The organism is Paracoccus methylarcula (genome assembly GCF_003007735.2).
GTDB classification, from domain to species: Bacteria; Pseudomonadota; Alphaproteobacteria; order Rhodobacterales; family Rhodobacteraceae; genus Paracoccus; species Paracoccus methylarcula.
In genome coordinates this window covers 1-112,622 of record NZ_PXNQ02000007.1, presented here as the reverse complement: position 1 = coordinate 112,622, position 112,622 = coordinate 1, and the positions used below count along the sequence as shown (strand labels likewise).

Genomic DNA, 112,622 nt, shown 5'->3' with positions numbered 1-112,622 from the left:
GGCTGAACGGGCTCTACTTCTTTGACCATGATTCATCTCAATTCAAATTTATTTTTCTGCCGGTCACCTTAACATCCCCATCAATGCGGATATTCAATGACTTTCCATAAATTGTCACATTTCCATCTGCATCAAAAATCAAACCGGATTTCTTGTTAGTCATCCTTACTCCGGCAGCTGCCCGAATGGATGCCGAGGCATCTGATATGATAGACAGCATTCTACTAGCCTTCATCGAAATTCTTTTAATTGCGTTAATGGTTAAATGGCCAGCTGTGCTTACGTCGGTAGTTTCTGTTGATCCCAACGTCAGAGTATTTCCAGAAAGTACGGCAATGTCGTTTTGGGCCTGAATACGTATTGACCCATTGTCATCGGGCCAATTAGCGCGAGCCTTTTCATATCTCTCAGGATGCGTACGAAATTCGTACCCATGGGGCAGGAGAGCTGCCGCTCCAATCAGATTTCCCTCATGTCCAGCCGATATATCTATGTTCCCAACAACCTCCACCCTACTACTTTCATCGATTCGTTCGTATTTATCTCCAAGAGTTCTTTGGGACTGATTTCCTTCCGTGAGTTCAGATCTATTTCTGAGCGTCCAGATATTCATGTCTCTTTGAGCATGAAGATAGATTTCTTCCTGATCTACCTGGTCCTCAAACCGCAATTCATTGAACCCATCGCCCTGATGCGTATTAGTTCTGAAAGTCGAGCGCGTCTTATGTTCCGACAAAGCATATGGAACTTTGTTACGCCCATTATACACGCAGCCCGTCACCAGCGGCTTGTCGGGATCGCCTTCGAGGAACTCGACGACCACCTCCATGCCTATTCTCGGGATGACGATCCCACCCCAACCATTGCCTGACCAGTTCTGGCTTACCCGGCAACGCATTGAATATGATTTGTCCAAGTCCCAGTGAAATTGGACCAGAATGCGGCCATACTCATCCACGTCAATCTCGCCCTCGCCGACCACCATCGCCGTCTGCGGGCCATAGATGCGTGACAGCGGCGTGCGCTTCGGCGGTACCATCGGCGCGGTGTCCGGCATCAGAACGTAAGATCCCGAATAGCTGTAGCCGTCGCTGCCCGCATCCCCGGTGCCATAGGCTTCGGAAACGAAACTATGGGTCGCGGACAGACAGACGAATGCCTCTCCATGACCCGGCACCTTGTCGCCACCAAGCTTGAAACGGTATCCGCTCGTCAGGCTGACGCAGTCGCCGACCGCCCGGATACGCCGATCAGCGCCACGCTCCTGCCGTACTTTCATACGGGTGATGACTTTGCCGACATCCTCGGAGAGATAATCGCCAGGATATTCATAGCTTTCTATCCGCCCCTCCGGATAGGCGGCGTCGCCCATATGCCGTGTTTCCATGCTCTGATAAGGAGCCTTGAAATTGTAATCCACCTGCCGCACGGCACCGGTGGTCACGTTCCGCTCCGGTTCCCAGGACCAGAAATGCTCTTCTTCTGCCTGATGATGACGATCTGCGGGATGGAATGGCCGCTCTCCGATCAGGGCGAGGTTCAATTCGTCATCGGTGATCACCATTTTATGGCTGCCGGTCACGTGCTGAAAATAATAGCTGATACCGAACCGCTCCATCAGGCGGCGCGCAAAATCCATATCATTTTCGGAATATTGCACGGTGTATTCGAGTTCGGGATAATCAAATGCCAATTTGATCTCGAATGCCGGATCGCCAAGATGGGCATAATCCGCGAACAATTCTCGCAGGATCTGCTCTACTGTCTTTCTATGCCAGATCCGCTGGTTTCGCCGCAGTCCGGCCAGATACAGCCAGGGCCGCAAGGTCAGCGCATATTTGAAGCCGTTTTCTCCCGCACCCGCCCACTGGGCACTCGTCACGATCCCAGAGAACGGCCGCATGGTTTCATGTGCCTCGATCTCAACCGTGGCCTGTGTTCCGATCAACTGATCGAAGTCCAGATCGTCCTGTGTTGCCAGTGCTTCCACCCGATACTCGAACAGATCGTTCATCCGATCGGTGCCGTCGAAGCGCAACAGGGCCAAGGCGTCCTCGCCCAAGACTGTACTCAGCCGACCGACACGCCCAGATTGACTAAATGTACCATCCATAATCGGTCCCCCTGACTATCAAATCTTGCAAATATTGACGATCAGAATGGAGTTCGATGATGGAAAAGTCCAGATCTACGGTTACGGACAGTCTCACCTTACCCACATCTTACCCACATCGCGCGCTCGATAGCTGCACGCTTGCAGATATTCCACGCTTTCCAAAAGGCCAGACTTAACCGTCGGGCTTCGATCCGCTTCTGTGATCCGGGTGGGTAGGCACTGAAATGGTTGTCGCCGAAGGCCCGCCGATAGCGGGCTGCCAACTTTTGCTTTCGCCTGCGCAGGAATACCGGAATCGTAGGCCAATGTTCCCCGCATATCCATTCCTCGTCTACGCGGATCGGCGGCTCTCCCTTGCGCTGGCCGCGCGTTCTGCGGCAGCCGGGAACGATGCAGGTCAGGCGGGTCATTTCAGGCTCCGTTCGTCGTATTCGGAGGCGGCAGTCGCAGTGGCCCGTCCGTCAAGGCAATTGCATCCCCTACCCTCCGCCCGTCAGGCAAGTGGATGTGCGGCAGGAACGCGGTATCGGTGTTGATAAAGCCCGCCGCCATCATCGCGGCCTGCGCCTTGATCCAGTCGGCCATGATCGCCCAGGCAGCGCTCTCGGCCACCTTGCGTGCCTTGGCCGTGTGGTCTGCCTCTTTGGTCCTCGGCCCGCGCTTATTCTCGTTCAGCCAGGCCTCGGCATAGGCTCCAACGCGGACAGGGATCGTTACCTCTCGCCCGTGCAGCCGGAACTGCGCGATGATCTGGTCGGCATCGTCATCGACCATGAAGCCGACGGCCGTCGCGCCCACGCTGCGCAGGGTGTCGCGGATTTCTTTCTCGCGGGCTTGGCCGGCGGTCGAGGATGCATAGGGAAGCGCCATCACGCTGCCTCGCCTGACTGAACGGAAACCAAGGCTTGCAGCGACTCGATTTCATCGGCCGCTTTGCGCAGGCGCTCGGTCAACGGCCCGAAACCCGTGCTGACTTCGGACAAGGCGCGGGCGGCCCGGCCCCATGCCTTGGGATCTCGAATGCCGCCGTAGATGGATCGGAAATCGGCATCCGAACCGAAGGCGGCTTCAAATTCGGAAACCGCCTCCGCGCCCTCGGCCAGTTTCCGCGTGCGGCGCTCCACTGCCTGCTCAACATCTTTCTTGTATCGCTCTCTCTGCTTTTCGGCCTCGGCCCACTGCGCTTCGCGGGCTTCTCGCATGGCCTCGTTCATGATCGCCTGCATAGCGCCGTCAGCGCGGCGCAGGAGCGCGGCAAGGAACCGGCGGTTGATCGGTTCGGCCTCGGTTTTTTCGGCCTCGCGGATCGTGTGCCAGCGTTTCCCGTCGAACTCGCGCAGGCCCCAGGCAGGAGGCAGGTCGGACAGGTCATCCACGATGCCTGGCGGCGTGTGGATCCACCACCGATCGCAGTACTTGGCGATAGCCTCAGCCTTTTGCGGATTGGCCGCCTCGCGCTTCCAGTCCGAACGGGAAACCTTGATTTCCACGCCATGCAGTTCCAGCCCACGTGACGGCCACAGCGACATGATCACGGCATCAGCATAGCGGCCGGTATTTGCCCCGGTCCCTTCGCCGACCTCATACATGATCGCGTATTCCGGAGCGGCCCATCGCTTCGCCATGGCGGCCGTCATGTCCGAGGTTTTCAGCTTCTTGGGATTGGCCTTCTTCGAGAACAGATCAGCCATGGCGAACCTCCGAAAATGCGACCAAAGCCTGTCCGGTCCCGTTTCGGTGCGGAAATAACGGGACCAAAGCGCTCGAAACGGGTTCAAACACGGAACAAACGAGGGATTTTAGGCGAACAAACCCTCTATCCCTGCCCTCCGAAGGCAGAGGCCAGAGGTTCGAATCCTCTCGGGTGCGCCAATCTTTGCAATATGTCACTGCCCAGGCAGAATATTCCGGCACTTTGCAGCCTGGATTCTCCCCGGATTGGCTGCCGCCTGACTCGCGGGAAAAGGCGGAGCAAGAAATTGAACGGCCATCGTTTCAACCCGCAGATCGCCATGCGGATGAGGCTACGCTTCCTTATCTACGGCGCGATTCTGGTTTCGTATTCTTGAATGAACGCAATGAAATAACATCCATTTCCTTCCTCACGCCCCCGTCAGGATGCTGCAGATACGCAAGCTCATGCCCCGGTCATGAACCTGGGTCGGAGCGTTTGCAAAGAAACAAGAGATCAGCAATCAAAGAAGAAATAGAGCCGGATCAGGCCCCGGCCAGCGCCATATCAAGCGCAATCCGGCCCGATACGAATCTCCTTCGATTGACCGGGCGCTCCATATGCAGCGGCATTTGGAGAAATGCTCCCTTCATATGCAGGTCTCGCGCGGCCTGGCCGGTTTGCGGCTCAGCCAGCATTACCGGAACGGAGCGCCCGGCACGGTCCCTGAAACCACGCGTTTCCAGTGGCGGCGGCTCAGCCCGCCCGCATCAGCATCCCGAACAGGTCGCGCGGATCATCGGGATCGGCCAGCAGGTCCAGCTTCTGGAAGTAGTCGCTGTCCTTGATCAACCCGTGCACGTAACGCAGCGCACTGAAATCCTCGGTCGCGAACCCCACCGAATCGAAGAGCGTGATCTGCTTCGCATCGCGACGCCCCGGCACCTCGCCGCGCATCACCTGCCACAGTTCGATCACCGGGTGATCCTCGTCCAGTTGCTGGATCTCTCCTTCGATCCGGGTCTGCTCGGGGTATTCCACGAAAATATCCGAGCGCAGCAGGATATCGCGATGCAATTCCGTCTTGCCCGGGCAGTCGCCGCCGATGGCGTTGATATGGATGCCCGCGCCGACCATGTTGTCGGTCAGGATCGTCGCATATTGCTTGTCCGCCGTGCAGGTGGTGACGATCTGCGCACCCTCGACGGCGGAATGCCCGTCGGAACACCGGACCACCTCGAAACCCTGCGCCTCCAGGTTGGCCGCCGCCTTTGCGGTCGCCGCCGGGTCGATGTCATAGAGCCGCAGCTTGTTGATACCGCACAGCACACGAAAAGCCAGCGCCTGGAACTCGCATTGCGCGCCATTCCCGATCATCGCCATGCAATCCGCACCCCTGGGCGCCAGATAGCGGCCGACCAGCGCCGAAGTCGCCGCCGTGCGCAGCGCCGTCAGCACCGTCATCTCGCTCAGCAGGATCGGATAGCCATTCGCGACCGAGGACAGCACGCCAAAGGCCGTCACGGTCTGGTAACCCTCCTTCATGTTCTTCGGATGGCCGTTCACATATTTGAACCCGTAATGCTCGGCATCCGCCGTCGGCATCAGCTCGATCACCCCGTCGCGGGAATGACTGGCAACGCGCGGCGTCTTGCCGAATTCCGGCCAACGCTTGAAATCCTCTTCGATGCAGGCGGCAAGCCCCTTCAGGAACGGTTCGACGCCGGTGGAATTGACCAGCCGCATCATGTTGTCGACCGATACGAAGGGCACATAGGCAAGCGGGGAAGGTGCGGGTTTCATCAGTAGCTCCGGGTCATGCGGTCAAGGATGCGGCGGCCGAACAGGCTCGCCGCCAGGTCGCAAAGCAAGCGGGCGGTGTGGCCGCGCTCATCGAGGAAGGGATTCAGCTCGACCAGGTCCAGCGAGGTCACCAGCCCGCTGTCGCCCAGGGTTTCCATGACCAGATGCGCTTCGCGGAAGGTCGCCCCGCCCGGAACGGTGGTGCCGACCGCCGGGGCGATATCGGGCTCAAGGAAATCGACATCGAAACTGACATGCAGCATGCCCTCCGCCGCGCGCACCCTGTCAAGGAACCCGGCCAGCGGCTTCATGACGCCAAGCTCGTCGATCGCACGCATGTCGTAAACCTCGATCCCCTGCGCTTTGATCAGGGCATGCTCCGCCTCGTCGACCGAGCGTATTCCCATCATGCACAGGTTTTGCGGATCGACGGCATGTTTCAGTGGCGGATAAGCATCAAATCCCGGCTGTCCGGTGAAATAGGCCGCGGGCGTGCCATGCAGGTTGCCGCTATCGGTGCTGTCGAGCCGATGCAGGTCGGGATGCGCATCCAGCCACAGCACGAAAAGCGGCCGCCCCTGCTCCGCCGCAAAGCGCGCCAGTCCGGGCACGGTCCCCGCCGAAAGCGAATGATCCCCGCCCAGGAAAACCGGCAGATCATGTGCCGACGCGGCGTCGAAGGCTGCGCGCTCCAGCACCTCTATCCAGGCGCAGGTCTCGGCGAGGTTGTGGATCGCCGCATTCGGGTGATCCCGTGGTTCTTGCGGCGGGATGCGCAGGTCGCCAAGATCGCTGACCGCCCAGCCCAGATCGGCCAACGCGGCTGGCAGCCCGGCGGTGCGCAGGCTGGCAGGGCCCATCAGGCAGCCCGGTTGCGATGCGCCGGTCTGGATCGGCGCTCCTAGCAGGGAACAGGTTCTGGACATATCGCCTCCTTGATTCCCTGCGAGAATGCGGGGATGAGATGGCGATAGCGATTGTCATTTTGCCCATATCGGATATATTTTCATCCAATATGGACATGTTTTTGATCGAATTGGCAGAATGAAATCCCTTTCGCAGATCGACCGCGCCATCATCGCCGCCCTCCGGGTGGATTCGCGCATGTCGATCACGCAATTGGCGCATACGGTCGGCACCTCGCGCAGCACCGCCCGCCTCCGGCTGGAGGCGTTGGTGGCCGAGGGGCGCATCCGCCGCTTCACCATTGAAACCGATGTGGATGTCGAGGGCGAGGTCCGGGCCATCACCATGGTCGAATTGCAGGGGCGCATGTCGCGCAAGGTGGTCAGCACCCTGACCCGCATCCCCGAGGTCTCGACCATCTTCGCCACCAATGGCGCATGGGATCTTGTAGTCGAGATCCGGACCGACTCGCTGGTGAATTTCGATCGCGTCCTGCGCGAAATCCGCGAGGTGCCCGGCGTTCTCAACAGCGAAAGCTGCCTGTTGCTGGCGCATGTAGCGGGATGAATGCGGGGCATTCGCCCTGCGACCGGATCAGGACAGAGCGAAAAATCCCGTTGGATTTCACGGAGAAAGCTTTGCGACAGAGTGACAGTTAAATTAATTTATTGACACAATGACAGATAACTTTCACAAATCGATCAGCATTATCCGGCGCGCAAAGAGGTTCCAGCTTGTCGCTTTCCGTAAGGCCACGCCTGACGCAGGCACTTGAAAACGGCTCCAAGGCCGACAAGGGACTTGCCAATTTCATGTTGAACGCGATGGCGGAGGTGCCCTTTGAAACCGCGGCGAGCCTGGCGGCAAAGGTCGGGGTCAGCGAGGCGACGGTCGGCCGCTTCTGCCGCTCCATGGGTTACAAGAGCTTCAAGGATCTCAAGGAGCATCTGAAGGCGGATCTGGGCGATCGTCCCTGGCTGGTCAGTGACAGGCTGTCCGAACTGACAAGGACCGCCCGCACGGATCAAAGCCATCTGCATCTCGGGATGGAGATGGAAATCGCCGCGGTCGTAAGGGTCTACGAACTGGCCGGCACACCCGAATGGCAACGCGCGGTGGAACGGCTGGCAAGCTCCGAGGCCGTCTATGTCGCGGGCTTCCAGACCGAACGCGGTATCGCCCAGTATTTCGCCAACCAGATGCAATATCTGCGCGACCGGGTGACATTGCTCAATCTTGCCGACGGCAATTTCGCCGAAGTGCTGGCCTCGGACGGCAATGCCTGCCTGGTAATCTTCGAGGCGCGGCGCTATTCGCGGCTCGCCAAGCTCCTTGCCCGGGAAGCCCAGGAGCTTGGCATTCCGGTGACCCTGATCACCGATGTGTTCTGCGATTGGGGACATGATGTCGCGCAAGAGGTTTTCGCCGTCCCGACCCAGTTCAATCAATTCTGGGATTCCACGGCGCAGATGGCCAGCCTCTGCAACCTGCTGATCAACGGCGTGTTCCTGGAACTCGGGCCGGATGTCGAAACCCGGCTCAAGCGCATCGCCACGCTCTATGGCAGCTTCATCGGTCATGTCGGTGACCCGGTCGCCCCGATCAAGAAATAACAGAAACCAATCCAACAGGAGATATTCCCATGAAAACCAACATGAAACTGACGGCCATCCTGACCGCGGCGGCGATGGCAGCGGCCCTGTCCCCGACCGCCTCGGCGCAGACATTGCGGCTTGGCACCGAGGGCGCCTATCCCCCGTTCAACTATATCGAATCCGATGGCACCATCACCGGCTTCGATGTCGAGATCGGGCTGGAGCTGTGCAAGCGCATGGGCGAGGAATGCGAGGTCGTGGCGCAGGATTGGGACGGCATCATTCCCGGTCTTCTGGCCAGCAAATACGATTTCATCATCGCCTCGATGTTCATCACCGAGGATCGCAAGAAACAGGTGGCCTTCACCGATCCCTATTACCTTGCCGCCATGACCCATGTCGTGCCGAAGGATTCGGACATCACCGAATTCACCAACGAGGCGCTGGCTGGAAAGGTCATCGGCGCGCAGTCCGGAACCACGCAGGCCGATTACATCGAGGCCGTCTATCCCGATGCGGATATCCGCCTCTATCCCACACAGGACGATGCCAATCTCGACATGGCTTCGGGGCGTATCGACCTGCAGGTCGGGGATATTTTGCCGATGCATGACTGGACATCCAAGACAGAGGATGGAAGCTGCTGCGAACTGGCGGGGGAGCTTATCACCGATCCGGAATTCGTCGGTGATGGCGTGGGCATCGCCGTGCGCAAGGAAGACGAGGAACTGCGCGAAAAGCTGAACGCCGCGCTGGCCGAGATCCGCGAGGACGGAACCTACCAGACGATCAACGACAAGTATTTCGATCTCGACGTCTACACGATGAAGTAATCGCGGCAATCTCTCAGCCGGGAGGTTGACCAAAATGCTCGAACTGCTTTCCTACGGCGATACCGGTTGGGGAGACGAGATCCTGCGGGGGCTGGCGATTACCATTCAATTGGCAATCGTCACGCTTCCCGTCGGGCTATGTCTTGGATTCATGGCCGCCTTTGCCTCGATGTCGCGATACAGGGCGCTGCGCGCATTGGGCTTCGGCTATACCACACTGATGCGCGGGCTGCCCGAGATCCTGACCCTGTTCGTGGTCTATAACGGGGTCGGCCTGTTGTGGAACATGCTGCTGAAATGGTGGAACCCCGATGCTCCGGGCAGCGATTTCAGCCCCTTCTGGGCTGGCGTCGTCGCGCTCGGTATGGTGTTCGGAGCCTTTGCCTGCGAGGTGCTGCGGGGTGCCTTCAACTCGCTCGACCATGGGCAGGCAGAGGCCGGGCGCGCCATCGGCATGACCCGGGCCAAGATCTTCCGCCGCATCCAGTTGCCGCAGCTCTGGCGCTTCGCGCTGCCCGGGCTCGGCAATCTCTGGATCAACATGCTGAAGGATACGGCGCTCGTGTCGATCATCGCGCTGAACGACCTGATGCGGATGACCAGCGTGGCGGTCGGCGTCACCAAGCAGCCCTTCACCTTCTACCTGCTGGCATGCCTGCTCTACTGGGCCATGTGCATCCTGTCCGAACTGGTGCTGGCGCGCATGGAAAAACACGCCAATCGCGGCGTCAGGAGGGCCTGAGATGCATCCGATCGAGACCCTTCTCGACAGTTGGCCCAAGCTGCTCGACGGCACCCTGATGACGCTCAAGCTGACCCTGATGGGCGCGTTGATCGCAGGGCTGCTCTCGCCCGGTTTCGCACTGATCCGCAGTCATGCTTCGCCATTGGCGCAGGCACCGCTGCGGCTCTATATCTCCTTCATGCGCGGAACGCCCATTCTCGCGCAGCTTTTCCTGATCTTCTACGGGTCGGGCCAGTTCCGCCCCGTCTTGCAGGAATGGGGGCTGTGGAATTTCTTCCGGGACCCGTTCAACTGCGCATTGCTGGCCTTTGCGCTCAATTCGACCGCCTACCAGACCGAGATCCTGCGCGGCGGTATCCAGGGCGTCGCCCATGGCGAAATCGAGGCGGCAAGGGCCATCGGCATGAACCGCCTGAAGATCCTGCGGCGGGTGGTGTTCCCGCATGCCTATCGCATCGCGTGGCCGGCGCTTGGAAACGAGGTGATCCTGCTGATGAAGGCCAGCGCATTGGCCAGTGTCGTCACGGTCTTTGACCTGATGGCGCAGACGCGCAGGGTTTTCTCGCGCAGCTTCGACTTCTCGGTCTATCTCTGGGCGGCGCTGATCTACCTGTGCCTGACCGCCGCCTTCGTCCTGGTCTGGAGACTGGCCGAACGCCGTCTAGGCCGCCACATCCTCGCCCGACAACAGCCGCGCCCCGGCGCGCCAACCCCCAGGGAAACACAGGCATGACCAATCAGCCGGACGTGATCCTCAAGGCCGAGGATATCCACAAATCCTTCGGCAATATCGAAGTCCTGAAAGGTATCTCGCTTGAGGCACGCAAACATGACGTGATCTCGATCCTCGGCTCGTCAGGGTCAGGGAAAAGCACCTTCCTGCGCTGCCTCAATTTCCTCGAAACCCCGACCTCGGGCAAGGTGACCGTGCATGGCGAGGAGGTTCTCGTGAGAAACGGCCGTCCGCAGAACGCACGCCATATCGAACAAATCCGCGCGCGGCTTGGCATGGTGTTCCAGCAGTTCAACCTGTGGACCCATCGCACCGTTCTGGAAAACGTGATGGAAGGCCCTGTCCAGGTAAAGGGCGAAAGCAGGGCCGAGGCGCGCGACAGGGCGGAAACCCTGCTGAAACGTGTCGGGCTGGAGCAGCGGATGGACATGTTCCCGTCCCAGCTTTCCGGCGGGCAACAGCAGCGCGTGGCAATTGCGCGCGCGCTTGCCATGGAACCCGACGCGATCCTGTTCGACGAACCCACTTCGGCGCTGGACCCGGAACTTGTCGGCGAGGTGCTGAAGGTGATGCAGTCGCTGGCCGCCGAGGGCGTGACCATGATCGTCGTGACGCATGAAATGAATTTCGCCCGCGACGTCTCCTCCGAAGTCGTGTTCCTGCACGAGGGACGCATCGCCGAACAGGGCCCGCCAGACCAGATGTTCGGAAATCCGCAAACCGATGTCTTCAAACGATTCATCGCCAAGGTGCGGTGATCCCGCCCTTCCCTGCCCCCTTATTCCGAGCATTCCCGCATGACCGTTGATCCGACACCCCCAACCGCCACGGCCTTTCAGGGCATCCGGGTGGATTCCGCCGAGCTGCATATCGTCAACCTGCCGCTCGTCACGCCTTTCGTGATTTCCACCGGCACCATGACCAGCAAGACCTTTCCGCTCCTGGTCCTCAGGGGCGAAGGGATCGAGGGGATTGCCGAGGCGGTGATGGATCCGCAACCGGATTACCTTGAGGAAACCATCGCCGGGGCCATGGAATTCCTGCGCGGCACCCTTTTGCCCCGGATCGTCGGCAAGCGCTTTTCGTCACCCTACGAGCTGGCGCCGATCCTCACCCCGTGGCGCGGCAATCGCATGGCCAAGGCCGTGGTCGAAATGGCTTTCTGGGATCTCTGGTCGAAAAGCCTGAACCTGCCGCTGAAGGCCGCGCTTGGCGGGGTCCGCGACGCGGTCGATGTCGGGGTCAGCCTTGGCATCGCGCCGATCGAGACCACGCTCGAACATGTCGATGAGGCCATCGCGAAAGGATACAAGCGCACCAAGCTGAAAATCGCCCAGGGCCATGACGTCAGGCTGGTCGAGGCGGTGCGCAAACACCATCCGGATATAAAGCTGACCGTGGACGCCAACACGGATTACGGATTGGCCGACACGGCGGTGCTGCGGGCGCTCGATGCCTTCAATCTCGATTATATCGAGCAGCCGCTGGCATTCGACGACATCCAGGATCACGCGAAACTGCAAGCCTCGCTGAAAACCGCGATCTGCCTGGACGAGAGTATCCGCGCGCCATCGGATGCCCGCAAGGCGCTGGAGATCGGCGCGGCAAGGGTCATCAATATCAAGGTTGGCCGGGTCGGCGGCTTCATGGCCGCGCGCGCCATTCACGATCTTTGCGCCGCCTTCGACGCGCCTGTGTGGTGCGGCGGCATGCTGGAAAGCGGCATCGGTCGCGCCCATAACATCCATCTGGCAACCATGGCGAATTTCACCAAGCCGGGCGACACCTCCAGCGCCAGCCGCTATTTCCATCGCGACATCATCAACGAGCAGCTTGAAGCCGTGAATGGCCGGATGCCGGTGCCAGTCAACGGTCCGGGCATCGGCGTGACGCTCGACCACGCGTTCCTGGCAAGCGTCACCAGCCATAGCGAGGAAGTCAGGCCATGACCGTCCCGGAAATCCGCGAACTGGCCTCGCTGGCAGAGTTGAAACGCGCCGAACAGTTCCAGCGCGAGGTCTGGGGCAAGGACGATCCTGCCGACAATTCCGATCTCATGCTGGCCATTCAGCATGAGGGCGGGCTGGTGGCCGGGGCTTTCCTCGAAGGCCGGATGCTGGGCTTTCTCTTTGGCTTCCCGACCAGCCGGCCCGAAATACAGCACTCGCACCGTCTCGCCGTGCATCCCGACAGCCGTGGCATGGGGTTGGGGGTCAAGCTGAAATGGTTCCAGCGCGACTGGTGCCTGCAGCGCGGCATCACCCTTGTGCGCTGGACCTATGATCCGCTGCGCCGGATCAATGCCAGCCTGAATATCGCCCGCCTCGGCGCGACCGCGGGAACCTATCACGAGGATTATTATGGCCAGATGGAAGGCATCAATGCGGGCATCGCCTCGGATCGGTTGCTGGCCGACTGGCAACTGACCTCATCCGGGGTCAAGGCCCGAGCCAGTGATACGGGCCTTGACCCGGATGCCCCGGCAGAGATGGATTTGACAATCGCGATCCCCGAGGATCTGGATGCGTTGATCGCCCGGGATCTCGACCGGGCGAGATCCGAACGCTTGCGCGTCCGGCACGAGCTCACCTCGGCCTTTGCCGATCACTACCGCATCACCGGCTTCGACAATACCGCCTGCCGCTATATCCTCTCGCGGGTCTGACCGCCGGTCCAACGGGGCATTTGCCGACGGACAGACCCATCCTTGGCCTTACCGGGACGCCGAGGCCCCGTCGCTCCAGATTTCCTTGTTCACGCCCGGTGCGATTTCTGGATGTTCCTCGACCAGGAATCTCGGCTCTTGCCCGGCCTTGCGCTGACTCAGGTAGTCGCGGGTCACGTAAACCACGGTTCCCGACAACAGCGTGATGGCGACAAGGTTGATGGTGGCCATCAGCCCCATGCTCGCATCGGCAAAGTCGAACACCGTTCCGACCGTCTGGATCGCGCCCCAGATGACCATGGCCAGCACCCCAAGGCGCATCGCCATGACCCCGCCGGTTCCGCCGCCCAGGTAGATCACGGCATTCTCTGCATAGGAATAATTGCCGATGATCGAGGTGAAGGCGAAGAAGAAGATCGCCACGGCCACGAAATGCGCGCCAAAGCCGCCGAAATGATCGGTCAAGGCCGCTTGCGTCAGGTTGACGCCTGTCAACTGCTCGGACGGGATCACATCGGCCAGCAGGATCATCACCGCCGTCGCCGTGCAGACCAGCAGCGTGTCGATGAAGACACCAAGCGCCTGCACGAAACCCTGGCTCGAAGGGTGATGCGGGGCGGGCACCGCGACCGCCGCGATATTCGGCGCCGACCCCATCCCCGCCTCGTTCGAGAACAGCCCGCGCTTGATCCCGTTCATGGCCGCCGCGATGATCCCGCCCGACACGCCGCCGACGGCCTCTTGCAGGCCAAAGGCCGATTTCACGATACCGGCCAGGATGCCGGGCACCGCGGTGATGTTCAGCAGCAGCACCACGACCGCGACCAGCAGATACAGCCCCGCCATGGCCGGCACGACCATTTCCGCCACCCGGGCGATCTGCGGGATGCCGCCGAAGATGATCATGCCGACAAGCACGGCCAGCCCGATGCCGACATATATCTTGGGCAGCCCGACCGAAAGCTCGACCGCCTCGGCGATGGAATTGGCCTGGACCGCGTTGAAGATCAGCCCGAAGGACAGGATCAGCGCCACCGAGAAAAGTGCCGCCAGCCATGGCAGTTTCAGGCCATGGGCGATGTAATAGGCCGGTCCGCCGCGATACATCCCCCCGGGGCCGTGCACCTTGTAAAGCTGGGCAAGCAGCGATTCCGAATAGGCGGTTGCCATGCCGACCAGGGCGACCAGCCACATCCAGAAGATTGCCCCCGGCCCGCCAAGCGTCAGCGCGACGGCGACGCCCGCGATATTGCCGGTGCCGACCCGGCTGGCCAGCGAGACAGTCAGCGCCTGGAACGGGGAAATCCCATCGCGATCCGTCTCGCCCGATCCCGCGACGCAGCGCCACATCTCGCGGAAATGAAGGATCTGGATGAGGCCGAGACGAAAGGTGAAATACACACCCACGGCCAACAGCCCGTAAATCAGGACATATCCCCAGAGAATGGTATTCACGAAACCGATAACTGTGCTCATGGCCGAATCTCCTGCTTGATATGAATTCCGATCAGGATACGGACGATCCGGTCGGCTTGCCAATCTCTGCCATGCCTGTTTCGCCGTGATCTTCCGCATCGGCGGCAGCGAAGGCCAGCACCGAGTCCGGATCATCCTCGATCCGCTGGATCGTCCAGCCCATATAGCCGAACAGGATCGTCACCAGTGGCGACAGCCAGCAGAAGAAGTTGAACGGCAGATAGGCCAGCGTCGCGACCCCCAGCACCCCGGACTGATAGGCTCCGCCAGAGTTCCACGGCACGAGATTCGCGGTCACCGTCGCGCTGTCCTCGACCGCACGCGAAAGGTTCTTCGGATGCAATCCGCGATCGCGATATTCCTGCGCGAACATCCGGCCGGACATGACGATTGCCATGTATTGATCGCAAACCAGCAGGTTGGCGGCAATGCCGGTCAGCGCGGACGAGGCGATCAGCGAGCCGGTGCTCTTCGCGCGCTCCAGCAGCCGCTGCACGACCACCCGCATCTGCCCGGTCCGCTCGGCCACGCCGCCGAACATCATCGCGACGACGATGATGGCCACGGTATACATCATGCTCAGCATCCCGCCCTTGGCCAGCAATTCGTCCACCTCACCCACCCCGGTATCGGGCGAGAAGCCGTTCAGCGCCACATCCAGGAAATCGCCGTAACCGTTGCCCTGGAACATTACCCCGAGGATCGCGGCGGAAAGCGCGCCGATGGTGATACCGGGGATCGCGGGAACCCGGAAATAGGAGACGACGCAGACCAGCACCGGCGGAATCAGGAAAACCGGGCTGATGACGAAATTGTCGTTCAGCGCGGTGAGGAAAACCTCGATCTGCGACAGATCGGCATGATCCGCGCCATAGCCAAGGCCGATGATGACGAACAGCACGAGGGTCAACCCGATAGAGACCGAAGTCGTATAGGTCATATGCTTGATATGCGTATACAAATCCGTTCCGACCATGGCCGGGGCAAGGTTGGTGGTATCGGATAGCGGCGACATCTTGTCTCCGAAATAGGCGCCCGACAGGACCGCTCCGGCAACGATAGGCTCCGGCAGCCCCAGCCCCGAGCCGATCCCCATGAAGGCGATCCCCAACGTGCCCGTGGTGCCCCATGAGGATCCGGTCGCCAGCGAGGTGATCGAGCAGATCACCAGTGTCGCGGCAAGGAAATAGCTGGGCGACAGCGCCTGCAACCCGTAATAGAGCAGCGTCGGCACCACGCCGGACATGATCCAGATGCCGATCAGGATCCCGATGATCATCAGGATGATGACCGCCTGCAACGCATTGGTGACACCGCCGATCATGCCTTCCTGGATGACATGCCAGGAATAACCCGCACGCAGCCCGATGATGCAGGCAACCATCACGCCAAGCAGCATGGGAATATGCGGATCCTGTTCGTAGAACACGATGGCGCTCGATATGCCGCCCACAAGGGCGAGCATCGAAAGAACTGCCTCCCAGAAATACGGCCCTCGTGGCGCCTTCGTCATTTCACTCATGACTTTCCCCCTGTCCATTATCGTGACCGGTCTTCAGTTAACCGGTTCGGTATTGCACTCCCGGCAGCACGCAGAGCATCTCGTAAAGCAGGTTCGCCGCCGTGATCGCGGTATTGCCGCTCGGATCATAGGGCGGCGAGACCTCGACGCAGTCCGCGCCCACGATATTCAGGCCGCGGCATCCGCGAATGATCTCGATGCCCTGGATCGGGGTCAGCCCGCCGATTTCCGGCGTGCCGGTGCCGGGCGCGAAACCGGGATCAAGCGCGTCGATATCGAAGGTCAGATAGACCGGCCCATCGCCCATCTGCGCCCGGATTTCATCCATCAGAGGGGTCAGCGACTTGTGCCAGCATTCCTCGGCGGGCACCACGCGCGCGCCCAGTGATGCGGTCCAGTCGAAATCGTCGGCGGCATATCCCGTGCCGCGCAGCCCGATCTGCGCCATGCGCTTGGGATCGATCAGTTCTTCCTCGATGGCGCGGCGGAAGGGCGTGCCATGGGCGATCCTTTCGCCGAACATATGCTCGTTGACATCGGCATGCGCATCGACATGGATCAGCCCGACCTTGCCGTAAACCTTTTTCATCGCCCGCAGGATCGGCAGGGGCAGCGTGTGATCTCCGCCCAGGGTCAGGGGCCTGCAGCCATGCGACAGGATGTCGTCATAGGCCTCTTCGAGGATCCGCAGCGTCTCGGTCATGTTGAAGGTATTGATCGCGACATCGCCGATATCCGCCACTTGCAGCGACTCGAAGGGCGCGGCGCGGGTGGCCATGTTATAGGGCCGGATCATGCAACTCTCGGCGCGGATCTGGCGTGGCCCGAAGCGGGTGCCGGGGCGGTTCGACACCCCGATATCCAGCGGCACGCCGACGAAACAGGCGTCTAGCCCCTGCGCGGTGGGTTGGGTCGGCAAACGCATCATCGTCGCCGGCCCGCCAAAGCGGGGCATCTCGTTGCCGCCAAGCGGTTGATTGAAACTCGGCATGGTCATTCCCCCTATTCCGGCAGTTCGACGGGCTTGCGGTCCTCCCACAGATCGCCCGGCCCCGGATTTTCGCGTGCGGTTTTCCCGCCAAAGTGATGCATGATCCCCCAGACCGCGTTGAGCGCGGTCTGCACCGCCCCCTCGACCCATGCCGGAACCCAACCGATATCGTCCCCGGCAAAGAAAATGCCGCGCTCTTGCGGAGGCAGCCTGTCCTGCATGAATTGCCGATACATCCGGTGGTTATAGCGATAATGACCGGGCAAGGCCCCCTTGAAGGCGCCAAGGAAACTGTCGTTCTTTTCCCAGCTGACCGAGATCGGATTGCCGACGATATGCCTGGTGATATCGACACCGGGATAGATCTTGCCCAGGGTATCGAGGCAAATCTCGACCCGCCGCTCGGTCGAGAGCGGCAGCATCTTCAGCGCGTCGGTCATCCATGAATAGCTGAGGCAGATCACCCCCGGCCGGTCATCGCCCAGGTCGAACAGATAGGTGCCGCGCGTGATCCGGTCGGTCAGCGTCATCGACAGCGTGTCGCGCCCGGTTTCGGGATTCTTGTCCTTCCAGAAGGGCCGGTCCACCATGACGAAGGTCTTGTTCGACTGCATGTAACGCGTGCGGTCCATCGCCATCCACAGCTTGCTGGACAGCAGGCTCTCATCGGTATCGATGCCGGTGGTCAGCAGGTGGCTCTGGCAGGTCACCAGCAGGGCGGCGAAATCCTCGGTCCGTCCCCATTGGTCGGTGACCGCGATGCGATCGGGACCGGTCCGCCGGATCCTCCGCGCGGCGGGGCGCGGCGCGCCGCCATTCAGCCCGATCAGCGTCGTGCCCTTCGGCCAATGCGCCATGCGTTCGGGCGAGCGCCGCCACAGCCCCTGCGGCATCTGCTCGACCCCGCCAAGGATGAAACGCTGGTTCTCGTCGCATTCGGTGACATTGACGCGCAGGATTTCAAGCATCGAGTTGGGGAAGTCGGAATCCCATCCTCCGGTGCCGAAGCCGACCTGCCCGAAAACCTCGCGATGGCGGAAATCGAGCTTCTTGAAGGCGCTTGAATGGGTCAGGAAATCATAGAAGGTCCGCTCATCCCATTCCTTGATGATGGGATCCCATATCTCCTTGATCCGCTTGGGATCCCGATCCCGGATCGCCCCTTTCAGCGCGGTGAAATTCGCGCCTTCCTCCAATGCCTCGTCATAGGCCTGGGCGACATCGCGGTAAAGCTGCGGCAGGTCGTCCAGCGTCTCGGCGTAATGGGTCTCGTCCTCGAGATGGATCACCGTCGAACCCGCCGCCGGATCCAGCGGGTTGGGAAAGGGCCTGCTCTCCAGCCCCAGCTTGTCGATATAGTGATAGAAGCCGCGAGAACTCACCGGGAAACGCATCCCGCCAAGTTCCGCGACGATCCCGTCCGAGCCCTCGAATTCATGCGACCGCAGGCGCCCGCCCAACTCGTCGCTTTCGAACAGGATCGGATGCAGGCCCATCTTCATCAATTCATAGGCCGCGATCATCCCCGCCGCGCCCGAACCGATGACCGCCACCCGCGTGCCATGCCGGTCGGCGGGCACCGAGCCAAGGCCATGCGGGCTGGCAAGGTAATCGTCATAGGCAAAGGGAAAATCCGGGCCGAACAGGGTCACCGCAGGGGCATCCACCGTCTGGCCGTCGCTGTCCTCCGGGCGGGGGTTGGGGAATTGGCTCATCGAAGTCTCCCTGTTGTTGGCTTGGCGGTCGGGTCTGTTACGAGCGATAAAGCTCGGGGCGCAAATCCCTGTAATGTGTGCTTGTTTCCCGGATCCGTTCGAAATCGGCGCGGTCCAGTGTCGCGGTCACGACCTCTTCTGCGTCAAGCGAGGCGCGTGCGCGGTCGTCACCATCTGGCCCCGCAAGGCAGGACAGGCCGCAATAGTCGAATTCGCCCTCGCTGCCGACATAATTGGCATAGGCGACGTAAATCTCGTTCTCCTCCGCCCGGGCCGGAACGATCCGGTTCGGGATGCCGTAATAGGGCCGCATATTGGCCGTCGGACAAAGCACCACTTCCGCCCCTGCCTGGGCATGGCAGCGGGTGAGTTCGGGAAACTCGATATCGTAGCAAATGGCGAAACCGACGCGCCATCCCCTGAACACAACCACGGGGGCCAGCCTGTCGCCGGCTGTGAACATCGCGCGGTCGGCCTCTCCGTAGAGATGGGTCTTGCGAAAGCCGACCACCGGGCTGCCATCAGCATCCAGCAAGATGCCGGCGTTATACACGACCCCTCCGGCACGTTCCGGAAATCCCGTCAGGACCGCCACGCCATGCTTGCGCGCCAGATCGGCCAGACCCACGATCATCGGACCATCGGCGGGTTCGGCCAGCGCGTTCACCCGCGCCGCACCGATGTTATACCCGGTCAGATACATCTCGGGCGTTATCAGCAACTCGCTTCCGCGCGCCTTCGCATCGGCCAGGGCGGTGTCGAGCCTCGCCAATGCCTCCTCTGCGCCGCCGACAACCGGGCTTGCCTGAAGCAAATCGATCTGCACCCCGTCTCCCTTCGATCCATGCACAAAATTCTTGCGCGCTTCGTTACACCTTGTAGCATGGTGATATCGGAGATGCGAGCATGTCAATAATTTCCTCAGAGCCGGAACTTGACTATTCCCGCGGGGAAGGCTCGGGTAACGGGCAAGGGGAAACGTCCCCTCGATGACGACATGCGGGGACGAGGGAGGAACGGTTTACGGTCCATGACAGCACCACTGCCGACCGCGATCACCGAGGTCAAGCAATCCGACCTTGCAGGTCTCATCGACAGCTATCGCTTGACCGGACACCCCGCCATTGTCCGCGTGGAGCGGGAAAATCTTGGCGGCGGCTTTGGCGATCAGTCGCGGTTTCCGAATACCTGGCTGTCTATTTCCTGATCGACGGCCAATGGGCGGAATTGCGCTCGGAACGCGGGTTGCGGCGGGAATGGAGCAGTCTCGACCGGCTGGAACGCTGGCTCCTGTCGATGGGGTTTCGCTGTTTCTGGGTGCGAAACGAGATCGAACCGATCGCGGGCGACGGCGGCGCCGGGCAGCAATGATCACCGGAGCGAGCCGATAAGGCCCGCGCCAACAGGGGCGCGGGCTGGTTTCGAATGCGGCTATCCGTCAGAGGATGAAATCATCCGCGGTGAGATGGGAAAGCCCCTCAAGCCGGATCGCGAAATCGGCGGAGCCGTCACCATCGACATCGCCGCGGACCGCCACCCCACCGCGACCGGCGGCATACCAGACCGAATTCGCCTGCGCATCGGTGCCGGAAAAGCCGAAACGCTGGTTGCCGCCCGCCATTACATTCGCGTCGATGCGGCCCAGATCCAGCTGATCGATGCCCGAGACGAAATCATAAACGGTGTCCCGGCTCGCGCCGGCACTGCTGTCGCTGACCGCCGTGAAGATGAACGTGTCCCGGAAACCATCATTTCCGCCATAGAGCCTGTCAGCACCCCTGCCGCCGATCAGAACGTCACGGCCAGCGCTGCCGAGAAGGGCGTCATCTCCGTTCCCACCGTCCAGCCTGTCGAAGCCTTCATCCCCATAAAGCGTGTCATGGCCGTCGCCGCCGATCAGGACGTCATTTCCCTCGCGGCCACGCAGGATATCATTTCCGTTTCGCCCCCAGAGCCGGTTTGAACCGGCATCTCCAAGCAGTTGATCGGCGTGGTTCGACCCGCCGAAGCTCTCGACATCGCTATAGCTGTCGCCCGCCGCCTCGCCGGTATTGTTGCCGGACAGGACCAGGTCCGCACGCAGCCCTTGCTGGGCCGAGCCATATTCCACCAGGTCGACGCCTGCACCGCCGTTCAGCCTGTCCGCCCCCCTGCCGCCGATCAGCACGTCACGACCATCTCCGCCGAAGAGAGCGTCGGTTCCGTTCCCACCGTCCAGCCTGTCACGGCCTTCATCGCCATAAAGCGTGTCATGACCGTCGCCGCCGGCCAGGACGTCATGTCCCTCGCGGCCACGCAGGATATCATTTCCGTTTCGCCCCCAGAGCCGGTTTGAACCGGCATCTCCAAGCAGTTGATCGGCGTGGTTCGACCCGCCGAAGCTCTCGACATCGCTGTAGCTGTCGCCCGCCGCCTCGCCGGTATTGTTGCCGGACAGGACCAGGTCCGCACGCAGCCCTTGCTGGGCCGAGCCATATTCCGCCCGGTCGATGCCTGCACCGCCGTTCAGCCTGTCCGCGCCCTTGCCGCCGATCAGCACGTCACGATCATCTCCGCCGAAGAGAGCGTCATGACCGCCCCCACCGTTCAGCGTATCATGGCCTTCATCGCCATAAACGGTGTCATTGCCATTTCCACCATCCAGGACGTCATGTCCTTCGCGGCCGCGCAGGATATCATTTCCGTCCTGCCCCCAGAGCCGGTTTGAACGGGCATCTCCAAGCAGTTGATCACCATGTTCCGATCCGAGAAGTCCCTCGATACCGTCATAGCTGTCGCCCGCCGCCTCGCCGGTATTGTTGCCGGACAGGACCAGATCGGCACGCACGGCCTCGCGTGCGGATTCGTATTCCGCGCGATCAAAGCCCGCACCACCGATCAATATGTCGTCTCCCCTGCCGCCCTTCAGCGTGTCGGCCCCGTCTCCGCCGATCAGCCGATCAGCACCGCCAAGGCCCGCGAGAAGGTCGTTCCCGGCACCGCCGATCAAGACATTCACCTGACCATCCCCGGCCAGCGTATCATTGCCTCCGCCGCCGGTCACATTCTCGAAACCCGAGATCACGTTGCCCGTGGCCGCACCTCCCGTGGCGGTATTGTTATACAGGCGAATATCGACGGCAGCCTTGGTCCATGAATAGGTCAGTGTGTCTACGCCGTAACCGCCTTCCAGCGTATCGGCGCCACCATAGCCTGCTATGATGTCGTGCCCGTTCTGTCCTCTCAGCACATTCGCCTGACCATCCCCGGCCAACGTGTCATCGCCCAGAGGACTACCGCTCACATTCTCGATATTCTTGATCCGGACGACAGTGCCCCAAGCGTCCAAGCCGGTGTTGCTATGCAATCGGATGGCAACTCCATCGTAATAACTAAGATGATAATTCAGCGTATCGATTCCTGCGCCGCCATCCATCGTATCAGCGCCGCTGGAGCCATAAAGACCGTCGTTACCATCGCCACCGTACAGAATGTCGTCGCCTTCGTCACCAACGAGATGGTCGTTGTCGTCGCCACCGTACAGAACGTCGTTGCCTTCACGACCTTCGAGCCAGTCTCTGCCGTCGCCACCGTAAAGGGTATCATTGCCGTCGTCACCGCCATGCAAATCGCCACCGATAAGGGTATCAGGGCCGGCTCCGCCATATAAAAGATCGTTGCCGGCTCCCCCTTCGAAATAATCGTCGAAGTTTCCCCCCTCGATAAGATCATCGCCTCCGAGACCGTAGAGCGTATCAGAGCCGCCCATTCCTCTCAGCGTGTCATTTCCTTCAGTCCCTTCATACTCGTCATTCCAACCCGTTCCGGTCCAATCCACCATCGTCTTCACCTATTCCTGACTAATCAAATATCCATGTTTTCAAACATGCGAACGGCAGCCATCTGCCGGCCGCGACCTATCCCCCGGACAAATTCTTGCCCCCGCGGCAGAGATTTGACAACCCATCAGATCGTGCAGGCGAAAAACGGTCCTTTTCCCTCTCCCTTGCCATATCCGGGATTGATGACATGCCCCTCTCATGCGCACAGAGTGCATCGGCAATCGGCGGGACAGGCATTCTCCGGCAGGCCGTTCCACATCTTTCCTTCCAGGGCTCTCAAGGTTGATTTGGCTGCGATCGCATCTAATATCGCCGATCAGGGAGTGGAGAGACATGACGGATCGCGGCACTGACCAGTATCGGCAGGTTTTCCGGCTCTACCCATATGCAAAACTCCCGGATCAGCAGAGCGCCCTGCCCGTGCGCCATCCGGTGGTGGTGGTGGGCGCGGGACCGGTCGGGCTGGCGGTCGCGCTGGATCTTAGCCGGCAAGGCGTGCCTGTCCTGTTGCTGGACGAGGCCGAAGGCCCCGGCATCGGCAGCCGGGCGCTGTGTTTCGCCAAGCGCACGCTGGAGATCTGCGACCGGCTTGGCGCCGCCGAGGCAATGGTCGCCAAGGGGGTCGAGTGGAATCTCGGCAAGGTCTTTCATGACGACCGGCTGCTCTATGAATTCAACCTGCTTCCCGAAAGCGGCCATGCCTTTCCCGCCTTCATCAACCTGCAACAGCCCTGGTTCGAGAAATTCCTGCATGACGCCATCCGCGCCGCCCAGGCCGATGGCGCACCGATCCGGATACGGGGCCGGAACCGGGTGGAGGCCGTTACCCCGGCCGGGGATCATGTTTCGGTAGAGATCTCCACCCCCGACGGCCCCTATCATGTCGAGGCGGATTGGCTGATCGCCTGCGACGGCGCGCGCAGCCCTGTCCGCCATATGCTTGGTCTCGGTTTCGAGGGACGGGTGTTCGAGGATAATTTCCTCATCGCCGATGTGAGGATGAAGGGCGATTTCCCGACCGAACGCTGGTTCTGGTTCGAGCCGCATTTCAAATCCGGCGACAGTGCCCTGTTGCACAGGCAGCCCGACGACATATGGCGCATCGATTTTCAACTGGGCTGGAATATCGACCGCGACAAGGAACTGGAACCCGCCAATATCCGCGCCCGCGTCGATGCCATGCTGGGGCCGGATGTTGAATATGAACTCGACTGGTGCTCGATCTATACCTTTCAATGCCGCCGGATGGAGAAATTCCGCCATGACCGGGTGATCTTCGCCGGAGATTCGGCACATCAACTCAGCCCATTCGGCGCGCGCGGCGCCAATTCCGGTATCCAGGACGCAGACAATCTGTGCTGGAAACTGAAACTGGTGCTGGAGGGCGTCGCACCCGATACCCTGCTGGACAGCTACGAGGCCGAACGGATCCAGGCGGCTGATGAGAATATCCTGCACTCGACGCGATCGACCGATTTCATCACCCCGAAATCACCCGTCTCCAGGCTGTTTCGCAACGCGGTGCTGGATCTGGCCGAACAGCTGCCCTTCGCGCGGGGCATGGTGAATTCGGGCCGGCTCTCGACCCCCTGCATCCATGACGGATCCGCGCTGAACGGACCCGACCACTCCGCCATGCCGCGACGCAGCCGCCCCGGCAGCCCCTGCCCGGATGCTCCTGTCGAGGCGGGCTGGCTGCTGCGGCAACTCGGTCCGGGCTTTACCCTCATGACCATCGATGCGGAGGCGCCCGAAACCCTGTCCGCCCATGGATTGACAGTTGCGCGGCTTGCGCTGACGGCCCGGGGAAACGAGGCCCTGCGGGAACGCTATCTCGGCAAGGCCGCGTCTGCGGTCTACCTGATCCGCCCCGACCGGCATATCGCCGCCCGCTGGAAGAGTTTCGATGAATCCGCCATCGGCGCCGCGCTGGCCCGCGCCATCGCCAGGGAGTAAGAGATGCTGAACACCGATCCGAACCTGCCCGATCCCGACGAAGCCTATGCACGCCTCATCGCAGCGCATGACGGGCTGAGCGAGGCCGAGAGCCATGCGATGAACGCGCGGCTGGTGCTGATCCTGATGAACCATATCGGCGACAGGACGGTGCTGGACGAGGCATTGCGGCTCGCGCGCGAAGGTGCCGGCAGCTGAACCGAAAATCCCGCAAATTCAAGGGATAGCAGCTTCTTCTTTGTCCAAATACCTCCGGGGGTCCGGGGGCAGGCAGCCCCCGGCCATCGCGGGACGCTGAAGCCTCCCCCCGTTCAGACATGCAGGAACCGCTCCTTCACCTCCGGCGCGGCGCGCAATTCGTCGCTGCTTCCGGTCCAGACCGTGCGTCCCTTCTCGATCACCACGTGGCGATCCGCGATCCGGGTCAGCGCGTCCACGTTCTTGTCGATGATCAGGATCGATTCGCCCGCCGCCTTCAACTGCGCAAGACAGTTCCAGATCTCGTCGCGGATCAGGGGGGCGAGGCCCTCCGTCGCCTCGTCCAGCACCAGCAGCCGCGGATTGGTCATCAGCGCGCGGCCGATTGCCAGCATCTGCTGTTCGCCGCCCGAAAGCTGGTTGCCCATATGCCCCATCCGCTCGGCCAGGCGCGGGAACAGCGACAACACCCGTTCCAGCACCCACTGGCCGGGCCGGGCCATGGCGACAAGGTTCTCGCGCACGCTCAGCGTCGGAAAGACCTGCCGCCCTTCGGGAACCAGCCCGAGACCCGCGCGGGCAATGCGATGCGGGGCGGCATTGGTCAGGTCTGCGCCATCGACGATCACCCTGCCCGCCCGCGCCTTCAGCAGCCCGAAGACCGTGTTCACCGTCGTCGTCTTGCCCATGCCGTTGCGGCCCAGAAGCGTGACCACCTCGCCCTCGCCGACCTCGAAGCCGATATCGTGCAGCACCTGGCTTTCGCCATAAGCGGCCTGGAGCGCCTCGACCTGCAGCATCACGCGCCCTCCTCTGCCGTCTCTTCGCCCAGATAGGCGGCGCGCACCTTGGGGTCGGTCCGAACCTCGTCGGGTCTGCCGGTGGCGATGATCCGGCCATAGACCAGCACGCTGATCCGGTCGGCCAGCGAAAACACCGCGTCCATGTCATGCTCGATCAGCACCAGCGTGACCTCGCCCTTGAGGCTGCGCATGACCTCGACCAGGCGATCCGCCTCCTGCCCGCTGGTGCCGGCAAGGGGCTCGTCCAGGAGCAGGAGTTTCGGCGCGGTGGCCAGCGCGATGGCCAGTTCCAATTGCCGCTTTTCGCCATGGCTGAGACTGCTGCGCGCATCGCCGCACGCTCGGCGATGCCGACGCGGGCCAGCGCCTCCATCGCAGTGTCGTTCAGCGCCCGCTCTCCCGCCACCGGGGCAAAGAAGCGAAAGCTGCTGCCCCGCCGCGCCTGCACCGCCGCCGCGACATTTTCCAGCACCGTGAAGCCCGGCAGGATCGAGGTGATCTGGAAACTGCGCGACATGCCCGCCCGCACCCGCGCATGCATCGGCTGGCCCATCATCTCGGCGCCATCGAAGCGCACCGAACCGGCATCCGATCCCGCCTGCCCGGAAAGCTGCGCAATCAGCGTGGATTTGCCTGCGCCATTGGGGCCGATGATGGCATGCAGTTCGCCCTTCTCGACGCTCAGGTTCAGGTCGTCGGTGACTTTCAGCGCGCCGTAGGCCTTGCGCAATCCCCGGACATCCAGAAGGCTCATGACCTGTCACTCCGGAAAAACCCGCTCAGACCGTCGCGGGAATAGAGTACGACCAGCACCAGGATCAGGCCGAACAGGATCGGCCAATGCCTGGTCAGCAGCGCCAGCCATTCCTCCAGCAGCAGTGCGATGGTCGCCCCCGCCACCGCCCCCAGCAGGTTGCCGATTCCGCCAAAGACCACCATCACCACCAGTTCCCCCGAGCGGTGCCAGTCCATGTAGCTGGGCGAGACATAGCTGGCCTGGTTGGCCAGCATCACCCCGGCGATGGAGGCCATGCAGCCCGAGATCACATAAGCCGTCAGTTGGTAGCGGAAGGGCGAAAAGCCGATGGCCTGCATCCGCAGCGGGTTTTCGCGCGCGCCCGTCAGCACCCGGCCAAACCGCGAGCGGGTAATGGCGACGGCCAGCAGGTAAAGCCCGATCAACAGCGCCAGCGCGGTATAGTAAAGCGCCGTGTTGTTCTCCAGCAGCGGCTGGCCGAAGACGGTGGAACGCGCGTTCAGCGTCACCCCGTCATCGCCGCCATAGGCCGAGAGCGAGACAAAGAAGAAATATCCCATCTGCGCGAAGGCGAGCGTGATCATGATGAAATAGATCCCCCGCGTCCGCAGCGAGATCGCCCCGGTGATCAGCGCGAAGACCGCCGCCACCGCGATGGCCGCCAGCATATGCGCGCCCAGGTCGGTGATGCCCGCACGGCCGAGGATCGCCACCGCATAGGCGCCGATGCCCAGATAGGCAGCATGGCCGAAACTGACCATGCCGCCATAGCCAAGGATCAGGTCCAGTGCCAAGGCGGCGATGGCATAGGCGAGGATCCGGGTTGCGATCACGATCAGATAGCTGTCGCCCAGGGCCTGCGTGATCATCGGCAAGATGGCAAAGGCGGCAAACAGGATCGTTGCGGCCCATGCCCGCGTGGGGGTCAGCCGGGTCATGTTTTCGCTCCGAACAGGCCGGAGGGCCGGACCGCGAGGATCACCGCCATCAGGATATAGACCAGCATCGGGGCCAGCACCCGGCCCGCCTGCCCCGCCGCGGCGGGCTCCATGACCGCACGCAGCAGGATCGGGCCAAAGCTGCGCCCGAGCGTATCGACCAGCCCGACCAGCAGGGCACCCGCGAAAGCGCCCCGGACCGAGCCGATGCCGCCGATCACGATCACGACGAAGGCAAGGATCAGCACCTGCTCTCCCATCCCCGGATCGACGGTCAGGACCGGCGCGACCATGGCCCCCGCGAATCCGGCCAGCATCGCGCCGAAGGCGAAGATGACGGTGAACAGCTTGCCGATATCGACGCCGAGCGCCGCGACCATGGCCCGGTTGCTGGCCCCGGCCCGCAGCCGCATCCCGATCCGGGTATGGCCGATGACCAGGTAAAGCCCGAGCGCCGTCAGCAATCCGGCGGCGATGATCACCAGCCGAAAGACGGGATAGCGCATGGCGCCGATCAGCGGGACGGAGCCCGACAGCAGTTCCGGCATCGGCACCGACAGGGGCGCCGCGCCCCAGATGACCTGCACCCCCTCGGTGATGATCATCACCAGCCCGAAAGTCGCCAGCACCTGGTCCAGATGCGGCCGGTCATAGAGGCGGCGAAAGACCGACAGCTCCAGCACCAGCCCGACAAGCAGCGTGGCAGGCAGCGTGAGCAGCAGCCCGAGCCCGTAGCTGCCGGTCATCGAGGTGAATGTGACCGCCAGATAGGCCCCGATCATGTAGACCACGCCATGGGCGAGATTGACGAAATCCATGATGCCGAAAACCAGCGTCAGGCCGGCGGCGATCAGGAAGAGCAGGATGCCGAATTGCACCCCGTTGAGAAGCTGAAGCAGGAACAGACTGGTCATGCGCAAGGGCCCTGACGACGGGGCGCGACCAGTGCCGCGCCCTGCCGTCTCAGTTCATCTGGCAATCGGCGACGTAATTGTCCTGGTAGTCGTCGAAGATCTTCTTGACGACCGAGGTGGCGAATTTGCCGTCCTCGCGCTTGACCACCTCGGTCAGGTAGAAATCCTGCACCGGGAAATGATTGGGGCCGAAACTGAAATCACCCCGGACCGAGGTGAAGGGCGCCGCTTCCAGCGCCGCGATCAGCGCCTCCTTGTCGGCCACCCCGCCGGCTTCGCGCAGGGCCGCGTCGATCAGATAGGCGGTGTCGTAACCCGCCATCGCATAGCTGGCCGGAACCTGGTCGAACTTTGCCTCGTAAGCCTCGACAAACGCCTTGTTTTCTGGCGTATCCAGATCCGGAGCCCAGTTCGAGCCGCCGAAGAATCCAAGCGCCGCGTCCTGCTGGGCAGGCAAGGTGGATTCGTCAACCGTGAAGGCCGACAGGAAGGGGATCGTCTCAAGCCCCGCCTGCCGGTATTGCTTGACCAGGTTCACCCCCATCCCGCCGGGCATGAAGGCGAATACCGCGTCGGGCTGCATGGCGGCGATCTGCGCCAGTTCGGCTGAATAATCCAGCTGGCCAAGCTGGGTATAGATCTCGCCCGCGACCTCGCCCTTGTAGCTATGCTTGAACCCGGCAAGACTGTCCTTGCCCGCCTGGTAATTCGGCGCCAGCAGGAAAACGTTCTGATAGCCCTCTTCCTGCGCATGGGCGCCCATGACCTCGTGCATCTGGTCGTTTTGATACGAGGTCGCGAAGAAATTCGGATTGCATTCCGCCCCGGCATAGACCGAGGGTCCGGCATTGGGGCTGATCAGGATCGCGCCTGAATCGGTCACCGGCTTGTGGATCGCGCCGAGGATATTGGAAAAGATCGGCCCGACCACGATATCGACCTTATCGCGTTCGACCAGTTCGCGCGCCTTGTTGGCGGCGATATCGGGCTTTTGCTCGGCATCGGCTATGATGATCTCGGTCTTCATGCCGCCGATATCGCCGATCTCTTCAGCCGCAAGCTGGAATCCGTCCCGGGACATTTCCCCCAGGACCGCGCCGGGGCCGGACAGGGTCAGGATCAATCCGATTTTCAACGTATCGTCATCCTGCGCAATCGCCGGACCAGCAAGACAGGTGGTCGCGGCAAGCAGGGCGACGATCTTCCGGGGATGGGTCATGTTCACACTCCTGTTGGGACATGCCGCGTTGGCCGCGGCGCGTTCTGTTCCACGCTAGAACGCATCAACCGGAGGTTCAAAGTCAAGAAATTATTTTAGGCTTGAAATAATAACCCTGGAAAAAGGGCGATCAATCGCCCTGTTCCCGGTCATTGCAAGGGAAATCAGAAGCCGAAGGAGAAGCGGCGCACGACGCCTAGGCGCAAGGAGGGCTGCCATTCTTCCTGAACGACGGGCGAATCCCCGGCATCGCCGATCAGCTTGCCATATTCGACCTCGCCCAGAATCGCGGTCCTGTCGTTGATCGCATAGCGTGCCTGGAACTTGATCGCGGCGGAGTTGATCCCCCCGCCCGGCTTGTATTCGCCATATACGCTGTCGATGGCCTCGGCGGGTGAGACGCCGAAATAGGTGCTGTTATAGTCGGAATCGCCGTAACCCAGTTCCAGCCCGGACCAGAGCGTGATGCGGTCGCTCAGATCGGTGCGGTATTTCGCCCCGATCTCGCCGGTAATCCCGCTATGGCCTTCAAAGCCCTTGCGCAGCGAACCATAGGCGGTCATCGGTCCGGCACCGTAGCTGACCTTGGCGCCAAGTTCATAGGCCCGCTCGATATCCTTCATGTCCTTCAGCGCGGCATCATCCTCGGCCTTGCGCTCTCCGACCATGTTGAAAGAAGGCGAGACGGAGAAACCCTGCTTGTCACCCTCTCCCGCGGCGCCGAAACGGGCGTTGCGCCAGATCAGCCACGGCGCGGCCTCGGCATCCTCGGCCCCCGGATAGACCGGCTTGCCCGTCACGCCGATGCCAAGATCGACGGAGAAATCCTGGGCGGCAGCAACTGTCGCCATGGGCATGGCAAGAAGGGCAATGGCGAGAAGTCGTTTCATGGACGGATCCGGGTTCTGGTGAACGGGTTAACGCACATTGCACTAGTGGCGAATCGGCGCGGCGCACAAGCCGCTGATGTCCCTCTCCATATCACAGTTTTGCGCGATGCGCATTTCGGCAACAGTGCGTCAGCCCTTTTCCGCGAGTTCGAGATTTTCCAGCGCCTCCATCCAGATAGACTCGGCCCGTGCCATCGCCCCGGAGCCTCGGCATGTTTGCGCCCCCATTTCCGGGATTCCACCGGGTTCTGGTATATTTCCGGATCGGCCAGCTTCCGATCAAGCTTTTCCAACATCTCGGTCAGCTTCTGCACCCGGTCCTCGGCCCGGCGCAGCTCGGCCCGCAGGTTCTGCAGCTCGTCGCGGGACGCGCGCTTCGGCGCAGGCTTCGAGGTCTCGGCCGGTTTCGGCTTTTGCGGCTGGTCGCCGCTCAGCAGAAAGCGCCGGTAATCGTCCAGGTCGCCCTCGTATCCGGTCACCGCGCCGTCATTGACCAGCCATAACCGCTCGGCCACCAGCCCCAGAAGATGCATGTCATGGCTGACCAGAACCACCGCGCCGGTATAGTCGTTCAGCGCCTCGGAGAGCGCCTCGCGGCTTTCGATGTCAAGGTGGTTGGTCGGCTCGTCCAGCACCAGCAGATGCGGCGCGTCGATGGTCGCAATCAGCAGCGACAGCCGCGCCTTCTGCCCGCCCGAAAGCTGCGCGACCCTGGTTTCGGCCTGCGCCTCCATAAGCCCGAAGCCGGCCAGCCGGGCACGCAGCCTTGCGGGGGCTTCATTGGGGCGCAGGCGGCGGACGTGATCCAGCGGGGTTTCGTTCAGCGACAACTCATCGACCTGATGCTGGGCGAAATAACCGACGCGCAGCTTGCCCGAGGTGGTGACCTTGCCCTCCATTTCCGACAGCCGATTCGCCAACAGCTTGGAGAGCGTCGATTTCCCCTGCCCGTTCCGGCCCAGCAGCGCGATCCGGTCGTCCTGGTCGATGCGCAGGTTCAGCCGCCGCAATACAGCCCGGTCGCCATAGCCCACGGCGACATTCTCCATGGCGACGATCGGCGGCGAAAGTTCCTCGGGCTGCGGAAAGCCGAAGCGATGGAACTTGGCCTCTTCCGGTGCGGTGATCGGCTCCATCCTGGCCAGCATCTTGATGCGGGCCTGCGCCTGCCGCGCCTTGGAGGCCTTGGCGCGGAACCGGTCCACGAAGCTTTGCAGATGCGCCCGCCGGTCCGCCTGTTTCTTGGCCTCGGCGGCCTGAAGCGCCCGTTTCTCGGCGCGCAATCGGGCGAAATCGTCGTAACCGCCGGTATAGAGCGTCAGCTTTCGGTGTTCGAGATGCAGGATATGGCCGACCGCGCGGTTCAGCAGCCCCCGGTCATGGCTGATGATGATGACCGTATGCGGATAGCGGGCCAGATAGGTCTCCAGCCACAATGCGCCTTCGAGGTCCAGGTAGTTGGTCGGCTCGTCCAGCAGCAGCAGGTCGGGCTGCGAGAACAGCACCCCGGCCAGCGCCACGCGCATCCGCCAGCCACCCGAGAAATCGCTGGTCGGGCGGGCCTGGTCCGCCGTCGAAAAGCCCAACCCGTCGAGGATCGAGGCGGCCCGCGCCTCGGCCGACCATGCGTCGATATCGGCAAGCCGCGTCTGGATCTCGGCGATCCGGTGCGCATCGGTGGCGTCCTGGCTCTCGGCCATCAGCGCCGCGCGTTCCTTGTCCTCGGCCAGCACCGTGTCCAGCACGGAAACCGAGGTGCCAGGCGCCTCTTGCGCCACGCCGCCGATACGGGCGCGCGACGGCAGGGTGATCTCGCCGCCGTCCAGCGCAAGCTCGCCCCGGATCAGCCGGAACAGGGTGGTCTTGCCCGCCCCGTTGGGGCCGACAAGGCCGACCTTGTGGCCCTCGGGAATGGTGGCCGAGGTGTGCTCGAACAGCGGGCGGCCCTGAATGGCGAAGTATATGTCATCGATACGCAGCATGTGCAGCGGCATGACCCAAGCTGCATCCGGCGTCAATGGCCCGACCGAAGTCGCAGCAACGCCACAAGCCGGTTGTGTGACGTTATGTAATACTATAACAGTATCTGCCACGACGAATCCAACCCACGCTATCGCAGGATTATGCCATGACCCAAGCCAACCGCCTTCCCGTGACCGTGCTCTCCGGTTTCCTGGGTGCGGGCAAGACCACGCTTCTGAACAATGTCCTGAATAACCGCGAGGGGCTGCGCGTCGCGGTGATCGTCAACGATATGTCCGAGGTGAATATCGATGCCGATCTCGTCCATTCCAACCTGGGCGGAACCGGCCTTGCCCGCACCGAGGAAACGCTGGTCGAGATGTCGAATGGCTGCATCTGCTGCACGCTGCGCGAAGACCTGCTGGCCGAGGTGCGCAAGCTGGCCGAGGCCGGGCGCTTCGACTATCTGCTGATCGAATCCTCGGGGATTTCCGAGCCCCTGCCGGTCGCCACCACGTTCGAATTCGCCGATCAGGACGGGCAGAGCCTGTCGGATGTGGCGCGGCTGGACACGATGGTCACGGTCGTGGACGCGGTGAACCTGCTGGCCGATTACTCCAGCCACGATTTCCTTGCCGACCGGGGCGAGACGGCCGGTCCCGGCGATGATCGCAGCCTTGTCACCCTGCTGACCGAGCAGATCGAATTCGCCGATGTGGTGGTGCTGAACAAGGTCGGCGATGCCGGAGCCGAGCGCGTCGATGCGGCTCGCAAGATCATTCGCAGCCTGAATGCCGATGCGCGTATCGTCGAGACCGACCATGCCCGTGTCGCGCCCGGCGATATCCTGAATACCGAACTGTTCGATTTCGACCGCGCGCATGAACACCCGATGTGGATGAAGGAGCTTTACGGTTTCGCCGATCACACGCCCGAGACCGAGGAATACGGCGTCACCTCCTTTGTCTATCGCGCCCGCCGCCCCTTCGAGCCGCGCAAGATATACGAGGTGCTCAACAGCCCCCTGCCCGGCGTGATCCGCGCCAAGGGGCATTTCTGGATCGCCACGCGCCCCGATTGGGTGGCCGAATTCTCGCTTGCCGGGGCGATGTCCAGCGTCCGCCCGCTTGGGACATGGTGGGCTGCCGTTCCGCGCGAACGCTGGCCCGGGCATGAGCAGGCGCGGGAATACCTTGCCCAACACTGGGCCGAGCCATGGGGGGACCGGCGGCAGGAACTGGTCTTCATCGGTTCCGACATGGACGAGGACCGCATCCGCCTGCGCCTCGAAGCCTGCCTGATCGGCGAGGAAGCCGGCGACGATCCGGCACGATGGCGGGCCATGCCCGACCCTTTCCCCGCATGGCGCCGGGCCGAGGAGGCCGCGGCATGACGCCGCAGGCCGACCGCAGGGCCACGGCGGTGAACAGCTCGACCGATCCGCGCATCCTGGGATCGATCACGATGAACAACGTTGCCGTCGCGATCTGGCAGCGGCCCCCCGTCGCGGATTTCCTTGCATGGCTGGAGGAACTGGCTCCGGCACGATTGCCGCGCCTGCGCTGCCGTCTTCCCCCGGCATGGGTCACGGAAGCCGTGGCGCACGCCTGCGACGAGGCCGGTACTCCACCCGGTCTTCATCGTGACATGCTGGTCGCGGATATCGCGGAACTGGCCCGCCGCGCCGCCGATGTCACCGGAGCAATGATGGTTGACCTGCGCCTTGATGTCAGCAGCGGCCAGCCCTGTCCGAAATGGCATCTGGATGCCGTCTCGGCGCGGCTCCTGTGCACGCTGCGCGGCGCGGGCACGCAATTCGGACCGGCCAGGCCCAACGGCGATCCCGCCAATATCTGGCAAATGCGCCCCGGCGATGTCGGCATGTTCCGGGGTCGGCTTTGGCCGGGAAACGGGATCTCGGGGATCCTGCATCGCTCGCCTCCGGCCGGAAACGGACCAGAGCGATTGCTGGTCGTGATCGATCCAGTCGACGAGGCAGGCTCATGCTGAACCGGGGCGGCAATCTGGGGACGACGGCGCAAAAGCCGCGCCGCAGGTCAGGCGACCCGATGGCCGTTTTCGATTCGCTGCCCGCGCCCGCGAGGCGCTGGCTGGCCGAGGCCGCGCTGCCATGGTCGCCGCTTTCATGCCGGCGCCTCTGGCTGCGCGCGAGGCGGGCGGGCGCTCTGTCGAGGATGCACTGGCGGCATTGGACCGCGCGGAACGGTGCAGAATGGAGCGGGAGACCAAGGGCCGCTCTGTCTGACGGAAACCGGGATAAGCAGGAGCCTGCAATTCGGGAAACAGCGTGACGATCTGACTGCGGCTTGCCGCGTCCAAGGTTTGCAGGACACCCATCGAATCGAACATGCCCAGGGCGGTTCCAGGGCACACCCGGATACTCTTCTGCCGATTGACCAGCAGATTGCGGGTCTGCCGGGCACGGGGTACCGGCGCGCCTTCGGATTGGCCGCCGCCCCCGTGAAAGAGTTCGAGACAAATGAAAATACGGGCGGCAACCGCCCGGTCAGATCAGCCCTTCGGCGCGGAAATCCGCCAGGACATCCCGTTCGGGCCGCGGCCCGACATGGCCGATCACCTCGGCCGCGGCGATGCAGCCCATCCGACCGGCTATCGCCAGCGGCGCACCAATGGCCAGCCCATGGATCAACCCGGCCGCGAACTGGTCCCCCGCCCCGGTGGCATCGACCGGCACCACCTTGTGCACCGGAGCCAGAACCCGCTCTCCCTCGCGGATCAGGATCGCATCCTCGCCCGAGCGGGTGCAGATCACCGTGCCGCAATCGGCCACGGCCTGCGCCAGCGCGGTCTCGAGATCCTCGGTCTGGTAGAGCGAGCTCCATTCATGGACATTGCCGATGACGTAATCCATCGGCCCAGCCACCAGCCGCCGGAAATCCTCTCGGTGGCGGTCCACGCAGAACGGATCGGACAGCGCGATGCCCGCCAGCCCGCCTGCCTCGTGACAGCATTTCGCGGCCTTCAGGAAGGCCTCTTTTCCCTTGGGCTTGTCAAAGAGATAACCTTCCAGGAACAGCCAGCCCGCGCCCTCGAACACCTCGGGGGAAACATGTTCTGGCCCCAACTCGGTCGAGATGCCCAGATAGGTGTTCATCGACCGCTCGCCATCCGGCGTCACCAGGATGATGCTGCGCGAGGTCGGCAGGACATCGCCCTCGACCGGCGGATTGACGAAACGCGTCCCCGAAGCTGCGGTCTTTTCGGCATAGGTCCGGCCCAGGCTGTCATCTGCGACCCGGCCGATAAAGGCCGTGCGCAGCCCCATCGCGCCGATTCCGGCCAGCGTATTGGCCACCGACCCGCCCGGCACCAGCCGCGCCAGCGCGTGCCCCGGCCCATGATCGTCGGCCTGTGCGGCCATCAGGAATTCCGACCGCTCCCGCTCGATCAGTTGCATGATGCCCTTCTCGACCCCCAATTCCCGAAGCCGGGCATCATCGGTGGGCGAGATTACATCCATCACCGCATTGCCGATGCCGATCACGTAAGGGGTGGTCATTGGGTCTTCTCCTCATAGGGGCACAGGTCGGCGATGGTGCAGACGCCACAGCGCGGGCGGCGTGCCTGGCAGATATAGCGGCCATGCAGGATCAGCCAGTGATGGGCGTGATTCTGGAAACGCACCGGCACGTTATCCTCGATCGCGCGTTCGACCGCATCGACATCGCGGCCCGGAGCCACACGCGTGCGGTTGCCGACCCGGAAGATATGCGTGTCCACCGCCTGCGAGGGATGGCCAAAGGCGCAGTTCAGCACGACATTCGCGGTCTTGCGCCCCACCCCGGGCAGGCTCATCAGGGCGGCGCGGCTATCGGGCACCTCGCCGCCATACTGATCCACCAATATCCGCGACAAGGCGATGACATTCTTGGCCTTTTGCCGGTAAAGCCCGATCGTCCTGATATGCTCGGTCACGCCATCGAGCCCCAGTTCCAGCATCCTGGCGGGCGTATCGGCGGCAGCAAACAACCCCTTCGTCGCCTTGTTCACTCCCACATCGGTCGCCTGCGCCGACAGCGCGACGGCCACGACCAGCGTATAGGGGTTGGTAAATTCCAGCTCGGTTTCCGGATGCGGATTCGCCTCTGCCAGCCGCGAGAAGATCGCGACCTGATCGGCAAAGGGCAAGGCAGAGGGCAAGCGGCGTGATTGAACCATGACGCTGCGGTTTTGACCCCGCCCGCGCCGCAATGCAAGCCGCCAACGGTTAAAATCCGCAGGAAATCGTCTTGTGTTCCAGCGGCCAGATCATCTCGATTTCCGGCTCGCCCCGGCTGTTGGTCACGCCCGCGCGCCCGCTGTCGCGAAACCCGATGCGCCGATACAGCGCCTGTGCCGCCCGGTTCGACGCAAGCACATGCAGCCCGACCGATCCCATTCCTGCTGCTGCCGAATCCCGCAAGACCGCCCGGATTGCTGCCTCGGCATAACCGCGCCCGCGCGCCTTGGGCCGGGCATAGACCGACAGCAACCAGCCGCGCCGCGCATCGCGCGGATCCAGCCCGGCCTGCCATGACGCCACTGCGAGCGCCCGGCCGATCTCATCCCCCGCCGCGAATGTCGGAACCGTTTCAAGCCGCGCCGCGAAATCCGCCAGGGGCCGGTCCTGCCATTCCGCCAATGTCGCATCGAAGGCCTCGGGCGTATCGCGCAGGGCGGCCAGCCGGATCTCGCGCCACTCGGAGGCGCGGCCGCAATCAAGACGCCAGACCTTCACAATGGCCGCTTCTTCTTTGTCATGAATGCTTCTTCTTTGTCATGAATACTGTATCACCCGGCCGGATCACTCGGGATGCGACGGCGCCTTGCCCGATGGGGCGAGATAGGGCTGCGTCACGTCCCGCAGATCCAGGTTGATACATTCGACCTCGGCTGTCAGCGTGCCATCCCCGGCGAATTCCAGCGACAATTGCCCGGTGCCGTCCTCGCCCGGCGTCCAGTTCAGCGCCAGCAGCTCCAGCACCGTGTCGCCATCGCGGTCGATCCCGTCGCTGCGCAACTCCAACACGTCATTCATCACCAGCAGCGCCCGGACCCGTTCGAAGCCGCGCCCCTCGGCCCGCGCCTGCTCGGCATCCTCCCAACGGAAACGGTTCAGCAGCAGGGCGAGACGCCGCGCCTTCGGGTCATAGCTGATCTCCGAGGCGGGCAGGATCGCGTCCTGCACCAGCGCCGACATGATCCGCAGATCGGCCTCATCCTCGGCCTTCAGCGCCATCGGGCGCGGATCGGCATCGGCAAAACGGGCGTCCTCGACCATTCCTTACTCCTCTTTCACACGCTCGATATGCGCGCCGACCCCACGCAGCTTGCCCACGACATGTTCATAACCGCGGTCGAGATGATAGACGCGGCTGACCGTGGTCTGTCCCTCGGCGGCCATCCCGGCAAGGATCAGGCTGACCGAGGCGCGCAGATCGGTCGCCATGACCGGGGCGCCGCGCAGTTCCGCGACTCCGGTGACCTTCGCGTGACCGCCATGCACCTCGATCTGCGCGCCCATCCGGGTCAGTTCCGGGGCATGCATGAAGCGGTTCTCGAAAATCGTCTCTTCCAGCGTGCTGGTTCCCTCGGCCAGGCACATCAGCGCCATGAACTGCGCCTGCAGATCGGTGGGAAAACCCGGATAGGGCTCGGTCGTCACATCAACCGCCCGCACCCGGCCATTGCGGCGCGCCACCTTGAGCCCGCGCGGAGTTTCCTCGACGCTGATCCCGGCCTCGTCCAGCTTTTCGCAAAAGGCCGCCAGCAGATCGATCCGGCCGCCCAGCAACTCGACCTCGCCGCCGCACATGGCGGGGGCCAGCATATAGGTGCCCAGCTCGATCCGGTCGGTCACCACCGGATGCGTCGCCCCACCCAGTGAATCGACGCCCTGGATGGTGATCGTATCCGTCCCCTCGCCCTCGATCTGTGCGCCCATGCGGCGCAGGCATTGGGCCAGGTCGGCGATCTCGGGCTCGCGGGCGGCGTTTTGCAGCACCGTCGTGCCGCGTGCCAGCGTCGCGGCCATCAGCGCGTTCTCGGTCGCACCGACCGAGACCAGCGGAAATTCGACCACCGCGCCGCGCAGCCCGCCGGAGGGTGCCTTGGCATAGACATAGCCGTCGCGCAGGTCCAGATCGGCGCCCATCGCCTCGAGCGCCCTGAGATGCAGATCCACCGGCCGCGCGCCGATCGCGCAGCCGCCGGGCAGCGACACCTCGGCCCGCCCGTCCCGCGCCAGCATCGGCCCCAGCACGAGGATCGAGGCGCGCATCTTGCGCACGATGTCATATTCGGCGCGATGATTGTCCAGCGCATGGCTGGAGAGCGACAGCACCTTGCCGTCCTGCAGGCTGGCCACCTCGGCGCCGAGGCTTTGCAAGAGCTCGGTCATGGTGCGGATATCCGACAGTCGCGGCGCATTGGTCAGCGTCAGCGGCTGATCCGTCAGAAGCGTCGCGGGCATCAGCGTGAGGCAGGCGTTCTTTGCCCCCGCGATGGGGATTTCCCCCTGCAGGGGGCCGTTCCCCTGAACGATGATCTGGTCCATTCTAGCTGTCGTCTCCGCCTGTATCCTTGCCGCTCTCGGTCTCGCCGCTTCCGGTTTCCGGCACATTCCGGTCCGAACGGGCCCGGGCCTGCGCCTTGCGGCGCGCCAGGTTGGCGCGCAATGCCGCGCGCAGCCTGTCCTCGCGGGAATCGGCTTCGCCTCCGTTCCCGCCCTTGCCCGGCCTGCGCCTGTCCTTTGACCGATCTGCCATCCGGTCCTGTTACCGCCCCCAAGCGCGACAGTCCAGCGATGCCGTGACGGTTCCGGTGACAGGACATCTCGGGATTTTTGCGATGCCCCCCTTGCGCCACGACCCGGCTTTGTCTAAACGCCCTGCACGGCGCTGCGGTAGCTCAGTGGTAGAGCACTCCCTTGGTAAGGGAGAGGTCGAGAGTTCAATCCTCTCTCGCAGCACCAGATACATCCCTCGCAATCCGGTGATCTTCGCGTATTCCCCTTTGCCTTTCGCGTGGTCCCGCGCCGGAACCATGCGAAGTTCTGCCGCGTCTCTCGAAATTCGGCCCGTCCCCTATACTCCCCTGAAAGATTTCGTGATGCGGATGGGATACCCGATCCGTCCCCTCGGCTGCGTCTGATCCTCCCCCCGAGTATTTCCGATTGTTTTCCTATGTTAATATATTGTAAAGCATCCGGCGAACCTGCGGAGATATGCCATCCCGCAGCAATAACAGGAAAAAACGGAAGAGGACGCTGTGAGAAACCATCTGAGATCGGCGCTCTGGCTGAGCGTCGCCGCCATGCCCTCGGCCCTGTCGGCGCAGGAAGTCATCGTGCTGGATCCGATCGTGCTGGAGGCGGAGAGCGACGAGACGCTGGTGCAGGACGGGTATATCGCGCAATCGGGCCGGCAGGCCATGCGGGTCGAGACGCCCATTTCCCGGCTGCCGCAATCGGTCAGCGTCGTGACGCAGGATCAGCTCGAGGACCAACAGCCGCGCACGCTGCTTGAGGCGCTGAACTATACCGCCGCCGCGACGCCGGGGAATTTCGGCTTCGACACCCGTTACGACTCGTTCTACCTGCGCGGCTTCCCGGCCTACCAGACCGGCGTTTTCAGGGATGGCCTGCGCAGCTTCAACGGCCTTTCCGCATGGTATCGCAGCGATCCCTATGCGCTGGAGGGGATTGCGGTGCTGAAGGGCCCGGCCTCCTCGATGTTCGGCGTGAGCACTCCGGGCGGGGTGGTCAACATGGTCAGCAAGCGCCCCAAGGATGAGCCCTATCGCGAAACACGGCTGAGTTTCGGCAGCTATGACCGCAAGGAAGCCTCGTTCGATTTCACTGGCCCGCTCGACGCGAATGGCGACGTGCTCTACCGGATCGTCGGGCTTGCCCGGGACAGCGACACGCATATCGACGGTTACGCCGACGATCGCATCCTGCTCGCGCCGTCGATGTCGTTCCGCCTGTCCGATACCCAGAAACTGCTGGTGTCGGCGGAATATGGCAAGGACAAGACCGGGGCCGTCGCATATTACCATTTCGGCGATGACTTAAAGGTCACCGACGCCCCGGCAGGCGATCCCGACTACAATAATTTCGACCAGGAACAATTCCGTATCGGCTATGAATACTCCTGGGATATCGGCCCCGATACCCAGTTGCGGCAAAGCTATCGCTATTCCAGGGTCGAGGCCGACATGCATTACGCCACGCGATACGGCACCTATCCCGATCTCGTGCCCGGCTGGTGGGAACGCTACGAGGAAACCGCCAAGGCCCATGTCATGGACCTGACGCTGGAGCATCGTTTCAGCACTGGCAGTTTCGATCATACGCTCGTCTTCGGCGCCGATTACACTCGCGGGAAATACACGGCCCATTATGGCGGCACGGGCGATGGCCGCGCCGCGAACGAGGCGATGGATGTGCCTTTCTACGCCTGGCGCGACCAGACGCAGAAAGGCGTCTATATCGCCGATGTGATTGAAAGGGACGGGCTGACGATTGCCGCCTCGGCCCGCTATGACTGGGTCGAAACCGATTACAGCGATGCGGTTTACGGAACGCCGGTCATCAATTCCGGCACGCAGAAGGACAAGGCCTTCACCGGACGTGTGGGCGTCTCCTATGCCTTGGAGAACGGCCTGACGCCCTTTGCCAATGTCTCGACCTCCTTCGCGCCGAATGTCGCGCAGGTCTATGACGATGCATCGGACCAGACAGGAAGCCCGGCTGCGGCGACCGAGGCGCTACAAAAGGAGATCGGGCTGAAATATGAACTGCCGGACGGCAATACCGTCGTCTCCGCCTCCCTGTTCGACATCCGCCAGGACAATGGCATGGTGCTGATCGTCGGCGGAGACGGGCGTAATCGCGGGCTGCAATATGACCTGACCTCGCGCGGGTTCGAGCTCGAGGCAGCCAGCAATCTTGGCAACGACCTGAACCTGATCGCCTCCTATGCGCATATGAATGTCAAGATCAACAAGGGCGCACCGGGCACCGCTGGCAAGAAGCTTTCCGGCGTGCCGCAGGATACGCTGTCGCTATTCGCCAAATATGACGTGCCGTCGGGACCGCTGGAGAACCTCTCGTTCATGGGCGGCATCCGCCATATCGGCAAGAGCTATGGCGATGACGAGAACACCATCGAGAATGCCAGCCGGACCTATGTCGATCTGGGCGTCGCCTATGACTTTGCCGCCCTCGGCCATGAGGGAACCGAGTTGCAAGTCAATATCCGCAACCTGTTCGACCGCAAGGGCCAGACCTGCACCGGCGGCTGGTGCTATGCCGATGAGCCGCGGATGATCGACGTCAACCTCTCGCATCGGTTCTGAGGATGGGCGGCACGAGGGCGCAGGTGATCCTTCCGGTGGCGCTCGCGTCACTGGGCGGGCTCTACGTCACCCAGAGCATCCTGGGCGGTTTCATCTGGTCCACCCTGCCCGCCTATATGCGCCAGCAAGGCATGGGGCTCGACCAACTGGGCTTCCTGTCGCTGCTGATCCTGCCCTGGACCCTCAAGGTGCTGTGGAGCCCCTGGATCGAGCAATGGCGGCGGCCCGCATGTGGCCCGGCACGCACGAAACCGGTCATCGCCCTGGGCGGCGTGGCGGTGCTCGTGGCGGCAGCAAGTCTTGCGCTGATCGCGGATCTGCCGCTGCCCTGGACCATCGCGGCGCTGTTCGCCGTCGCCACGGCCACCGCCACGGTCGATATCGCCTGCGACGGCCACGCGGTCGAGGCGATCCCCGAAGCCTCCTATGGCTGGGCCAACATGATGCAGGTCGGCGGCGCCTATGTCGGCTCGGCCTTCGGCGGCGGGTTGCTTCTGGTTGCCATCGACCGGATGGGCTGGCGTCCGGGTATCGGGCTGCTGATCGTCATGTGCCTTGTCGCCAGCCTGCCCTTCCTGATGCTGCGGCAGCCATCGCCCTCGTCACCACCGGCCAGGAGCGGCCCGAGCCTGCGCGCCGCGTTGCGCCGCCCCGAGATCCGGCGCGGATTATGGGTCACGGCGCTTTATGTCGCCGCGATGAAGTCATGCCTGGGCTATTTCGGTCCGTTCCTGGTCGATCACGGCTTCACGCTAAGCGAGGTGGGATTGTTCAGCGCCTCGGGCAGCCTTGTCGTCGGGGTGATCGGCGCCGTGGCGGGCGGCCTGATCGTCGCCCGTCTCGGCACCATGACGGTTCTGCTGCTTGCCCTTGCCGGACAGGCATTCGTATTGCTCTATTGTCTCGGGGTCGCATCGGGCCTGCCCCTGCCCCTCGCGGCACTGGCATGGCTGACACAGATCGGCAGTTCCGCATGGCTCGCCCTTGGCTTCGTCGCGCTCTATGCGCGCTTCATGGAATGGTCCGATCCGGGACAGGCCGGGGTCGATTTCACGCTGTTCCAATGCATGGATGCCGGCACCGGCATGATCCTTGGCTTCCTTGCCGGTCAGGTCGCGGAGCGGTTGGGCTATTCCAGCCTGTTCGGCATCTGCCTGCTGCTTTCACTTCTTTGCGGCATCGGCATCCATCGTTCCATCGGGATGCGTGCGGCCGCCTCTGACACGGCCGGGCAAGGCTTGCCCGGCCAGTGATAGCCGCGGATCTGCCCCTCGCCAATCCGGCAGGAGATCATCACCATCCGCAGGAAAACCCTGACGGCGCCCCGGCAGATCCCGAACCGGAACAGTGCAATGCCTGGCCCGGACATCGCCGGAACCCCCACCGGCCTGCACCCGGTCCGGCAAGGAAGAAGCTCAAAACCCATCGATCTTCGCCGCAAGGACCATCCGCACCAGTTCCGGCAGGTTCTTGGCGTTCATCCTGGCCATGACATTCGCACGGTGAGCCTCCACGGTGCGCGGGCTGATATCGAGATTATAGGCGATGGTCTTGTTGGGCAGGCCCGCGACGATGCCCTCCATCACCTGCCGCTCCCTTTCGCTGAGCCGCTCGATCCGCTCGCGCGTGGCCAGGACATCATCCGTCACGCGCGACGTCTTTCCGATCTCGGCGATCGCCCCGGCGACGGCATCCAGCAGAACGTCATCCACGAACGGCTTTTCGATGAAATCGAGCGCACCCGCCTTCATCGCCTCGACCGCCATCGGCACATCTCCATGCCCGGTGATGACAATGGCCGGGAGCATGGCCTCTTCGCATTGCAATTTCCGGAGCAGTTCGACCCCGTTCATCTCGGGCATGCGCAAATCGGTGACGAGACAGGCATTCTCCAGCCCCTTGGCAACGGAAAGAAAGGAAGCTGCCGAATCATGCACCCGCACGGCATGTCCCGATACGGTCATCAGGAAGGCCAGGGATTTCCTGACGGGCTCCTCGTCGTCAACGATATGGATCACCACTTCAGTATTCATCTTCCGGCTATCGCTCCGTCTTTCCCGGGCAGGGTGAAGCGGAAAACCGCTCCTCCCTTCTCATTGTTATGCATGCTCAATTTGCCGCCATGGGCCTCGATGATCCGCTTCGATATGGACAGCCCCACCCCCATGCCCCCCGGCTTGCTGGTCACGAAGGGCCGGAAAAGCTGCCTTGTCATCTCCTCGGGCACACCGGGGCCGGTATCGGAAACCTCCACCAGGACCTCTCCCGCATCGCCATGCCGGACGCGCACCACCAATTGGCGTGTCTCGCTCCCCTTCATCGCGTCCATGGCGTTGCGCATGAGATTTATCAGCACCTGCTGGATCTGGATGCGATCCACCACGGCCAGTTTCGGGCCCGCCTCGAATTCGAACACCGTATGCAGGCCCATCTCGCGCGAGCCGACCAGGGCCAGCGCGCCCGCCTCTTCGACCAGCTTGTGGAGATCCTCGGGCTTTTTCTCGGTGCTGCCGCCCGTCACGAATTCGCGCAGGTGGTGAATGATCTGCCCCGCCCGCAGCGATTGCTCCGCGGTTTCCTCCAGCACCTCGCGCAGGCGCCGGACAACCGCACCGTCCATATTCCTCAGCAATCGCCTGCTCCCCTGCACGTAATTGGCAATTGCCGACAGGGGCTGGTTCAACTCATGCGCCAGGGTCGAGGCCATTTCGCCCAGTTCGTTGAGCCGCGACAAGCGCGCCAGTTCCCCCTGGATTTCCTCGAGCCGGGCCTCGGATTCCGCGCGCTCGGTCAGGTCGCGGATGAAGCCGGTGAAGAAGGTTTCGCCGCCACTCCTCGTTTCACATACCGCCAGCTTCATCGGGAAGGTGGAGCCATCCTTGCGCCTTCCGACCACGACACGGTCGATGCCGATCACCCGGCGCTCCCCCGTGGTCAGATATCTGCGGACATATTCGTCATGCTCGCCCCGATACGGTTCCGGCATCAGCATGTTGACATTCTGCCCCACAACCTCGGCTTCGGGATAGCCGAACTGGCGAACAGCGGCCTGGTTGAAGGAGATCATCCGCCCCCGCTTGTCGATGACGATGGTTGCGTCCAGAACCGTATCCAGGATGGAGCGCAGATGGGCTTCCCGTGCTTCAAGCTGTTCCCGCAAGTCGCGCGACCGCAACCTTGCGTCGCGGTAGGCGGAGCCGACAATGACCAGGGCAATCGACATCGGCAGGAAGCAGACCAGCGCCAGCAGGTCGGTCCCCTCCACCCCTCCGGCCAAGCCGACGGTGGGAAGGGCGCAAATCGTGATCAGTGCAATACATCCGGCCGGCGTCCCGCCAGGAACGCCGCGCCAAGGGCCGCCAGCGACGCAAGGGGCAGAAGCCAAAGCTCGTCCAGCCCGTCAATCATCATTCGTTACCTCGATGAACGCATCGAAATATCGGTGCAGGATGATGATATTTGACGGCAGGACAGGTAAACGAAGCACTCGACATCCATACAACTTCAACAAGAACAAGGAATTGTCATTTCACTCAAGAGGTTATCAACCACGGAACTCACAAGCCGCGTGATGGTAGTTGACTTCTCTCCCTGTTTGCAACCCGCATGCGGCTTCCACGCGGCCAGGTTCTCTCGTGGATCACCTTTTCCGTCCATCCGACCGGACCGGAACCGGCTGCGGATCAGGGCGGCGCGTCCCGAGGCGCCGCTCAGAACACTGACAGGATCTCGTTAAGCGGCTTCTTGACCTTGGCCATGGCCGGAACCCGGGCGTCATCAGAGGGCAGTCCCACGGGCAGGATCATGACCGGCTTCTCGCTTTCGGACCGGCCGCATAGCCCGTTCAGGAATTTCATCGGATTGGGGGTATGTGTCAGGGTGACCAGACCGGCGTGATGGATCGCGGCGATCAGCATGCCGCAGGCGATGCCGACGCTTTCGGGAACATAGTAATGCTTGTGACGCTCCCCCTCCCGCAGCCCGTAGCGCTGCGCGAAGACCACGATCAGCCAGGGCGCGATGGTCAGATGCGGCTTTTCGGGTCCGGTGCCGACCGGCTCCAGCGCCGCCAGCCAGGCATCGCCGCCGCCCCCGGCATAGAAGGCCCGCTCCTCCTCTTCCGCCGCCTCGCGGATGCGCGCCTTCATTGCCGGATCGCGGATCGCGACGAAATGCCAGGCTGCTGGTTCGCGCCCGATGGCGCGCTGCCCGCCGTTTCGATGCAAGCCTCGATCACCTCGCGCGAGACCGGCGCATCGGAAAAGTCGCGCACGCTGTGCCGCCGCCGCATGTAATCCCGAAAGGCCCGCACCGACTCCAGCGAGGCCTCGGGCGGCATTTGCACCCGGTCGGGCAAGGGCACGGGTTCGTAGGTCACGCTTTCCTCCATCCTTCGTCAAAGGGCAATTCCTTGCCGCAATAGCACATGGGCATTCACGGTACAGGAACCGCAGGTTTGCCGAACGGGCATTTCATGTCCAGCGCGACGGAGCCCGTTCTACGCCTCTATCTGCGCGGTCATCCGTTCCAGCCGCTCCATCGCGGTCGCACAGCGCAGCGATTCGGATACCGTTCCGCCCCAATTGCGGCAAGAGCATCTGCCGCGCGTGACGTCCGCAACCGATCCAGCCGATATTGAGCATTGGTCCACCTCCGCCAGTGTCAGCGCGTTTCGGATCACGCCAAGGCCCGCGCGCAGCTTGGCGCATGGCGTTCAGCCTGCCGCTTCGGCGATTTCGAACTGACGCCCTGCCGAAGCCGGGATGGGTCTATGGCGCGATGATCTCGATCAGCGCGGGCCCTCCACGCTTGCGCGCCGCCTGCAATGCGTGATCGAGCGGGGTCAGGTCGAGCTGCCCCGGAGCCAGTGCGTCCTGATGATCAGTCTCGCATAGCCGGATACGTTCGGCCGGGATGTCATAGGCAGCCGCGATCATCGTGAAATCGGGGGCGCTCGGCCTCACGCCGATGGGGGTGATGTCGCGCGAGAGCATGTAATCCTCGATCTCCTGGTAACCGTGATTGTTCCAGACCACGAAGATGACGGGCGTGTTCTCGTCCCTGGCGGCGCCAAGCGCACCAAGGCAGAACTGGAAGCCGCCATCGCCGACCAGGCAGATGACGGGCGCATCGCCCAAGGCAACGCTCGCCCCCACGGCGGCGGGCGGTCCGTATCCAAGCGCCCCGTAGCCGGTGGCGGCGTTGAACCAGCGCCTCGGGTTTGATGCCTCCCAATAAAGATTCCCCGCATAGGCCAGTTGCGTCGAATCCCCGACCATCGTGGCATCGGGAAGCGTGTCCCGGATCGATGACAGCACCTCGATCATCGCCTTCATCTTCGGCGACAGGCTGGCCCTTGCGGCGTCGCGCGCATCAGTGGCACGGGTGGCACCTGCTTTCGACACGCCTGCGGGGGGCAGATGCGAGCACAGCAAACCCGTGGCTTCGGCAGCGTCTCCCTTGATAAAGACCGTCGCCGGGGCATTCCCGCTTTCCGCCGTCCCGTCACGATCAATGCGGATCAGGTTCCCGGGCGGGATGAAACCGCCATCCACATAGGCGTCGTAATCGGTCGGGCCGAACTGCGTGCCGATGGCGATGACCAGATCGGAATCCCGCATCAGCTCCCGGATGGCGGCAAGGCTCGGACTCGCCGGGACCTCCAGAGGATGACCGGCAAGCAGTCCCCGCCCGTTCGTCGTCGTCACCACCGGGGCGTCTAACCGCTCGGCCAGGTCACGGATCTCCGCCTCGGCCCAGACCGCCCCACCACCGGCAAGAATGAGAGGCCGCGCCGCCGCCGCGCATGTCCGGGCCGCACGTTCAACGGCCCCATGATCGATGCCGGAATCCGGCTTTTCCGGTGCAGCAGCGAACGGCAAGGCTGCCACCTCCGCTTCCATCAGGTCGGTCGGGATCTCGATATGCACGGGACCGGGACGGCCTTTGGCCATCATTGCAAAGGCGCGATCGATCAGGCTCGGCAGATCTTCCGGCCGCTCAAGGCGCTCGGAGGACAGGGCCAGCGTCCGGATCATGGCCGCCTGATCGGGCAGCTCGTGCAGATGGCCTTCATACCGGCCCAGGGTCACCCGCGCATTCACGCCGGAGATCACCAGCATCGGGATCGAATCCGCCCGCGCCTGCGCCATCGGGGTGATGGCATTGGTCAGGCCGGGCCCGGTAATGAGCAGGCAGATGCCGGGCTTGCCCGATGCGCGCGCATAGCCATCCGCCATGAACCCGGCATCCTGTTCGTCGCGCGGCGTCACGTGGTGAATGCGTGAACCGGCAAGGCCCCGGTAAAGCTCGGCCGTATGGACGCCCGGAATACCGAACACGGTATCGACGCCGTAACGTTCCAGCAGGCGGACAAGCATCAAGCCGACAGTCATGGAGCCGCTCATGTCGCCAGGCACTCCGATTGCTGCGCGAGATCACCGGCAAGCGAGGCGATGCGCCCGCAGGCTTCGGCCAGTTTCTCGTCTGGAACGGTCAGGCTGAGCCGGACCAGGTTTTCACCGGCATTGCCAAAGGAACTGCCGGGCATGACGGACACGCGCCGTTCCTCCAGCAGCCGCAGCGCGAAGTCATGGCCGGTCAACCCGGTCCCCGAGACATCCAGCAGGACGAACATCCCGGCTTCCGGAGGCACCACCTTCAACCCCGAAACATTGTCGAGCCTTTCCGCGATCATTGCGGCGCGGGCCTTGTATTGCCGGCGCATGCCGCTTGAGGTCGGCAGGTCATGCGTCAGGGCATGGGCGGTCATATCGGCAATGAAGGGCTGACCGCCGAACAGCATCGACTCGGACAGCGGAAGCAGCCGCCGACAGAATTCCGCCGGGCCGACCGCCCAACCACTGCGGAAGCCGGGGGCGGCATGCGACTTGGAAATCGACGAGACCACGATCACCCGATCCGCCAGCTCAGCCAGATCGAAGGGCGAGGCGAATTCCGCGCCGAAGGTCAGTTCCTCATAGACCTCGTCGCTGACGATCCACAGGTCGTGCTTGTGGCAGATATCGCCGATGGCGGCGATCTCGTCGCGCGACAGGACCGCACCGCTTGGATTATGCGGACTGTTGAGCAGAAGGACCCGGCAATCGGGCGTGATCGCGGCTTCCAGATCCTCGGGCTGCAGATGGAACCCCTTTTCCGCCCGCAGCGGCACCGGCAGGAACCCGGCGCCGGGCGCACGTATCACCGCCTCATAGGTCGCGTAATAGGGATCGGGCAGCAGCACCTTGTCGCCCGCCTCGAGCAATCCCATCATGACGGCGAAAAGCGCGGTTTGGGTGCCCGGAAAGCACAGCACATTTTCCGCACCGATCTCGCGGCCGGTGCGGTGCGAGTATTTCCGCGCCAAGGCCGAGACGACCGACTCCTCTCCGCGCCCGTTGGAATAGCGGGTGCGGCTTGCACGCATCGCCTCGTTGCAGATATCCAGCAGTGTGCCGTCAGGCGGCACGTCCGGCTCTCCGATGGTCAGCTCGATCACCGAATCGTCGCCTGCCGCAAGCGCGCGGCCACGCAGGTGAATCTCCCACTTGTCGGATCCGAGATTGGCAAGGCGGTCGGTGATCGAAGCGTAGCGCATGGTCATGTTCCAATTTCAGCAATGTCGGGCAGCTTGATATCCAGCAGCGATTCGATGGCGCGAAGGCAAAGATCGATCAGCCGGTCCTCGTCGAAATCCTCCATCAGGCAGCCCTCGAGCCACAGGCCGTCGATGAGCGCATTGACGACGATCCCGAGACGTTCGAGCTCGCCCGTGGGTAATCGCCGCCCGTCGGCGGTCAGGATTTCATCGATGATCTGCTCGGTGGCGCGGCGAAAGGTGAGATAGCCGTCCCGATGTTCCTGCGCGAGCCGTGGCGACAGGCGGACATGGCTGATGAAGGTCGCCCAAACAGAGAGCAGCCGCGGCTCCGCGACCGAGCCGCCAAGGCATGCGGTCACGAATTTCACCATCCGCTCATGCGGGGGAATATCGGGCAAGGCGACGACATCGAGGGCCGGGCGGATCATCAATTCGATCGTGTGGCGATAGGCGGCCATGATCAGGTTGCTCTTCGATTCGAAATGGTGGCGAATCAGGCCATTGCTGATCCCCGCTCGGGCCGCCACCGCGCGAACCGTCGTCGCCTCGATCCCCAGATCCGCGATGCAATCCAGCGTGGCCTCGATCATGTCGCTGCGGCGCTCGAAATCCGGTGCGCGCCTGAATGAACCTGACATTGCCGCCCCCCTGTTGCGCCCCGACGTTATCGACACCCCTACTATGCACTTGCATAATAATTATTCAACTGTACAGTTTGTCGGAACGCAAGATAGAAACCACTGACCCGTGCCGCAAACAGGGGTGATCCCGTCCTTGCACGACGCCCCTGATGGTCACGCGCCGCGACGAATGGCGCGGAGCATAGCGGAACGGCCCGATCCGGAGGCGATTTGCACATGCGTGAAGGCGACCAGGCGATTTCGGTTATCGACCTGCACAAGCGCTTTGGACGGCTAAAGGTGCTGAAAGGCGTTTCGCTCGACGCGCGTGAGGGCGACGTGATCGCCATCATCGGGGGAAGCGGCTCTGGCAAGTCCACCCTCCTGCGTTGCATCAACATGCTGGAACATCCCTGTTCGGGATCGGTCGCCATCCATGGCGAAACCATCGCCATGAAAGGCGACGGCAATGGCGGCCAGGTTCCGGCCAGCCGCAAGCAGGTCGAAAGGTTGCGGGCGCGCTTGGCATGGTGTTCCAGAACTTCAACCTGTGGCAGCACAAGACCGTGCTCCAGAATGTCATCGAGGCCCCGATCCATGTGCTGGGCACCCAACGGGACGAGGCCATCGCCACGGCCGAGACACTGCTGCGGCGCGTCGGCCTGTTCGAGAAGCGCGATACCTATCCGGCCTTCATGTCGGGCGGCCAGCAGCAGCGCGCCGCGATCGCACGCGCGCTCGCCATCCAGCCGCTGGTGATGCTTTTCGACGAGCCGACCTCGGCGCTGGATCCCGAACTGGTCAGGGAGGTGTTATCCGTGATCGGCGATCTGGCCGAAGAGCAACGCACCATGATCCTCGTGACGCATGAGATGGAATTCGCCCGCAATGTCGCCAGCCATGTGGTGTTCCTCCACGATGGCGTCATCGAAGAACAGGGCCCGCCGGATGCCATATTCGGCGCCCCGAGATCCGAGCGGCTGAAGAAATTCATCAGTTCGGTCCACTGAACAACAACAAAGAAACGACAGCAAAGAAAGGGAGCAACATGACATCAATCCTGAAAACCGCCTGCTTCGGGCTGGCACTCGGTTTCGCGGCAAGCGCCGCCCAGGCCGAAGAGATCAAGCTGGGCATCGCCGCGGAACCCTATCCGCCCTTCACCTATCCCGACGCATCCGGCAAATGGCAGGGCTGGGAGATCGATTTCGCCAATGCCGTCTGCGAAGAGGCCGGGCTGGATTGCGTCATCACGCCCCTGTCCTGGGACGGCATCATTCCCGCGCTGAAATCCGAGAAGATCGACATGATCGTCGGCTCGATGTCGATCACGCCCGAACGGCTGGAGGAAATCGACTTCTCGGACAAGTATTACAACACCCCGACCATCGTGATCGGCCTGAAAGAGCTCGATTTCGACGCCAGCCCCGAGGGCCTGTCCGACAAGATCCTCGGCGTCCAGTCCTCGACCGTCCACCAGGTCTATGCCAACAAGCATTTCGCCTCGGGCGGCACCTCGATCAAGGAATACCAGACCCAGGACGAGGCGAATAACGATCTTGCCTCCGGTCGCCTCGATGCCGTCCAGGCCGACGCCATCGCGCTGAAAGCCTTTCTGGAAACCGAGGCGGGCCAAGCCTGCTGCGAGGAAAAGGGCCAGGTCGCCGATGATATCGAGGTCCTTGGCCCCGGTGTCGGCATCGGCCTGCGCAAGGAAGATACGGAGTTGAAGGAAAAGCTCAATGCCGCCATCGCGACAATCCGCGAGAACGGCACCTATGACGCCTTCTCCGAAAAGTATTTCGACTTCGATCCCTATGGTTCGTGACCACGGGACCGGCGGTTGCGGCCCCTGCCACAGCCGCCGTGACGTATCCGGCAACAGCAATCAACCAGGGAGTGGAGCACCGTGATCGATTGGAGCCTGCTTGCGCTCAACCCGCCAGGCTGGGGCGGCGTGCTGCTGCAAGGTCTTTTGAGCACGATGGAAATCGCGGTCGGGGGCTATCTTCTCGGCCTTGTCATCGGGTTGTTCGGAGCGATCGGCAAGCTTCACGGCGGCCCCCTGGCGCGTGATCTGCTAGAGGTCTACACCACCGTGGTCCGCGCCGTTCCCGAACTCGTCCTGATCCTGATCCTCTATTACGCAGGCACCGATTTCCTGAACAAGATGCTGGCGCTGCTGGATTACGAGGCGGTCGATATCAGCGGCCTTGTCGCGGGAATATTCGTCATCGGGATCGTGCAGGGCGCCTATTCGACCGAGGTCATTCGCGGCGCGATCAAATCCATCCCGCCCGGCCAGATCGAGGCCGCCCGCGCCTATGCCATACCGCCGGCCAAGATCCTGCGCAGGATCACCATCCCGGCCATGCTGCCCTATGCCATTCCCGGCCTTTCCAATCTCTGGCTGATCGCGACGAAGGATACCGCCCTGCTGGCCGTTGTCGGCTTCAGCGAGTTGACATTGGTGACGCGGCAGGCCGCTGGAACGACCAAGAGCTACATGCTCTTCTTCCTCGCCGCCGGGGCGCTCTATCTGGCGATCACGCTGATCTCGCGATTTCTCATCGGCATCCTGGAACGCCGCTCGCGCCGCGGCCTTGCCGGGGTGAACTGACATGACGACAAGCCCCCTCCCCGCCGATGAAACCAGCCGCCGCGAGTCCTGGCTGAAACCGCATCGCCTTGTGCTGATCCTGATTGCCGTGGCACTGATCGCCGCCGCCATCATCTTTGGCCGTTGGGACTGGCTGCCACGTTACCTGCCGCGGCTATGGTCCGGCCTGCTGGTCACATTGGCGATGCTGTTCGGCTCTGCCCTGCTCGGCTTTGTCCTTGCCGTGCCGCTTGGTCTGGTTCAAGTCACCGGCCCGTGGTGGCTGAAAACCCCTGCCGCGGCATTCTGCACCATGATCCGGGGCACACCCCTGCTGTTGCAGCTATGGCTTCTCTATTACGGGCTCGGCTCGCTGTTTCCGATGATCCCGGGGATCCGGGAATTCTTCCTCTGGCCCTATCTGCGCGAAGCCTGGCCCTATGGGCTTGCCGCGCTGACCATCTCTTTCGCCGCCTATGAGGGCGAGATCATGCGCGGCGCCTTCGCGGGCGTGCCCTCCGGCGAATTGCAGGCCGCCCGCGCCTTCGGCATGAGCCCGGCAAAACTGCTCTGGCGCATCTGGCTGCCCCGCGCGCTGCATAGGGCGCTACCAACGCTGAATGGCGAAACCGTGCTGCAGCTCAAATCGACGCCGCTCATCGCCACGATCACGGTGGTCGATCTTTACGGTGTCATCTCGCGTGTCCGCCAGGAAACCTATCTCACCTATGAGCCGCTTTTCCTGCTGGCCCTGATCTACATGGTCCTGACTGCGATCCTGGTCTTTGCCTTCCGCTATTTCGAGAATCGCATCCCGACCCGAGGAATATGAATTGAGTCCTCAGCCCCTGCATGACGACCTTGCCGAACTGATCGCCATTCGCCGCGACCTGCATGCGTATCCCGAGCTTGGGCTTGAAGAGATCCGCACATCGGACCTGGTGGCAAGACAGTTGAGCGAGATGGGCCACAGGGTCGAACGCGGCCTTGCCCGGATCGGGCTCGTCGCAACGCTGAGCCATCGCAGCAGCCGGAAATCGATCGGCATACTGGACCGACCTGGTTGAAACTTACCTACGCCCGATCTGATCCACCCTCCCCTTCCTGAACAACGAGGCCCCAATGACAACCGCTCCCGTCCATTCATTCAACTCTGCCATCGTTCGGGTTCCGGGCAGTTCCGTCGTAAAGGGATTGCGCGCCGATGATCGCGGCGATCCCTCCTTCGAGGGGATCAGGGCCGAGCACGAGGCCTATATCGCCGCCCTGCGGGATGCCGGTGTCGAGGTCACCGTGCTGCCCGCGCTGGAGGGCTTTCCCGACTCGATCTTCGTCGAGGATCCGGCGCTGGTCTTTCCCGAGGGCGCGATCATCCTGCATCCCGGTGCCGAGACACGGGCCGGGGAAGCCGGGGAAATCGCCCCGACCCTGCGCGAGATGTTCCCGACGGTGATCGACCTGCCCCGGCCCGGCCATGCCGATGGGGGTGATGTGCTGAACACGAGCGACAAGGTGATGATCGGCCTCTCGGCCCGGACCGATCGCGAAGGGGCGGAAGGGCTGATCGCCTGTCTCGAAAAGCTTGACCGCAAGGGGCAGATCGTCGAGACGCCCAAGGGTGTGCTGCATTTCAAGACCGATTGCTCGCTTTTGGACGAAGAGACCGCGCTGGTGACGCATCGCCTTGCCGGTTCCGGCATCTTCGACGGGTTCCGCGAAATCGTCGTGCCCGATGGAGAGGAACCGGCAGCCAATGCCCTGCGCGTCAATGACGTGGTTCTGTTGGGTCGCGATTTCCCGCGAACCGCCGAGATGCTCGACGGGTTGGGCTATAAGGTCGTCACGCTGAAGACCACGGAAATCGGAAAGATCGACGCGGGACTTTCCTGCATGTCGCTGCGCTGGCGGCAATAGTTGATCCGGCTGTCTTCCGGCCCCGGGCGTTCCTTGCGGCGCGGCTTCCTGTTGTCGCGCCACAAATGCAGGTGAGTAAGATCAGACAAGAGGCAACACAGATGCGATTTGGCTTGGACGAACAGCAGGAGATGATCGTTTCCACCGTCCGCAGTTTCGTGGAAAACGAGATCTACCCCCATGAGGCGCTGGTCGAGAAGACCGGCGAGGTTCCCGCCGAGATCGCGCAGGAGATCAAGCGCAAGGTCATCGATCTCGGCTTCTATGCCTCGAACTTTCCCGAAAGCGTGGGCGGGCCGGGCCTGTCGCATCTTGAATTCGCGCTGGTGGAGCGGGAGTTGGGGCGCGGCTCGATGGCGCTGACGCATTTCTTTGGCCGTCCGCAGAACATCCTCATGGCCTGCAAGGGCGATCAGGTCGAGCGCTACCTGATGCCCGCCGTCCGGGGCGACAGGATGGACGCGCTGGCAATGACCGAACCCGATGCCGGTTCGGATGTCCGGGGGATGAAATGCACCGCCACCCGCGATGGCGGCGATTGGGTCCTGAACGGATCGAAACATTTCATATCCGGCGCGGATCATGCCGATTTCTTCATCGTCTTCGTCGCCACCGGACTCGATGAAACGCCTCGCGGTCCGAAAAAGCGGATCACCTGCTTTCTCGTCGATCGGGGCACACCGGGTTTCGAGGTCGCCAGGGGATACAACTCGGTCTCCCATCGCGGCTACAAGAACTGCATCCTCTATTTCGACAATTGCCGCCTGTCCGACGCCCAGGTTCTTGGCGAGGTGGATAGCGGCTTCGAGGTGATGAACGAATGGCTCTATGCGACGCGGATCACCGTGGCGGCCATGGCCGTGGGGCGCGCGCGCCGGGTTTTCGACCATGCCCTGCATTTCGCGGCCGAGCGCGAGCAGTTCGGCCAGCCGATCGCCCGGTTCCAAGGGGTCAGCTTCCAGGTCGCCGACATGATCACCGAGATCGACGCGGCCGATTACCTGACGCTGGCGGCTGCATGGCGGCTGGATCAGGACCTGCCCGCCAATCGTGAAATCGCCTCGGCCAAGCTTTACGCCTCCGAGATGCTGGCGCGGGTGACCGATGCCACGCTCCAGATCCATGGCGGTATGGGGTTGATGGATGAGCTGCCCATCGAACGTTTCTGGCGCGATGCCCGTGTCGAGCGGATCTGGGATGGAACCTCCGAGATCCAGCGCCATATCATCAGCCGCGAACTCTTCCGGCCTTTGGGAGCCTGATCCATGGCGGATTTGAGCCGCCTCCTGTCGCCGCGCGCGGTCACGGTCATTGGCGGGGGAACATGGTGCGAGAATGTCATCCGGGAATGTCGCGGCCTCGGCTTCTCGGGGCCGATCTGGCCGGTGCATCCCACGCGGGACGAGGTCGGCGGGCTGCCTGCCTATCCCGGCCTCGACCAATTGCCCGGAATACCGGATGCCGCCTTTATCGGCGTCAACCGCGCCTTGACGGTAGAGATCGTGAAGCAGTTGTCCGATCTTGGATGTGGCGGGGCGGTCTGCTTCGCCGCCGGTTTTCGCGAGGCGACAGCAGAGCTTGCCGATGGCGAAAGCCTGCAAGGACAGCTTGTCGCCGCCGCCGCAGGAATGCCGATCCTTGGGCCGAATTGCTACGGTTTCGTCAATGCGCTTGACGGGGTGGCGCTCTGGCCGGACATGCATGGGCTGCGGCGCGTCGAGCGGGGCGTGGCGGTGATCGGCCAATCCTCCAATGTGCTCATCAACCTGACCATGCAGCGGCGCGGCCTGCCGCTGGCGGCTGTGATCGCCGCCGGCAACCAGGCGCAGGTCTCGATGGCCGATGCCGGGATCGCCCTGCTGGAGGATCCACGCATCACCGCGCTCGGCCTGCATATCGAGGGGATCACCGATTTGCCGTCCTTCGAGGCGCTGGCCCGCCGGGCTGGCGAACTCGGCAAGCCGATCGTCGCGCTCCGGGTCGGTGCCTCGCAACAGGCGCAAAATGCCGCGGTTTCGCATACCGCCTCTCTCACCGGCAGCGATGTGGGCGCGCGCGCGCTTCTGTCGCGGCTCTCCATCGCACAGGTGAACAGCGCGTCGGAACTGATCGAGACATTGAAGATCCTCCATGTCACCGGGGGCCTTTCGTCGCCGCGCATCGCCTCGGCCTCCTGCTCGGGCGGCGAGGCCGCCTTGATGGCCGATCTCGGCCAGGCGGCGGGGGTGGAACTCCCGGCGCTGGACGAGCGCCAGCAATCCGATCTGCGCAAGACCCTCGGGTCACGGGTCGCCCTGGCCAATCCGCTTGATTACAACACCTATATCTGGGGCGATGAAGCGGCGCTGACGGCCTGTTTCACCGCGCTCTGCCAAGGCGATATCGCGCTTGGCTGCGTGGTGATCGACTTCCCGCGCAACGACCGTTTCGAGGCGCCCGATTGGGACAAGGTCGTCCGCGCCGTGGCCGCGACGCGGATCGCGACGGGAAAACCGATGGCGCTGCTGTCGCTGTTGCCCGAAGGCATCCCCGAAGACGTGGCCGAACAGGCAATCACCCAAGGGCTGCTGCCCCTGTGCGGCATGGGAGACGCCATGGCCGCGATCCGCGCCGCCGCGACAACAACGCGACATGACGATCCCCGCCCGCCTGCGCTGCTGATCCCCCGCGACGGCAACCCCGCCCGGATTCACATTTTCAGCGAGGCCGAGGCGAAATCCCTGCTGGCCGAGGCAGGCCTGCGCATCCCCGGATCGGGACGGGCCGATTCACCCGAAAAAGCCGCGTTCGAGGCCAAGCGGATCGGCTTTCCCGTGGTCCTGAAAGGCGAGGGTATCGCGCATAAGACCGAGATGGGGGCCGTCATGCTGAATCTCGGCTCTCCCGATGCCGTGCGGCTGGCCGCCGAAGGAATGCCCGCCGCCAGTTTCCTCGTGGAGGAAATGATCTCGGGCGGCATCGCCGAACTGCTGATCGGCGTCACCCGCGACCCGGCGCATGGTTTCGTCCTGACCATCGGCCTTGGCGGCATCCTGACGGAACTGATCGCCGATACCGTCTCGCTGCTTTTGCCCGCGACCGAGCGGGATCTCCGCACAGCCCTCGGCCGGTTGCGCAGCTTTGCCCTGCTGACCGGCTATCGCGGCCGGGCGACGGCCGATCTGGATGCGGTGATCGCAGCCATCATGTCGGTGCAGGAACTGGTCCGCCGGAACGCGGATATGCTGTATGAAATAGAAATCAATCCGCTGATATGCCTGCCCGAAGGGGCCGTCGCGGCGGATGCCCTGATCCGAATGGGAGAGGCGGAATGACCAGCTCACACCTGAAAACGGAACGCCGTGGCGCGGTTCTGGAGATCACCCTGGACCGACCGAAGGCCAATGCCATCGACGCCGCGACGAGCCGCGAAATGGGAGAGATCTTCACCCGGTTCCGCGACGATCCGGAATTGCGGGTCGCGATCCTCACCGGCGCGGGGAGAAGTTCTTCTGCCCCGGTTGGGATCTGAAGGCGGCCAGCGAAGGCGAGAACCCGGACGCGGATTACGGCAAGGGCGGTTTCGGCGGTCTTCAGGAACTGCGCGGCCTCAACAAGCCGGTGATCGCCGCCGTCAACGGTATCTGCTGCGGCGGCGGGCTGGAGCTCGCGATCAGCGCCGACATCATCCTTGCCGCCGATCACGCCAGTTTCGCCCTGCCGGAAATCCGCTCGGGCACGGTGGCGGACGCGGCCTCGATCAAGCTGCCCAAGCGCATCCCCTATCATATCGCGATGGAGATGCTGCTGACCGGGCGCTGGCTGGATGCCGAGGAAGCCGCGCGTTGGGGGCTGATCAACCGGATCGTGCCGCGTGGACATCTCATGGACCAGGCCCGGGCGCTGGCGGATGAACTGGCCTCCGGCCCGCCGCTGGTCTTCGCCGCGTTGAAGGAAATCGTCCGCGAGGCCGAGGACATGAAATTCCAGGACGCGCTGAACCGGATCAAGGGCAGCCAGTTCGAAACGGTCGAGCGGCTTTACCGCTCCGAGGACCAGAAAGAAGGCGCCCGCGCCTTCGCAGAGAAACGCGACCCGGTCTGGAAGGGCCGCTAACAGGAAAGGAGCCGTCATGCCCCTGCAGATGAACCGGAATGTCTTTATCACCGCCGCCATCACCGGCGCTGGCGCAACCCAGGACAAGAGCCCGCATGTCCCGCGCTCGCCCAGGGACATCGCCGATGCCGCCATCGATGCGGCCAAGGCTGGCGCGGCAATCGTGCATTGCCATGTCCGCGATCCCGAGACCGGCGCACCGTCGCGCAAGCCCGAATATTACCGCGAACTGACCGACCGGATCCGCTCTGCCGATGTGGATGTGGTGCTGAACCTGACCGCCGGGATCGGCGGCGACATGAGTTTTGGCGATCCGGAAACCCCGCTGCGGCTGGACGAGGCGAATACCGACATGGCCGGTGCGAGCGAACGGATGATCCATATCCGCGAATGCCTGCCCGAGATCTGCACGCTGGATTGCGGTTCGATGAATTTCGGCGATGGCGAATACGTCATGACCAACACGACGGGCATGCTGCGCGCCACCGGCCGGACGATGTCCGAACTGGGCGTGAAACCCGAGATCGAGGCATTCGACACCGGCCATCTCTGGTTCGCCCGGCAACTGGTCGAGGAAGGCGTGCTCGATTCCCCCGCGCTGGTCCAGCTTTGCATGGGTATTCCGTGGGGCGCGCCGAACGATCTGAACACCTTCATGGCGATGGTGAACAACATACCGCAGGGCTGGCACTGGTCGGGCTTCAGCCTTGGCCGCGACCAGATGCCCTATGTGGCCGCCGCCGCCCTGGCCGGCGGCAATGTCCGCGTCGGGCTGGAGGATAACCTGTATCTGCGCAAGGGCGTGCTGGCCACCAATGCCCAGCTTGTCGAGAAGGCGGTGACGCTGCTTGAGAATCTCGGCGCCAATGTCATGGGTCCGGCAGAGGTCCGCGAGCAGCTGGGCCTGACCAGGCAATCTCCTGCCGGGGGTCCAGCATGAGCCGCGCGGCCATCATCGGCGGCGGTGTGATCGGCGGCGGATGGGCCGCACGGTTCATGCTGAACGGGTGGGACGTCGCGGTTTTCGATCCTGCCCCCGAAACCCCGCGCCGGATCGGCGAGGTGCTGGACAATGCCCGCCGCGCCCTGCCCGCCATCTATGACCGCGCCCTGCCTGCCGAGGGGCGGCTGGTTTTCTGCGACAGCATCGCCGAGGCGGTGTCCGGCGCGCAATGGGTGCAGGAAAGCGTGTCCGAACGCCTGCCCGTCAAGCACGCGGTCTATGCGGAGATCGCGGCTTCCCTGGACGCGGGCGGTTTCATCGGCTCTTCGACATCGGGTTTCAAGGCCAGCGACCTGTCGGCCTGCGGCGTGCCGGTGGCGGTGGTCCATCCGTTCAACCCGGTCTATCTGCTGCCGCTGGTCGAGATCTCGGGCGAGGCCGCTCTTTGCGAGCAGGCGGCAGGCGTGATGACCGGGCTTGGCATGTTTCCCCTGGTCCTGCGCAAGGAAATCGACGCCTTCATCGCTAACCGCTTCCTGGAGGCCGTCTGGCGGGAGGCCCTGTGGATGCTGAAGGACGGCATCGCGACAACCGGGGAAATCGACGACGCGATCCGAATGAGCTTTGGCCTGCGTTGGGCGCAGATGGGCCTGTTCGAGACCTATCGCATTGCCGGGGGCGAGGCCGGAATGGCTCATTTCCTCGCGCAATTCGGCCCGGCACTGAAATGGCCCTGGAGCCGGCTCGTCGATGTGCCGGAACTGGACGGTGAACTTGTCTCGACCATCAGCAGCCAGTCCGACGAGCAATCCGGCGCCATGCCGGTCCGCGAGCTTGAACGCCTGCGCGACGACAACCTGGTCGGCATCCTCCGCAGCCTGCGCCAGACCGGCAGCGGCGCCGGAGGGGTGATCCTGAAACACGAGGCGGCGCTGCCCTCGGGCGGCGAGATCGACGGCCTGCCCGTCACCGCCCGCCGGGTCGTTCCGGCGACATGGACCGACTATAACGGCCATGTGAACGAGGCCGCCTATCTGGAGCTTGGCACGGGGGCGACGGACGGGTTGATGAAACTCGTCGGGGCCGATGAGGCCTATATCGCCTCGGGCAAGAGCTTCTTCACCGTGGACAGCCGCATCCGCTATCTTGACGAGGTGCATCGCGACGAGACCCTGACGGTCACCACGCAGGTGATCTCTGCCGCGGGCAAGAAGATGCACCTGTTCCACCGGATCCTGAAGCCCGACGGGAGCCTGGCGGCCAGTATCGAAACCCTGCTTCTGCATACCGACCTGACCACGCGCCGTAGCTGCCCGCCGGATCCCGCCGTGGCCGAAGCCCTGGCGGAATTGGCCGGGGCACATGCAGCGCATCCGGCCGAAGGCTGCGGCGGCGCGGTCGGGCAACGGAACTGATCCGCCTTTTCATCGGGCAATTGCGGTGGATGCCGCCAAAGGCCCGCCTTGCGGCTCCGGACAGGAGCCGCCACCCCGCTCGATCCCGGCCTTGCGGGCGGGCCGAGCCGTCACGGGTATCGTGAGTGGGCGAACCGTTACGGGCGGCACGAAAGCCGCCTCATCCGGAAAGAATGCAGCCGAAATTAAAAGAGGCCATGACAAAGTCATGGCCCCGCGCGTATATAACGCTGTCTCCCTGCCGGACTGGCCGGTCATCATTGCGTGCACGCTAGTCGCGCGCCCGTGATACGTCAACAGTCTTAACGTTCACTTTTCCGCATAATGGGCCGACCGGCAATATCGCGGTGCCGCCTGCCCCCGGCAATGCAGGATCATGCCTTTGGCTGGGGGAGGTCAAGCCATGGTGAAGCCCTGTGTATTCTTCCGCACTGACAAGCCTTCAAAGACGTGTTAGGCGATTGCAAAGCATCGAGCAAAGGGAAGAAACGACGATGTCCATTAAACCTTCGCATTCGCTTCTGGCAGCACTGGCTGTCATCGCCGCCCCCGCCTTCGCGCAGGACGCGGCAACGTCCGAGGCAGACGCAGCGGCCGGCGACGGCGCTGTCCAGCTGCCCGCAGAGGCGGAAGGGGCGGCCGCCCAGGCAGAGGGGCTGGCCGATGCGGTCGGGGATGCGGCAGCAGAGGCCGGGGCCGCGATCGATGACGCCGCGAATGCGGTGACAGACGCAGAGGAAAGCGCGGCCGAGGAAAGCGCCGAAGCCGAAACCGGCGAATCGGCTTCCGACGCCCCGGAGGCATCCGAAGATGCGGCTGCGACGGACGAGGCTGCACCAGAGGCTACGGACGAGGCCGCGCCCGCAGAAGCGGAGGAAGCTGCCGAAACCGGGGATGCCGCTCCGGCAGCCGACGCGGATGCGGCGGCAGAGGCGACGGCGGAAGAATCGGATGAACCGAAAACCGGCGCCTATTACGCCAAGTCCACGCATAAGGACTGGACGATCCGCTGCATCAAGACCGAAGAGGGAATCGATCCCTGCGAGCTGTATCAGCTCCTGAAGGATGGTGAAGGCAACTCGGTCGCCGAAATGACGCTGATCCCGCTGAACAACGGGGAAGTGGCGGCTGGCGCCACCATGGTGGTTCCGCTGGAAACCGACCTGACCCGGGGCCTGAGCCTTGCGATCGACAATGGCGAGATGCGCGGCTATCCGTTCAGCTTCTGCGCCCCGGTCGGCTGCGTGTCCCGCTTGGGCTTTACCAAGGCCGAGCTGGGCGAACTGAAGGGTGGCGCCAAGGCCACCGTCGCGCTCCTGCTTCGGGGCCGATCCCGAGAAGCCGGTCAATCTCGACCTGTCGCTTGCCGGATTCACCGCCGCATTCGACGAGATGTCCACGCTCGCGGCAGAAGCCCAGGCAGCCGCCAAGGCCCAAGCGGAAGCCGGCGAAGAAGCCCCGGCGGAATAATCGCGGCCTCGACGGTCCGGAAAATGAAGAACCGCGCCAGCCCCCTGGCGCGGTTCTTTCTTGCCGGGAATATCCGGAATTTCAGACGCGCTGCAGCGCGATCACCGCGTTCAGCCCGCCAAAGGCAAAGGCATTGGACAGGACCGCATCGACCTGCGCCTCGCGCGCCTCGTTCGGCACCACGTCCAGCGCGCATTCGGGATCGGCTTCCTGGTAGCCGATGGTCGGTGCGATGACCCCGTCGCGCAGCGCCATGATACAGGCCAGCAGCTCCACCGCGCCGGTCCCGCCGATCAGGTGACCATGCATGGATTTGGTCGATGACATCATCAGCCGGTCGGCATGATGGCCGAAAGCATGGGCGACGGCGGCGCATTCGGTCTTGTCATTCGCGGCCGTGCCGGTGCCATGCGCGTTGATATAGCCGATCTGCTCGGGATTCAGCCCGCCATCCTGTAACGCCCCGCGGATCGCGCGCTCCGCCCCCTGGGCCGAGGGCATGACGATGTCCTGCGCATCCGAGGACATCGCGAAACCGACCACCTCGGCCAGGATATCGGCACCACGGGAGCGGGCGGCTTCGTAATCCTCGAACACGAACACCCCGGCCCCCTCGCCCTGCACCATGCCGTTGCGATTGGCGCTGAACGGGCGGCAGGCATCCCTGGACATGACCCGCAGCCCTTCCCATGCCTTGACGCCGCCAAAGCACAGCATCGCCTCGGACCCGCCGGTCAGCATCACCTGCGCCCCGCCCGAGCGGATCATCTGGAAGGCCAGCCCCATCGCGTGATTGGAGCTGGCGCAGGCCGTGGCGACGGTAAAGGACGGGCCGCGCAGCCCGAATTCCATCGAGACATGGCTGGCGGCGGCATTGTTCATCAGCTTGGGAACGACGAAGGGATGAACGCGGTTCTTGCCCTCTTCATAGACGGCGCGGTAATTGTCGTCCCAGGTGTTCAGCCCGCCCCCGGCGGTACCAAGCACCACGCCCGCGCGCAGCCCCAGCTTGCCCTGGAAATTCAGCCCCGCCTGTGCGACCGCCTGCTTGGCCGCCAGCAGGGTGAACTGGGTGAACTTGTCATAGAGCAGGATTTGCTGGCGGTTGAAATAACTCTCGGGCTGCCAATCGTGGATCTGCGCGCCGATCTGGATCGACAGCCGGTCCACATCGCGGAAATCCAGCCGGGTGATGCCGCAGCGCCCCTCGCGGAAGGCCTCAAGGGTCGATGCGACATCATGGCCAAGCGCATTGATCGTGCCCGCCCCGGTGATCACCACCCGGCGCTGACCGTCACGCGTCAATGGATTGAAAGGCATTGCGGATTTCGTGGGCTCGGCCTTTTTCTTGCCGGTCTTTTCCGCACTCATGCAGCCTTTTCCGCCACCAGCCGCTCGACTGCGGCGATGATCGTGCCCATGTTCGAGATGTCGAAATCCGACTTCTCGGGTTCATTGGCATTGAAGGGAATGGTGATGTCGAATTCCTCTTCCAGCGCGAAGATCGATTCGACCAGGCCAAGGCTGTCGATGCCAAGCTCTTCCGGGGTCGCCTCATCGCTTACCTGGTCGGGTTCGAGCATCGCCTGTTCGGCAATGATGTTCTTGATTCGGGATTTTACGGTGTCAGTCATACGGCCTCCTGTTCATCCCTTTTCCAACAGGCGTGTAACGGTTTCTTGAAGCTTTGCAACTTGGCTTGCAAGCCGTGGTAAACGGCGGGTTGCCTTCTGGATTTCCATCTGGGTTTCCATCTTCACCGCCGGATGACCAAGGATCACCCGCCCCGCGGGCACGCGGGTGAATATCTTGCTCGCCCCGCCCGCGATAACGTCATCGCCGATCTCGATATTGTCCGAGACGCCGACCTGCCCCGCCAGCACCACCCGGTTGCCGATCTTCGAGGATCCGGCCACGCCGACCAGGCCGCAGAGCAGGCAATCCTCTCCGATGACGACATTGTGGCCGATCTGCACAAGGCTGTCGATCTTGGTGCCCGAGCCGATCCGGGTGGCGCGAATGGTGCCGCGATCGATGGTGGCATTCGCGCCGATCTCGACATCGTCACCGATCTCGACCCCGCCAAGCGAATGGATGCGGGTCCAGTGCTGCTGCTTGATCCCCTCCCGCGAACCGAGCGTGCGGCGAATCTCCTCGATCCCGGATTCCTCGGGTGTCACGAAGGAGAAACCGTCGCCGCCCACGGATGCGCCGGGCTGGACGATCAAGCGGTCGCCCGCAGTCACGCCATGGGCGATCCGTGCGCCGGGATGGATCAGCGCATCGGCGCCAAGCCGGGAGCCCCGCCCGATCGAGACATGCGCCCCGATCCGGGCCCCCGGCCCGATCCGCACATCTTCACCGATCACCACGAACGGGCCAATCGCGCCCCCCTCGCCGATCTCGGCGCTATCCGCGATCACGGCGGTCGGATGGATGCCCGGCGCGATGTCGGGGCCGGGATCGAAGGCACGGGTCAGCCCGGCCATGACCAGGCGCGGGCGCGGCGCAAAGATGGCGGCTTTCAGCCCGTAATCCTGGGGATCCATCCCCTCGGCGAGGATCGCCATGCAGCCCGGTTGCAGGGTCTCGGCATATTTGGGCGCCATCGCCAGCGCGATCACCCCGCCATCCGCCCCGACAGGCCCCGCACCGGAAGGCTCGGCCGCCCCGATCACGGGCAGGGACAGATCGCCCCAGGCCTGCGCATCCAATGCGCGCGCAAGTTCACCGATAGTCACTGACATGATGCACCCTTTCGGGAGCGATTTAATCCCTTCACGCTCCCAAATCCAGACCGGCCTTTTCCATCCGCGTCCAGATCGCGGCGTCACGCCCATATATATCGTCGAAATAGCGGATTTGCCCCGACTCGTCCGGGAAGGCGGTGAAATAGACCAGATGCACCGACACGTTCGGCTTCAGATGCAGCCATGTCTCGCGTCCGCTGTCCAGGGCACGGTGGAATACCCCACGCGGATCGCTGCTCTGCCGGGACAAGAGCTGATAGGCCAGGTCGAAGGGATCGCCGATCCGGATACAGCCATGCGAATAGGCGCGTTGCTGCTTGGCAAAGAGATATTTCGTCGGCGTATCGTGCAGATAGATGTTCCAGTTATTCGGAAAAATGAACTTCACCAGCCCCAGGGCATTGTCGCCACTGGGTTTCTGGCGCATCCGATAGGGGAAATTCGCCGCCGTGTAGCGGGCGAAATCGATATTGTCGCGCGGCACGACATTGCCCCTGCCGTCCACCACATCGAGATGCGAGACGGCGTAGCGGTTCGCCTTCAGCTTGGGCAGGTATTCCTTGACGGTGATCGAGCGCGGCACGTTCCAGCGCGGATTGACCACCACATATTCCATCTGGTCCGAGAATTCCGGCGTCTGCATATCCGATGCGGTCTTGCCGACGACGACGCGGGTGCGGAACACCTCTTCGCCATTCTCCATGATCCGGGCGGCGAATTCGGGGATATTGACCCAGACCAGCCGGTCTTCCAGTTCCTCGCCCCCCATCCAGCGCATCCGTTCCAGCGCAACAAGGACAGCACGGTTCCGCGCATCCGCACCGTCGGAGTTCAGCCGCCGGATCGTGTTCGGCCCGGCCACGCCATCGGGTCTCAGCCCGACCGCCTCCTGGTAGCGGGAGACGGCTTGCGACAGCGCCTCGTCGTAAAGCCGGGGCTCCGTGGCGGCGGCATCGAAGCCGATGCTGGCCAGGCGCCGGCGCAGCGGCAGGACACCATCCCCCTGCATTCCCACGCGCCAGACCGCCTCGGGCGCCTTCGGCAGATCGGCGGAGGGTGTCAGGGCAGAGCGCTCCTGCAAGGCCGCCTGCAGTGCCTTGTAGGTCCTGTTCCGCGGCGCCAGCCCCGCCAGGAACCCGACAGGATCGTCATGCGCCGAGAATTCGCCCATCAGCTTTGCGATCGGAGGCCGGGTCACTTCGCGGTGAATACCCGGGATCTCGGCGGGATCGATCATGCCGCCGGTCAGATCGCGGATCAGCCGCGCAAGGATACGGGCATGCAGCATCTCGGCCGCGAAATCCTGACCGGCCCCGGCAAGCGCCTGCGGACGGTAACGCGATGCGGGAATGCCATGCGCGGGCATCGCAGAGATCGTATCGCGCAGGGCCTTGCGGAGCGTTTCGCCCTCCGGCCCCGAGAAGACCGGCTTCAGCCCGTTCGCGCCATAGAAGGCCGCCAGGGTCGGATGGCTCGCCACCGCCTCCGCCAATGCCATCTCGTCGGGCGAGAATTGCAGGCGTGGCGCCATCGCCACGGTCGCCGCCCCGCCCTGAAATGCAGGAGATTGCGCAGCCGCGCCATGCGCAAAGCCGAATGCCATGACCGAAACCGCGAGGGCCTTGAACTCAAAACGCCGCATCGAAACCTCATCAATTATCTACTATTTTTGCCATCGCCCCCGCCTGCGGTCCATCGGTTGCCATGCAATGCGACCAACATCCTTTCGGACCAGTTGCAAAATCAGCACAATACACAACCTAAGAGCAACAACCCCGAATATCGGCAAAATTCCGCCCATGTCTTGCGCTATTCAACGCGGCAGGAACAAATTGGTTTCTACCTCAACGGAATTTTGACATATTGTTAAGCATCTGGGGATATCTCTCAAGAAGCCGCAAGAACGCGGCCTAGAACGAAGCAGGACAGGCGATCTGACATGACAACGGAACTTTTTTCCCGGCGTGGGATACTGGGCGTGTTTGCTGCGACCACTGTTGCGGCGGCACCGGTGATGGCCAACGCGTTTGGCTTCCTGCGCGGATCGGGCGATATCCGGCGTATCCGGATGTATAATGGCCGCACGGGCGAAAGCATCGATACCGTTTACTGGGTCGATGGCAAGTATATCCGCGAGGCGCTCAACGAAATCAACATCTTCATGCGCGACTGGCGGACCGGAACGGCGATCGGGATCGATCCGCGGGCCATCGATGTCGCGGCGGCCTCGCATCGGCTGTTGCAGACCAATGAGCCTTACATGATGCTGTCGGGCTACCGTTCGCCGCAGACCAACGCGATGTTGCGCCGCCGCTCTTCTGGCGTGGCCAGGAATTCGCTGCACATGTCCGGCAAGGCTGCGGATCTGCGGCTGAAATCGCGCTCGGTCAACCAGATGTACTCGGCGGCGCTCTCCTGCCGGGCGGGCGGTGTGGGCAAATACACGCGCTCGAATTTCGTGCATATGGATTGCGGCCCGGTTCGCAGCTGGGGCGCCTGAGCGACGCTCCTTCCTGACAGGCTTATCCTGAGGCGCCCCCGTCACCGGAGGCGCGTCATGTCAACATGTCCGCCAGCCGGGCCAATACCCCTCGATCCGACACCTCTCCCTCCGCATTGACAGAACCCACGCAACCTGTGACCTTGCCAAGGTCGCGGTTCGGCGGCATTCATAAATAATCGGGAGAGTTCATGACCCTGTCATCAAGCCGGCGCCATCGCATCGCCAAGAAGCTCCAGGCCACAGCGATCGAACTTGCCGTCAGGGACGGGTTGAGCAACATCACCACCGAGGCGATCTCTTGCGCGGCCGGAGTCAGCGCTCGGACATTCTTCAATTATTATCCCTACAAGGAAGCCGCCCTGATGGGCCCGTCCCCGGATTATCCCGAGGAGGCGACCGAAATCTTCGTGAACGGCCGGGGCGATCTGCTGGAAGATCTCGAGCTACTCATCACCGCGCATATCTCGCGCTTCCTGGATGAGCGCGAGATGCTGGGGCACCTGTTGCGGCTCAGCGAATCCCATCCCAAGCTGATGGCCCTGCGCAACAATGCGGTTCTGGCCCGGCGCGGCAGGATGGCGGAACTGCTGCTGCGCAGGCTGCCCGACACCGACCCCCGGCTGATCCATATCCTGTCCTCGGCGATCATTGCCGCCACCAATGATGCCACGCAAAGATGGGCATCGGGCGCGGCAGAGGATTTCGTCCAGACGGCGCTTGAAAACCTTTCCCTCATCCTGCCCGCGGCCCAATTGCTCGGGCAAAGCGAATAGCGGCGCGTCCCTCGCTTCCCCGGACCGGGTTCAGCCCCTCTCCTGAATTTTTGCAAGGCTGACGATGCTGTCGCCATATTTGCGCTGATCGATCAGCACCAGGGGCGCGGGAATCTCGGGGGGCAGCGCCTCTTCCCATACGATCATGGCATCGGGGGCGATCCATCCGCCTTCAAGGGCAGAGATGACAGCCTTTTCGCCCAAGCGCTTGGCATAGGGCGGATCCAGGAAGACCAATCCGCAGGGCGGACCGGCATTCTTCCCCAGCCCTGTGGCGTCGCCCCGGCGGATCTCGACCCTGTCCATCACCCGCGCGCGCGCCGCGTTGCTGCGGATCAGCTCCAGCGATTTCGACCCGTTATCGATGAAAACCGCGCGATCCGCACCGCGCGACAAGGCCTCCAGCCCCAGGGCACCGGTTCCCGCGAACAGGTCCAGCACGCAGGCATTCGGAACCGGGTTGCCATGATTGCCATTGATCAGCAGGTTGAACACCGCCTCGCGCACCCGGTCGGTGGTCGGCCGCAGATGGGCGGCCGCATCCCCCTGCCCCAGCTCGGCCAGTTTCAGCCCCCGGAAGGCGCCGCCAACGATCCTCATGCCAGCAGAGCCTTGAGATCGGCGGTGCCGGTGATGGCATCGGGATCGGGTGAGCGCCCGGCCTCGATCAGCCGCTTGCCGATCATATAGGCGCGGGCATCGTTCAGCGCATCGACGGCCCGCAGTTCAGCGCCAGAGAAATACCAGACCGAGCCGCCATGCGCACCGTCGCCCGGACGGGTGACGATCCGGTCGTAATCCGCGCCAAGACCGGCGATCTGCAGCTTGGCATCGAACTGGTCCGACCAGAACCATGGCCTGGCTGCATAAGGCCTTGCCGCCCCAAGGATATTATCCGCCACGGCCTCGGCCATGTCGATGGCATTGCCCACGCTTTCCAGCCGGACGCGCGCTCCACGCCAGGGAAAGCTGGCGCAATCGCCCGCAGTCCAGATCGCGGGATCGGAGCTTTGCCCGAACTCATTCGCGGCGATCCCGTTGTCGAGTGCCAGCCCCGCATCCCGTGCCAGAGCCGTTTCCGGCATGATCCCGATCCCGGTCACGACCAGGTCGGCGGGCAGGGTCCGGCCATCGCCCAATGCGACTCCGGTCACCCGGTCGTCGCCGGTCAGACGCTCGACCGCCACGGATTCGATGATTTCGACCCCATGCGCGCGGTGCAAGTCCCGGATCATATCCGCCGTCTCGGGCGCGGCCACCCGGCCCAGAATGCGCGGCGCGGCCTCGACCAGCGTGACTTCCAGCCCCAGCTTGCGCGCCACCGCCGCAGCCTCCAGCCCGATATAGCCGCCGCCGACCACCACCAGCCGGCGGCCGGGCTGCATCTCGGGCGCCATCAGATCGACGTCGGAGAGGTTGCGGATGACATGGACCCCCGGCAGCGCCCCGCCTATCTCCGCCGGCAGGCGGCGCGGCGCGGCGCCCAGGGTCAGGGCCAGCGCATCATATTCGACCTCTCCCCGATCCGTGACCACCTTGCGTCGATCCCGGTCGATCGAGACTGCGCGTTCGTCCAGCCGCAGCTCGATCCCCTGTTCCCGCCACCATTCCGGCGCGCGCAGGATCAGCCGATCGACCCCCATCTCGCCCAGCAGATAGGCCTTGGAAAGCGGCGGACGCTGATAGGGCGCGGCGGATTCCACCCCGATCACGCTCAGCGGTCCGTCATGGCCATTGGCCCTGAGCCGTGCCGCCATCGAGGCCGCCGCCTGCCCCGCCCCGAGGATCACGATCCGCATAACGCCGCCTTTCCGCATCTGGTCTGCCGCCGGGTTGCAACCTATAGTCAGGCCGGATCCAATGCAATTCATGGAGGACAGGCATGAGCATCTCGACAGGCGACAATTTCCCCCAGGGCAAGCTCTTGCGGGTGGGTGACAAAGGCCCCGAAGCAGTCGATACGGGCGAGTTGGCCAAGGGCCGGGTGGCGATCTTCGGCCTTCCGGGCGCCTTCACCGGCACCTGCACCAATGCGCATATGCCCAGCTTCATCCGCACCGCCGACCAGTTCCGCGCCAAGGGTGTGGACCGGATCATCTGCCTGACCGTCAACGATCCCTTCGTCTGCGATGCATGGGCCAAATCGACCGGCGCACCGGATGCGGGAATAGAGGTTCTCGCCGATGCCGATGGCAGCGTGACCAAGGCGCTCGGCCTGGATTTCGACGCGCCGCCCGCAGGGCTTTACGGCCGCTGCAAGCGCTTTGCCGCCTTGCTGAAGGACGGCAATTTCGAGGTGATCGATGTCGAGGATTCGCCGGGTCAATGCAGCGTCAGCGCCGGGGAAGCCTTGCTGGAAAAAGCCTGAGCGGGCCGAGGGGGCGGGATTGCGTCCCGCGATGGCCGGGGCTCTGCCCCGGACCCCGGGATATTTGCATGAAGAAGAAATCCTAAGGCTGTTTCCAGTCGATCCGAATAGGATTGCCAAGAGCGCATGAGCATCTTCTATTTCGCCTATGGCTCGAACATGTTGCCGGCACGGCTTGCGGCGCGCTGTCCTTCGGCGAAACTGATCGGACGCGCGCATGCGCCCGGATATCGGGTCCGCTTTGCCAAGCGCGGCATGGACGGCTCGGCCAAGGCGACGCTGGTTACGTCAGAGGGGGCGGCATCAGGGGTGCTGTTCACCCTGGACCCGAAGGATCTGGCGGCGCTGGATCGGGCCGAGGGCGCGGGGCGCGGATATGACCGGCTGGACGATTTCAGCATCCGCCACGACGGGCAAAGCTTGATGCCGTGACCTATATTGCGCCGGAACCCGTATCCGGGCTGGCCGCGTTCGACTGGTATCTGGCCCTGGTATTGGCCGGGGCGCAGCTTCATGGTTTCGACAGGGAAGCCATCGCGGAATTTCGGGCGGTGCCCTGGCAGGCCGATCCCACCCCGGATCGGCCCGGGCGCGTGGCTGCATTGTCGGCGCTGGCCGCGCACGGTATCACCGATCCGGTTGCATTCTTGCAGCAGGATCACCATCCGGTCTGAGGCCGGGGAAACCTTACGTCGGGCCCATCTGGCCGATCGCGGCGAAGATGGCGGCGAAAATCACCCCCCAGAACAATGCGTTCCACCAGAACGGCTTATGCGGTCCGAACAGCGCCCGGTTGGGATCACGGCCGATGCCCTGACGGAATTTCTCCTCGCGCTTGGCAAAGCCCCTGCGCTGCGCGGGCGATCGGGTCGCAAGGGCGAGCAATGGTCCGGCAACGATGCCCACCAGGATTGCAAAGAGGGTCATCATGATCGAATGCTCCATCCGGCCTTTGAACATCTTTCGGAAATCACGCGGAACTGCAAGCGGAACAAGTTACCGCAGCACTACCCGTCCTTGCGGAACGGCCCCCAATCGGCGAGCATCTCGATCTCTTCGCCCATCGCCTCGCGCTCCTGCTCCAGGTAATCGGCCACCGCGCGCAGGAAGCCCTCCTCGCGCAGCCAGTGCAGCGAGTGGATCTCGACCGGCAGGTAACCGCGGGCAAGCTTGTGCTCGCCCTGCGCGCCTGCCTCCACGCGGGACAGGCCCCGCGCGATGGCGTAGTCGATGGCCTGGTGGTAGCATAGCTCGAAATGCAGGAAGGCGTGATCCTCGACACAGCCCCAATAGCGGCCATATAGCGCGTCCGGGCCGATGAAATTCAGCGCCCCCGCGATGGGTTGCCCGTCGCGTTCGGCCAGCACCAGCAGGACATCGTCGCGCATGGTCTCTTGCACGAGGTCGAAAAACTGGCGGGTCAGGTAGGGCTGGCCCCATTTGCGATTGCCGGTGTCCTGGTAGAATTCCCAGAAGGCGTCCCAATGGCCGGGCCGCAAATCGTCGCCGGTCAATTGCCGGATGGTGCCGCCAAAACCCTGCGCGCGCTGACGTTCCTTGCGGATCGCCTTGCGCTTGCGCGATGACAACTCGGCCAGGAAGGCGTCGAAACTGTCGTAATCGCGGTTGAGCCAGTGGAATTGCTGGGTGACGCGCGGCAGGAACCCGGCCTCTTCGCCCAACTCGGCCTCTTCCGCGGTGCAGAAGGTCACATGTGCGCCGGAACAACCGGCGCGTTCGGCGACCTGCGCCATCCCCGACAAGAGCGCCTGCCGCACCGCCGGATCGGGCGATAACAGGCGCGGCCCGGTCACCGGCGTGAAGGGCACCGCGCATTGCAGCTTGGGATAATAGCGCCCGCCCGCCCGCAGATAGGCCTGCGCCCATGCGTGATCGAAGATATATTCCCCCTGGCTATGCGATTTCGCATAGAGCGGCGCGGCGCCGACGATCCGCCCGTCGCGTTCGACCGTCAGGTGGAGCGCCTGCCAGCCGCTGCCCGGCCCGACCGATCCCGATTGCTCCAGCGCGTCCAGGAAACGGTGGCTGGTAAAGGGATGATCGCCGGCCAGCCCGTCCCAGGTATCGGCGGGTATTTCCGAGATGGCGGCATGGGTGGTCAGGGTGAGGGAAGCATTCATGCGGTGAAACTAGGCATTCCGGCGGGATTTGTCAGGGGGCGAATGCGTGGGAACGGGGCAATTGTCATCGCCCCGTCGCAAAACCTCCCTACGCGCCGCATCCCTGTGTCGGCCCGCCGAAAAATTCAGCAATCCGTCAAACCGCCTCGCCCGTCGCAATATTTTTGCGGGCGATCTCGTGACCGGCAGGAGCGATACCCTTTCCGGTCAGGATCGCCCCATCATCGGCCGGGTCGAGGACCGGGGCTCAGCCATTCGCGCGCTCCCTGATCATCGCCCTTGCGCCCTTTTCGACCAATCCCGACAATGCCGCCGTCAGGTCATCGGCAAAGCCCGCATCCTCGCGCAAGACCGGGGGAAAGACCTCGGCCAGCGCAAGAAAGCCTTGCACGGTCCGGGCCGGCTCCTCCTGCCACAATTCGGCCAGCCGGGGCGCGAGCGGGTCCTTGACCTCGATCACCTGCCCGGCCTCGTCACGGCCCGAGACATAGCGCATCCATGCCGCGACTGCCAAGGTAAGCCCCGGCACCGCCCTGCCCGCGGCCCGCGCCTCGGCAATGGTGCCAAGGATCCGCTGCGGCAGTTTCTGGCTGCCATCCATGGCGATCTGCCATGTCCGATGCCGGATCGCGGGATTGGCATAGCGCTCATGCAGCGCATCCGCGTAAGCCGCCAGATCGACGCCGGGGGGCGGGGTCAGCGCGGGAATGATCTCGCCCTGCCACAACCCCCGGACGAATGCCGAGAAATCCGGATCGGCGACCGTGTCGGCGATGGTCTCGTATCCCGCGAGATAACCCAGATAGGCCAGCGAGGAATGGGTGCCGTTCAGCATCCGCAGCTTCATATGCTCGAAAGGCGTCACATCCTCGACCATCTGCACGCCGACCGATGCAAGGTCGGGGCGGGCGTCATCGACGAAACGATCCTCGACGACCCATTGCCGGAACGGCTCATGCATCACCGGGGCCTCGTCGCGCGCGCCCGTCAATGCCTCCAGCCGGTTCAGATCAGTGGGGCTGGTTGCGGGCACGATCCGGTCCACCATGGTCGAGGGAAACGCGCCCTCGGCCTCGATCCAGTCGGCCAGCGCCGGATCGATCAGCCGGGCAAGCTCCAGCACCACGCCCCGCACGACATGACCGTTTTCCGGCAGGTTGTCGCAGCACAGCACGGTGAAGGGCCGCAGCCCCGCCGCCCGCCGCGCCTGCAAACCCCGCACGAGAAAGCCCGGAGCGGTTTTCGGCAGCGGCTCGGCCAGGTCGTGGCGGATATCGGGATGCTCGCGGTTCAGACGCCCGGTCGAGGGTTCATGGCAATAGCCCTTCTCGGTCACGGTCAGGCTGACGATCTTCACCTGCGGTGCGGCCATCGCGTCCAGCACCGCCTGCCGGTCCTCGGGCGCGACGAGCACCTCGCGCAGCACGGAGACAACCTGCGGCTTCTCGCCTTCGGGGCCAAGCTCCAGCGCGGTATAGGCCCAGCCCTGCGGGCGCAGCCGGTCGCGCGTGCCGGGGGATTGCAGCGACACGCCGGTGATGCCCCAATCGCCGCCGGATTTGGCCATTGCCTCGGCGATATAGATCGCGCCATGGGCACGGAAGAACGCGCCGAGCCCCAGATGCACGATGCCTGCGGGCGAAGCCGAGGCTTCACGGTAAAGCCTATCTCGCAAGCCATCCTCCATCGACATTCAGCACCGCCCCGTTGACGTAATCCGAGGCGGACGCGGCAAGAAACACCGCCGTCTGCCCGATATCCTCGGGCCTGCCCCAACGACCCGCCGGGATCCGATCCAGGATCGCCTGCGAGCGATCGGGATCGGCGCGCAGGGCCTGCGTGTTGTTCGTCTCGATATAGCCCGGCGCGATCGCGTTCACATTGAGCCCCCGCGCCGCCCATTCATTCGCCATCAGCTTGGTCAGCCCCGCCACGCCATGCTTGCTCGCCGTGTAGGAGGGCACGCGAATGCCGCCCTGGAAACTGAGCAGCGACGCGATATTGACGATCTTGCCCCGCCCGCGCGGCAAGGCCGCACGCGCGAAAGCCTGGCAGGTGAAGAACAGCGCCTTGAGATTGACATCCATGACATCGTCCCAATCGACCTCGGAAAACTCAGCCGCGTCCTCGCGCCGGATGATGCCCGCGTTGTTCACCAGGATATCGATGCGCTCACCGGCAAAGACATCCCTCGCCGCCATTGGATCGGTGAAATCCAGGCGCATGGCCCGGCCCGAGCCCATCAGCGCCAAGGTCTCGTCGCAATCGCGCCGCCCGGCGGCGATCACCTCGGCCCCGGCCTGCGCCATGGCCACGGCAATCGCCTGCCCGATCCCGGTATTCGCGCCGGTCACCAGCGCAACCTGTCCGTCCAACGAAAAGGGATTCACCGCAAATCCTCCGGCTGGATGAAGTCCATATCCGTGTAATCCACGTTATCGCCCGCCATCGCCCAGATGAAGGTATAGCCGCCGATCCCCGCGCCGGAATGGATCGACCATGTCGGAGAAATCACCGCCTGCTCGTTGGCGACGAAAAGATGCCGCGTCTCCTGCGGCTCGCCCATCAGGTGCAATACCCGCGATTCGGGCTCCATGCCGTGATAGAGATAAGCCTCCATCCGGCGGTCATGCACATGGGCGGGCATGGTGTTCCAGACCGAGCCATCCTCCAGCGTCGTATAGCCCAGCACAAGCTGGCAGCTTTCCATCACCAGCGGGTGGATGAACTGGCGGATGGTCCGCTTGTTCGAGGTCTCGACCGCGCCCAGCCTGACCTCTTTCGCCTCATCCACCGTGACCAGCCGGCAGGGCAGTTCCCGATGCGCGGGGGCCGAGGTGATATAGAACCGCCCCTCGCCTGAAAACGTCACCGCGCCGGAGCCCATGCCGAGGTAAAGCACATCGCCATAAGCCATGTCCCAGCCCTGCCCGGCCGCCTCGACCCGGCCCGGACCGCCGATATTGACGATCCCCATCTCGCGCCGGTCGAGGAAATTCGGGGTCTTGGTTTCTTCGATCCGGTCCAGCGTCAGGGATTTGTCCCCGGGCACGGCCCCGCCGACCACGAAACGGTCGTAATGGGTGTAAACCAGCCGGATCTCGCCATCCGCGAACAGCCCCTCGGCCAGGAAATGCTGGCGCAGCGTGGCAGTGTCCATGGCCTTGGCATGTTCGGGATGGATCGCGTGGCGGGTTTCGACATGGGTCATGTTGGCTCCTGTAACTTGGCAGAATTCAAATGTGGCGGATCAGATGGACGGACAGAGCCGTGCAGCGCCCGGCTGCGGATGGGCGCATGACGGCTTGTGGTCAGCGTTTTATCGTGCAGCCCCGGATGAAGCCCAATCCGCAGGACAACGTCACCAAAGCGCCCGTCCGTCGTGCTTTGCACGCAGAGCGTGACGGGGCGGCCGGGCGCTGCGCGGCGGCCTGTTGGGCCTTGATTCCGCGCAGGGACATAGCGGTGACGCAGTAGGTGATCCGGAAGAATCGAGGTCATTTCAAAACCATCCCGCACCCTTCACAAAAAATCGTCGCGGCGCGGGGTGAAATTGTCGATCAACTCCCCTTCCTCAAGACACAGGCAGCCATGCTCGGTGCCCGGGGGGACCGTGAAGGCATCGCCCGGCCCGACCTCGAATTCGCGGCCATCCATGGTGAAACGGAAACGGCCCGAGCGGACATAGGTCGATTGCACATGCGGATGGCTGTGCAGCGCGCCTTGGTCGCCTGCCTTGAAGGCAAAGCGGACGACCATCAATTCGGGCGCATGGGCAAGGACGGTACGGATTGGATCGCTCATCTGAACACCGAGGGAAGCCAGAGGGAAAGGGCGGGAATGTAGGTCACCAGCATCAGGGTCAGGAATGCCGCGCCATAGAAGGGCCAGATCGTGCGCATCGCCTGCCAGATGCTGATCTTGCCGACCGCGCAGCCGACGAACAGCACCGCGCCCACCGGCGGCGTGCACAGCCCGATGCCAAGGTTCAGCACCAGGATCACCCCGAAATGCACCGGATCGACCCCGAAAGCCTGCGCCACCGGCAAGAAGATCGGCGTGGTGATGACGATCAGCGGCGACATGTCCATGAAGGTGCCCAGGATCAGCAGGATCACGTTCATCAAGAGCAGGATCACCAGCGGGTTGTTCGAGACGTTCTGCAGGAACTCGACCAGTTGCGCCGGCACTTTCATATAGGCCAGCAGCCAACCGAAACAGGCCGCGCAGCCGATGACCAGCAGCACCATCGCGGTGGTGCGGACCGCGCCCTTGGTCGCCTCGACGAATTCGCTCCATGGCAGGCTGCGATAGACCAGCGCGGTGATCAGCAGCGCATAGACCACCGCGATATTCGAGCTTTCCGAGGCGGTGAAAAAGCCCGAGCGCACCCCGCCGAAGATGATCGCGATCAGGATCAGGCCGGGCAGCGCCGAGACGAACAGCACGCCCATCATGCGCAGGCCGGGGAAAGGCTCGGTCGGGTAGCCCTTCTTGCGGGCGACCCACCAGGCGGCGATCATCAGCGCCAGCGCCAGCAGCATCCCCGGAATGATCCCGGCGGTGAACAGGTCGGCGATGGACAGCCGTCCGCCCGCGGCGATGGAATAGATGATCATGTTATGCGAAGGCGGGATCATCAGCGCAATGATCGAGCTGACAACGGTGATATTCACCGCATAGTCAACATCGTATCCGCGCTTCTTCATCTGCGGCACCATCAGCCCGCCGACAGCCGAGGCATCGGCGGCGGCGGAACCCGACACACCGCCGAACATCAGCGAGGCGATGATGTTCACCTGCCCCAGCCCGCCCCTCAGATGACCGACCACGCTGCCCGCCAGCGCCACCAGCCTGCGGGCGATATCTCCGCGCACCATCAGGTCGCCGGAATAGATAAAGAAGGGAATGGCCATCAGCGCAAAGACCGAGATCCCGGAATTCAGGCGCTGGAACACCACCACCGGCGGCAGGCCAAGGTAGAGCACGGTGAAAAAGCTGGCCGCGCCAAGGCAGAAGGCGACCGGCGTGCCGATCAGCAGCAGCCCGGTGAAACTGCCGAAAAGAATCCAGTATTCCATCGGTTCACGCTCCGTTTTGCCGGTCGGATTCCGGCAGGTCGTCATCGGCATTGTCGCCAAAGCGCAGGGTGCGCAGCCCCGCCGCGCGGCGCAGGATGCGCTCGATCGAGAACAGCATCAGCAGCACGCCTCCGGCCATCAGCGGCGCGAAATCCCATAGCCGCGAAATGCCAAGACCGGGGATGTCGCCACCCGCCGCCTTGGCGGCCAACTGCCCGCCGAACCAGGTCATGCCGAATCCAAAGGCCACGACCACGATATCCGAGAGGCTGTGAAACCATGCCCGCCAGCTTTCCGGCACGATCATCAGGCCGACGTCGAAAGACAGGTGGTAACCCTCCTTCACGCCGACCGCCGCACCGAGAAAGATGAACCAGCCCATCAGCATGACGCTGGCCGGTTCTGCCCAGAACAGGCTGCTGCCCAGAAGATAACGGAAGCAGACCTGCGCAAAGACGAATGCCGTCATCAGCACCAGCCCCACGCCCGCGGTCCACAGCCCGGCCCGGGCCAGCGCACCGGTCCATCCGGCCAGTCTTACCAACGCGTCACGCATCACCTGCCCTCCGATGGGAATGCTGCCCGCGGGAAACCCGCGGGCAGCGCCTCGATCACTCGGTTTCCTGGATCCGCTTGACCAGGTCCTGATCCTCGGGCGTGGTCACGTATTTCTCGTAAACCGGCACCATCGCCTCGATGAAGGGGGTCTTGTCGATCTCCTTGATCACCTCGGACCCGGCCTCGACCACCTTCTCCTCGGAAGCCGCTTCCTGATCGGCCCAGAGCTGGCGCTGCAGATCCGCCGAATTCCGGGCGGCCTCGCGCATGATCTCCTGGTCCTCGGGCGACAGCTTGTCCCAGGTCATTTTCGAGACGGCGACCAACTCAGGCACCATCAAATGCTGGTCCAGCGTGAAATATTTCGCCACCTCGGCATGGCCCGAACTGTCATAGCTGGGATAGTTGTTCTCGGCCCCGTCGATGACCCCGGTCTGGATCGCCGAATAGACTTCGCCATACGGCATCGGCGTGGCATTGGCGCCAAGCGCGTCCATCATGTCCACGAAAACATCGTTCTGCATGACGCGGAACTTCATCCCCGCCAGATCCTCGATCGACTCGATGGGCTTCTGCGAATTGTAGAAGCTGCGCGCCCCGCCATCGTAATAGGCCAGCGCAACGAGGTCGTGCTCCTCGAATTTCGCGCCCACCTCTTCGCCGATGGGACCGTCGAGGACGTTATGCATATGCTCTTCCGAGCGGAACAGGTAGGGCAGCGAGAAAAGCTGCGTCACCGGCACGATATCGTTGAACGTCCCGAAAGAGGCGCGGACCATGTCGATCACCCCGAACTGGGTCTGCTCGATCGTGTCCTTTTCCTCGCCCAATTGCGCCGAGGGGAAGACCTCGATGCAGATCCGGCCCTCGGTCTTTTCCTTGACCTCCTCGGCCATCGCCTTGACGCCCTCGACGGTCGGATAACCGTCGGGATGGGTGTCCGATGACCGCAGCGTCATCTCGCATTCCGCAGCCGCAGCCGTCGCCAGCGCGGCGGATGCCAGCAATCCGGCCAGTGTCGTCGTCAGGAATTTCATCTCGTTTCCTCCCTCTGTGAAGTTCAAAGCCTGTAGGCCCGTTTCGCGAGCTCATATGCCAGGTCACGCGCCAGCTCATGCGCCTCGTCCTCGGCCAGCCGCCCGGTCGCGACCAGCGTGGCAAGGTAGGCGCAATCCACCCGCCGCGCGACATCATGCCGGGCGGGGATCGAACAGAAGGCGCGCGTGTCGTCGTTGAAGCCGACGGTATTGTAGAAACCCGCCGTCTCGGTCGTCATCTCGCGGAAGCGGCGCATGCCCTCGGCGCTGTCGTAAAACCACCATGCCGGGCCAAGGCGCAGGCAGGGATAGACCCCGGCCAGCGGCGCCAGTTCGCGCGAATAGGATGTCTCGTCCAGCGTGAACAGGATCACCGTCAGCTCAGGCCGCATCCCCACCGCGTTCAGCAGCGGGCGCAGCGCCGTGACGTAATCGGTGCGGCCGGGAATATCGAACCCCTTGTCGCGCCCGAACATCGCCATCACCTGACCGGAATGATTGCGCCGCGAGCCAGGATGGATCTGCAGCACCAGCCCGTCCTCAAGGCTCATCCGCGCCATCTCGGTCAGCATATGGCCGCGGAAGGCATCCGCCTCTTCAGCCGAGCATTCCCCGCGCAGTGCCTTCTGGAACAGCGCCGCCGCCTCGGCCTGCGGCAGATCCTCGGTCCGGGCCGAAGGATGGCCGTGATCGGAAGATGTCGCGCCGAATTCCTTGAAATAGGCCCGCCGCGCGCGATGGGCATCCAGGTAACCCTGCCATGTCGCGGTATCGAGGCCCGTCTGTTGCCCCATCAGTGCGACATTGCCCGCGAAACCGTCCATCTCGGGATCGATCACGCCATCGGGACGATAGGCGGTGATCACCCGCCCGTCCCAATCCGACTCGCGGATCATCCGGTGCCAGCGCAGATCGTCGGTCGCCGCCTCGGTCGTGGCGATCGCCTCGATGCCGAAACGCTTGAACAGGGCGCGCGGGCGAAATTCCGGCTTGGCGAGGCAATCGGCGATATGGTCGTAATACCAATCCGCCGTTTCCGCCGTCAGCCGCCGGTCGATCCCGAAGACATGCTGGAAGGAATGGTCCAGCCAGATCCGCGAGGGCGTGCCCCGGAACAGGTGGTAATGACCTGCAAAGAGCCGCCAGATCCTGCGCCCATCCGTCTCGACCGGGCCACCATCGGCGCGCGGCACGCCCAGATCGGCCAGTTCCACCCCCTGCGAGCAAAGCATGCGGAAAACGTAATGATCCGGCGTCACGAAAAGCTGGGCGGGATCGGGAAAGGCCGCGTCCTCGGCATACCAGCGCGGGTCGGTATGGCCATGCGGGCTGATGATCGGCAGGTCCCGGATCTCGGCATACAGCCCGCGCGCCAAATCGCGGGCGCGGCCCTCGGCAGGAAACAACCGGTCCTCGTCCAGCAATGCCATGCGTCCTCCCCGACTCACTTGCCCTTGTTCGAGTCTGCTAATATGCTAGTTTACAAGTTGGGTCAACCGGAGCCACTCGCCATGCCGTCACGGAACATCTCGCCCCATCGCGGATTGCCGACACTGGACGACCTGCGCCCGCGCACGGTGACCGACCAGATCTTCGAGGAATTGTACAAGCGCGTGATCGATCTCAGCCTGCCGCCCGGAACCAGGCTGTCCGAGGCCGAGGTTGCCGCGAAGATAGGCGTCTCGCGGCAGCCGGTCCGGGATGCGTTCTATCGCCTCTCGCAACAGGGCTTCATCGAGATCCGCCCGCAGCGCGCCACCATCGTCACCGCGATTTCCGAGGAATCGATCCTGCAGGCGCAATTCATCCGGCTGGCGCTGGAGACCGCCTGCCTGCGCAAGGCCGCCGAGCGGCTGACAAAGGATCACCTCGCCGCGCTGGACGAATTGGTCGAACGGCAGGAGGTGGCGGTCAAGGCCGACCAGCGGGCCGAGTTCCACGCGCTGGACGACCAGTTTCACCACGATATCTGCGCCTATACCGGCCTGGAATTCGCCTGGACGCTGATCAAGGAGAACAAGGGCCACATGGACCGGGCGCGCTACCTGTCGCTGTCCTTCGGCGCGTCGATTGCGCTGGCCGAGCATCGCGAGATCCTGGCGGCTCTGCATGCCCGCGATGCCGACCGCGCCGTCGCGGCCTGCGAAAGACATCTTGGCCGGATCGCCGAGATCTTCCCGCGCCTGCGCGCCGACAACCCGGACGCTTTCGGCAAGGGGTAGAAAGCGGAACCGTGAGGCGTGCTTCCTTGCGTCCCGCAATGGCCGGGGGGTTGCCTGCCCCCGTCGCCGGCTGGTTCTCGAACCAGTGGCGTCCCAACCCACGACCCCCGGGGATATCTCCATGAAGAAGAAGAGTATCGGAGGGAGAAAGAGGCTTGGGCCTTCCCGTGATCCGGATCCTGCTTGCAGCTATTTATTCCATGGTGGAAGCAATTATCCGCATGTTCAAAAGATAATGCGCCAAATGGAAATAATCCCTGCACCCTGCCGCTCGAAATCACGGCCAGAGCCGCGCAACGCCCGCAGTTCTTGCGACCTATAGCGTGATGACAGAGATCAGCCGCCCGTAATCCACCTGCCCCTCATGCGTGGAGCGGCGATAGCTGAAGAAGCGCTCGGGATCGGAATAGGTGCAATGCCCGGACCATTCCGCCTCGACACCTGCCCCGCGCAACCGCGACAGGCCGAAGGATGGCAGGTCGAACATCGGACGGCCATTCGGTCCGCCGCTGAAAAACCGTGCATGATCCGGGTCCTCGGCAAGGAAATCCTCCATGAAATCCTCGCCGACCTCGTAGGCGCGCTGGCTGATCGTCGGGCCGATCACCGCCCGGATTTCCTGCGCCCCAAGCGCCCGCATGGCCTCGACCGTCGCTTCGATGATACCGCCCAGGGCACCGCGCCATCCGGCATGGCAGGCCCCGATGATGGCGGCCGCCGGATCGGCCAGAAGGATCGGCTGGCAATCCGCGGTCAGCACCGCAAGAGCGATGCCATGCTGCTTGGTGACCAGCCCGTCGGCCTTGATTTCACTTATTTTCTGCAGATCGTCGCCGGCCTCCAGCGTGACCACATCCGCCGAATGCACCTGGTTGACGCTGGCCAGCCGATCCACCGGCACGCCCATCGCCTCGGCCACGCGCGCCCGGTTCAGCGAAACCATGTCGCCCTGATCGCTGCTGCCGCGCCCACAGTTCAGCCCCGAGAAGAGCCCCGAGGAAGCCCCGCCCTTTCGCGTGAAGAAACCATGTCTCACATCGGCAAGCAAAGGATTGGTCAGGATCTCAAGCGTCGTCTGCATGATGCCTCAGCGCGTCAAACCCGGGCACCGGCGGCGCCCCTTTCGGCCAGATGGCCATCGCCTTGAACAGGTGACCCATTTCGTCCCGGCTGGTCAAGCGCCGAAGCGCATCCATCGCGCCCTCGTCCCCCGCCTCTGCCAGCCGACGCGCCCGTGCTTCGGCGCCGAGCGACAGCAGCCAGTCGCCCTGATGCAGCGGGCGCGACACCTCTGCCCCGGCCCGGATCGCCGCCGCGGCCAGGGGCGCGAAATCGACATGCGCGGTCAGATCGGCCTCGCCGGGATGAGCTAGGGGATCCTCGGGCGCATGCGCCCGCAGGGCCTGGAACGTGTCGCCATAGCCGTTCCAGCCGCCGTAATCGACGATGATCGCCGCCCCGCCATGTGCCGCGATCCGCCGCGCTATCGCCCCGGTCACGGCAACCGCTGCCGGGCAATCCTCGACGATATCGCCGATCCGCCCCGCGCGCGGCAGATCGACCGGCGGAGCAAGCCCCATGCGCAGCCCGTCCTTGTCCAGCCCGACGACCCGCTCGGCCCAGCCTTCCTCGACCCGCTGGAATTGCCGGATCGGCAGCGCATCGAGAAATTCATTTGCCATCAGGAACAATGAACTATCCGGCAATTCCTCGATTCCATCGAGATGCCGGACATTGCCCAGCTTCTCGCGCTGAAGGCCACGCAGGTGAGCGGATGCCTCGATCAGCATCACATCGGCGGCCTCGGCCATTCCCGGCACTGCCCGCATGGCGCGCAGCATATCCGCCATCAGCGTGCCGCGCCCCGGCCCCGGCTCGGCCAGCGTGAAGGGCGCGGGACGGCCCTGATCCATCCATGCCTGCGCCAGCGACAGGCCGCATAACTCGCCGAAAATCTGCGAGATCTCCGGCGCGGTGGTGAAATCCCCTGCCTGTCCGAAAGGATCGCGGGTGGCGTAGTAACCGTAACGGGGATGGAGCAGGCAAAGCTCCATGTAATCGGCCAGCGTGATCGGCCCGGTGGCCCGGATACGCTGCACGATGATCTCGGCCAGCGGGGTCATGCGCCGGTGGCGACCGGGGCACGACGCCATGCGCGAAGGATGAAGAACAGCCCGATCAGCAGCATCGGCAGGGACAGGACCTGCCCCATGGTCAGCCCGATCACAGGCCCGCCGAGAACATGGCCAAGCGGGTTCTCGGGCGTGATGAACTGCGCATCGGCAAGTCGGAACAATTCCACGAATATGCGTGCAAGCCCGTATCCGGAAAGAAAAATTCCGAATGCAAGCCCCGGACGGCGCAGCCCGCCTGCCCGCACCACCGCCCAGAGAACCAGCCCCAGAAGCAGCCCTTCCAGCCCGGCCTCGTAAAGCTGGCTTGGATGGCGAGCGCAGAGCCCCTCTATGCCGGGGCAGGATTGCGCGGCCTCGCCGGGGAAGATCACCCCCCAGGGCAGATCGGTCGGACGCCCCCACAACTCGGCATTGATGAAATTGGCGACGCGGCCAAAGAACAGCCCGATAGGCGCGACCACCGCCATCGCATCGGCCAGGCGAAGCGGGGGAATGCCGCGCGCCCGGCAGAACAGCCATGAGGCGACGATCACCCCGGCGAAACCGCCGTGAAAGCTCATCCCGCCCTGCCAGACCTTCACGATCTCGACGGGATTGGCGAGGTAATAGCCCGGCTCGTAGAACAGCACGAAGCCCAACCGCCCGCCGAAGATCACGCCAAGGATCACCCAGGTCAGCAGGTCATCGACGGCCTCGCCCTTCATCGGCGCCTTGTCGCCCCAGATGGCATCGCCCCGCATCATCCGGACCATGATCCGCCAGCCGATCAGCAGCCCCGCCAGATAGGCCAGCGCATACCAGCGCAGGCTCAGGGGAAACCCGCCGATATGGATGGTGAAAATCTCGGGCGATATGTCGGGGAAGGGGATCATGCTGCCTCTGGGCCGGTTGTCGGGGCGCACGCTAGCGCCGCGCCCGGCAGTGTCAATATTGAACCCCGGCGCGGCGCGGCCCATATAGGGGGCAAGCAAAGCAAGGGATCAGGCTAAATGACCACGCAGAACAAGTTTTTCGACGATGTCTCGCAATTGATGACAAATGCGATGGGTGTGGCCCAGGGTGCCAAGACCGAGGCAGAGACGGCGATGAAAGGCTGGATCGACCGCTGGCTGGCCGATCGCGACTTCGTGACCCGCGAGGAATTCGACGCCGTGCGTGACATGGCCATCAAGGCCCGCACCGAGAATGCCGAATTGAAGGCAAGGCTGGACGCGCTGGAGGCCGGGCGTCAGGGCGACTGAACCCGGTCCTTCAGGCTGCCCTCGCGATCGTAGAGCAGCACCTCGCCGCCATCCGTGACCACCACGATCCAGTCCCGGGCGAAGGTGACGGCCTCGGCCGTCGCGCCCTCGGGCAAGGCGATGCTGTCGGGCAGCTCGGGCAGCATCGGCTGGCCCATCCTTATCCACAGCAGGGCGACGATCGCCACGATGCCGAAACCCATCACCAGCGTCAGCCCGGTGACCAGCATTTTCAGGAAGCGCAGTTCGGGAACCGCTTTCGCTGCCTCTTTCCAACCGCTATCATCATCGCTCATGTCGAACCTTGTTATCACCATCCCGGCCAATCCGCCTGAGCGGCTTGATAAGGCCCTTGCGCTGGCAGTGCCAGAGGAAGCGGCGCTGTCGCGGTCCCGGCTTGCCCGGCTGATCGCCGATGGCGCGGTCAGCGGGCCGGGCGGCGTGGCGCGGGACGGCAAGGCGAAAGTGGCCGAGGGGCAGGAATACCGCATCATCCTGCCCGAGCCGGAACCCGTCGAGACCCGGCCAGAGGCGATTGCACTGAACATCGCCCATGAGGATGACGACCTGATCGTGATCGACAAGCCCGCCGGGATGGTCGTCCATCCCGCGCCGGGCTCGCCCTCGGGGACGCTGGTCAACGCGCTGCTGGCGCATTGCGGCGAGACGCTTTCCGGGATCGGGGGCGAACGGCGCCCCGGCATCGTGCACCGGATCGACAAGGATACCTCGGGCCTTCTGGTCGTGGCGAAATCCGACCGCGCCCATCACGGCCTCGCCGCGCAGTTCGAGGCGCATAGCGCGCAACGCCGCTACCTGGCGCTGGCGCATGGGGTGATCGATGCCGCCGATCCGCGGCTGCGCGGCACCCCCGGTGTCAGTTTCGAGGATGGCGGCGTGCTGAAGATCACCTCGCGCCTGACCCGCCATGCCACGGACCGGCAGAAACAGGCGGTCTATTTCGACAAAGGCCGCCATGCGGTGACGCGGGCACGGATGGTCGAAAGCTTTGGCCGTCCTCCTTCCGCCATGCTGGTCGAATGCCGGCTGGAAACCGGACGCACCCATCAGATTCGCGTCCACATGGCCCATGCGGGGCTGGGCCTGATCGGTGATCCGGTCTATGGCGGAGCGCGGCGGGCATCGGTCAAGGCGCTTGGCGAGGCGGCCCAAGCGGCGGCCGCGTTCCCCCGGCAGGCGCTGCATGCCGCGCATCTGGGCTTTGAACATCCGGTCAGCGGTGCTATGATGGAGTTCGACAGTCCGATCCCCGCCGATATGCAAACCTTGCTGGACATGCTGCGGCTCGCGAAGTCTTGACATGAACGTGAACCGTTCCCACGTTACCATTCCGAAAAATCCAGCCAGAATAATTTTCAAGCTCGAACATGCCCCTTGCCGGGCAGGCGCAGTCACCCTTCGCATCGCGGAACCGTGATCGTCCCGTCTGCGTTATCTTTATCTCTGCGAAAGGCCACCGATATGGCTAATTATGGCAATCTCCCCGCCCCCAGTCCCGAACAGGGCCTGAACCGCTATCTTCAGGAAATCCGCAAGTTTCCCCTGCTGGAACCCGAAGAGGAATACATGCTGGCCAAGGCATGGGCCGATCACGAGGATTCCGCGGCCGCGCACAGGCTGGTGACCAGCCATCTGCGGCTCGCCGCCAAGATCGCCATGGGCTATCGCGGCTATGGCCTGCCCCAGGCCGAGGTGATCTCCGAGGCCAATGTCGGGCTGATGCAGGCGGTCAAGCGTTTCGATCCCGAAAAGGGCTTTCGACTGGCCACCTATGCGATGTGGTGGATCCGCGCCTCGATCCAGGAATATATCCTGCGGTCATGGTCGCTGGTGAAGATGGGCACGACCAGCGCGCAGAAGAAGCTGTTCTTCAACCTGCGCAAGGCCAAATCCCGCATCGGCGCGCTGGAAGAGGGCGATCTGCGCCCCGACCATGTCGCCCAGATTGCTCATGACCTGAACGTGACCGAGCGCGAGGTGACCGAGATGAACCGCCGCCTCTCGGGCGGTGACGCCTCGCTGAACGCGACGGTCGGCTCGGCCGATGGCGATTCGACGGCACAATGGCAGGACTGGCTTGAGGACGAGGACGCCAACCAGGCCGAGTCCTATGCCGAATCCGAGGAACTCGACACCCGCCGCCAGATGCTGATCGAGGCGATGGACGTGCTGAACGACCGCGAAAAGGACATCCTGATGGAGCGCCGCCTGCGCGACGATCCGATGACGCTGGAAGACCTGTCCAGCCGCTACGACGTCTCGCGCGAGCGGATTCGCCAGATCGAGGTGCGCGCCTTTGAAAAACTGCAGGACCGGATGCGGATCCTGGCGCGCGAAAAGGGCATGCGGGTGCCCGAAACCACCGAATGAGGATCGCGCGCGCCCCGACGGGGCGCGCCGCCCGCCCTGTCCTGTAAAAGTATAATTTATTCATCCTGCTATCGATCATCCATGATGTGATTTATCGGATGATTCCGGCTTCACCTCCCCCTGTCCGGGCGACTGCCAGGCATTGACCAGCCCCGTCACCGCGTTATGGTCATGGAAAACAACAGGCATGACCCGATCCCATGACGGCGCTGACGGAATTCGAACGCCTGGAGGCGCAGGGCTCGTGGCGCGAAACGCCCGAGGCGCGGCTGCGCGAGGTGATCGTATCGGTAGGCGACGCGACGCTCACGCTTTCGGATCCGAAATCCGACCGGCCGCTGTCGCATTGGTCGCTGCCCGCCGTGACCCGGCTCAATCCCGGCAAGATCCCGGCAATCTACAGCCCCCGCGCCGATGGCCCCGACGAGACGCTGGAAGTGGACGATCCGCTGATGATCGACGCGATCGAGCGGGTCCAGCGCGCCATCGCCTTGCGCCGCGCCCATCCGGGACGGCTCAGGGGCGTGCTCATGCTGATCGCGGCGCTGGCCATGGCGGCGGCGGCGGTGATCTGGCTGCCCGACGCGATGACCCGCCACGCCGCCAGGATCGCCCCTCCGGCACAGGCCCATGCGATCGGCAAGGCGGTGCTGGCCGATATCACCCGCAGCACCGGCGCCACCTGCGAACGCAGCTCGGGACGGGCGGTGCTGGACTGGATCGCCCCCAGGCTTATCGCCGAGGGCGCGGAAATCCATGTCGTCCCCGCGCCCGTCAATGGCGCCCGCCGCCTGCCCGGCCAGGTCTATGTCCTCGGCAATGACATGCTGCTTACCGCCCCCGGCCCCGAGGCCGCCGCAGGCCACCTGATCGCCGCGCAGATGGCCGTCACGGAGCGGGACTTGCTGCTGGACGCGCTGGAATATGCCGGCACCGGGGCAGTCCTGCGCCTGCTGACGCTCGGCACCCTGCCCGAGGACGCCCTGCGCGGCTATGGCGAACAGCTTCTCCAGCGGTCCGCCCCGGCGCCCGGTGACGAAAGATTGCTGCGCGCTTTCGAGGAAAAGGGAATATCGAGCGAACCCTATGCGCGCTCCCTTGATCCGACCGGGCGCTCGGTCATGCCCCTGATCGAGGCGGATCCGTTCCGCGACGGCCCGCCGCCCAAGCCCCTGCTGACCGATCAGCAATGGTTGGCCCTGCAGCAGATTTGTGCAGGGTGATCCGTGCCATGGACGGGACATGCCGCACATGGGCAAAGCGCAGCACCCGATGATTCGACAGGACGGAGCCCCCGATGACCGACCCCACGCAGCTTGACGCCGACACCCTGTCCCGCGCCCTGGCCGATCGCCGCCTGAGCGCCGAAGAGGTGATGGCGGCGCATCTGGACCGGATCGAGGCGGTCAATCCGCATATCAACGCCATCGTCAGCCTGCGCCCCCGCGACGAATTGCTGGCCGAGGCGCGGCAGGCCGACCAGGGCCCCCGCAAGGGCTGCCTGCATGGCATGCCCGTCGCGGTCAAGGATCTCGCGGCGGTCAAGGGGATCCGCACCACCTGGGGCTCGCCCATCTTCCGCGATCACGTTCCGCCCGCCGATGATGTGGCCGTGGCGCGGATGCGCAAGGCCGGGGCGATCTTCATCGGCAAGACGAATACGCCCGAATGGGGGCTAGGATCGCATAGTTTCAACGAGGTCTTCGGGGCGACCCGCAACCCCTATGACCCGGATCGCAGCGCTGGCGGCTCCTCGGGCGGGGCGGCGGCGGCGCTGGCGGCGCGGATGGTGCCGGTCGCGGATGGCTCGGACATGATGGGCAGCCTGCGCAATCCCGCCGGTTTCTGCAATGTCTACGGCTTCCGGCCAAGCTGGGGGCTGGTGCCGGGCGAGCCTGCGGGCGAAAGCTTCATGTCCAGCATGGCCACGCTTGGCCCGATGGCGCGCAGCCCGCGCGACCTTGCGCATCTGCTGTCGATCATGGCCGGACCGCATCCCGCCCTGCCCTTCAGCCGTCCCGGCGGTGATTTCGCCGCCACGCTCGACGCCCCGGTGACGGGAACCCGGATCGGCTGGCTGGGTGATTGGGGCGGCGCCTATCCCTGCGAGGATGGCATCCTGCCGCTCTGCGAGACCGCGCTGGCGAAACTGCGGGAGATCGGCTGCGAGATCGTTCCCCTCGCCCCGCCCTTCCCGGCCGAAAAGCTGTGGCAAAGCTGGATGACCCTGCGCGCCTTCCTGAATGCCGGGGCGAAACGGGCGCTTTACGAGGACCCCGCCAAGCGCGCCCTGCTGAAGCCCGAAGCCATCTGGGAGATCGAGCAGGGGCTGAACCTGTCCGCCGCCGAGGTCTATGAGGCCAGCGCGATCCGCAGCCAATGGTATCGCCGCGCCGCCCGGATCTTCGAGCAGGTGGATGCCATCGCCCTGCCCACCGCGCAGTTCTGGCCCTTCCCGGTCGAATGGCGCTGGCCCGAGACCGTGGGCGGCAAGCCCGCCGACACCTATCACCGCTGGATGGAAATCGTGGTGCCGGTCAGCCTTGCCGGGCTGCCCTGTCTCTCGGTGCCGGTCGGATTCGGCGCGAATGGCCTGCCGATGGGGATGCAACTGGCCGGAGCGGCAGGCAGCGACGCGGCGATCCTGCGCTTGGGACAGGCATGGCATGAGGCGACCGGCTGGACGGATCATCTGCCGCCCGGGCTATAGAGCGTAGCGGGGTTTGCGTCCCGCGATGGCCGGGGGCTGCCTGCCCCCGTCGCCGGCTGGTTCTCGAACCAGTGGCGCCCCAGCCCGCGACCCCCCGGGGATACTTTCATGAAGAAGAGAGCAGTTCGGGTTTTCCGGCGCGATCCGGATTCCGTCGGCGGCCATATATTCCATTTGGGAAACAATCAGGCGCGTTGTCGAAAGATTATGCGCCAAATGGAAACTGTCCCTACGCCTCGATGCACGAAATCGCCGTCAAACCCGCGCGACGCATGGGGGCCGTTGCCCAAGGGCATGGCGCCTGTCTAGACGAACTGTTCGCGGATCAACCGTTCCTCCAGCCCGTGGCCGCTGTCGAACAGCAGCCGGTGCGAGATATCGGCGGCGCTGTGGATATGCACCCGTGTCACATGCCGGATCGAACGCGAATCGGCATCGGCCATGACCGGGCGGCGTTCGGGATTCAGCACCTCTATCTCGACCTGCGCATCCTTGGGCAAGAGCGCCCCCCGCCAGCGGCGGGGCCGGAACGGCGCGATGGCCGTCAGGGCCAATACCTCGGAATCTATGGGCAGGATCGGGCCATGCGCGGAATAGTTATAGGCGGTGGAGCCAGCCGGGGTCGAGACCAGCGCACCGTCGCAGACCAGTTCATCCATGCGTTTCTTGCCATCCACATGGATGCGCAGCTTGGCCGCCTGCGGGCCTTCGCGCAGCAGGCTGACCTCGTTGATGGCCAGCGCCTCGTGCAGCGATCCGTCCCGGCAGGTGGCGCTCATCCGCAGCGGGTTGATGATCGTCTCTTCCGCCTCGGCGAGCCTGCGCGGAAGATCCTCTTCGCCATAGGCGTTCATCAGGAAGCCGACCGTGCCCCGGTTCATCCCGTAGACCGGCAGGGCGCGGCCTTCCATGGCGTGCAATGTCTGCAGCATGAAGCCATCGCCGCCAAGCGCCACGACCAGATCGGCATGGTCCGCATCGACGCAGCCATATCGCGCGGAAAGACTGGCCAGCGCCGCGCGCGCGATATCGGCCTGGCTGGCGGTGAAATGGATTTTCGGCATCATCTGCTGCGGCTTGCTCCTCTTGCCGGGCAGCATCGGCGCTGATCGGGACGAAGACAAGCCCCGTCCGCGCCGCAACCGGCCTCCAAGCTGTCGTTTTGCTGCTTTTAGCCCGGCAGAGCTTGGGTTATGAGGGCGTTATCCCGGCCGCAGCTTAGCCAGAAAGGACGCGTGACAGATGAACGCCCCCACCCGCGACGACGGATTTTTCACCGAAGCCCTGACCAGCCGCGACCCAGAGATCGCCGCCGCCATCGGCAAGGAGCTGGGCCGCCAGCGTGACGAGATCGAACTGATCGCCTCGGAAAACATCGTCTCGAAGGCGGTGCTGGAGGCGCAGGGCACGGTCCTGACCAACAAATATGCCGAAGGCTATCCGGGCAAGCGTTACTATGGCGGCTGCCAATATGTGGATATCGTCGAGAACCTGGCAATCGAGCGCGCCAAGGAGCTGTTCGATTGCGAATTCGCCAATGTGCAGCCCAATAGCGGCAGCCAGATGAACCAGGCCGTGTTCCTGGCGCTGCTGAAACCCGGCGATACCTTCATGGGGCTGGACCTGAATTCCGGCGGCCACCTGACCCATGGCTCGCCCGTCAACATGTCGGGGAAATGGTTCAACGTGCTCAGCTACGGCGTGCGCCAGCAGGATCAGTTGCTGGACATGGAGGCGATCGCCGAGGCGGCGCGCCAGCACAAGCCCAAGCTGATCCTGGCCGGCGGCACCGCCTATAGCCGCATCTGGGACTGGGCGGCCTTCCGCAAGATTGCCGACGAGGTGGGTGCCTACCTGATGGTGGACATGGCCCATATCGCCGGGCTGGTCGCGGGCGGGCAACATCCCTCGCCGCTGCCGCATGCGCATGTCGTGACCACCACCACGCATAAATCGCTGCGCGGTCCGCGTGGCGGGATGGTGCTGACCAATGACGCCGATATCGCGAAAAAGATCAACTCGGCGGTCTTCCCCGGCCTGCAGGGCGGTCCGCTGATGCATGTGATCGCCGCCAAGGCGGTGGCCTTCGGCGAGGCCCTTGAGCCCGGCTTCAAGGATTACGCGGCACAGGTCGTCACCAATGCCCGCGCCATGGCGGATGAGCTGATGAAGGGCGGCATCGACATCGTGTCGGGCGGCACCGACAACCATCTCTGCCTTGCCGACCTGCGCCCCAAGGGCGTGACCGGCAAGGCGACCGAGGCCGCCCTGGGCCGGGCCCATATCACCTGCAACAAGAATGGCGTGCCCTTCGATCCCGAGAAACCCTTTGTCACCTCGGGCATCCGCCTTGGTGCCCCGGCGGGCACCACCCGCGGTTTCGGAGAGGCCGAGTTCCGGCAGATCGCCCGCTGGATCGTCGAGGTGGTCGATGGCCTTGCCGCCAATGGCGAAGAGGGCAATTCCGCCACCGAGGACAAGGTCCGTGCCGAGGTGGCCGAGCTCTGCGCGCGCTTCCCGCTCTATCCTGATCTGTGAGGCCGACACGGCGCATTGAACGCAGCCTGGGAGACTGGGCACGGACCCGGCTGCCCCATTGGGCGGCCGAGTTCGTCATGTTCGTGCTCAAACAGGGATGGGCCTGCCTGTTCGGCGGGCTCATGTTGCTGGCGATCCTTGCGACCCGTGCCGTCTGGTCGCCGGACTGGGCGCTGCAGCGCTATGACGCGCTGTTCCTGTTCGCGCTGCTGACGCAGGCGGCATTCCTGGTCTTCCGGCTGGAAAGCCTGACCGAGGCGTGGGTCATCCTGCTGTTCCACCTGACCGGCACGGCGATGGAGATCTTCAAGGTCGGTGCCGGATCATGGGCCTATCCCGAGCCGGGATTGTTCAAGCTGTGGGGCGTGCCGCTGTTCTCGGGCTTCATGTATGCCTCGGTGGGGTCCTACATGGCGCGGGTGATCCGCATCTTCGACATGCGCTTTTCACCCTATCCGCCATTCGCCCTGACGGTGCTGCTGGCCGTCGCGATCTATGTCAATTTCTTCGCGCATCATTTCCTGCCCGATATCAGGCTGGTCCTGTTCGCGGCGACGGTCCTGATCTTTGGCCGGACGCGCATCTGGTTCAGGCTGAATGGCTGGTACTGGATGCCCCTGCCCGTCGCGGCCTTCCTGACCAGCCTGTTCCTGTGGATCGCCGAGAATATCGGCACCCTGACCGGCACATGGATCTATGCCGGGCAATCCGCGCTGGATCATGTCTCATTCGCCAAGATCGGGTCCTGGTACCTGCTGCTCTATGTCAGCTTCGTGACCGTGACCATTGCCGCCCGCGATGCCATCCGCGCAGCCGCGCCCGAACGCCCGGAACGCGCCCCGCAAGCCGATCATGCGGCCCCGGAGGCGATCAGCTCTGCCAGCCCGGTTTACGTTTCTCGAAGAAGGCGCTGATGCCCTCGGGGGCCTCCTGCCCTTCCCAGACTGCCACCAGCCGGTCGATGCTGTCCTCGATCTCGGCCTCGGTGATGCGCGGGCCGAGAAAGCGGCATTGAGCCTTGGCCGCCGCGATCGCACCCGGCGCGCCCAAAAGGAAGGGCGCGATCTCGGCCTCGACCGCCTTGTCGAGATCGTCCGGGGCAACAATCCGCGCGGCGAGGTTCAGCGCCACCGCTTCGGATGCATCGAAGACCCGCCCCGAGAAGAAGACCCGCCGCGCCCGGTCCTCGCCCATCCGGGCCAGCACATAGGGGCCGATGGTCGCCGGGATCAGGCCCAGCTTGACCTCGGTCAGCCCGAATTTCGCGGTCTCGGCGGCGATGGCGATATCGCAGACCGACATCATCCCGATCCCGCCGCCAAAGGCATTGCCATGCACCCGCGCGATCAGGGGCCTGGGCAACAGGTTCAGGGCCGAAAGCATCCCGGCCAAAGCCCGAGCGCCCGCCCGTCTTGTCGCTGCATCGGCGGCGATCTGCTGTTTCATCCAGCCCAGGTCCCCGCCGGCGCAGAAACTGGCCCCCTCGCCCGCCAGCACCACGACCCGCAGCTTTGGATCGGCGCCAAGCTGCGCCGCTGCCGCCGTCAATTCCTCGATCAGTTGCTGCGAGAGCGCGTTATGCTTGTCGGGGCGTGCCATCCATAATGTGGCGACGCCGCGCGTGTCGGTCTCGATCCGGATCGTCTCAAACATCTTCATCCTCCCGCATGGCGCGCGCCATGGCCGCGGCCCTTTCGATCATATCCATGTCCAGCCCGGTCGCATAGCCCGCCGCCGCCAGATGCGCCGCCACAGCCTCGGTCGCGACATTGCCCTTGGCGCCCGGAGCATAGGGGCAGCCGCCCAGGCCTCCGACCGCCGCATCGAACACGCGCAGCCCGCGCGCCAGCGATGCATCGATATTTTCCAGCGCCCGGCCAGCGGTATCGTGATAATGCCCGGCAAGCCGTTCCGGCGGCAGCTCGTCCAGCACCGCCGACAACATGGCGTCGATGCTTTCAGGGCGGCCCTGGCCGATCGTGTCGCCAAGGCTGACCTCGTAGCAGCCCATGCCACGCAGCGCCGCCGCCACGCGGGCCACATTGGCCGGAGGGGTCGGACCGTCAAAGGGGCAATCGGTCACGACGCTGACATAACCGCGCAAGGGGATCCCGTCAGCCCGCGCGGCATCGGCCACCGGGGTGAAGCGTTCCAGCGATTCGGCAATCGTCGCGTTCAGATTGGCCTTGCTGAAGCCTTCGGATGCGCTGGCGAAGATCGCCACCTCGCTGGCCCGCGCGGATTTCGCCGCCGCGTAGCCCTTCATGTTCGGCGTCAGCACCGCATAGCTGACCCCGGGCCTGCGGGCGATCCCGGCCATGACCTGCGCCGCGTCGCCCATCTGCGGCACCCATTTCGGGGAGACGAAGCTGGTCACCTCGATCCGCCGGAAACCGGCCTGTGAGAGCAGATCGACCAGCGCGATCTTTTCCGCCGCCGGGATCAGGCGCTTTTCATTCTGCAGCCCGTCGCGGGGGCCCATCTCGAATATCTCGACCGTCTCAGGCATCGGGCACCTCGTAGAATTCCCTGGCATAGATCAATTGCCCGCCGGGTTCCGGCAGGGTCGCCCGGAATGCCGGGCGCGCCTTGCAGCGCTCCAGATAGGCGATTAGCGCGGGGCGGTCATCGAAGCGCACGAAACGCGCGGCGATATAGACGGAATAACCCACCGCGCAATCGACGCCCGAAAAACCCTCGGGCATCAGCCAGCCCTGCCCGGCAACGGTCTGGGCCACCAGCCCGAGCGTGCGCGACAGGCGCGCCGCCTCCAGCCGCATCACGGTGGGCGAGCGCATGTAATCCTCGCGCAGCACGATGTGATGCTGGGTCAGGTTGGCCAGATGCTGTCCCAATGTTTCCGCGAAATGCAGCCAGTTCAGCCAATCGGCCCGCCCCTCGGCGCCGGGCGCGCACATCAGTTCGGGGGCGCGGGTCTCGCAGAGATATTCGATGCAGGCACCGGATTCGCGGATCAGGTGCCCGTCCACCTGCAGCGCCGGGACGCGCCCCGCCGGATGGATATCGCTATAGGGAGGCTGGCGCATGGACTTGTCGAAGAACGACAATTCGCGCAGATCGTATTCGCAGCCGATCTCTTCCAGCAGCCAGCGCACCCGCATCGAGCGCGACAGCGGCACATGCCACAGGACGGGGCGATCGCTCATTCCTGTTCCTCCTCCAGCCGGATCAGCGGCGCGCCCGCCTCGACCTGGTCGCCGGCGCCCGCCATCACCTCGGCCACCACGCCATCGCGCCACGCGGTCAGGCTGTGCTCCATCTTCATCGCCTCCAGCACGGCAAGCCGATCGCCTGCCTTCACCGCCTGCCCGGCCTTTACATGCACGGATTTCACCAGCCCCGGCATGGGCGCCAGCGTGACCTCGTCACCCGCGGCAGCGGCATCGCGGGCCAGCGGATCCAGCGGCGCCAGATGCACGGTGCGGCCCCCGAAGACGCTGACCCCGGCATCATGGCTGACGATCCGGTGACGCATCAGGGTCTCGTCCACCCACCAGCGCCCGCCCTGCCAGCGAACCTCATGACCTGTGCCGTCCAGCGTGACCCGCGCGGCACCGGGGCCAAGGACTTCCAGCATTGCCTCGCCGCCCTCCCACGCGATTGTCCGGCGCAGCGGCTGCCACAGCGTCGCCCCGCCCTTCACCCGAGGATCGGCCAGCCCGGCCAGCCCGATCACCGCCAGCGCCCTGACACGCGGATCGGCTTCGGCTGCGGCGACCAGCGCCTCCAGGTCGCGGGCGATCAGGCCGGTATCCACCTCGCCTTCGCGGAAACCCTCATGCCGGGTCAGCGCGATCAGGAAATCGAGATTGGTGACAGAGCCCGCCACCTCGGTATCGACAAGGGCCGATTCCAGCGCCCGCAAGGCGACCGCGCGGGTCGGACCATGGGTCACGATCTTGGCGATCATCGGGTCATACCACGGGCTGATGGCGTCGCCCTGCCGCACGCCGGTCTCGATGCGCGCGGCATCGGGGAATTGCAGATGCGCCAGCCGCCCTGTCGCCGGCAGGAAACCCGCCGGCACATCCTCGGCATAAAGCCGCGCCTCGAAGGCATGGCCGGTGATCCGCAGATCCTCCTGCCGGGCGGGCAAGGGCTCGCCACTGGCGACGCGGAGCTGCCATTCGACCAGGTCGATGCCGGTGATCGCCTCGGTCACGGGATGCTCGACCTGCAGCCGGGTGTTCATCTCCATGAACCAGAAACCGTCCGTGCGCAGCCCGCCCGAGCCATCGACGATGAACTCGATCGTGCCCGCGCCCTTGTAGCCGATCGCCTCGGCGGCGCGGGTCGCGGCGGCACCCATGACCTTGCGCATCTCGGGCGTCATGCCGGGGGCCGGGGCTTCCTCGATCACCTTCTGGTGGCGGCGCTGCAGGGAGCAGTCCCGCTCGAACAGGTGAACCGCGCGATGCCCGTCGCCAAAGACCTGAACCTCGATATGGCGGGGCCGCAGGATGTATTTCTCGATCAGCACGTCGGGATTGCCGAAAGCGTTCCTCGCCTCGGACTGGGCCGAGGCCAGCGCATCGGCGAACTCGTCCGGATCGTCCACTCGGCGCATCCCCTTGCCGCCGCCGCCCGCAACAGCCTTGATCAGCACCGGGTAGCCGATCCTCTCGGCCTCCTGCGCCAGGTGGGCGGGATCCTGATCCGCACCGTGATAGCCCGGCACGACCGGCACCCCGGCCTCTTCCATCAGCGCCTTGGCGGCATCCTTGAGCCCCATCGCCCGGATCGCCCTGGCCGAGGGGCCGATAAAGACCAGCCCGGCGGCCTCGACCGCATCGACGAAATCGGGGTTTTCGGACAGGAAGCCGTAGCCGGGATGGATCGCCTGCGCCCCGGTGGCCTTGGCGGCCTCGATGATCCGCTCCCCCTGCAGGTAACTGTCCGCCGGGGCGGGACCACCCAGATAAACGGCCTCGTCGGCCATGGCGACATGGCGGGCGGCGCGGTCGGCATCGGAATAGACAGCGACGCTCGCAACCCCCAAGCGGCGGCAGGAATCGATGACACGGCAGGCGATTTCGCCGCGATTGGCGATCAGGATTTTCTGGAACATGGCAGGTCCTTGGCTTGGCGGGCGCCGGGGGTTTCGCGCCCGCCGCCGGCTGGTTCTCGAACCGGTGGCGCACCAACCGGCGGCCCCGCGAGGTATTTGCATGAAGAAAAGGTCATCCGAGCGCCTCTTCGAGATATCGGGCAGCGGCATGGTCAAAGGCGACCAGTGTCACCTGAAGGGATTCGCCATGGACCCGGATCGTCTCGACGGCGATGCGGGCGGCGCGGTCGGGTGGAAAACCGTAAATGCCGGTCGAGATGGCCGGGAAGGCGATGCTGGCGACCCCGTGTTCGCGTGCCAGCATGAGGCTGTTGCGATAGGCCGAAGCAAGCAGCTCGTCCTCGCCCTGATCGCCCCCGCGCCAGACCGGGCCGACCGTATGGATGACATGCCGGGCGGGCAGGCCGTAGCCGCCAGTGATACGCGCCTCCCCCGTCGGGCAACCGCCGATCCTGCGGCATTCCTCCAGCAGGGCGGGGCCTGCCGCGTGATGGATCGCGCCATCGACGCCGCCGCCGCCAAGCAGCGTCTCGTTGGCCGCGTTGACGATGGCATCCACGGTCAACCTGGTGATGTCTCCCAGCCAGACCCGTATCATTCCGCCCCCTTCTTCTTCATGAAAATATCCCCGCCGGAGGCATCCATCATCGCCATCCTCACATCCGGAAGACACCGAAGCGCGTCGGCGCAATCGGCGCGTTCAGGCTCGCACGCAGCGACAGGGCCAGCACATCGCGGCTTTTCCGCGGATCGATGATGCCGTCATCCCAGAGCCGCGCCGAGGCATAGAGCGGGTGCGACTGGCGCTCGAACATCTCGATCGTGGGGCGCTTGAACTCCGCCTCTTCCTCGGCGGACCAGGTGCCGCCCTGCCGCTCGATCCCGTCGCGCTTGACGGTGGCGAGCACGCCCGCCGCCTGTTCCCCGCCCATCACCGAGATCCGGCTGTTGGGCCATGTCCACAGGAAGCGGGGTGAATAGGCGCGGCCCGCCATGCCGTAATTGCCCGCGCCGAAAGAGCCGCCGACCAGCATGGTGATCTTGGGCACCGAACTCGTGGCCACCGCCGTCACCATCTTGGCGCCGTGGCGGGCAATGCCCTCGTTCTCGTATTTGCGCCCGACCATGAAGCCGGTGATGTTCTGCAAAAACACCAGCGGGATGCCGCGTTGCGAGCACAATTCGATGAAATGCGCGCCCTTCTGCGCGGCCTCGGAGAACAGCACGCCGTTATTGGCGATGATGCCGACCGGGCAGCCCTCGACATGGGCGAACCCCGTCACCAGCGTCTCGCCGAAACGCGCCTTGAACTCGTCGAAGCGCGAGCCGTCCACGGTGCGGGCGATCACCTCGCGGATGTCATAGGGGGTGCGCAGATCGGCGGGCACGACGCCGAGGATCTCGTCGGGGTCATGGGCCGGGGGTTCGGGCGATTGCCAGAGGACGCTTTCGGGCATCCGGTGGTTGAGATTGCCGATGGCGCGGCGGGCCTGCGCCAGCGCATGGGCGTCGTCCTCGGCCAGGTAATCGGCCACGCCCGACAGGCGGGTATGGACATCGCCGCCACCCAGATCCTCGGCGGTCACCACCTCTCCGGTGGCGGCCTTGACCAGCGGCGGACCGGCAAGAAAGATCGTGCCCTGGTCGCGGACGATGATCGTCACGTCGGACATGGCGGGCACATAGGCGCCGCCCGCGGTGCAGGAGCCCATGACGACGGCGATCTGCGGAATGCCGCGCGCCGACATCTGCGCCTGGTTGTAGAAGATGCGCCCGAAATGATCGCGGTCGGGAAAGACCTCGTCCTGGTTGGGCAGGTTCGCGCCGCCGCTATCGACCAGGTAGACGCAGGGCAGATGGCATTCCGCCGCGATCTCTTGCGCGCGAAGGTGCTTTTTCACCGTCATCGGGTAATAGGTGCCGCCCTTCACCGTCGCGTCATTGGCGACGACCATCACGTCCTGGCCATGAACGCGCCCGATCCCGGCGATCACTCCCGCCCCCGGCGCCGCGCCATCATACATGCCATGCGCCGCCACAGCCCCGATTTCCAGGAAGGGCGAGCCCGGATCGAGCAGGTTCGCCACCCGTTCACGCGGAGGCATCTTGCCGCGGCTGACATGGCGCTCCATCGATCTGGCCCCGCCCCCGGCGGCGGCGGCTTCGGCGGCGTCGCGGGCGGTGGCGAGCAGCGCCAGATGCGCTTCGCGATTGGCCTTGAAAGCGTCGGACGTGGTCAGGGCGGCGGATCTGAGTTTCATGCGCGGCGGGCTCCGATCTGGAAAAATTCGGTCGTCATCTGGCGTCGGTTGCAGGGAAATGTGTCATCCATCGTTGCCTTCCTCGTTCTCGGCAATCGCCAGTTGCCGCAATTCCCGCCGCATCACCTTGCCGGTCACGGTCATCGGAAGGGCGTCGAGAAAGGCGATCTCGCGCGGGTAGGAATGGGCGGCAGAGAAACGCTTGGCGTGGGATTGCAATTCGCGGGCCAGTTCGTCTGATGGGTAAAATTTATCCCGCAATACGATGTAAGCCTTGACGATTTCCGTTCTTACGGGGTCGGGCTTGCCGATGACCCCCGCCTGCGCGACCGCCGGGTGCTTCAGCAGGCAATCCTCGATCTCGGAGGGACCGATGCGGTAGCCCGCCGATGTGATCACGTCATCATCGCGCCCGACAAAGCGGATATAGCCGTCCTCGATCACGCCACGGTCACCGGTCACCAGCCAGTCGCCACGAAACTTCTCGGCCGTCGCGTCAGGGCGGTTCCAGTATTCCAGCATCATCGAACCGGCCCCGCGCCGCACGGCGATATCGCCCTCGGCATCGGTCGGCTGGCCGCTTTCGTCGATCACCCGGACATCGAAGCCCGGCACTGCCTTGCCGATCGACCCCGGACGGGCGGCAAACATCGAGGAAGCCGAGGATGCCACCATGTTGCATTCGGTCTGGCCGTAGAATTCGTTGATCGTCAGGCCGAAGGCATGCCGCCCCCAGTCCAGCATCTCGGCCCCGAGCGTCTCTCCGCCCGAGGCGACCGAGCGCAACCCGGTGATCGAGATTTCGGCGGCCTTCAGCATCTTCAGCGCGGTCGGTGGGAAGAAGATGTTCCGCACACCGCAATCGGCGATGAGCCGGGTCATTTCGGTAGGGTCGAATTTCGGCATCCGGACCGCCACCACCGGCACGCCAAGCGCCAGCCCCGGCATCAGCACGTCGAACAGCCCGCCGATCCAGGCCCAATCCGCCGGGGTCCACAGGCAATCGCCGGGCTGGCCCAGCAGGTCATGGCTCATCTCGACGCCCGGCAGGTGGCCGGTCAGCACGCGATGGCCGTGCAGCGCGCCCTTGGGCGCCCCGGTCGTGCCCGAGGTATAGATGATCACCGCCGGATCCTCGGGGCCGGTCGGCAGGGTGGCGAAGGGGTCAGCCTCGGGCAGTCCATCTTCGGGCACGATCACCCGCAAGTCAGGGAAGGCGCGCAGCATCTCGCGTCCCTCGGCATCGGCGATCACCTTTCGGACACCGGCATCGCGCAAGCGCAGTTCCAGCGCCTCGGGACCGAACAGCTTGAACAGCGGGATCGAGATCGCCGCCGATTTCCACACCGCCAGATGCGCCGCCGCCGTCCATGCTGATTGCGTACGCAGCACCGCCACCCGCTCGCCCCGTTCCGCCTGCAGCGCATGGGCCAGCCGCGCGGTCATCCGCGACAGTTCGGCATAGGTTACGGGATGCGGCCTGCCGTCATACTCGATGATCGCCACGCGCGCGCCGTGATGCGACAGGCATTGATCGGCCATGTTCAGGCGGGCGGGCCATTCCCATCTGAAATCACGCCGCAGCGCAGGATAATCATGGCCGGTCAAGATGGTCATTCCCGTATCTCCTCCAACCGGGCATTCAGCAGCGCCCAGTGCCGCGCGGCCTCGTCCCGCTGGCATTCCAGCCGGGCGAGTTCGCCGTTCGCCTCCCGGGCAGTTGCGGCCTCGGCCCTGTATTCGCACAGGCTATCACGGAAACCGATCCATGCATGCTCGGTCTGGCGCAGTATTTCCTGCGGCTCGATCCCGGCCCCGGCCTCGGCGTCCAGAAGCGCCTGATAGGTTTCGGTCAGCTTCGCCTCCCAGGCCTGATGCGAGGCGTCGAGGCAGTTCTTCTCGACGAAATCGGGCTCGTCGCCGGTATATTTCGTCTCTGCATATTCACGGCAGGCCTGCATCCCGGCATCCGCACAATCGCCCCCCTCATCCGAGGCAAGGCATTGGCCGATCGCCGCCGGGTCCAGCCCCGAGGCATCGCCCGCATGAACAGGCAGTGCAACAAGGTTGACGGCGAAAGCCGCGATTGCGATCGATCTTGCTATCATCATCCTCTCCTCCGATCCGGCCAGACCGCGGGCGTCGGGCAAGCCCTCGTGAAGCGAGGTCAGTTTCCACCATCCTCACGGCGATACTCCTCCAGCCAGATCGCCTGCCTTGCGGTCAGGGTCATGTGGCAATTCTCGCCCGCCGGAATCCGGCCCGATCCCATCCCCCAACGCGAATATTCATAGGAACAGGCGGCGTCGCGAAATTCGATCCAGCGTTTTTGCATATCCTTCAGCAATGGCGCCTGCTCGCCTGCGGGCGAGTCTTCCTCGGCGGCTTCGCGATCCATCCGCTTGGCCGATGCCATCAGGGCGGAATAGGCGTCGTTCAGCCGGGCGTCCCAGAGATCCGCCTCCTGCTGCAAGCAGCGGAACATTCCATAGCTCGAATAGCCGCCCTCGCCCTCCATGCATTGCTCGGCAGCGACACCGATACAGCTTTCCGCGTCCCGTTCCTCGCCTTGTTCGGCGCGCAGGGATGCGTTGTCGAGACAGGTTTCGAGCAGGGAAGGATCAAGCACCGGCATCTCGCCATCCTGCGCCATGGCCGCGCCCGCCATCACCATGAACACAACGACGAGTCCCCGCATCAGACCAGCCCCATCAGCTCCCGCCCGATCAGCATCCGGCGGATTTCGCTGGTGCCCGCGCCGATCTCCATCAGCTTGGCGTCGCGGAACAGGCGGCTGACCACGCTGTCATTCAGGAAGCCCGCACCGCCAAGCGCCTGCACCGCCTGATGCGCCTGAACCATCGCCTGCTCGGAGGCGTAAAGCACCGCGCCCGCCGCGTCCTGCCGCGTGACCTTGCCCGCATCGCAGGCCTTGGCCACCTCGTAGACATAGGCGCGCGCGGTGTTCAGGGCGACATACATATCGGCGATCTTGCCCTGCATGAGCTGGAACGAACCGATCGGCTGACCGAACTGCTTGCGCTCGGCGACATAGGGCATCACCTCGTCCAGGCAGGCCGCCATGATCCCGGTGCCGATGCCCGACAGCACCAGCCGCTCGTAATCGAGGCCCGACATCAACACACGCACGCCACGGCCTTCCTCGCCCAGCACGTTCTCGAACGGGATCTCGCAATTCTCGAAGATCAACTCGCCCGTGTTCGAGCCGCGCATCCCCAGCTTGTCGAAATGCGGGCTGGTCGAGAAACCCTGCATCCCACGCTCGACGATGAATGCGGTAATGCCGCGGCTCGCCGCCTCCGGGTCGGTCTTTGCATACACAACCAGCGTCTGCGCATCCGGCGCATTGGTGATCCAATACTTGTTGCCGTTCAGCACGTAGCGGTCATTCTTCTTCTCGGCCCGCAGTTTCATGCCGACGACATCGCTGCCCGCCCCTTCCTCGGACATGGCCAGCGCGCCGACATGCTCGCCGCTGCACAGCCCGGGCAGGTATTTCGCCCGCTGTGCATCGGTGCCGTTCAGCTTGATCTGGTTCACGCAGAGATTCGAATGCGCGCCATAGGACAGGCTGACCGAGGCCGAGGCGCGGGCGATTTCCTCGACCGCGACGACATGCGCCAGATAGCCCATGCCGGAACCGCCGAGTTCCTCGGGCACGGTGATGCCCAGAAGGCCCAGCTCGCCCATCTCGGTCCACAACTCGTTGGGGAATTCGTTCTTGCGGTCCACCTCTGCCGCCAGGGGCCTGACGCGATCCTGCGCCCAACGATGCACCATCTCGCGCAGCGCATTCACATCCTCGCCCAGATCGAACTGCATTCCTTGGGTGAACATCGCGCCCCCTCCTCCCATTTATTGAACATACGTTCATTTAATATGAATATGCCAGGCGGATGCCCTCCGTCAAGCAAAGCCTGCGCCCGATCCCCCGGCAGGTCAATATTGCGCCTTTTGACCTTGGAAGGATTGCGCTAATCCTGCCCCGCATCGTCGAAACCGGGATGGAGCCCCATGCGGCTGAAACTTCTACGCCATGCACCACCGCTGACCGGAGGCCGGTTGGCCGGGCGCCGCGATGTCGATGCCGATTGCAGCGATTCGAGCGCATGCGCGAAGATGCGGCGAATGATCGGCGATCCCGGACGGGTGATCTGCAGCCCGGCACGGCGCTGCCTGCAAACCGCCGCCGCATTGGGGTTCGAGGTCACGGGCACCAACCCGGCCCTGTGGGAGCAGGATTACGGCGATTGGGAGGGGCAGCGCTACGAGGATTTACCCGATCTGGGCGATCTCGAGCCGGAGCGGATCGCCGCGCATCGGCCCAAAGGGGGCGAAAGCTTCAACGACATGGCTGCGCGCGTGCTGCCCGAATTGCGCAGCCTCTCGGATGACACGCTGATCGTCGCCCATGCCGGAACCGTCCGGGCGGCATTGTCGCTGGTGGTGGGCGCGGCGGCCCTGTCCTTTGCGGTCGCGCCGCTATCGCTGACGATCATGCGCCGGACCCGCCGGGGCTGGGCGGTCGAGGCGGTCAACCTGACGGCGGAGGCGGAATGTTCGCCCTGACCGCCCTGATCGCCCTGCTGATCGATGCGCTTCTCGGCTGGCCCGATGCGCTTTATCGCCGCCTTAACCATCCGGTGGTCTGGATCGGCGCGTTGATCGAGCGGCTGGACCGCCGGATGAATCGCGGGGGTGGACGCTTCGGCAAGGGCATGGCGGCCAGCCTGATCGTCATCACCGCCGCGATATTGCCCGCGCTGTTCATGCAATCGCTGCTTGGTTCGGTCATCGCCGGGCTGCTGGCATGGCCGCTGGTCGCGGCGCGGTCCCTGCATGATCACCTGCGCGCGGTCGAGACACCGCTTCTGGCGGGCAATCTGAAAGCCACGCGCGAGGCGACATCGATGATCGTGGGACGTGACGTCTCCCATGCCGATGAAGCCGCCCTGTCCCGCGCCAGTATCGAGAGCCTGGCCGAGAACGCCTCGGATGGCGTGATCGCGCCGCTTTTCTGGGCCGCGCTGGCCGGGCTGCCGGGGATCGCCGCCTACAAGGCGATCAACACGCTGGATTCGATGATCGGGCACCGGACGCCGCGCCATGAGGAATTCGGCCGTTTCGCGGCACGGCTGGACGATCTGGCAAATTGGTTGCCTGCCCGGCTGACGGCATTGCTGTTCACGCTCGCCTCGGGTTCGCTGCATCCCTGGCGGATCGCACGGCGCGATGCCTGTGCCCATCGCTCGCCCAATGCGGGCTGGCCCGAGGCCGCGATGGCCGCCGCATTGCGCGTGCGCCTGTCGGGGCCGCGCAGCTATGGACAGCGGATCGCCCGGGAACCCTGGCTGAATGGCGAGGATCGCGATCCTGCCGGAACGGATCTCGAACCGGCATTGGCGCTTTATCGGCGCGCGGTCATCGCCGGAGGGATCCTGCTGCTGGTGTTGGCCTTGCTGTGACAGGCCAGCCTTGCTGCGGCTTTGCCCTGCCGATCAATGCTGCGCGATCAGCAATTCACCCGCATTTCGAATGACCGCAGCTCGGGCAGGTCATGCAGCCCTCGACCATGCGCATCCCGTATTGTCCGCAGCTTGGGCAGGCGGGTCCTCGGGGGCGTTCGCCCACGGCCATGACCTCGGCTTGCGGATCGGATTTCAGGCCCAGCCCCTCGCCTTCCAGGAAGCCGGTCGAGATCATGTGGCGCTCGATCACGCTGCCGATGGCGGCGAGGATCGAGGGAACATAGCGCCCCTGCATCCAGGCCCCGCCACGCGGATCGAAAACCGCCTTCAGTTCCTCGACCACGAAGGACACGTCTCCGCCGCGCCGGAACACCGCCGAGATCATCCGCGTCAGGGCGACGGTCCAGGCGAAATGCTCCATGTTCTTGGAATTGATGAACACTTCGAACGGCCGCCGGTGGCCGCCCTGCACGATGTCGTTGACGGTGATATAGATGGCGTGCTCGGAACCCGGCCATTTCAGCTTGTAGGTCGAGCCCTCCAGCGCGGCGGGGCGGTCCAGCGGTTCGGTCAGGTAGACCACATCGGCGCCCCGGTCGGCTTCGGGCGCATCCTCGGTCTTTTCCGAGACCGACAGGACCGAGCCGGTCACGTCGTTCGGACGATAGGTGGTGCAGCCCTTGCAGCCCAGGTCCCATGCGGCCAGGTAGACATCCTTGAAATCCTCGAAGGAAATATCCTCGGGGCAGTTGATGGTCTTCGAGATGGAACTGTCCACCCATTCCTGCGCCGCCGCCTGCATGGCGACGTGATCCCTGGGCGCAAGGGTCTGGGCATTGACGAAATGATCCGGCAAGGGCGCATCGCCATGCAGGTCGCGCCACATCTGCACGGCGTAATCCACGACCTCTTCCTCGGTGCGCGATCCGTCCTTTTGCAGCACCTTGCGGCTATAGGCATAGGCGAAGACCGGCTCGATCCCCGAGGACACGTTACCGGCGTAAAGGCTGATCGTGCCGGTCGGTGCGATCGAGGTCAGAAGCGCGTTGCGGATACCGTGTTTCGCGATGGCGTCACGCAGATCCGCATCCACCCGCAACATGAAGCCGGATTTCAGGAATTCATCCGCATCGAAGAGCGGGAAGGCCCCCTTCTCGCGCGCCAGGTCGGCGCTTGCCAGATAGGCCGAGCGCGCGATCGCCTTCATCCATTTGCGGGTCTGCTCGACCGCGTCCGCCGCGCCATAGCGCAGGCCCAGCATCAGCAGCGCATCGGCCAGCCCGGTCACGCCAAGGCCGATCCTGCGCTTGGCCTGCGCCTCGGCGGCCTGTTGATCCAGCGGGAATTTCGAGGCATCGACCACGTTATCCATCATCCGCACGGCGGTGCGCACCAGATCGTCAAGCGCCGCCTCGTCCAGCCGGGCGGCATCCGAGAACGGGTCCGTGACCAGCCGCGCGAGGTTGATCGAGCCCAGCAGGCAGGCGCCATAGGGCGGCAGGGGCTGCTCGCCGCAGGGATTGGTGGCCGAGATGGTCTCGGCGTAATGCAGGTTGTTGGCCTGATTGATCCGGTCGATGAAGATCACCCCCGGCTCGGCATAATCATAGGTCGCACGCATGATCCGGTTCCACAGATCGCGCGCCTGCAGGGTGTGATAGACCTTGCCATCGAATTTCAGATCCCACGGACCGTCGGCCTTCACCGCCTCCATGAAATCATCCGTCACCAGGACCGACAGGTTGAACATGCGCAGCCTTGCGCTGTCCTGCTTGGCCTCGATGAACTGCTCGATATCGGGGTGATCGCAGCGCATCGTCGCCATCATCGCGCCACGGCGGCTGCCCGCCGACATGATCGTGCGGCACATCGCATCCCAGACATCCATGAAGCTGAGCGGACCCGAGGCATCGGCGGCCACGCCCTTCACCTCGGCTCCGCGCGGGCGGATGGTGCTGAAATCATAGCCGATTCCGCCGCCCTGCTGCATGGTCAGCGCGGCTTCCTTCAGCATCTCGAAGATACCGCCCATATTGTCGGGAATGGTGCCCATGACGAAACAGTTGAACAGCGTGACCGCGCGCCCCGTCCCTGCCCCGGCCAGGATACGGCCCGCCGGCAGGAACTTGAAATCCTCCAGCGCGGCATAGAACCGCTCTTCCCATTTCGCCGGATCCTTCTCGACCCGCGCCAGATCGCGGGCGACCCGGCGCCAGCTATCCTCGACCGAGGCATCCACCGGCTGCCCCTCGGCGTCCTTCATCCGGTATTTCATGTCCCAGATCTGTTCGGCGATGGGGGCGGCAAAGCGGGTCATCGGGCATCCTTAGCGGTATCGTGAGAGGGAGATACAATATATGGTTGAAACACGGCTATATCAAGCACGATTATCGGATTCGAGAAGCACCGTATCAAGCCCGTTTCGCACCGATTCCCGCGTCTTGGCGGCCAAGGTCTTGCGGGTTTCTCCCACGACCGGGACCGGCGGATGCAGGACCACCTCGACCCAGCCCTGCCGCGGCGCGGACAGCACCGCAAGCAAGTGATCGGCCAGACCCATATCGCCCCACCAGCCGTAAAAACGCGGATCCGATCCCGCGGGCGCATGATAGGCGACGCTCATCGGCTGGATCGCCAGGTCCTTCGGCAATTCGGGATCGAGAAAGCCCTGGAACAGCGTCGGCTTGAAGGGCAGCACCCGGCGGCCATCGGTCGAGGTGCCCTCGGGAAAGAACAGCAGCCGATGCCCGGCACGGATGCGGGCGGCGAATTCCTCGGCCTGCGCGCGGGCGAATTTCGGGTCGCGGATGACGAAATGCGTATTGGTGACGGCGGTCAGGATATTGATGCCCGGCCAGCCGTGCACCTCGGCCTTGGAGACGAAGAACACCGGTAGCGCGGCATTCATCGTCAGGATGTCCAGCCAGCTTGAATGATTCGCCACGATCGCGCCGGGGCCGCGCAGTGCCTGCCCCTCGCGCCGCCAAGGCAACCCGATGCAGAGCAGCACCAGCCGGCATACCAGTTGCACATGCGGGCCGCTCCATGGGCGGCGGGGGCCGTGGAACAGTTTCTCGATGCCCCGCATCGGCAAGATCAGGATCACCCCGATCAGCAGGACCAGGATCGCGGGCAGGCCGCGCCGGATCACCCGCCACCAGCCGGCAATGCCCCTGGGGCGCGGCAATTCGGGGGCTTCGCCCTCGCGCCATGTCGTGCCATCCCGTGGGGGATCAATCCGTGAGACGCGGGTCTCGTTCATTGTCCCTGCCAACGGCCTTCGTAGAATTTCCGGTGCTTTTCCGACATCGCCGCCGTGTCCATCAGCAGGAACACATCCGTGGTGTTGAAGGCGCGGTCGATATAGGCCCCCTCGCCGACCCGCCCGCCAAGCCGCAGATAGGCCTTGATCAATGCCGGCATGCCGATCAATGCCTCGCGCCGCTCCAGGTTCTCGGCGGGGATCAGGTCCATCGGCTGATAGCCCTCGGGCCGGGCCACGGGCCGCAGCGCTTCGGCGGCCAGGTGATTGTGATGCAGCCAGCTCAGCGAAGGCGCCAGCGCCCGCGTATCGGTGCCGTGGAAACTGGCCACGCCGAATAACAGCTCGACCCGCAGATCCAGCACGTAATCGGCCAGCGCATTCCACAGCAGGAACATCCCCGAGCCGCCGCGATAGGCGGGATCGACGCAGGATCGCCCCAGTTCCAGCAGCGAGCGCCCGGACCCGCGCAGCTTGGTCAGGTCATATTCGCTGTCGCAATAGAACCGGCCGAATTCCTCGGCCCGCAGCCCCGGCAGCAGGCGGTAGACACCCACGACATGATCCAGCTCCTCGGGAGAGCGCCTCCGGTCGATCAGGCAAAGGTGATCGACGACGGGATCGAATTCATCGCGTTCCAGCCGCCTGTCGTGATCGACCATGGCCCCGTCGCCCCCCAACTCCTCGACGAAGACCCGATAGCGCAGGCGTTGGGCCGCATGCAGATCACGCTCGCAGGTCGCGATGCGGATGTCGAAATAGGACGGGTCGGGTTTCATCAGGCCTGCCGGGATTGCGGAGGTGAGCTTGGATCGAGTGTCTAAGTGCGCAAATGTCGCATTGCAACCATTTGCATAAACGGGATACAATCAAAGGAAGACAGTTACCGGTAGTGAACAACTTTAAATTGTAGTGTCCCGACCATGAAACCTCACGATTCGTTCCAGCGCAGGATCTCGAGCGTTACGCGCTTGCCATCGATCACCTGTTTTCCGGCCTCGGCGAAGTTCACCGTGATGCGATCGCCGATGCGCGACTGCACCTGGCCCTTGCCCCATTCCGGTGCCCCGGGATGGCGCACGATCATGCCGGGCTCGAGCAGTTCATTCATATCCACCCCCATGATGCCCAGCTTAGAAGGTATGTTCTCATGAGTGCCCATACAATGCGTATCGATCCCCGCCAATTGGCCGCGCTGGTCGGGTCCCGGCTATGCCATGATCTCGTATCCCCTCTCGGTGCCATAGGTAATGGCATTGAATTGCTTGAATTATCGGATGAATTTCCCGGCCTGACGCAGACTCCCGAGATGCGGCTGATCGCGGAATCGGTCAATGCCGCGCATCATCGCATCCAGGCGTTCCGGGTCGCTTTCGGCCATGCGGGAAAGGATCAGCGGGTCACGCGCGCCGAACTGGCCAGGCTGGTCGAGGGGATGGCGGGGCAGTGCCGGATGCGGGTCGAACTGACCGCCTTTGGAACCTTCCCCCGCCCCGAGATCCGCATGGTGGTCCTGGCGATGATGTGCCTTGAGCATGCATTGCCGCAGGGCGGTCGGGTCTCGGTTCTGCAAGACGGCTCCGGCTGGCGGTTGCTGGCACAAGCCGAGCAGACACGCCCCGACCCCGCCCTGTGGTCATGGCTGGCTCCCCGCGACACGCCGCCACAGCGCGCACCCGCCCCGTCCGAGGTGCAATTCGCCTTGCTGGCCGAAGCGGCGGCGGAACTGGGCCGCGCCATCCGCTGGAAGCTGACCGGCAGGAGTGCCGAGATCGCGTTCTGAGCAAGGACGGGAGCCGGGGCGGCTCGGTTCAGTCCCGGATCGTGCCCTGCCCCGTGACCAGGTATTTGAAGCTGGTCAGTTGTTCGGCCCCCACCGGGCCGCGCGCATGCAGCTTGCCCGTGGCGATGCCGATCTCTGCCCCCATGCCGAACTCTCCGCCATCGGCGAACTGGGTCGAGGCGTTGCGCATCAGGATCGCGCTGTCGAGACCGGCAAAGAAGCGCTCGGCGGTCGCGTCCTTCGCGGTCAGGATCGATTCGGTATGCTGGCTGCCGAAACGGCGGATATGCGCGATGGCCTCGTCCACGCCATCGACCAGCCTGGCGGCAATGATCATGTCCAGGAACTCGCGCCCGAAATCCTCGGGCTGCGCCTTGGCGGTGCCCGGGATCTTCGCCAGTTCGCCATCGGCCCGGACCTCGACACCGGCGGCCAGCAGATCCTCGATCACAGCGGCCCCGTGTTTCGTATAGAACTGCCAGTCGATCAGCAGGCATTCCGCCGCACCGCAGATGCCGGTGCGCCGGGTCTTGGCGTTCAGCACCACCTGCCGCGCCATCTCGGGATCGGCGTCGCGGTCCACATAGATATGGCAGATACCTTCCAGATGCGCGAAGACCGGCACCCGCGCCTCGCGCTGGACAAGCCCGACAAGGCCCTTGCCGCCGCGCGGGATGATCACGTCGATCAGCCCCTGCGCGCCGAGCATGGCGCTGACCGCCGCCCGGTCGCGGGTGGGCACAAGCTGGATCGATGCCTCGGGCAGTCCGGCCTGGCGCAGCCCCTCGACCATGCAGCCATGGATCGCGGTGGATGAATGCAGGCTTTCCGAGCCACCGCGCAGGATCACCGCATTGCCGGATTTCAGCGCCAGCGCCCCGGCATCGGCGGTCACGTTCGGGCGGCTTTCATAGATCACCCCGATCACGCCGATGGGCGTGCGCACGCGCTGGATATGCAGCCCGGTCGGGCGGTCCCATTCAGTGATGACCTCGCCCACCGGGTCGCGTTGCTCGGCCACGGCGCGCAGACCGTCCTCGATCCCGCGCAGCCGGTCCTCGTCCAGCCGCAGCCGGTCCATCATCGCCTCCGACAGCCCCTTTTCGCGGCCGAATTCAAGGTCGCTCGCATTGGCTTCGAGGATCTCGGGCGCGCGATTGCGGATCTCATGGGCGGCGCCGATCAGCGCCGCGTATTTCCGCTCTCCCGGGGCCTGTGCCAGCTCGATAGCGGCCTCGCGGGCGGCTTCGCCCATCTTCGCGATCAATGCGTCGGCTTCGACCATATCCTTCATCGCCCATTACCCCGTTCATCGAATGAAACGCCCGATTTCAGCGCCCCTGTCTTCCGGCCCCCATGCATAACCAGTTTCGCATCGAAACAGGAGTCCCGAAATGCAAATCCGCTTTTGTCCCATCCCAAGCGAAACCGTCCGCGCCTGGCGCAGCGGATCACCTGATGCCTACGGGCTTGCGCCCGAGCGGGTGGAGGCATCGGTTGGCAGCGGCACCCCCTGCCGCCATTGTCTTGACCAGGTGCCGGCAGGCAAACCTTATCTGATCGTCGCGCATCGCCCGTTCGAAGGGCTGAACCCCTATACAGAGACCGGCCCGATCTTCCTTTGCGCCGAGGATTGCACCGCTGGCGGCCCCGAATTTCCCGAGCGATTCCTGGTGTCGGAACAATATATCGTCCGCGGCTATTCGGCGGATGAGCGGATCGCCTATGGCACCGGGGCTGTCACGCCGACGGGCAAGATCGAGGAGAGATGCAAGGAGCTGTTCGCACGAGAGGACATTGCCTTCATCCATATCCGCTCGGCCAGCAATAACTGCTTTCACTGCCGCGTCGAACGCGGATAGGGCACGCTGGCGCGTCCTGCATGTGAGAGGGGAGGGAAATGGCGCGGTTGACGGGGCTCGAACCCGCGACCCCCGGCGTGACAGGCCGGTACTCTAACCAACTGAGCTACAACCGCGCATTTATCCGGGCGAAAAGATGAGAGTGGCGCGGTTGACGG

The 112,622-nt window shown here is 64.0% G+C and carries 109 protein-coding genes, 2 tRNA genes and 7 pseudogenes (1 of these 118 running past the window's edge); 47 read left to right on the top strand and 71 right to left on the bottom strand.

All coding sequences use genetic code 11. The features are described 5' to 3' along the window. The 7 genes from A7A09_RS20530 to rocF form a co-directional block, all read right to left on the bottom strand. Positions 1-29: the 5' end (the start) of a hypothetical protein gene (locus A7A09_RS20530; RefSeq protein WP_148043653.1), read on the bottom strand. The gene continues 667 nt to the left of window position 1, outside the view; 29 of the gene's 696 nt are visible here — the first part of the coding sequence; the start codon lies at positions 27-29; the stop codon falls past the left edge of the window. An 8-nt stretch (positions 30-37) separates the two neighbouring features. Next, on the bottom strand, positions 38-2,062 hold the full coding sequence (locus A7A09_RS12315) for a type VI secretion system Vgr family protein (protein ID WP_245999318.1): 2,025 nt from the start codon (positions 2,060-2,062) through the stop codon (positions 38-40). Positions 2,063-2,211: 149 nt separating this feature from the next. Further along, the gene (locus A7A09_RS20525) at positions 2,212-2,526 is read right to left on the bottom strand and encodes a hypothetical protein (RefSeq protein WP_148043652.1); all 315 of its coding nucleotides are present in this window, start codon (positions 2,524-2,526) and stop codon (positions 2,212-2,214) included. A gap of 1 nt (position 2,527) precedes the next feature. After that, the gene (locus tag A7A09_RS12310; protein ID WP_106691685.1) at positions 2,528-2,986 is read right to left on the bottom strand and encodes a hypothetical protein; all 459 of its coding nucleotides are present in this window, start codon (positions 2,984-2,986) and stop codon (positions 2,528-2,530) included. Then, the gene (locus tag A7A09_RS12305; protein ID WP_106691684.1) at positions 2,986-3,807 is read right to left on the bottom strand and encodes a hypothetical protein; all 822 of its coding nucleotides are present in this window, start codon (positions 3,805-3,807) and stop codon (positions 2,986-2,988) included. The genes A7A09_RS12310 and A7A09_RS12305 overlap by 1 nt, the downstream gene beginning before the upstream one ends. 737 nt (positions 3,808-4,544) lie before the next feature. Next, positions 4,545-5,591, bottom strand: a complete 1,047-nt coding sequence (gene ocd, locus A7A09_RS12300) for an ornithine cyclodeaminase (protein WP_106691683.1) — start codon at positions 5,589-5,591, stop codon at positions 4,545-4,547. Then, entirely contained in the window at positions 5,591-6,517 is a 927-nt protein-coding gene (gene rocF, locus A7A09_RS12295; RefSeq protein WP_106691682.1) for an arginase, read from the bottom strand. Before rocF ends, ocd begins: the two co-directional genes overlap by 1 nt. Positions 6,518-6,635: 118 nt before the next feature. Between rocF and A7A09_RS12290 the strand changes: the two genes are divergently transcribed. The 8 genes from A7A09_RS12290 (at position 6,636) to A7A09_RS12255 (ending at position 13,068) form a co-directional block, all read left to right on the top strand. Continuing rightward, on the top strand, positions 6,636-7,064 hold the full coding sequence (locus tag A7A09_RS12290; protein ID WP_106691681.1) for an Lrp/AsnC family transcriptional regulator: 429 nt from the start codon (positions 6,636-6,638) through the stop codon (positions 7,062-7,064). Between the two features lie 167 nt (positions 7,065-7,231). Continuing rightward, positions 7,232-8,110 carry a MurR/RpiR family transcriptional regulator gene (locus tag A7A09_RS12285; RefSeq protein WP_106691680.1) on the top strand — a complete coding sequence of 293 codons (879 nt, stop codon included), beginning with the start codon at positions 7,232-7,234 and terminating at the stop codon, positions 8,108-8,110. A gap of 29 nt (positions 8,111-8,139) precedes the next feature. Beyond that, positions 8,140-8,925 (top strand): ABC transporter substrate-binding protein, encoded by a 786-nt coding sequence (locus A7A09_RS12280; protein WP_245999317.1) that lies wholly within the window; start codon positions 8,140-8,142, stop codon positions 8,923-8,925. 34 nt (positions 8,926-8,959) lie between these two features. Beyond that, a complete protein-coding gene (locus tag A7A09_RS12275; RefSeq protein ID WP_106691679.1) occupies positions 8,960-9,667 on the top strand; it encodes an ABC transporter permease in 708 nt (235 codons plus the stop codon). A 1-nt stretch (position 9,668) separates the two neighbouring features. After that, positions 9,669-10,403, top strand: coding sequence for an ABC transporter permease (locus A7A09_RS12270; protein ID WP_106691678.1), 735 nt, complete (start codon positions 9,669-9,671; stop codon positions 10,401-10,403). After that, positions 10,400-11,161: an ABC transporter ATP-binding protein gene (locus tag A7A09_RS12265; RefSeq protein ID WP_106691677.1), complete on the top strand. Its 762-nt coding sequence runs from the start codon at positions 10,400-10,402 to the stop codon at positions 11,159-11,161. The genes A7A09_RS12270 and A7A09_RS12265 overlap by 4 nt, the downstream gene beginning before the upstream one ends. Positions 11,162-11,200: 39 nt before the next feature. Continuing rightward, positions 11,201-12,352: an o-succinylbenzoate synthase gene (menC, locus tag A7A09_RS12260; protein ID WP_106691676.1), complete on the top strand. Its 1,152-nt coding sequence runs from the start codon at positions 11,201-11,203 to the stop codon at positions 12,350-12,352. Further along, positions 12,349-13,068 (top strand): GNAT family N-acetyltransferase, encoded by a 720-nt coding sequence (locus A7A09_RS12255; RefSeq protein WP_106691675.1) that lies wholly within the window; start codon positions 12,349-12,351, stop codon positions 13,066-13,068. The genes menC and A7A09_RS12255 overlap by 4 nt, the downstream gene beginning before the upstream one ends. Positions 13,069-13,116: 48 nt before the next feature. Here A7A09_RS12255 and A7A09_RS12250 read toward each other — a convergent pair whose 3' ends face one another. The 5 genes from A7A09_RS12250 to A7A09_RS12230 are packed head-to-tail and all read right to left on the bottom strand — an operon-like array spanning position 13,117 to position 19,598. Then, on the bottom strand, positions 13,117-14,544 hold the full coding sequence (locus A7A09_RS12250; RefSeq protein WP_106691674.1) for an alanine/glycine:cation symporter family protein: 1,428 nt from the start codon (positions 14,542-14,544) through the stop codon (positions 13,117-13,119). A 31-nt stretch (positions 14,545-14,575) separates the two neighbouring features. After that, on the bottom strand, positions 14,576-16,066 hold the full coding sequence (gene nhaC / locus A7A09_RS12245; protein WP_106691673.1) for a Na+/H+ antiporter NhaC: 1,491 nt from the start codon (positions 16,064-16,066) through the stop codon (positions 14,576-14,578). Positions 16,067-16,103: 37 nt separating this feature from the next. Further along, positions 16,104-17,057 (bottom strand): agmatinase, encoded by a 954-nt coding sequence (speB, locus tag A7A09_RS12240; RefSeq protein ID WP_106691672.1) that lies wholly within the window; start codon positions 17,055-17,057, stop codon positions 16,104-16,106. 11 nt (positions 17,058-17,068) lie between these two features. Next, positions 17,069-18,772, bottom strand: a complete 1,704-nt coding sequence (locus A7A09_RS12235) for a flavin monoamine oxidase family protein (RefSeq protein WP_106691671.1) — start codon at positions 18,770-18,772, stop codon at positions 17,069-17,071. A gap of 37 nt (positions 18,773-18,809) precedes the next feature. Then, positions 18,810-19,598 carry a carbon-nitrogen hydrolase family protein gene (locus A7A09_RS12230; protein WP_106691670.1) on the bottom strand — a complete coding sequence of 263 codons (789 nt, stop codon included), beginning with the start codon at positions 19,596-19,598 and terminating at the stop codon, positions 18,810-18,812. A 204-nt stretch (positions 19,599-19,802) separates the two neighbouring features. On the opposite strand from A7A09_RS12230, the gene A7A09_RS21500 reads away from it, so the two are divergent. Together A7A09_RS21500 and A7A09_RS21495 are read left to right on the top strand one after the other, a co-directional pair. Further along, positions 19,803-19,979, top strand: a complete 177-nt coding sequence (locus A7A09_RS21500) for a hypothetical protein (RefSeq protein WP_245999315.1) — start codon at positions 19,803-19,805, stop codon at positions 19,977-19,979. Positions 19,980-19,999: 20 nt separating this feature from the next. Continuing rightward, positions 20,000-20,143, top strand: a complete 144-nt coding sequence (locus A7A09_RS21495; RefSeq protein ID WP_245999314.1) for a hypothetical protein — start codon at positions 20,000-20,002, stop codon at positions 20,141-20,143. 67 nt (positions 20,144-20,210) lie between these two features. On the opposite strand, the gene A7A09_RS12220 is transcribed toward A7A09_RS21495, so the two are convergent. Both A7A09_RS12220 and A7A09_RS22135 read right to left on the bottom strand, forming a co-directional pair. Then, positions 20,211-22,055 carry a calcium-binding protein gene (locus A7A09_RS12220; protein WP_245999312.1) on the bottom strand — a complete coding sequence of 615 codons (1,845 nt, stop codon included), beginning with the start codon at positions 22,053-22,055 and terminating at the stop codon, positions 20,211-20,213. 150 nt (positions 22,056-22,205) lie between these two features. Beyond that, positions 22,206-22,592 (bottom strand): annotated as a pseudogene (locus tag A7A09_RS22135) (calcium-binding protein); the annotation flags it as partial. A gap of 334 nt (positions 22,593-22,926) precedes the next feature. Between A7A09_RS22135 and A7A09_RS12215 the strand changes: the two are divergent. Both A7A09_RS12215 and A7A09_RS12210 read left to right on the top strand, forming a co-directional pair. Beyond that, a complete protein-coding gene (locus tag A7A09_RS12215; RefSeq protein ID WP_106691668.1) occupies positions 22,927-24,549 on the top strand; it encodes an FAD-dependent oxidoreductase in 1,623 nt (540 codons plus the stop codon). A gap of 3 nt (positions 24,550-24,552) precedes the next feature. Continuing rightward, complete coding sequence (locus tag A7A09_RS12210; RefSeq protein WP_106691667.1) at positions 24,553-24,747, top strand: DUF2783 domain-containing protein; 195 nt, start codon at positions 24,553-24,555, stop codon at positions 24,745-24,747. 113 nt (positions 24,748-24,860) lie between these two features. Here the strand turns inward: A7A09_RS12210 and A7A09_RS12205 are convergent, their stop codons facing one another. The 8 genes and pseudogenes from A7A09_RS12205 to A7A09_RS12175 form a co-directional block, all read right to left on the bottom strand. Next, positions 24,861-25,547: an ABC transporter ATP-binding protein gene (locus tag A7A09_RS12205; RefSeq protein ID WP_106691666.1), complete on the bottom strand. Its 687-nt coding sequence runs from the start codon at positions 25,545-25,547 to the stop codon at positions 24,861-24,863. Continuing rightward, positions 25,547-25,741 carry an ABC transporter ATP-binding protein C-terminal domain-containing protein gene (locus tag A7A09_RS22130; RefSeq protein WP_366465995.1) on the bottom strand — a complete coding sequence of 65 codons (195 nt, stop codon included), beginning with the start codon at positions 25,739-25,741 and terminating at the stop codon, positions 25,547-25,549. The genes A7A09_RS12205 and A7A09_RS22130 overlap by 1 nt, the downstream gene beginning before the upstream one ends. A gap of 99 nt (positions 25,742-25,840) precedes the next feature. Then, a pseudogene (locus A7A09_RS22125) lies at positions 25,841-26,304 on the bottom strand (ATP-binding cassette domain-containing protein); the annotation flags it as partial. Continuing rightward, complete coding sequence (locus A7A09_RS12195) at positions 26,301-27,245, bottom strand: branched-chain amino acid ABC transporter permease (protein WP_106691665.1); 945 nt, start codon at positions 27,243-27,245, stop codon at positions 26,301-26,303. The gene A7A09_RS12195 and the pseudogene A7A09_RS22125, both read right to left, overlap by 4 nt. Continuing rightward, positions 27,242-28,159: a branched-chain amino acid ABC transporter permease gene (locus tag A7A09_RS12190; protein WP_106691664.1), complete on the bottom strand. Its 918-nt coding sequence runs from the start codon at positions 28,157-28,159 to the stop codon at positions 27,242-27,244. Before A7A09_RS12190 ends, A7A09_RS12195 begins: the two co-directional genes overlap by 4 nt. Positions 28,160-28,208: 49 nt before the next feature. Next, on the bottom strand, positions 28,209-29,378 hold the full coding sequence (locus tag A7A09_RS12185) for an ABC transporter substrate-binding protein (protein WP_106691663.1): 1,170 nt from the start codon (positions 29,376-29,378) through the stop codon (positions 28,209-28,211). 164 nt (positions 29,379-29,542) lie between these two features. Continuing rightward, positions 29,543-30,268: a MipA/OmpV family protein gene (locus A7A09_RS12180; RefSeq protein ID WP_106691662.1), complete on the bottom strand. Its 726-nt coding sequence runs from the start codon at positions 30,266-30,268 to the stop codon at positions 29,543-29,545. A gap of 129 nt (positions 30,269-30,397) precedes the next feature. Beyond that, a pseudogene (locus A7A09_RS12175) lies at positions 30,398-32,250 on the bottom strand (ABC-F family ATP-binding cassette domain-containing protein). Positions 32,251-32,396: 146 nt separating this feature from the next. Between A7A09_RS12175 and A7A09_RS12170 the strand changes: the two are divergent. The 3 genes from A7A09_RS12170 to A7A09_RS21485 are packed head-to-tail and all read left to right on the top strand — an operon-like array spanning position 32,397 to position 34,542. After that, positions 32,397-33,623 (top strand): GTP-binding protein, encoded by a 1,227-nt coding sequence (locus A7A09_RS12170; RefSeq protein WP_106691661.1) that lies wholly within the window; start codon positions 32,397-32,399, stop codon positions 33,621-33,623. Next, positions 33,620-34,240 (top strand): DUF1826 domain-containing protein, encoded by a 621-nt coding sequence (locus tag A7A09_RS12165; protein WP_170167090.1) that lies wholly within the window; start codon positions 33,620-33,622, stop codon positions 34,238-34,240. The genes A7A09_RS12170 and A7A09_RS12165 overlap by 4 nt, the downstream gene beginning before the upstream one ends. Next, entirely contained in the window at positions 34,234-34,542 is a 309-nt protein-coding gene (locus tag A7A09_RS21485; protein ID WP_366465945.1) for a DUF6525 family protein, read from the top strand. The genes A7A09_RS12165 and A7A09_RS21485 overlap by 7 nt, the downstream gene beginning before the upstream one ends. Before the next feature lie 215 nt (positions 34,543-34,757). Here A7A09_RS21485 and A7A09_RS12155 read toward each other — a convergent pair whose 3' ends face one another. The 6 genes from A7A09_RS12155 to A7A09_RS12130 all read right to left on the bottom strand — a co-directional run bounded on the left by A7A09_RS12155 (position 34,758) and on the right by A7A09_RS12130 (position 39,018). Continuing rightward, a complete protein-coding gene (locus tag A7A09_RS12155) occupies positions 34,758-35,771 on the bottom strand; it encodes an adenosine kinase (protein ID WP_106691659.1) in 1,014 nt (337 codons plus the stop codon). Further along, on the bottom strand, positions 35,768-36,430 hold the full coding sequence (gene nth, locus A7A09_RS12150; protein ID WP_106691658.1) for an endonuclease III: 663 nt from the start codon (positions 36,428-36,430) through the stop codon (positions 35,768-35,770). Before nth ends, A7A09_RS12155 begins: the two co-directional genes overlap by 4 nt. Positions 36,431-36,479: 49 nt before the next feature. Then, entirely contained in the window at positions 36,480-36,989 is a 510-nt protein-coding gene (locus A7A09_RS12145; protein WP_170167089.1) for a GNAT family N-acetyltransferase, read from the bottom strand. Positions 36,990-37,055: 66 nt separating this feature from the next. Beyond that, on the bottom strand, positions 37,056-37,532 hold the full coding sequence (locus A7A09_RS12140) for a DUF2948 family protein (protein WP_106691656.1): 477 nt from the start codon (positions 37,530-37,532) through the stop codon (positions 37,056-37,058). A 3-nt stretch (positions 37,533-37,535) separates the two neighbouring features. Next, a complete protein-coding gene (gene murA / locus A7A09_RS12135) occupies positions 37,536-38,807 on the bottom strand; it encodes a UDP-N-acetylglucosamine 1-carboxyvinyltransferase (protein ID WP_106691655.1) in 1,272 nt (423 codons plus the stop codon). 1 nt (position 38,808) lies between these two features. Next, positions 38,809-39,018, bottom strand: a complete 210-nt coding sequence (locus tag A7A09_RS12130) for a hypothetical protein (protein ID WP_106691654.1) — start codon at positions 39,016-39,018, stop codon at positions 38,809-38,811. A 131-nt stretch (positions 39,019-39,149) separates the two neighbouring features. Between A7A09_RS12130 and A7A09_RS12125 the strand changes: the two genes are divergently transcribed. From A7A09_RS12125 to A7A09_RS12115, 3 genes are all read left to right on the top strand, one after another. Next, positions 39,150-39,224 (top strand) — tRNA-Thr (locus A7A09_RS12125). A gap of 296 nt (positions 39,225-39,520) precedes the next feature. After that, positions 39,521-41,611 carry a TonB-dependent siderophore receptor gene (locus A7A09_RS12120; RefSeq protein WP_148043651.1) on the top strand — a complete coding sequence of 697 codons (2,091 nt, stop codon included), beginning with the start codon at positions 39,521-39,523 and terminating at the stop codon, positions 41,609-41,611. A gap of 23 nt (positions 41,612-41,634) precedes the next feature. Beyond that, entirely contained in the window at positions 41,635-42,864 is a 1,230-nt protein-coding gene (locus A7A09_RS12115; RefSeq protein WP_211341118.1) for an MFS transporter, read from the top strand. A gap of 162 nt (positions 42,865-43,026) precedes the next feature. Here A7A09_RS12115 and fixJ read toward each other — a convergent pair whose 3' ends face one another. From fixJ to A7A09_RS12080, 6 genes and pseudogenes are all read right to left on the bottom strand, one after another. Further along, a complete protein-coding gene (gene fixJ / locus A7A09_RS12110; RefSeq protein WP_106691651.1) occupies positions 43,027-43,644 on the bottom strand; it encodes a response regulator FixJ in 618 nt (205 codons plus the stop codon). After that, complete coding sequence (locus A7A09_RS12105) at positions 43,641-44,876, bottom strand: PAS domain-containing sensor histidine kinase (RefSeq protein WP_281277532.1); 1,236 nt, start codon at positions 44,874-44,876, stop codon at positions 43,641-43,643. The genes fixJ and A7A09_RS12105 overlap by 4 nt, the downstream gene beginning before the upstream one ends. A 445-nt stretch (positions 44,877-45,321) precedes the next feature. Next, positions 45,322-46,001: pseudogene (locus tag A7A09_RS12100) on the bottom strand (nitroreductase family protein). Between the two features lie 379 nt (positions 46,002-46,380). Continuing rightward, positions 46,381-48,006 carry a 5-guanidino-2-oxopentanoate decarboxylase gene (locus A7A09_RS12090; protein WP_211341117.1) on the bottom strand — a complete coding sequence of 542 codons (1,626 nt, stop codon included), beginning with the start codon at positions 48,004-48,006 and terminating at the stop codon, positions 46,381-46,383. 8 nt (positions 48,007-48,014) lie between these two features. Then, the gene (locus tag A7A09_RS12085; protein WP_245999309.1) at positions 48,015-49,217 is read right to left on the bottom strand and encodes a pyridoxal phosphate-dependent aminotransferase; all 1,203 of its coding nucleotides are present in this window, start codon (positions 49,215-49,217) and stop codon (positions 48,015-48,017) included. Next, complete coding sequence (locus A7A09_RS12080) at positions 49,214-49,852, bottom strand: TetR/AcrR family transcriptional regulator (RefSeq protein ID WP_106691649.1); 639 nt, start codon at positions 49,850-49,852, stop codon at positions 49,214-49,216. The genes A7A09_RS12085 and A7A09_RS12080 overlap by 4 nt, the downstream gene beginning before the upstream one ends. A 219-nt stretch (positions 49,853-50,071) precedes the next feature. On the opposite strand from A7A09_RS12080, the pseudogene A7A09_RS12075 reads away from it, so the two are divergent. The 12 genes and pseudogenes from A7A09_RS12075 to A7A09_RS12020 all read left to right on the top strand — a co-directional run. Further along, positions 50,072-50,844: pseudogene (locus A7A09_RS12075) on the top strand (ABC transporter ATP-binding protein). Positions 50,845-50,882: 38 nt separating this feature from the next. Next, positions 50,883-51,662 (top strand): transporter substrate-binding domain-containing protein, encoded by a 780-nt coding sequence (locus A7A09_RS12070; protein WP_106691648.1) that lies wholly within the window; start codon positions 50,883-50,885, stop codon positions 51,660-51,662. 81 nt (positions 51,663-51,743) lie between these two features. Beyond that, entirely contained in the window at positions 51,744-52,454 is a 711-nt protein-coding gene (locus tag A7A09_RS12065) for an ABC transporter permease (RefSeq protein ID WP_281277530.1), read from the top strand. Position 52,455: 1 nt separating this feature from the next. Beyond that, on the top strand, positions 52,456-53,265 hold the full coding sequence (locus A7A09_RS12060) for an ABC transporter permease (protein ID WP_106691647.1): 810 nt from the start codon (positions 52,456-52,458) through the stop codon (positions 53,263-53,265). A gap of 1 nt (position 53,266) precedes the next feature. Beyond that, a complete protein-coding gene (locus A7A09_RS12055) occupies positions 53,267-53,500 on the top strand; it encodes a hypothetical protein (protein WP_106691646.1) in 234 nt (77 codons plus the stop codon). A 55-nt stretch (positions 53,501-53,555) separates the two neighbouring features. After that, positions 53,556-54,347, top strand: a complete 792-nt coding sequence (locus A7A09_RS12050; protein ID WP_106691645.1) for a dimethylarginine dimethylaminohydrolase family protein — start codon at positions 53,556-53,558, stop codon at positions 54,345-54,347. A gap of 101 nt (positions 54,348-54,448) precedes the next feature. Next, positions 54,449-55,609 (top strand): acyl-CoA dehydrogenase family protein, encoded by a 1,161-nt coding sequence (locus A7A09_RS12045; protein ID WP_106691644.1) that lies wholly within the window; start codon positions 54,449-54,451, stop codon positions 55,607-55,609. A gap of 3 nt (positions 55,610-55,612) precedes the next feature. Beyond that, positions 55,613-57,661 (top strand): acetate--CoA ligase family protein, encoded by a 2,049-nt coding sequence (locus A7A09_RS12040; RefSeq protein ID WP_106691643.1) that lies wholly within the window; start codon positions 55,613-55,615, stop codon positions 57,659-57,661. Continuing rightward, positions 57,658-58,442, top strand: a pseudogene (locus A7A09_RS12035) (carnitinyl-CoA dehydratase). The gene A7A09_RS12040 and the pseudogene A7A09_RS12035 overlap by 4 nt, the downstream one beginning before the upstream one ends. 16 nt (positions 58,443-58,458) lie before the next feature. After that, the gene (gene bcoG / locus A7A09_RS12030; protein ID WP_106691642.1) at positions 58,459-59,382 is read left to right on the top strand and encodes a 3-dehydrocarnitine:acetyl-CoA trimethylamine transferase BcoG; all 924 of its coding nucleotides are present in this window, start codon (positions 58,459-58,461) and stop codon (positions 59,380-59,382) included. Beyond that, the gene (locus A7A09_RS12025; protein WP_106691641.1) at positions 59,379-60,800 is read left to right on the top strand and encodes a carnitine 3-dehydrogenase; all 1,422 of its coding nucleotides are present in this window, start codon (positions 59,379-59,381) and stop codon (positions 60,798-60,800) included. Before bcoG ends, A7A09_RS12025 begins: the two co-directional genes overlap by 4 nt. Positions 60,801-61,294: 494 nt before the next feature. Beyond that, a pseudogene (locus A7A09_RS12020) lies at positions 61,295-62,059 on the top strand (invasion associated locus B family protein); the annotation flags it as partial. 292 nt (positions 62,060-62,351) lie between these two features. Here A7A09_RS12020 and A7A09_RS12015 read toward each other — a convergent pair. The 4 genes from A7A09_RS12015 to A7A09_RS12000 are packed head-to-tail and all read right to left on the bottom strand — an operon-like array spanning position 62,352 to position 66,662. Next, a complete protein-coding gene (locus tag A7A09_RS12015; protein ID WP_106691807.1) occupies positions 62,352-63,590 on the bottom strand; it encodes a beta-ketoacyl-[acyl-carrier-protein] synthase family protein in 1,239 nt (412 codons plus the stop codon). Between the two features lie 47 nt (positions 63,591-63,637). Next, positions 63,638-63,904, bottom strand: a complete 267-nt coding sequence (locus A7A09_RS12010) for an acyl carrier protein (RefSeq protein ID WP_076528493.1) — start codon at positions 63,902-63,904, stop codon at positions 63,638-63,640. Positions 63,905-63,916: 12 nt separating this feature from the next. Beyond that, positions 63,917-65,017, bottom strand: a complete 1,101-nt coding sequence (locus A7A09_RS12005) for a UDP-3-O-(3-hydroxymyristoyl)glucosamine N-acyltransferase (protein ID WP_106691640.1) — start codon at positions 65,015-65,017, stop codon at positions 63,917-63,919. Between the two features lie 31 nt (positions 65,018-65,048). Next, positions 65,049-66,662, bottom strand: a complete 1,614-nt coding sequence (locus A7A09_RS12000; RefSeq protein ID WP_106691639.1) for a L,D-transpeptidase family protein — start codon at positions 66,660-66,662, stop codon at positions 65,049-65,051. 297 nt (positions 66,663-66,959) lie between these two features. Between A7A09_RS12000 and mepK the strand changes: the two genes are divergently transcribed. Then, positions 66,960-67,520, top strand: a complete 561-nt coding sequence (gene mepK, locus A7A09_RS11995) for a peptidoglycan L,D-endopeptidase MepK (protein ID WP_106691638.1) — start codon at positions 66,960-66,962, stop codon at positions 67,518-67,520. A 191-nt stretch (positions 67,521-67,711) separates the two neighbouring features. Beyond that, positions 67,712-68,296: a TetR/AcrR family transcriptional regulator gene (locus A7A09_RS11990; RefSeq protein ID WP_106691637.1), complete on the top strand. Its 585-nt coding sequence runs from the start codon at positions 67,712-67,714 to the stop codon at positions 68,294-68,296. A 30-nt stretch (positions 68,297-68,326) separates the two neighbouring features. On the opposite strand, the gene A7A09_RS11985 is transcribed toward A7A09_RS11990, so the two are convergent. Beyond that, positions 68,327-68,896, bottom strand: a complete 570-nt coding sequence (locus A7A09_RS11985; RefSeq protein ID WP_106691636.1) for an RsmD family RNA methyltransferase — start codon at positions 68,894-68,896, stop codon at positions 68,327-68,329. Then, positions 68,893-70,095 carry an NAD(P)/FAD-dependent oxidoreductase gene (locus A7A09_RS11980; protein WP_106691635.1) on the bottom strand — a complete coding sequence of 401 codons (1,203 nt, stop codon included), beginning with the start codon at positions 70,093-70,095 and terminating at the stop codon, positions 68,893-68,895. The genes A7A09_RS11985 and A7A09_RS11980 overlap by 4 nt, the downstream gene beginning before the upstream one ends. 83 nt (positions 70,096-70,178) lie before the next feature. Between A7A09_RS11980 and A7A09_RS11975 the strand changes: the two genes are divergently transcribed. From A7A09_RS11975 to A7A09_RS11965, 3 genes are all read left to right on the top strand, one after another. Further along, positions 70,179-70,664: a peroxiredoxin gene (locus A7A09_RS11975; protein ID WP_106691634.1), complete on the top strand. Its 486-nt coding sequence runs from the start codon at positions 70,179-70,181 to the stop codon at positions 70,662-70,664. 126 nt (positions 70,665-70,790) lie between these two features. Then, positions 70,791-71,096: a gamma-glutamylcyclotransferase family protein gene (locus A7A09_RS11970; protein WP_106691633.1), complete on the top strand. Its 306-nt coding sequence runs from the start codon at positions 70,791-70,793 to the stop codon at positions 71,094-71,096. Beyond that, on the top strand, positions 71,093-71,338 hold the full coding sequence (locus A7A09_RS11965; protein ID WP_106691632.1) for a hypothetical protein: 246 nt from the start codon (positions 71,093-71,095) through the stop codon (positions 71,336-71,338). The genes A7A09_RS11970 and A7A09_RS11965 overlap by 4 nt, the downstream gene beginning before the upstream one ends. Before the next feature lie 13 nt (positions 71,339-71,351). On the opposite strand, the gene A7A09_RS11960 is transcribed toward A7A09_RS11965, so the two are convergent. The 10 genes from A7A09_RS11960 to uxaC all read right to left on the bottom strand — a co-directional run bounded on the left by A7A09_RS11960 (position 71,352) and on the right by uxaC (position 80,911). After that, entirely contained in the window at positions 71,352-71,594 is a 243-nt protein-coding gene (locus tag A7A09_RS11960) for a hypothetical protein (RefSeq protein WP_148043650.1), read from the bottom strand. A 77-nt stretch (positions 71,595-71,671) separates the two neighbouring features. Next, complete coding sequence (locus A7A09_RS11955; protein WP_106691630.1) at positions 71,672-72,805, bottom strand: GNAT family N-acetyltransferase; 1,134 nt, start codon at positions 72,803-72,805, stop codon at positions 71,672-71,674. A 247-nt stretch (positions 72,806-73,052) separates the two neighbouring features. Beyond that, on the bottom strand, positions 73,053-74,492 hold the full coding sequence (locus A7A09_RS11950) for a mannitol dehydrogenase family protein (RefSeq protein WP_106691806.1): 1,440 nt from the start codon (positions 74,490-74,492) through the stop codon (positions 73,053-73,055). Continuing rightward, positions 74,470-75,195, bottom strand: a complete 726-nt coding sequence (gene kduD / locus A7A09_RS11945) for a 2-dehydro-3-deoxy-D-gluconate 5-dehydrogenase KduD (RefSeq protein ID WP_106691629.1) — start codon at positions 75,193-75,195, stop codon at positions 74,470-74,472. The genes A7A09_RS11950 and kduD overlap by 23 nt, the downstream gene beginning before the upstream one ends. Next, positions 75,192-76,016: a 5-dehydro-4-deoxy-D-glucuronate isomerase gene (kduI, locus tag A7A09_RS11940; RefSeq protein WP_106691628.1), complete on the bottom strand. Its 825-nt coding sequence runs from the start codon at positions 76,014-76,016 to the stop codon at positions 75,192-75,194. The genes kduD and kduI overlap by 4 nt, the downstream gene beginning before the upstream one ends. A gap of 311 nt (positions 76,017-76,327) precedes the next feature. After that, positions 76,328-76,609, bottom strand: a complete 282-nt coding sequence (locus A7A09_RS11930) for a cupin domain-containing protein (RefSeq protein ID WP_106691626.1) — start codon at positions 76,607-76,609, stop codon at positions 76,328-76,330. Next, on the bottom strand, positions 76,606-77,886 hold the full coding sequence (locus tag A7A09_RS11925; protein WP_106691625.1) for a TRAP transporter large permease: 1,281 nt from the start codon (positions 77,884-77,886) through the stop codon (positions 76,606-76,608). The genes A7A09_RS11930 and A7A09_RS11925 overlap by 4 nt, the downstream gene beginning before the upstream one ends. Before the next feature lie 4 nt (positions 77,887-77,890). After that, positions 77,891-78,442, bottom strand: a complete 552-nt coding sequence (locus A7A09_RS11920) for a TRAP transporter small permease (RefSeq protein WP_106691624.1) — start codon at positions 78,440-78,442, stop codon at positions 77,891-77,893. Positions 78,443-78,497: 55 nt separating this feature from the next. Further along, positions 78,498-79,481, bottom strand: coding sequence for a TRAP transporter substrate-binding protein (locus A7A09_RS11915; RefSeq protein ID WP_106691623.1), 984 nt, complete (start codon positions 79,479-79,481; stop codon positions 78,498-78,500). 23 nt (positions 79,482-79,504) lie between these two features. Beyond that, positions 79,505-80,911: a glucuronate isomerase gene (gene uxaC, locus A7A09_RS11910; RefSeq protein WP_106691622.1), complete on the bottom strand. Its 1,407-nt coding sequence runs from the start codon at positions 80,909-80,911 to the stop codon at positions 79,505-79,507. A gap of 81 nt (positions 80,912-80,992) precedes the next feature. On the opposite strand from uxaC, the gene A7A09_RS11905 reads away from it, so the two are divergent. Next, a complete protein-coding gene (locus tag A7A09_RS11905) occupies positions 80,993-81,703 on the top strand; it encodes a GntR family transcriptional regulator (protein WP_106691621.1) in 711 nt (236 codons plus the stop codon). 316 nt (positions 81,704-82,019) lie between these two features. Here A7A09_RS11905 and pgeF read toward each other — a convergent pair whose 3' ends face one another. From pgeF to lgt, 3 genes are read right to left on the bottom strand one after another with little or no spacing between them, the layout of a single operon-like run. Continuing rightward, positions 82,020-82,784: a peptidoglycan editing factor PgeF gene (gene pgeF, locus A7A09_RS11900; protein ID WP_106691620.1), complete on the bottom strand. Its 765-nt coding sequence runs from the start codon at positions 82,782-82,784 to the stop codon at positions 82,020-82,022. After that, positions 82,768-83,826 (bottom strand): class I SAM-dependent methyltransferase, encoded by a 1,059-nt coding sequence (locus A7A09_RS11895; protein ID WP_106691619.1) that lies wholly within the window; start codon positions 83,824-83,826, stop codon positions 82,768-82,770. The genes pgeF and A7A09_RS11895 overlap by 17 nt, the downstream gene beginning before the upstream one ends. Next, positions 83,823-84,710 (bottom strand): prolipoprotein diacylglyceryl transferase, encoded by an 888-nt coding sequence (gene lgt / locus A7A09_RS11890; protein ID WP_106691805.1) that lies wholly within the window; start codon positions 84,708-84,710, stop codon positions 83,823-83,825. The genes A7A09_RS11895 and lgt overlap by 4 nt, the downstream gene beginning before the upstream one ends. 117 nt (positions 84,711-84,827) lie before the next feature. On the opposite strand from lgt, the gene A7A09_RS11885 reads away from it, so the two are divergent. Further along, positions 84,828-85,079 carry an accessory factor UbiK family protein gene (locus A7A09_RS11885; protein ID WP_106691618.1) on the top strand — a complete coding sequence of 84 codons (252 nt, stop codon included), beginning with the start codon at positions 84,828-84,830 and terminating at the stop codon, positions 85,077-85,079. On the opposite strand, the gene A7A09_RS11880 is transcribed toward A7A09_RS11885, so the two are convergent. Beyond that, positions 85,067-85,375, bottom strand: coding sequence for a DUF6476 family protein (locus A7A09_RS11880; protein ID WP_106691617.1), 309 nt, complete (start codon positions 85,373-85,375; stop codon positions 85,067-85,069). The two genes, A7A09_RS11885 and A7A09_RS11880, sit on opposite strands and share 13 nt — an antisense overlap. On the opposite strand from A7A09_RS11880, the gene A7A09_RS11875 reads away from it, so the two are divergent. The 4 genes from A7A09_RS11875 to A7A09_RS11860 all read left to right on the top strand — a co-directional run bounded on the left by A7A09_RS11875 (position 85,374) and on the right by A7A09_RS11860 (position 90,180). Then, entirely contained in the window at positions 85,374-86,399 is a 1,026-nt protein-coding gene (locus A7A09_RS11875; protein ID WP_106691616.1) for an RluA family pseudouridine synthase, read from the top strand. The two genes, A7A09_RS11880 and A7A09_RS11875, sit on opposite strands and share 2 nt — an antisense overlap. 162 nt (positions 86,400-86,561) lie before the next feature. Then, positions 86,562-87,470 carry an RNA polymerase sigma factor RpoH gene (gene rpoH / locus A7A09_RS11870; protein ID WP_106691615.1) on the top strand — a complete coding sequence of 303 codons (909 nt, stop codon included), beginning with the start codon at positions 86,562-86,564 and terminating at the stop codon, positions 87,468-87,470. 200 nt (positions 87,471-87,670) lie between these two features. Continuing rightward, a complete protein-coding gene (locus A7A09_RS11865) occupies positions 87,671-88,693 on the top strand; it encodes a hypothetical protein (protein ID WP_106691614.1) in 1,023 nt (340 codons plus the stop codon). A gap of 74 nt (positions 88,694-88,767) precedes the next feature. Further along, entirely contained in the window at positions 88,768-90,180 is a 1,413-nt protein-coding gene (locus A7A09_RS11860) for an amidase (protein ID WP_106691613.1), read from the top strand. Between the two features lie 305 nt (positions 90,181-90,485). Here A7A09_RS11860 and A7A09_RS11855 read toward each other — a convergent pair whose 3' ends face one another. Then, positions 90,486-91,247: an NAD kinase gene (locus A7A09_RS11855; protein WP_106691804.1), complete on the bottom strand. Its 762-nt coding sequence runs from the start codon at positions 91,245-91,247 to the stop codon at positions 90,486-90,488. Positions 91,248-91,422: 175 nt separating this feature from the next. On the opposite strand from A7A09_RS11855, the gene glyA reads away from it, so the two are divergent. After that, entirely contained in the window at positions 91,423-92,718 is a 1,296-nt protein-coding gene (gene glyA / locus A7A09_RS11850) for a serine hydroxymethyltransferase (RefSeq protein WP_123225486.1), read from the top strand. A 77-nt stretch (positions 92,719-92,795) separates the two neighbouring features. Then, entirely contained in the window at positions 92,796-93,632 is an 837-nt protein-coding gene (locus A7A09_RS11845) for a DUF817 domain-containing protein (RefSeq protein ID WP_106691612.1), read from the top strand. On the opposite strand, the gene A7A09_RS11840 is transcribed toward A7A09_RS11845, so the two are convergent. The 10 genes from A7A09_RS11840 to A7A09_RS11795 form a co-directional block, all read right to left on the bottom strand. Continuing rightward, a complete protein-coding gene (locus A7A09_RS11840; protein WP_106691803.1) occupies positions 93,589-94,371 on the bottom strand; it encodes a crotonase/enoyl-CoA hydratase family protein in 783 nt (260 codons plus the stop codon). The genes A7A09_RS11845 and A7A09_RS11840 overlap by 44 nt on opposite strands. Further along, on the bottom strand, positions 94,364-95,227 hold the full coding sequence (locus A7A09_RS11835; RefSeq protein WP_106691611.1) for a hydroxymethylglutaryl-CoA lyase: 864 nt from the start codon (positions 95,225-95,227) through the stop codon (positions 94,364-94,366). Before A7A09_RS11835 ends, A7A09_RS11840 begins: the two co-directional genes overlap by 8 nt. Next, positions 95,220-95,885, bottom strand: coding sequence for a glutathione S-transferase family protein (locus tag A7A09_RS11830; protein WP_106691610.1), 666 nt, complete (start codon positions 95,883-95,885; stop codon positions 95,220-95,222). The genes A7A09_RS11835 and A7A09_RS11830 overlap by 8 nt, the downstream gene beginning before the upstream one ends. Next, on the bottom strand, positions 95,882-97,807 hold the full coding sequence (locus A7A09_RS11825; protein WP_106691609.1) for an acetyl-CoA carboxylase biotin carboxylase subunit: 1,926 nt from the start codon (positions 97,805-97,807) through the stop codon (positions 95,882-95,884). The genes A7A09_RS11830 and A7A09_RS11825 overlap by 4 nt, the downstream gene beginning before the upstream one ends. A 112-nt stretch (positions 97,808-97,919) precedes the next feature. Next, positions 97,920-98,405 carry an O-acetyl-ADP-ribose deacetylase gene (locus tag A7A09_RS11820; RefSeq protein ID WP_106691608.1) on the bottom strand — a complete coding sequence of 162 codons (486 nt, stop codon included), beginning with the start codon at positions 98,403-98,405 and terminating at the stop codon, positions 97,920-97,922. Positions 98,406-98,463: 58 nt separating this feature from the next. Then, positions 98,464-100,068 carry a carboxyl transferase domain-containing protein gene (locus A7A09_RS11815; RefSeq protein ID WP_106691607.1) on the bottom strand — a complete coding sequence of 535 codons (1,605 nt, stop codon included), beginning with the start codon at positions 100,066-100,068 and terminating at the stop codon, positions 98,464-98,466. 63 nt (positions 100,069-100,131) lie between these two features. After that, positions 100,132-101,685, bottom strand: a complete 1,554-nt coding sequence (locus tag A7A09_RS11810; protein WP_106691606.1) for an AMP-binding protein — start codon at positions 101,683-101,685, stop codon at positions 100,132-100,134. Next, a complete protein-coding gene (locus A7A09_RS11805) occupies positions 101,682-102,179 on the bottom strand; it encodes a lysozyme inhibitor LprI family protein (protein ID WP_245999308.1) in 498 nt (165 codons plus the stop codon). The genes A7A09_RS11810 and A7A09_RS11805 overlap by 4 nt, the downstream gene beginning before the upstream one ends. A 56-nt stretch (positions 102,180-102,235) precedes the next feature. After that, positions 102,236-102,766 carry a lysozyme inhibitor LprI family protein gene (locus tag A7A09_RS11800; RefSeq protein WP_106691605.1) on the bottom strand — a complete coding sequence of 177 codons (531 nt, stop codon included), beginning with the start codon at positions 102,764-102,766 and terminating at the stop codon, positions 102,236-102,238. Further along, the gene (locus A7A09_RS11795; RefSeq protein WP_106691604.1) at positions 102,766-103,926 is read right to left on the bottom strand and encodes an isovaleryl-CoA dehydrogenase; all 1,161 of its coding nucleotides are present in this window, start codon (positions 103,924-103,926) and stop codon (positions 102,766-102,768) included. Before A7A09_RS11795 ends, A7A09_RS11800 begins: the two co-directional genes overlap by 1 nt. 177 nt (positions 103,927-104,103) lie before the next feature. Between A7A09_RS11795 and A7A09_RS11790 the strand changes: the two genes are divergently transcribed. Next, positions 104,104-104,658, top strand: coding sequence for a histidine phosphatase family protein (locus A7A09_RS11790; protein ID WP_106691603.1), 555 nt, complete (start codon positions 104,104-104,106; stop codon positions 104,656-104,658). Then, complete coding sequence (gene cbiB, locus A7A09_RS11785) at positions 104,646-105,554, top strand: adenosylcobinamide-phosphate synthase CbiB (RefSeq protein WP_106691602.1); 909 nt, start codon at positions 104,646-104,648, stop codon at positions 105,552-105,554. The genes A7A09_RS11790 and cbiB overlap by 13 nt, the downstream gene beginning before the upstream one ends. A 55-nt stretch (positions 105,555-105,609) precedes the next feature. On the opposite strand, the gene A7A09_RS11780 is transcribed toward cbiB, so the two are convergent. From A7A09_RS11780 to A7A09_RS11765, 4 genes are all read right to left on the bottom strand, one after another. After that, entirely contained in the window at positions 105,610-107,874 is a 2,265-nt protein-coding gene (locus tag A7A09_RS11780; RefSeq protein WP_106691601.1) for an adenosylcobalamin-dependent ribonucleoside-diphosphate reductase, read from the bottom strand. Between the two features lie 60 nt (positions 107,875-107,934). Continuing rightward, positions 107,935-108,819: a lyso-ornithine lipid O-acyltransferase gene (gene olsA / locus A7A09_RS11775; protein WP_106691600.1), complete on the bottom strand. Its 885-nt coding sequence runs from the start codon at positions 108,817-108,819 to the stop codon at positions 107,935-107,937. After that, positions 108,816-109,598 carry an L-ornithine N(alpha)-acyltransferase gene (gene olsB / locus A7A09_RS11770; RefSeq protein ID WP_106691599.1) on the bottom strand — a complete coding sequence of 261 codons (783 nt, stop codon included), beginning with the start codon at positions 109,596-109,598 and terminating at the stop codon, positions 108,816-108,818. The genes olsA and olsB overlap by 4 nt, the downstream gene beginning before the upstream one ends. A gap of 152 nt (positions 109,599-109,750) precedes the next feature. Then, entirely contained in the window at positions 109,751-109,930 is a 180-nt protein-coding gene (locus A7A09_RS11765) for a DUF3553 domain-containing protein (RefSeq protein WP_106691801.1), read from the bottom strand. Between the two features lie 39 nt (positions 109,931-109,969). Here A7A09_RS11765 and A7A09_RS11760 point away from each other — a divergent pair, with 39 nt between their 5' ends. Next, positions 109,970-110,602 (top strand): histidine phosphotransferase family protein, encoded by a 633-nt coding sequence (locus tag A7A09_RS11760; RefSeq protein ID WP_106691598.1) that lies wholly within the window; start codon positions 109,970-109,972, stop codon positions 110,600-110,602. Positions 110,603-110,630: 28 nt separating this feature from the next. On the opposite strand, the gene A7A09_RS11755 is transcribed toward A7A09_RS11760, so the two are convergent. Next, on the bottom strand, positions 110,631-111,896 hold the full coding sequence (locus A7A09_RS11755) for a glutamate-5-semialdehyde dehydrogenase (RefSeq protein WP_106691597.1): 1,266 nt from the start codon (positions 111,894-111,896) through the stop codon (positions 110,631-110,633). Between the two features lie 100 nt (positions 111,897-111,996). On the opposite strand from A7A09_RS11755, the gene A7A09_RS11750 reads away from it, so the two are divergent. Then, entirely contained in the window at positions 111,997-112,464 is a 468-nt protein-coding gene (locus A7A09_RS11750) for a DUF1203 domain-containing protein (RefSeq protein ID WP_106691596.1), read from the top strand. Between the two features lie 39 nt (positions 112,465-112,503). On the opposite strand, the gene A7A09_RS11745 is transcribed toward A7A09_RS11750, so the two are convergent. Then, a tRNA-Asp gene (locus A7A09_RS11745) sits at positions 112,504-112,580 on the bottom strand. Between the last annotated feature and the right edge of the window lie 42 nt (positions 112,581-112,622).

Excerpts from the sequence above, each read along its gene's own strand:
- A7A09_RS20525 (WP_148043652.1), bottom strand. The coding sequence starts at position 2,526 with ATGACCCGCCTGACCTGCATCGTTCCCGGCTGCCGCAGAACGCGCGGC.
- A7A09_RS12310 (WP_106691685.1), bottom strand. The coding sequence starts at position 2,986 with ATGGCGCTTCCCTATGCATCCTCGACCGCCGGCCAAGCCCGCGAGAAA.
- A7A09_RS12305 (WP_106691684.1), bottom strand. The coding sequence starts at position 3,807 with ATGGCTGATCTGTTCTCGAAGAAGGCCAATCCCAAGAAGCTGAAAACC.
- ocd (WP_106691683.1), bottom strand. The coding sequence starts at position 5,591 with ATGAAACCCGCACCTTCCCCGCTTGCCTATGTGCCCTTCGTATCGGTC.
- rocF (WP_106691682.1), bottom strand. The coding sequence starts at position 6,517 with ATGTCCAGAACCTGTTCCCTGCTAGGAGCGCCGATCCAGACCGGCGCA.
- A7A09_RS12290 (WP_106691681.1), top strand. The coding sequence starts at position 6,636 with ATGAAATCCCTTTCGCAGATCGACCGCGCCATCATCGCCGCCCTCCGG.
- A7A09_RS12280 (WP_245999317.1), top strand. The coding sequence starts at position 8,140 with ATGAAAACCAACATGAAACTGACGGCCATCCTGACCGCGGCGGCGATG.
- A7A09_RS12275 (WP_106691679.1), top strand. The coding sequence starts at position 8,960 with ATGCTCGAACTGCTTTCCTACGGCGATACCGGTTGGGGAGACGAGATC.
- A7A09_RS12270 (WP_106691678.1), top strand. The coding sequence starts at position 9,669 with ATGCATCCGATCGAGACCCTTCTCGACAGTTGGCCCAAGCTGCTCGAC.
- A7A09_RS12265 (WP_106691677.1), top strand. The coding sequence starts at position 10,400 with ATGACCAATCAGCCGGACGTGATCCTCAAGGCCGAGGATATCCACAAA.
- menC (WP_106691676.1), top strand. The coding sequence starts at position 11,201 with ATGACCGTTGATCCGACACCCCCAACCGCCACGGCCTTTCAGGGCATC.
- A7A09_RS12255 (WP_106691675.1), top strand. The coding sequence starts at position 12,349 with ATGACCGTCCCGGAAATCCGCGAACTGGCCTCGCTGGCAGAGTTGAAA.
- A7A09_RS12250 (WP_106691674.1), bottom strand. The coding sequence starts at position 14,544 with ATGAGCACAGTTATCGGTTTCGTGAATACCATTCTCTGGGGATATGTC.
- nhaC (WP_106691673.1), bottom strand. The coding sequence starts at position 16,066 with ATGAGTGAAATGACGAAGGCGCCACGAGGGCCGTATTTCTGGGAGGCA.
- speB (WP_106691672.1), bottom strand. The coding sequence starts at position 17,057 with ATGCCGAGTTTCAATCAACCGCTTGGCGGCAACGAGATGCCCCGCTTT.
- A7A09_RS12235 (WP_106691671.1), bottom strand. The coding sequence starts at position 18,772 with ATGAGCCAATTCCCCAACCCCCGCCCGGAGGACAGCGACGGCCAGACG.
- A7A09_RS21500 (WP_245999315.1), top strand. The coding sequence starts at position 19,803 with ATGACAGCACCACTGCCGACCGCGATCACCGAGGTCAAGCAATCCGAC.
- A7A09_RS12215 (WP_106691668.1), top strand. The coding sequence starts at position 22,927 with ATGACGGATCGCGGCACTGACCAGTATCGGCAGGTTTTCCGGCTCTAC.
- A7A09_RS12210 (WP_106691667.1), top strand. The coding sequence starts at position 24,553 with ATGCTGAACACCGATCCGAACCTGCCCGATCCCGACGAAGCCTATGCA.
- A7A09_RS12205 (WP_106691666.1), bottom strand. The coding sequence starts at position 25,547 with ATGCTGCAGGTCGAGGCGCTCCAGGCCGCTTATGGCGAAAGCCAGGTG.
- A7A09_RS22130 (WP_366465995.1), bottom strand. The coding sequence starts at position 25,741 with ATGCGCAGCCTCAAGGGCGAGGTCACGCTGGTGCTGATCGAGCATGAC.
- A7A09_RS12195 (WP_106691665.1), bottom strand. The coding sequence starts at position 27,245 with ATGACCCGGCTGACCCCCACGCGGGCATGGGCCGCAACGATCCTGTTT.
- A7A09_RS12190 (WP_106691664.1), bottom strand. The coding sequence starts at position 28,159 with ATGACCAGTCTGTTCCTGCTTCAGCTTCTCAACGGGGTGCAATTCGGC.
- A7A09_RS12185 (WP_106691663.1), bottom strand. The coding sequence starts at position 29,378 with ATGACCCATCCCCGGAAGATCGTCGCCCTGCTTGCCGCGACCACCTGT.
- A7A09_RS12180 (WP_106691662.1), bottom strand. The coding sequence starts at position 30,268 with ATGAAACGACTTCTCGCCATTGCCCTTCTTGCCATGCCCATGGCGACA.
- A7A09_RS12170 (WP_106691661.1), top strand. The coding sequence starts at position 32,397 with ATGACCCAAGCCAACCGCCTTCCCGTGACCGTGCTCTCCGGTTTCCTG.
- A7A09_RS12165 (WP_170167090.1), top strand. The coding sequence starts at position 33,620 with ATGACGCCGCAGGCCGACCGCAGGGCCACGGCGGTGAACAGCTCGACC.
- A7A09_RS21485 (WP_366465945.1), top strand. The coding sequence starts at position 34,234 with ATGCTGAACCGGGGCGGCAATCTGGGGACGACGGCGCAAAAGCCGCGC.
- A7A09_RS12155 (WP_106691659.1), bottom strand. The coding sequence starts at position 35,771 with ATGACCACCCCTTACGTGATCGGCATCGGCAATGCGGTGATGGATGTA.
- nth (WP_106691658.1), bottom strand. The coding sequence starts at position 36,430 with ATGGTTCAATCACGCCGCTTGCCCTCTGCCTTGCCCTTTGCCGATCAG.
- A7A09_RS12140 (WP_106691656.1), bottom strand. The coding sequence starts at position 37,532 with ATGGTCGAGGACGCCCGTTTTGCCGATGCCGATCCGCGCCCGATGGCG.
- murA (WP_106691655.1), bottom strand. The coding sequence starts at position 38,807 with ATGGACCAGATCATCGTTCAGGGGAACGGCCCCCTGCAGGGGGAAATC.
- A7A09_RS12130 (WP_106691654.1), bottom strand. The coding sequence starts at position 39,018 with ATGGCAGATCGGTCAAAGGACAGGCGCAGGCCGGGCAAGGGCGGGAAC.
- fixJ (WP_106691651.1), bottom strand. The coding sequence starts at position 43,644 with ATGAATACTGAAGTGGTGATCCATATCGTTGACGACGAGGAGCCCGTC.
- A7A09_RS12090 (WP_211341117.1), bottom strand. The coding sequence starts at position 48,006 with ATGACTGTCGGCTTGATGCTTGTCCGCCTGCTGGAACGTTACGGCGTC.
- A7A09_RS12085 (WP_245999309.1), bottom strand. The coding sequence starts at position 49,217 with ATGACCATGCGCTACGCTTCGATCACCGACCGCCTTGCCAATCTCGGA.
- A7A09_RS12080 (WP_106691649.1), bottom strand. The coding sequence starts at position 49,852 with ATGTCAGGTTCATTCAGGCGCGCACCGGATTTCGAGCGCCGCAGCGAC.
- A7A09_RS12070 (WP_106691648.1), top strand. The coding sequence starts at position 50,883 with ATGACATCAATCCTGAAAACCGCCTGCTTCGGGCTGGCACTCGGTTTC.
- A7A09_RS12060 (WP_106691647.1), top strand. The coding sequence starts at position 52,456 with ATGACGACAAGCCCCCTCCCCGCCGATGAAACCAGCCGCCGCGAGTCC.
- A7A09_RS12050 (WP_106691645.1), top strand. The coding sequence starts at position 53,556 with ATGACAACCGCTCCCGTCCATTCATTCAACTCTGCCATCGTTCGGGTT.
- A7A09_RS12045 (WP_106691644.1), top strand. The coding sequence starts at position 54,449 with ATGCGATTTGGCTTGGACGAACAGCAGGAGATGATCGTTTCCACCGTC.
- A7A09_RS12040 (WP_106691643.1), top strand. The coding sequence starts at position 55,613 with ATGGCGGATTTGAGCCGCCTCCTGTCGCCGCGCGCGGTCACGGTCATT.
- bcoG (WP_106691642.1), top strand. The coding sequence starts at position 58,459 with ATGCCCCTGCAGATGAACCGGAATGTCTTTATCACCGCCGCCATCACC.
- A7A09_RS12025 (WP_106691641.1), top strand. The coding sequence starts at position 59,379 with ATGAGCCGCGCGGCCATCATCGGCGGCGGTGTGATCGGCGGCGGATGG.
- A7A09_RS12015 (WP_106691807.1), bottom strand. The coding sequence starts at position 63,590 with ATGCCTTTCAATCCATTGACGCGTGACGGTCAGCGCCGGGTGGTGATC.
- A7A09_RS12010 (WP_076528493.1), bottom strand. The coding sequence starts at position 63,904 with ATGACTGACACCGTAAAATCCCGAATCAAGAACATCATTGCCGAACAG.
- A7A09_RS12005 (WP_106691640.1), bottom strand. The coding sequence starts at position 65,017 with ATGTCAGTGACTATCGGTGAACTTGCGCGCGCATTGGATGCGCAGGCC.
- A7A09_RS12000 (WP_106691639.1), bottom strand. The coding sequence starts at position 66,662 with ATGCGGCGTTTTGAGTTCAAGGCCCTCGCGGTTTCGGTCATGGCATTC.
- mepK (WP_106691638.1), top strand. The coding sequence starts at position 66,960 with ATGACAACGGAACTTTTTTCCCGGCGTGGGATACTGGGCGTGTTTGCT.
- A7A09_RS11990 (WP_106691637.1), top strand. The coding sequence starts at position 67,712 with ATGACCCTGTCATCAAGCCGGCGCCATCGCATCGCCAAGAAGCTCCAG.
- A7A09_RS11985 (WP_106691636.1), bottom strand. The coding sequence starts at position 68,896 with ATGAGGATCGTTGGCGGCGCCTTCCGGGGGCTGAAACTGGCCGAGCTG.
- A7A09_RS11980 (WP_106691635.1), bottom strand. The coding sequence starts at position 70,095 with ATGCGGATCGTGATCCTCGGGGCGGGGCAGGCGGCGGCCTCGATGGCG.
- A7A09_RS11975 (WP_106691634.1), top strand. The coding sequence starts at position 70,179 with ATGAGCATCTCGACAGGCGACAATTTCCCCCAGGGCAAGCTCTTGCGG.
- A7A09_RS11970 (WP_106691633.1), top strand. The coding sequence starts at position 70,791 with ATGAGCATCTTCTATTTCGCCTATGGCTCGAACATGTTGCCGGCACGG.
- A7A09_RS11960 (WP_148043650.1), bottom strand. The coding sequence starts at position 71,594 with ATGATGACCCTCTTTGCAATCCTGGTGGGCATCGTTGCCGGACCATTG.
- A7A09_RS11955 (WP_106691630.1), bottom strand. The coding sequence starts at position 72,805 with ATGAATGCTTCCCTCACCCTGACCACCCATGCCGCCATCTCGGAAATA.
- A7A09_RS11950 (WP_106691806.1), bottom strand. The coding sequence starts at position 74,492 with ATGGAGGATGGCTTGCGAGATAGGCTTTACCGTGAAGCCTCGGCTTCG.
- kduI (WP_106691628.1), bottom strand. The coding sequence starts at position 76,016 with ATGACCCATGTCGAAACCCGCCACGCGATCCATCCCGAACATGCCAAG.
- A7A09_RS11930 (WP_106691626.1), bottom strand. The coding sequence starts at position 76,609 with ATGAGCGATCCAATCCGTACCGTCCTTGCCCATGCGCCCGAATTGATG.
- A7A09_RS11925 (WP_106691625.1), bottom strand. The coding sequence starts at position 77,886 with ATGGAATACTGGATTCTTTTCGGCAGTTTCACCGGGCTGCTGCTGATC.
- A7A09_RS11920 (WP_106691624.1), bottom strand. The coding sequence starts at position 78,442 with ATGCGTGACGCGTTGGTAAGACTGGCCGGATGGACCGGTGCGCTGGCC.
- A7A09_RS11915 (WP_106691623.1), bottom strand. The coding sequence starts at position 79,481 with ATGAAATTCCTGACGACGACACTGGCCGGATTGCTGGCATCCGCCGCG.
- uxaC (WP_106691622.1), bottom strand. The coding sequence starts at position 80,911 with ATGGCATTGCTGGACGAGGACCGGTTGTTTCCTGCCGAGGGCCGCGCC.
- A7A09_RS11905 (WP_106691621.1), top strand. The coding sequence starts at position 80,993 with ATGCCGTCACGGAACATCTCGCCCCATCGCGGATTGCCGACACTGGAC.
- pgeF (WP_106691620.1), bottom strand. The coding sequence starts at position 82,784 with ATGCAGACGACGCTTGAGATCCTGACCAATCCTTTGCTTGCCGATGTG.
- A7A09_RS11895 (WP_106691619.1), bottom strand. The coding sequence starts at position 83,826 with ATGACCCCGCTGGCCGAGATCATCGTGCAGCGTATCCGGGCCACCGGG.
- lgt (WP_106691805.1), bottom strand. The coding sequence starts at position 84,710 with ATGATCCCCTTCCCCGACATATCGCCCGAGATTTTCACCATCCATATC.
- A7A09_RS11885 (WP_106691618.1), top strand. The coding sequence starts at position 84,828 with ATGACCACGCAGAACAAGTTTTTCGACGATGTCTCGCAATTGATGACA.
- A7A09_RS11875 (WP_106691616.1), top strand. The coding sequence starts at position 85,374 with ATGTCGAACCTTGTTATCACCATCCCGGCCAATCCGCCTGAGCGGCTT.
- A7A09_RS11880 (WP_106691617.1), bottom strand. The coding sequence starts at position 85,375 with ATGAGCGATGATGATAGCGGTTGGAAAGAGGCAGCGAAAGCGGTTCCC.
- rpoH (WP_106691615.1), top strand. The coding sequence starts at position 86,562 with ATGGCTAATTATGGCAATCTCCCCGCCCCCAGTCCCGAACAGGGCCTG.
- A7A09_RS11865 (WP_106691614.1), top strand. The coding sequence starts at position 87,671 with ATGACGGCGCTGACGGAATTCGAACGCCTGGAGGCGCAGGGCTCGTGG.
- A7A09_RS11860 (WP_106691613.1), top strand. The coding sequence starts at position 88,768 with ATGACCGACCCCACGCAGCTTGACGCCGACACCCTGTCCCGCGCCCTG.
- A7A09_RS11855 (WP_106691804.1), bottom strand. The coding sequence starts at position 91,247 with ATGATGCCGAAAATCCATTTCACCGCCAGCCAGGCCGATATCGCGCGC.
- glyA (WP_123225486.1), top strand. The coding sequence starts at position 91,423 with ATGAACGCCCCCACCCGCGACGACGGATTTTTCACCGAAGCCCTGACC.
- A7A09_RS11845 (WP_106691612.1), top strand. The coding sequence starts at position 92,796 with ATGTTCGTGCTCAAACAGGGATGGGCCTGCCTGTTCGGCGGGCTCATG.
- A7A09_RS11840 (WP_106691803.1), bottom strand. The coding sequence starts at position 94,371 with ATGTTTGAGACGATCCGGATCGAGACCGACACGCGCGGCGTCGCCACA.
- A7A09_RS11835 (WP_106691611.1), bottom strand. The coding sequence starts at position 95,227 with ATGCCTGAGACGGTCGAGATATTCGAGATGGGCCCCCGCGACGGGCTG.
- A7A09_RS11830 (WP_106691610.1), bottom strand. The coding sequence starts at position 95,885 with ATGAGCGATCGCCCCGTCCTGTGGCATGTGCCGCTGTCGCGCTCGATG.
- A7A09_RS11825 (WP_106691609.1), bottom strand. The coding sequence starts at position 97,807 with ATGTTCCAGAAAATCCTGATCGCCAATCGCGGCGAAATCGCCTGCCGT.
- A7A09_RS11820 (WP_106691608.1), bottom strand. The coding sequence starts at position 98,405 with ATGATACGGGTCTGGCTGGGAGACATCACCAGGTTGACCGTGGATGCC.
- A7A09_RS11815 (WP_106691607.1), bottom strand. The coding sequence starts at position 100,068 with ATGAAACTCAGATCCGCCGCCCTGACCACGTCCGACGCTTTCAAGGCC.
- A7A09_RS11810 (WP_106691606.1), bottom strand. The coding sequence starts at position 101,685 with ATGACCATCTTGACCGGCCATGATTATCCTGCGCTGCGGCGTGATTTC.
- A7A09_RS11805 (WP_245999308.1), bottom strand. The coding sequence starts at position 102,179 with ATGATGATAGCAAGATCGATCGCAATCGCGGCTTTCGCCGTCAACCTT.
- A7A09_RS11800 (WP_106691605.1), bottom strand. The coding sequence starts at position 102,766 with ATGCGGGGACTCGTCGTTGTGTTCATGGTGATGGCGGGCGCGGCCATG.
- A7A09_RS11795 (WP_106691604.1), bottom strand. The coding sequence starts at position 103,926 with ATGTTCACCCAAGGAATGCAGTTCGATCTGGGCGAGGATGTGAATGCG.
- A7A09_RS11790 (WP_106691603.1), top strand. The coding sequence starts at position 104,104 with ATGCGGCTGAAACTTCTACGCCATGCACCACCGCTGACCGGAGGCCGG.
- cbiB (WP_106691602.1), top strand. The coding sequence starts at position 104,646 with ATGTTCGCCCTGACCGCCCTGATCGCCCTGCTGATCGATGCGCTTCTC.
- A7A09_RS11780 (WP_106691601.1), bottom strand. The coding sequence starts at position 107,874 with ATGACCCGCTTTGCCGCCCCCATCGCCGAACAGATCTGGGACATGAAA.
- olsA (WP_106691600.1), bottom strand. The coding sequence starts at position 108,819 with ATGAACGAGACCCGCGTCTCACGGATTGATCCCCCACGGGATGGCACG.
- olsB (WP_106691599.1), bottom strand. The coding sequence starts at position 109,598 with ATGAAACCCGACCCGTCCTATTTCGACATCCGCATCGCGACCTGCGAG.
- A7A09_RS11765 (WP_106691801.1), bottom strand. The coding sequence starts at position 109,930 with ATGAATGAACTGCTCGAGCCCGGCATGATCGTGCGCCATCCCGGGGCA.
- A7A09_RS11760 (WP_106691598.1), top strand. The coding sequence starts at position 109,970 with ATGAGTGCCCATACAATGCGTATCGATCCCCGCCAATTGGCCGCGCTG.
- A7A09_RS11755 (WP_106691597.1), bottom strand. The coding sequence starts at position 111,896 with ATGAAGGATATGGTCGAAGCCGACGCATTGATCGCGAAGATGGGCGAA.
- A7A09_RS11750 (WP_106691596.1), top strand. The coding sequence starts at position 111,997 with ATGCAAATCCGCTTTTGTCCCATCCCAAGCGAAACCGTCCGCGCCTGG.